The organism is Enterobacter cloacae complex sp. 2024EL-00711 (assembly GCF_047529885.1).
Taxonomy (GTDB): Bacteria; Pseudomonadota; Gammaproteobacteria; order Enterobacterales; family Enterobacteriaceae; genus Enterobacter; species Enterobacter ludwigii.
In genome coordinates this window covers 55,909-170,462 of record NZ_JBLIZC010000001.1, presented here as the reverse complement: position 1 = coordinate 170,462, position 114,554 = coordinate 55,909, and the positions used below count along the sequence as shown (strand labels likewise).

The 114,554-nt window shown below is 53.6% G+C and carries 114 protein-coding genes, 2 pseudogenes and 1 other annotated feature (1 of these 117 running past the window's edge); of the genes and pseudogenes, 54 read left to right on the top strand and 62 right to left on the bottom strand.

Annotation, left to right across the window (positions count from 1 at the left end; translation table 11 throughout):
- On the top strand, positions 1-140 hold the 3' portion of the coding sequence (locus ACMVME_RS00895) for a virulence factor SrfC family protein (RefSeq protein ID WP_068794668.1). 2,035 nt of this gene lie to the left of the window's left edge; only the last 140 of its 2,175 coding nucleotides appear in the window; its start codon lies off the left edge, out of view; its stop codon occupies positions 138-140.
- A 33-nt stretch (positions 141-173) separates the two neighbouring features.
- On the opposite strand, the gene ACMVME_RS00890 is transcribed toward ACMVME_RS00895, so the two are convergent.
- The 9 genes from ACMVME_RS00890 to ACMVME_RS00850 form a co-directional block, all read right to left on the bottom strand.
- A complete protein-coding gene (locus ACMVME_RS00890; protein WP_032680929.1) occupies positions 174-932 on the bottom strand; it encodes an alpha/beta fold hydrolase in 759 nt (252 codons plus the stop codon).
- Between the two features lie 86 nt (positions 933-1,018).
- Positions 1,019-1,192, bottom strand: a complete 174-nt coding sequence (locus ACMVME_RS00885) for a GhoT/OrtT family toxin (protein ID WP_032670341.1) — start codon at positions 1,190-1,192, stop codon at positions 1,019-1,021.
- A 155-nt stretch (positions 1,193-1,347) separates the two neighbouring features.
- A complete protein-coding gene (gene patD / locus ACMVME_RS00880; RefSeq protein ID WP_032680928.1) occupies positions 1,348-2,772 on the bottom strand; it encodes an aminobutyraldehyde dehydrogenase in 1,425 nt (474 codons plus the stop codon).
- A gap of 24 nt (positions 2,773-2,796) precedes the next feature.
- On the bottom strand, positions 2,797-3,603 hold the full coding sequence (locus ACMVME_RS00875) for an ABC transporter permease (RefSeq protein ID WP_032680927.1): 807 nt from the start codon (positions 3,601-3,603) through the stop codon (positions 2,797-2,799).
- Positions 3,593-4,495, bottom strand: a complete 903-nt coding sequence (locus ACMVME_RS00870) for an ABC transporter permease (RefSeq protein WP_175392646.1) — start codon at positions 4,493-4,495, stop codon at positions 3,593-3,595. Before ACMVME_RS00870 ends, ACMVME_RS00875 begins: the two co-directional genes overlap by 11 nt.
- 43 nt (positions 4,496-4,538) lie before the next feature.
- Positions 4,539-5,552, bottom strand: a complete 1,014-nt coding sequence (locus tag ACMVME_RS00865) for an ABC transporter ATP-binding protein (RefSeq protein WP_020884017.1) — start codon at positions 5,550-5,552, stop codon at positions 4,539-4,541.
- Positions 5,553-5,567: 15 nt separating this feature from the next.
- Positions 5,568-6,713: a putative ABC transporter substrate-binding protein YdcS gene (gene ydcS / locus ACMVME_RS00860; protein ID WP_020884016.1), complete on the bottom strand. Its 1,146-nt coding sequence runs from the start codon at positions 6,711-6,713 to the stop codon at positions 5,568-5,570.
- 273 nt (positions 6,714-6,986) lie between these two features.
- Complete coding sequence (locus tag ACMVME_RS00855; protein WP_032680925.1) at positions 6,987-8,396, bottom strand: PLP-dependent aminotransferase family protein; 1,410 nt, start codon at positions 8,394-8,396, stop codon at positions 6,987-6,989.
- Between the two features lie 82 nt (positions 8,397-8,478).
- Entirely contained in the window at positions 8,479-8,667 is a 189-nt protein-coding gene (locus ACMVME_RS00850; protein ID WP_020884014.1) for a hypothetical protein, read from the bottom strand.
- Positions 8,668-9,061: 394 nt separating this feature from the next.
- Here ACMVME_RS00850 and ACMVME_RS00845 point away from each other — a divergent pair, with 394 nt between their 5' ends.
- From ACMVME_RS00845 to hslJ, 4 genes are all read left to right on the top strand, one after another.
- Positions 9,062-10,462, top strand: a complete 1,401-nt coding sequence (locus ACMVME_RS00845) for a cytochrome ubiquinol oxidase subunit I (RefSeq protein ID WP_068794669.1) — start codon at positions 9,062-9,064, stop codon at positions 10,460-10,462.
- A complete protein-coding gene (gene cydB / locus ACMVME_RS00840; RefSeq protein ID WP_068794670.1) occupies positions 10,462-11,472 on the top strand; it encodes a cytochrome d ubiquinol oxidase subunit II in 1,011 nt (336 codons plus the stop codon). Before ACMVME_RS00845 ends, cydB begins: the two co-directional genes overlap by 1 nt.
- Complete coding sequence (locus tag ACMVME_RS00835; RefSeq protein WP_014170274.1) at positions 11,472-11,600, top strand: DUF2474 domain-containing protein; 129 nt, start codon at positions 11,472-11,474, stop codon at positions 11,598-11,600. Before cydB ends, ACMVME_RS00835 begins: the two co-directional genes overlap by 1 nt.
- Positions 11,601-11,726: 126 nt before the next feature.
- Positions 11,727-12,164 carry a heat shock protein HslJ gene (gene hslJ, locus ACMVME_RS00830; protein WP_014170275.1) on the top strand — a complete coding sequence of 146 codons (438 nt, stop codon included), beginning with the start codon at positions 11,727-11,729 and terminating at the stop codon, positions 12,162-12,164.
- Here hslJ and ACMVME_RS00825 read toward each other — a convergent pair whose 3' ends face one another.
- The gene (locus tag ACMVME_RS00825; RefSeq protein WP_014170276.1) at positions 12,165-12,431 is read right to left on the bottom strand and encodes a DUF333 domain-containing protein; all 267 of its coding nucleotides are present in this window, start codon (positions 12,429-12,431) and stop codon (positions 12,165-12,167) included. It abuts the gene before it with no gap.
- Positions 12,432-12,704: 273 nt separating this feature from the next.
- Between ACMVME_RS00825 and nifJ the strand changes: the two genes are divergently transcribed.
- The 3 genes from nifJ to ACMVME_RS00810 all read left to right on the top strand — a co-directional run bounded on the left by nifJ (position 12,705) and on the right by ACMVME_RS00810 (position 18,081).
- Positions 12,705-16,229, top strand: a complete 3,525-nt coding sequence (nifJ, locus tag ACMVME_RS00820; RefSeq protein WP_068794671.1) for a pyruvate:ferredoxin (flavodoxin) oxidoreductase — start codon at positions 12,705-12,707, stop codon at positions 16,227-16,229.
- A 392-nt stretch (positions 16,230-16,621) separates the two neighbouring features.
- Positions 16,622-17,731 carry a porin OmpC gene (gene ompC, locus ACMVME_RS00815; RefSeq protein WP_068794672.1) on the top strand — a complete coding sequence of 370 codons (1,110 nt, stop codon included), beginning with the start codon at positions 16,622-16,624 and terminating at the stop codon, positions 17,729-17,731.
- Between the two features lie 143 nt (positions 17,732-17,874).
- Positions 17,875-18,081 (top strand): hypothetical protein, encoded by a 207-nt coding sequence (locus ACMVME_RS00810; protein WP_032680919.1) that lies wholly within the window; start codon positions 17,875-17,877, stop codon positions 18,079-18,081.
- Between the two features lie 58 nt (positions 18,082-18,139).
- On the opposite strand, the gene ACMVME_RS00805 is transcribed toward ACMVME_RS00810, so the two are convergent.
- The 5 genes from ACMVME_RS00805 to ACMVME_RS00785 form a co-directional block, all read right to left on the bottom strand.
- Positions 18,140-18,217 (bottom strand): hypothetical protein, encoded by a 78-nt coding sequence (locus tag ACMVME_RS00805; protein ID WP_223263916.1) that lies wholly within the window; start codon positions 18,215-18,217, stop codon positions 18,140-18,142.
- A 69-nt stretch (positions 18,218-18,286) separates the two neighbouring features.
- Positions 18,287-18,700 carry a GFA family protein gene (locus tag ACMVME_RS00800; protein ID WP_032678258.1) on the bottom strand — a complete coding sequence of 138 codons (414 nt, stop codon included), beginning with the start codon at positions 18,698-18,700 and terminating at the stop codon, positions 18,287-18,289.
- Between the two features lie 3 nt (positions 18,701-18,703).
- The gene (locus tag ACMVME_RS00795; RefSeq protein ID WP_014170281.1) at positions 18,704-18,901 is read right to left on the bottom strand and encodes a hypothetical protein; all 198 of its coding nucleotides are present in this window, start codon (positions 18,899-18,901) and stop codon (positions 18,704-18,706) included.
- A 134-nt stretch (positions 18,902-19,035) separates the two neighbouring features.
- Positions 19,036-19,485 (bottom strand): hypothetical protein, encoded by a 450-nt coding sequence (locus tag ACMVME_RS00790; RefSeq protein ID WP_020884006.1) that lies wholly within the window; start codon positions 19,483-19,485, stop codon positions 19,036-19,038.
- 144 nt (positions 19,486-19,629) lie between these two features.
- Positions 19,630-19,974 (bottom strand): DUF1294 domain-containing protein, encoded by a 345-nt coding sequence (locus ACMVME_RS00785; protein ID WP_063435130.1) that lies wholly within the window; start codon positions 19,972-19,974, stop codon positions 19,630-19,632.
- Positions 19,975-20,064: 90 nt separating this feature from the next.
- Between ACMVME_RS00785 and ACMVME_RS00780 the strand changes: the two are divergent.
- Together ACMVME_RS00780 and ttcA are read left to right on the top strand one after the other, a co-directional pair.
- Positions 20,065-20,181: pseudogene (locus ACMVME_RS00780) on the top strand (site-specific integrase); the annotation flags it as partial.
- Between the two features lie 141 nt (positions 20,182-20,322).
- Positions 20,323-21,258, top strand: a complete 936-nt coding sequence (gene ttcA, locus ACMVME_RS00775) for a tRNA 2-thiocytidine(32) synthetase TtcA (RefSeq protein ID WP_047744725.1) — start codon at positions 20,323-20,325, stop codon at positions 21,256-21,258.
- A gap of 50 nt (positions 21,259-21,308) precedes the next feature.
- On the opposite strand, the gene dbpA is transcribed toward ttcA, so the two are convergent.
- The 3 genes from dbpA to ACMVME_RS00760 all read right to left on the bottom strand — a co-directional run bounded on the left by dbpA (position 21,309) and on the right by ACMVME_RS00760 (position 25,487).
- Positions 21,309-22,682 (bottom strand): ATP-dependent RNA helicase DbpA, encoded by a 1,374-nt coding sequence (gene dbpA, locus ACMVME_RS00770; RefSeq protein WP_068794673.1) that lies wholly within the window; start codon positions 22,680-22,682, stop codon positions 21,309-21,311.
- A gap of 469 nt (positions 22,683-23,151) precedes the next feature.
- On the bottom strand, positions 23,152-24,135 hold the full coding sequence (gene zntB / locus ACMVME_RS00765; RefSeq protein ID WP_014170313.1) for a zinc transporter ZntB: 984 nt from the start codon (positions 24,133-24,135) through the stop codon (positions 23,152-23,154).
- Between the two features lie 200 nt (positions 24,136-24,335).
- The gene (locus ACMVME_RS00760; protein ID WP_062777995.1) at positions 24,336-25,487 is read right to left on the bottom strand and encodes a methyl-accepting chemotaxis protein; all 1,152 of its coding nucleotides are present in this window, start codon (positions 25,485-25,487) and stop codon (positions 24,336-24,338) included.
- Between the two features lie 457 nt (positions 25,488-25,944).
- On the opposite strand from ACMVME_RS00760, the gene ACMVME_RS00755 reads away from it, so the two are divergent.
- From ACMVME_RS00755 to ACMVME_RS00740, 4 genes are all read left to right on the top strand, one after another.
- Complete coding sequence (locus ACMVME_RS00755) at positions 25,945-28,074, top strand: putative bifunctional diguanylate cyclase/phosphodiesterase (RefSeq protein ID WP_047744727.1); 2,130 nt, start codon at positions 25,945-25,947, stop codon at positions 28,072-28,074.
- 92 nt (positions 28,075-28,166) lie between these two features.
- Positions 28,167-29,399, top strand: coding sequence for a sensor domain-containing diguanylate cyclase (locus ACMVME_RS00750; RefSeq protein WP_047744728.1), 1,233 nt, complete (start codon positions 28,167-28,169; stop codon positions 29,397-29,399).
- A complete protein-coding gene (locus ACMVME_RS00745; protein WP_369797154.1) occupies positions 29,323-29,613 on the top strand; it encodes an Ecr family regulatory small membrane protein in 291 nt (96 codons plus the stop codon). Before ACMVME_RS00750 ends, ACMVME_RS00745 begins: the two co-directional genes overlap by 77 nt.
- Positions 29,614-29,830: 217 nt before the next feature.
- Positions 29,831-30,394, top strand: a complete 564-nt coding sequence (locus ACMVME_RS00740) for a DJ-1/PfpI family protein (protein ID WP_025204027.1) — start codon at positions 29,831-29,833, stop codon at positions 30,392-30,394.
- 69 nt (positions 30,395-30,463) lie between these two features.
- On the opposite strand, the gene ACMVME_RS00735 is transcribed toward ACMVME_RS00740, so the two are convergent.
- Complete coding sequence (locus tag ACMVME_RS00735; RefSeq protein WP_254660372.1) at positions 30,464-31,168, bottom strand: hypothetical protein; 705 nt, start codon at positions 31,166-31,168, stop codon at positions 30,464-30,466.
- A 169-nt stretch (positions 31,169-31,337) separates the two neighbouring features.
- Positions 31,338-32,954: a peptide ABC transporter substrate-binding protein gene (locus ACMVME_RS00730; protein ID WP_032680908.1), complete on the bottom strand. Its 1,617-nt coding sequence runs from the start codon at positions 32,952-32,954 to the stop codon at positions 31,338-31,340.
- A gap of 185 nt (positions 32,955-33,139) precedes the next feature.
- Here ACMVME_RS00730 and mpaA point away from each other — a divergent pair, with 185 nt between their 5' ends.
- Positions 33,140-33,853 carry a murein tripeptide amidase MpaA gene (gene mpaA, locus ACMVME_RS00725; RefSeq protein ID WP_020882474.1) on the top strand — a complete coding sequence of 238 codons (714 nt, stop codon included), beginning with the start codon at positions 33,140-33,142 and terminating at the stop codon, positions 33,851-33,853.
- Here the strand turns inward: mpaA and ycjG are convergent.
- A complete protein-coding gene (ycjG, locus tag ACMVME_RS00720; RefSeq protein ID WP_068794675.1) occupies positions 33,844-34,809 on the bottom strand; it encodes an L-Ala-D/L-Glu epimerase in 966 nt (321 codons plus the stop codon). The two genes, mpaA and ycjG, sit on opposite strands and share 10 nt — an antisense overlap.
- A 107-nt stretch (positions 34,810-34,916) precedes the next feature.
- Here ycjG and tpx point away from each other — a divergent pair, with 107 nt between their 5' ends.
- Together tpx and ACMVME_RS00710 are read left to right on the top strand one after the other, a co-directional pair.
- The gene (tpx, locus tag ACMVME_RS00715; protein WP_014170323.1) at positions 34,917-35,423 is read left to right on the top strand and encodes a thiol peroxidase; all 507 of its coding nucleotides are present in this window, start codon (positions 34,917-34,919) and stop codon (positions 35,421-35,423) included.
- A gap of 332 nt (positions 35,424-35,755) precedes the next feature.
- A complete protein-coding gene (locus ACMVME_RS00710; RefSeq protein WP_068794676.1) occupies positions 35,756-36,964 on the top strand; it encodes an aldose 1-epimerase family protein in 1,209 nt (402 codons plus the stop codon).
- A gap of 35 nt (positions 36,965-36,999) precedes the next feature.
- Here the strand turns inward: ACMVME_RS00710 and tyrR are convergent, their stop codons facing one another.
- The 3 genes from tyrR to ACMVME_RS00695 form a co-directional block, all read right to left on the bottom strand.
- Positions 37,000-38,541 carry a transcriptional regulator TyrR gene (gene tyrR / locus ACMVME_RS00705; RefSeq protein ID WP_014170325.1) on the bottom strand — a complete coding sequence of 514 codons (1,542 nt, stop codon included), beginning with the start codon at positions 38,539-38,541 and terminating at the stop codon, positions 37,000-37,002.
- 113 nt (positions 38,542-38,654) lie between these two features.
- Complete coding sequence (locus tag ACMVME_RS00700) at positions 38,655-39,707, bottom strand: YcjF family protein (RefSeq protein ID WP_020882470.1); 1,053 nt, start codon at positions 39,705-39,707, stop codon at positions 38,655-38,657.
- Positions 39,704-41,101, bottom strand: a complete 1,398-nt coding sequence (locus ACMVME_RS00695) for a YcjX family protein (protein WP_068794677.1) — start codon at positions 41,099-41,101, stop codon at positions 39,704-39,706. Before ACMVME_RS00695 ends, ACMVME_RS00700 begins: the two co-directional genes overlap by 4 nt.
- A 155-nt stretch (positions 41,102-41,256) precedes the next feature.
- Between ACMVME_RS00695 and ACMVME_RS00690 the strand changes: the two genes are divergently transcribed.
- Complete coding sequence (locus ACMVME_RS00690) at positions 41,257-42,267, top strand: LacI family DNA-binding transcriptional regulator (protein WP_059306831.1); 1,011 nt, start codon at positions 41,257-41,259, stop codon at positions 42,265-42,267.
- A gap of 34 nt (positions 42,268-42,301) precedes the next feature.
- Here ACMVME_RS00690 and ACMVME_RS00685 read toward each other — a convergent pair whose 3' ends face one another.
- The 15 genes from ACMVME_RS00685 to pspA all read right to left on the bottom strand — a co-directional run bounded on the left by ACMVME_RS00685 (position 42,302) and on the right by pspA (position 56,731).
- On the bottom strand, positions 42,302-43,216 hold the full coding sequence (locus tag ACMVME_RS00685; RefSeq protein WP_020882467.1) for an OmpG family monomeric porin: 915 nt from the start codon (positions 43,214-43,216) through the stop codon (positions 42,302-42,304).
- 66 nt (positions 43,217-43,282) lie between these two features.
- Positions 43,283-44,365 (bottom strand): ABC transporter ATP-binding protein, encoded by a 1,083-nt coding sequence (locus ACMVME_RS00680; protein WP_068794678.1) that lies wholly within the window; start codon positions 44,363-44,365, stop codon positions 43,283-43,285.
- A gap of 2 nt (positions 44,366-44,367) precedes the next feature.
- A complete protein-coding gene (gene pgmB, locus ACMVME_RS00675; RefSeq protein ID WP_063924895.1) occupies positions 44,368-45,045 on the bottom strand; it encodes a beta-phosphoglucomutase in 678 nt (225 codons plus the stop codon).
- On the bottom strand, positions 45,035-47,314 hold the full coding sequence (locus ACMVME_RS00670; RefSeq protein ID WP_068794679.1) for a glycoside hydrolase family 65 protein: 2,280 nt from the start codon (positions 47,312-47,314) through the stop codon (positions 45,035-45,037). The genes pgmB and ACMVME_RS00670 overlap by 11 nt, the downstream gene beginning before the upstream one ends.
- Positions 47,308-48,366 carry a Gfo/Idh/MocA family protein gene (locus ACMVME_RS00665; RefSeq protein ID WP_106504373.1) on the bottom strand — a complete coding sequence of 353 codons (1,059 nt, stop codon included), beginning with the start codon at positions 48,364-48,366 and terminating at the stop codon, positions 47,308-47,310. Before ACMVME_RS00665 ends, ACMVME_RS00670 begins: the two co-directional genes overlap by 7 nt.
- Positions 48,367-48,377: 11 nt before the next feature.
- Positions 48,378-49,166 (bottom strand): sugar phosphate isomerase/epimerase family protein, encoded by a 789-nt coding sequence (locus ACMVME_RS00660; RefSeq protein ID WP_032680900.1) that lies wholly within the window; start codon positions 49,164-49,166, stop codon positions 48,378-48,380.
- A 16-nt stretch (positions 49,167-49,182) separates the two neighbouring features.
- Positions 49,183-50,235: a zinc-dependent alcohol dehydrogenase gene (locus tag ACMVME_RS00655; protein WP_047356413.1), complete on the bottom strand. Its 1,053-nt coding sequence runs from the start codon at positions 50,233-50,235 to the stop codon at positions 49,183-49,185.
- A gap of 28 nt (positions 50,236-50,263) precedes the next feature.
- Entirely contained in the window at positions 50,264-51,106 is an 843-nt protein-coding gene (locus tag ACMVME_RS00650) for a carbohydrate ABC transporter permease (RefSeq protein WP_068794680.1), read from the bottom strand.
- Positions 51,093-51,974 (bottom strand): carbohydrate ABC transporter permease, encoded by an 882-nt coding sequence (locus tag ACMVME_RS00645; protein WP_025204014.1) that lies wholly within the window; start codon positions 51,972-51,974, stop codon positions 51,093-51,095. The genes ACMVME_RS00650 and ACMVME_RS00645 overlap by 14 nt, the downstream gene beginning before the upstream one ends.
- Positions 51,975-51,996: 22 nt before the next feature.
- Positions 51,997-53,289, bottom strand: coding sequence for an ABC transporter substrate-binding protein (locus ACMVME_RS00640; RefSeq protein WP_020882458.1), 1,293 nt, complete (start codon positions 53,287-53,289; stop codon positions 51,997-51,999).
- Between the two features lie 15 nt (positions 53,290-53,304).
- Positions 53,305-55,002 carry a sugar phosphorylase gene (locus tag ACMVME_RS00635; RefSeq protein ID WP_068794681.1) on the bottom strand — a complete coding sequence of 566 codons (1,698 nt, stop codon included), beginning with the start codon at positions 55,000-55,002 and terminating at the stop codon, positions 53,305-53,307.
- A gap of 185 nt (positions 55,003-55,187) precedes the next feature.
- A complete protein-coding gene (pspD, locus tag ACMVME_RS00630) occupies positions 55,188-55,412 on the bottom strand; it encodes a phage shock protein PspD (RefSeq protein ID WP_014170342.1) in 225 nt (74 codons plus the stop codon).
- Positions 55,413-55,424: 12 nt separating this feature from the next.
- A complete protein-coding gene (pspC, locus tag ACMVME_RS00625) occupies positions 55,425-55,784 on the bottom strand; it encodes an envelope stress response membrane protein PspC (RefSeq protein ID WP_014170343.1) in 360 nt (119 codons plus the stop codon).
- Complete coding sequence (gene pspB / locus ACMVME_RS00620) at positions 55,784-56,008, bottom strand: envelope stress response membrane protein PspB (protein WP_414743338.1); 225 nt, start codon at positions 56,006-56,008, stop codon at positions 55,784-55,786. Before pspB ends, pspC begins: the two co-directional genes overlap by 1 nt.
- Positions 56,009-56,062: 54 nt before the next feature.
- On the bottom strand, positions 56,063-56,731 hold the full coding sequence (gene pspA, locus ACMVME_RS00615; protein ID WP_014170345.1) for a phage shock protein PspA: 669 nt from the start codon (positions 56,729-56,731) through the stop codon (positions 56,063-56,065).
- 166 nt (positions 56,732-56,897) lie between these two features.
- On the opposite strand from pspA, the gene pspF reads away from it, so the two are divergent.
- The 6 genes from pspF to sapF all read left to right on the top strand — a co-directional run bounded on the left by pspF (position 56,898) and on the right by sapF (position 63,243).
- A complete protein-coding gene (gene pspF, locus ACMVME_RS00610) occupies positions 56,898-57,875 on the top strand; it encodes a phage shock protein operon transcriptional activator (protein ID WP_044866560.1) in 978 nt (325 codons plus the stop codon).
- Positions 57,876-57,963: 88 nt separating this feature from the next.
- Complete coding sequence (sapA, locus tag ACMVME_RS00605) at positions 57,964-59,604, top strand: ABC transporter substrate-binding protein SapA (protein WP_068794682.1); 1,641 nt, start codon at positions 57,964-57,966, stop codon at positions 59,602-59,604.
- Positions 59,601-60,566, top strand: a complete 966-nt coding sequence (sapB, locus tag ACMVME_RS00600) for a putrescine export ABC transporter permease SapB (RefSeq protein ID WP_014170348.1) — start codon at positions 59,601-59,603, stop codon at positions 60,564-60,566. Before sapA ends, sapB begins: the two co-directional genes overlap by 4 nt.
- Positions 60,553-61,443, top strand: coding sequence for a putrescine export ABC transporter permease SapC (sapC, locus tag ACMVME_RS00595; RefSeq protein WP_014170349.1), 891 nt, complete (start codon positions 60,553-60,555; stop codon positions 61,441-61,443). The genes sapB and sapC overlap by 14 nt, the downstream gene beginning before the upstream one ends.
- On the top strand, positions 61,443-62,435 hold the full coding sequence (gene sapD / locus ACMVME_RS00590) for a putrescine export ABC transporter ATP-binding protein SapD (protein ID WP_014170350.1): 993 nt from the start codon (positions 61,443-61,445) through the stop codon (positions 62,433-62,435). Before sapC ends, sapD begins: the two co-directional genes overlap by 1 nt.
- A 1-nt stretch (position 62,436) precedes the next feature.
- A complete protein-coding gene (sapF, locus tag ACMVME_RS00585; protein ID WP_014170351.1) occupies positions 62,437-63,243 on the top strand; it encodes a putrescine export ABC transporter ATP-binding protein SapF in 807 nt (268 codons plus the stop codon).
- Positions 63,244-63,390: 147 nt separating this feature from the next.
- Here sapF and ACMVME_RS00580 read toward each other — a convergent pair whose 3' ends face one another.
- Positions 63,391-63,981, bottom strand: coding sequence for a TetR/AcrR family transcriptional regulator (locus tag ACMVME_RS00580; protein WP_032678285.1), 591 nt, complete (start codon positions 63,979-63,981; stop codon positions 63,391-63,393).
- A gap of 132 nt (positions 63,982-64,113) precedes the next feature.
- On the opposite strand from ACMVME_RS00580, the gene ACMVME_RS00575 reads away from it, so the two are divergent.
- On the top strand, positions 64,114-64,509 hold the full coding sequence (locus ACMVME_RS00575) for a RidA family protein (protein ID WP_020882451.1): 396 nt from the start codon (positions 64,114-64,116) through the stop codon (positions 64,507-64,509).
- A gap of 72 nt (positions 64,510-64,581) precedes the next feature.
- A complete protein-coding gene (locus tag ACMVME_RS00570) occupies positions 64,582-65,406 on the top strand; it encodes a helix-turn-helix domain-containing protein (RefSeq protein WP_020882450.1) in 825 nt (274 codons plus the stop codon).
- Positions 65,407-65,458: 52 nt separating this feature from the next.
- Here the strand turns inward: ACMVME_RS00570 and ACMVME_RS00565 are convergent, their stop codons facing one another.
- Both ACMVME_RS00565 and ACMVME_RS00560 read right to left on the bottom strand, forming a co-directional pair.
- Complete coding sequence (locus ACMVME_RS00565; protein ID WP_068794884.1) at positions 65,459-66,808, bottom strand: GGDEF domain-containing protein; 1,350 nt, start codon at positions 66,806-66,808, stop codon at positions 65,459-65,461.
- A 238-nt stretch (positions 66,809-67,046) separates the two neighbouring features.
- On the bottom strand, positions 67,047-67,940 hold the full coding sequence (locus ACMVME_RS00560) for a helix-turn-helix domain-containing protein (protein ID WP_068794683.1): 894 nt from the start codon (positions 67,938-67,940) through the stop codon (positions 67,047-67,049).
- Between the two features lie 317 nt (positions 67,941-68,257).
- On the opposite strand from ACMVME_RS00560, the gene fabI reads away from it, so the two are divergent.
- The 4 genes from fabI to pdeR all read left to right on the top strand — a co-directional run bounded on the left by fabI (position 68,258) and on the right by pdeR (position 74,528).
- Entirely contained in the window at positions 68,258-69,046 is a 789-nt protein-coding gene (gene fabI / locus ACMVME_RS00555; protein WP_020882447.1) for an enoyl-ACP reductase FabI, read from the top strand.
- A 156-nt stretch (positions 69,047-69,202) separates the two neighbouring features.
- Entirely contained in the window at positions 69,203-70,189 is a 987-nt protein-coding gene (locus tag ACMVME_RS00550) for a CMD domain-containing protein (protein WP_014170359.1), read from the top strand.
- A gap of 88 nt (positions 70,190-70,277) precedes the next feature.
- Positions 70,278-72,212 carry an exoribonuclease II gene (locus ACMVME_RS00545; RefSeq protein WP_068794684.1) on the top strand — a complete coding sequence of 645 codons (1,935 nt, stop codon included), beginning with the start codon at positions 70,278-70,280 and terminating at the stop codon, positions 72,210-72,212.
- Positions 72,213-72,536: 324 nt separating this feature from the next.
- Positions 72,537-74,528: a cyclic di-GMP phosphodiesterase gene (gene pdeR / locus ACMVME_RS00540; protein WP_014170361.1), complete on the top strand. Its 1,992-nt coding sequence runs from the start codon at positions 72,537-72,539 to the stop codon at positions 74,526-74,528.
- On the opposite strand, the gene ACMVME_RS00535 is transcribed toward pdeR, so the two are convergent.
- Positions 74,525-75,391, bottom strand: a complete 867-nt coding sequence (locus ACMVME_RS00535) for a crotonase/enoyl-CoA hydratase family protein (RefSeq protein WP_014170362.1) — start codon at positions 75,389-75,391, stop codon at positions 74,525-74,527. The genes pdeR and ACMVME_RS00535 overlap by 4 nt on opposite strands.
- A 192-nt stretch (positions 75,392-75,583) precedes the next feature.
- On the opposite strand from ACMVME_RS00535, the gene ACMVME_RS00530 reads away from it, so the two are divergent.
- From ACMVME_RS00530 to osmB, 3 genes are all read left to right on the top strand, one after another.
- On the top strand, positions 75,584-75,766 hold the full coding sequence (locus ACMVME_RS00530) for a hypothetical protein (protein WP_025204000.1): 183 nt from the start codon (positions 75,584-75,586) through the stop codon (positions 75,764-75,766).
- Between the two features lie 43 nt (positions 75,767-75,809).
- Positions 75,810-76,562: a DNA-binding transcriptional regulator YciT gene (locus tag ACMVME_RS00525; RefSeq protein ID WP_032680886.1), complete on the top strand. Its 753-nt coding sequence runs from the start codon at positions 75,810-75,812 to the stop codon at positions 76,560-76,562.
- A 263-nt stretch (positions 76,563-76,825) separates the two neighbouring features.
- Entirely contained in the window at positions 76,826-77,044 is a 219-nt protein-coding gene (gene osmB, locus ACMVME_RS00520; RefSeq protein ID WP_008501216.1) for an osmotically-inducible lipoprotein OsmB, read from the top strand.
- A 103-nt stretch (positions 77,045-77,147) separates the two neighbouring features.
- Here osmB and yciH read toward each other — a convergent pair whose 3' ends face one another.
- From yciH to pgpB, 5 genes are all read right to left on the bottom strand, one after another.
- Positions 77,148-77,474, bottom strand: coding sequence for a stress response translation initiation inhibitor YciH (gene yciH / locus ACMVME_RS00515; protein ID WP_014170365.1), 327 nt, complete (start codon positions 77,472-77,474; stop codon positions 77,148-77,150).
- On the bottom strand, positions 77,474-78,211 hold the full coding sequence (gene pyrF / locus ACMVME_RS00510) for an orotidine-5'-phosphate decarboxylase (RefSeq protein ID WP_032681993.1): 738 nt from the start codon (positions 78,209-78,211) through the stop codon (positions 77,474-77,476). Before pyrF ends, yciH begins: the two co-directional genes overlap by 1 nt.
- Before the next feature lie 185 nt (positions 78,212-78,396).
- Positions 78,397-79,566, bottom strand: coding sequence for a lipopolysaccharide assembly protein LapB (gene lapB, locus ACMVME_RS00505; RefSeq protein ID WP_014170367.1), 1,170 nt, complete (start codon positions 79,564-79,566; stop codon positions 78,397-78,399).
- A gap of 6 nt (positions 79,567-79,572) precedes the next feature.
- Positions 79,573-79,881, bottom strand: coding sequence for a LapA family protein (locus ACMVME_RS00500; RefSeq protein ID WP_013096374.1), 309 nt, complete (start codon positions 79,879-79,881; stop codon positions 79,573-79,575).
- A 148-nt stretch (positions 79,882-80,029) separates the two neighbouring features.
- Entirely contained in the window at positions 80,030-80,797 is a 768-nt protein-coding gene (pgpB, locus tag ACMVME_RS00495; protein ID WP_020882442.1) for a phosphatidylglycerophosphatase B, read from the bottom strand.
- 197 nt (positions 80,798-80,994) lie between these two features.
- Between pgpB and ribA the strand changes: the two genes are divergently transcribed.
- Entirely contained in the window at positions 80,995-81,585 is a 591-nt protein-coding gene (gene ribA / locus ACMVME_RS00490) for a GTP cyclohydrolase II (RefSeq protein ID WP_003856813.1), read from the top strand.
- Positions 81,586-81,628: 43 nt separating this feature from the next.
- Here the strand turns inward: ribA and acnA are convergent, their stop codons facing one another.
- The 6 genes from acnA to topA all read right to left on the bottom strand — a co-directional run bounded on the left by acnA (position 81,629) and on the right by topA (position 89,118).
- Positions 81,629-84,304, bottom strand: a complete 2,676-nt coding sequence (gene acnA, locus ACMVME_RS00485) for an aconitate hydratase AcnA (protein ID WP_414743337.1) — start codon at positions 84,302-84,304, stop codon at positions 81,629-81,631.
- Between the two features lie 163 nt (positions 84,305-84,467).
- Positions 84,468-84,566 (bottom strand): small membrane protein YmiC, encoded by a 99-nt coding sequence (ymiC, locus tag ACMVME_RS00480; RefSeq protein ID WP_032669830.1) that lies wholly within the window; start codon positions 84,564-84,566, stop codon positions 84,468-84,470.
- A gap of 140 nt (positions 84,567-84,706) precedes the next feature.
- The gene (locus tag ACMVME_RS00475) at positions 84,707-84,877 is read right to left on the bottom strand and encodes a hypothetical protein (protein WP_032669764.1); all 171 of its coding nucleotides are present in this window, start codon (positions 84,875-84,877) and stop codon (positions 84,707-84,709) included.
- Positions 84,878-84,879: 2 nt separating this feature from the next.
- Positions 84,880-85,020: a YmiA family putative membrane protein gene (locus ACMVME_RS00470; protein ID WP_214579162.1), complete on the bottom strand. Its 141-nt coding sequence runs from the start codon at positions 85,018-85,020 to the stop codon at positions 84,880-84,882.
- Positions 85,021-85,358: 338 nt separating this feature from the next.
- Positions 85,359-86,333, bottom strand: coding sequence for an HTH-type transcriptional regulator CysB (cysB, locus tag ACMVME_RS00465; protein ID WP_006175683.1), 975 nt, complete (start codon positions 86,331-86,333; stop codon positions 85,359-85,361).
- Between the two features lie 187 nt (positions 86,334-86,520).
- A complete protein-coding gene (topA, locus tag ACMVME_RS00460; RefSeq protein ID WP_020882439.1) occupies positions 86,521-89,118 on the bottom strand; it encodes a type I DNA topoisomerase in 2,598 nt (865 codons plus the stop codon).
- Between the two features lie 399 nt (positions 89,119-89,517).
- Here topA and ACMVME_RS00455 point away from each other — a divergent pair, with 399 nt between their 5' ends.
- Complete coding sequence (locus ACMVME_RS00455) at positions 89,518-89,769, top strand: YciN family protein (protein WP_020882438.1); 252 nt, start codon at positions 89,518-89,520, stop codon at positions 89,767-89,769.
- A 34-nt stretch (positions 89,770-89,803) separates the two neighbouring features.
- Here ACMVME_RS00455 and sohB read toward each other — a convergent pair whose 3' ends face one another.
- Entirely contained in the window at positions 89,804-90,850 is a 1,047-nt protein-coding gene (gene sohB, locus ACMVME_RS00450; RefSeq protein WP_020882437.1) for a protease SohB, read from the bottom strand.
- Positions 90,851-91,100: 250 nt separating this feature from the next.
- Between sohB and ACMVME_RS00445 the strand changes: the two genes are divergently transcribed.
- Both ACMVME_RS00445 and cobO read left to right on the top strand, forming a co-directional pair.
- Positions 91,101-91,862 (top strand): YciK family oxidoreductase, encoded by a 762-nt coding sequence (locus ACMVME_RS00445; RefSeq protein WP_020882436.1) that lies wholly within the window; start codon positions 91,101-91,103, stop codon positions 91,860-91,862.
- Complete coding sequence (cobO, locus tag ACMVME_RS00440; protein WP_020882435.1) at positions 91,859-92,449, top strand: cob(I)yrinic acid a,c-diamide adenosyltransferase; 591 nt, start codon at positions 91,859-91,861, stop codon at positions 92,447-92,449. Before ACMVME_RS00445 ends, cobO begins: the two co-directional genes overlap by 4 nt.
- A 35-nt stretch (positions 92,450-92,484) precedes the next feature.
- On the opposite strand, the gene rluB is transcribed toward cobO, so the two are convergent.
- The 3 genes from rluB to rnm form a co-directional block, all read right to left on the bottom strand.
- Positions 92,485-93,360, bottom strand: a complete 876-nt coding sequence (gene rluB, locus ACMVME_RS00435; protein ID WP_008502809.1) for a 23S rRNA pseudouridine(2605) synthase RluB — start codon at positions 93,358-93,360, stop codon at positions 92,485-92,487.
- A gap of 96 nt (positions 93,361-93,456) precedes the next feature.
- The gene (locus tag ACMVME_RS00430) at positions 93,457-94,077 is read right to left on the bottom strand and encodes an L-threonylcarbamoyladenylate synthase (RefSeq protein ID WP_003856793.1); all 621 of its coding nucleotides are present in this window, start codon (positions 94,075-94,077) and stop codon (positions 93,457-93,459) included.
- Entirely contained in the window at positions 94,074-94,967 is an 894-nt protein-coding gene (rnm, locus tag ACMVME_RS00425) for an RNase RNM (RefSeq protein WP_139108110.1), read from the bottom strand. The genes ACMVME_RS00430 and rnm overlap by 4 nt, the downstream gene beginning before the upstream one ends.
- Positions 94,968-95,094: 127 nt before the next feature.
- Between rnm and trpL the strand changes: the two genes are divergently transcribed.
- The 6 genes from trpL to trpA all read left to right on the top strand — a co-directional run bounded on the left by trpL (position 95,095) and on the right by trpA (position 101,768).
- A complete protein-coding gene (gene trpL / locus ACMVME_RS00420) occupies positions 95,095-95,139 on the top strand; it encodes a trp operon leader peptide (protein ID WP_106993556.1) in 45 nt (14 codons plus the stop codon).
- Positions 95,116-95,210: a sequence feature (Trp leader region), on the top strand. (Overlaps the previous gene by 24 nt.)
- Positions 95,211-95,235: 25 nt before the next feature.
- On the top strand, positions 95,236-96,798 hold the full coding sequence (locus tag ACMVME_RS00415) for an anthranilate synthase component 1 (RefSeq protein ID WP_025203978.1): 1,563 nt from the start codon (positions 95,236-95,238) through the stop codon (positions 96,796-96,798).
- Positions 96,798-98,393: a bifunctional anthranilate synthase glutamate amidotransferase component TrpG/anthranilate phosphoribosyltransferase TrpD gene (trpD, locus tag ACMVME_RS00410; RefSeq protein ID WP_014170382.1), complete on the top strand. Its 1,596-nt coding sequence runs from the start codon at positions 96,798-96,800 to the stop codon at positions 98,391-98,393. Before ACMVME_RS00415 ends, trpD begins: the two co-directional genes overlap by 1 nt.
- 3 nt (positions 98,394-98,396) lie before the next feature.
- Positions 98,397-99,755 carry a bifunctional indole-3-glycerol-phosphate synthase TrpC/phosphoribosylanthranilate isomerase TrpF gene (gene trpCF, locus ACMVME_RS00405; protein ID WP_032680884.1) on the top strand — a complete coding sequence of 453 codons (1,359 nt, stop codon included), beginning with the start codon at positions 98,397-98,399 and terminating at the stop codon, positions 99,753-99,755.
- A gap of 10 nt (positions 99,756-99,765) precedes the next feature.
- The gene (trpB, locus tag ACMVME_RS00400) at positions 99,766-100,959 is read left to right on the top strand and encodes a tryptophan synthase subunit beta (protein ID WP_020882431.1); all 1,194 of its coding nucleotides are present in this window, start codon (positions 99,766-99,768) and stop codon (positions 100,957-100,959) included.
- Positions 100,959-101,768, top strand: coding sequence for a tryptophan synthase subunit alpha (trpA, locus tag ACMVME_RS00395; RefSeq protein ID WP_014170385.1), 810 nt, complete (start codon positions 100,959-100,961; stop codon positions 101,766-101,768). Before trpB ends, trpA begins: the two co-directional genes overlap by 1 nt.
- 43 nt (positions 101,769-101,811) lie before the next feature.
- Here the strand turns inward: trpA and ACMVME_RS00390 are convergent, their stop codons facing one another.
- Both ACMVME_RS00390 and ACMVME_RS00385 read right to left on the bottom strand, forming a co-directional pair.
- The gene (locus tag ACMVME_RS00390) at positions 101,812-102,840 is read right to left on the bottom strand and encodes a zinc-binding dehydrogenase (protein WP_139108111.1); all 1,029 of its coding nucleotides are present in this window, start codon (positions 102,838-102,840) and stop codon (positions 101,812-101,814) included.
- A 25-nt stretch (positions 102,841-102,865) separates the two neighbouring features.
- Complete coding sequence (locus tag ACMVME_RS00385; protein WP_014170387.1) at positions 102,866-103,642, bottom strand: SDR family NAD(P)-dependent oxidoreductase; 777 nt, start codon at positions 103,640-103,642, stop codon at positions 102,866-102,868.
- A 176-nt stretch (positions 103,643-103,818) separates the two neighbouring features.
- On the opposite strand from ACMVME_RS00385, the gene ACMVME_RS00380 reads away from it, so the two are divergent.
- From ACMVME_RS00380 to ACMVME_RS00345, 8 genes are all read left to right on the top strand, one after another.
- On the top strand, positions 103,819-104,733 hold the full coding sequence (locus ACMVME_RS00380; RefSeq protein WP_014170388.1) for a LysR substrate-binding domain-containing protein: 915 nt from the start codon (positions 103,819-103,821) through the stop codon (positions 104,731-104,733).
- Positions 104,734-104,948: 215 nt separating this feature from the next.
- The gene (locus ACMVME_RS00375; protein WP_068794685.1) at positions 104,949-105,230 is read left to right on the top strand and encodes a hypothetical protein; all 282 of its coding nucleotides are present in this window, start codon (positions 104,949-104,951) and stop codon (positions 105,228-105,230) included.
- A gap of 38 nt (positions 105,231-105,268) precedes the next feature.
- Positions 105,269-105,613: a carboxymuconolactone decarboxylase family protein gene (locus ACMVME_RS00370; RefSeq protein WP_014170390.1), complete on the top strand. Its 345-nt coding sequence runs from the start codon at positions 105,269-105,271 to the stop codon at positions 105,611-105,613.
- 43 nt (positions 105,614-105,656) lie between these two features.
- On the top strand, positions 105,657-106,340 hold the full coding sequence (locus tag ACMVME_RS00365) for a cupin domain-containing protein (RefSeq protein WP_081308089.1): 684 nt from the start codon (positions 105,657-105,659) through the stop codon (positions 106,338-106,340).
- Positions 106,337-107,440, top strand: a complete 1,104-nt coding sequence (locus ACMVME_RS00360) for a flavin monoamine oxidase family protein (protein ID WP_068794686.1) — start codon at positions 106,337-106,339, stop codon at positions 107,438-107,440. The genes ACMVME_RS00365 and ACMVME_RS00360 overlap by 4 nt, the downstream gene beginning before the upstream one ends.
- 173 nt (positions 107,441-107,613) lie before the next feature.
- Positions 107,614-107,970: a cyclophilin-like fold protein gene (locus tag ACMVME_RS00355; RefSeq protein WP_068794687.1), complete on the top strand. Its 357-nt coding sequence runs from the start codon at positions 107,614-107,616 to the stop codon at positions 107,968-107,970.
- A 108-nt stretch (positions 107,971-108,078) separates the two neighbouring features.
- A complete protein-coding gene (locus ACMVME_RS00350) occupies positions 108,079-108,576 on the top strand; it encodes a cupin domain-containing protein (protein ID WP_232937587.1) in 498 nt (165 codons plus the stop codon).
- Positions 108,576-109,367 (top strand): carboxymuconolactone decarboxylase family protein, encoded by a 792-nt coding sequence (locus ACMVME_RS00345; RefSeq protein WP_078774423.1) that lies wholly within the window; start codon positions 108,576-108,578, stop codon positions 109,365-109,367. The genes ACMVME_RS00350 and ACMVME_RS00345 overlap by 1 nt, the downstream gene beginning before the upstream one ends.
- Positions 109,368-109,442: 75 nt before the next feature.
- Here the strand turns inward: ACMVME_RS00345 and ACMVME_RS00340 are convergent, their stop codons facing one another.
- A complete protein-coding gene (locus ACMVME_RS00340) occupies positions 109,443-110,342 on the bottom strand; it encodes a LysR family transcriptional regulator (RefSeq protein WP_068794688.1) in 900 nt (299 codons plus the stop codon).
- Positions 110,343-110,608: 266 nt separating this feature from the next.
- On the opposite strand from ACMVME_RS00340, the pseudogene ACMVME_RS00335 reads away from it, so the two are divergent.
- The 3 genes and pseudogenes from ACMVME_RS00335 (at position 110,609) to ACMVME_RS00325 (ending at position 113,957) form a co-directional block, all read left to right on the top strand.
- Positions 110,609-111,373 (top strand): annotated as a pseudogene (locus ACMVME_RS00335) (SDR family NAD(P)-dependent oxidoreductase).
- 143 nt (positions 111,374-111,516) lie between these two features.
- A complete protein-coding gene (locus tag ACMVME_RS00330; protein ID WP_032680875.1) occupies positions 111,517-112,386 on the top strand; it encodes an aldo/keto reductase in 870 nt (289 codons plus the stop codon).
- Between the two features lie 314 nt (positions 112,387-112,700).
- Positions 112,701-113,957 (top strand): mechanosensitive ion channel family protein, encoded by a 1,257-nt coding sequence (locus ACMVME_RS00325; RefSeq protein ID WP_032678302.1) that lies wholly within the window; start codon positions 112,701-112,703, stop codon positions 113,955-113,957.
- Positions 113,958-114,123: 166 nt separating this feature from the next.
- On the opposite strand, the gene cspA is transcribed toward ACMVME_RS00325, so the two are convergent.
- The gene (cspA, locus tag ACMVME_RS00320; protein ID WP_014170400.1) at positions 114,124-114,336 is read right to left on the bottom strand and encodes an RNA chaperone/antiterminator CspA; all 213 of its coding nucleotides are present in this window, start codon (positions 114,334-114,336) and stop codon (positions 114,124-114,126) included.
- Between the last annotated feature and the right edge of the window lie 218 nt (positions 114,337-114,554).

The following is a 114,554-nucleotide window of genomic DNA, read 5'->3' as shown; positions in this document are numbered from 1 at the left end:
AACCCGTACATGCGGCAACGGTGTATGTCTATGACTGGCTGGTCGCCCTCTATAGCCGGGCAATAGAGAACATCGATTTCCGCCACCCGCACGATGTACAGCCTGCCGCACGCCAGGCCTTACAAGCCCTGTTACGTTAGCGCTCCTGGCCCGCAGAGATGCGGGCTATCCTTTCAGGTCGTGGTCATACACTCTGCTAACGTCTGCGCCAGTGCCGACGGATTTTCCCAGGACATGGAGTGTCCGGCCGCTGGGATGATTTTCACCTCAACGCCCCGCTTTTGCAGAGAGTCCGCATCATCATCAGGCAGGGACCACTCGCCGAAAATCAACGTCACCGGGCAGCGCAGAGACAAAAACTGAACCTCCCATTCCGGCTCTACCCCTTCCACCAGGCTGGACGCGCCACGCCACACGGCATACGGCGCATTGCTTTGCAGACTGCCCGCCCAGGGTGAGGTTTCTGCACTGAGCAGCGCATCATACCCCTGCGCCAGGAACTGTTGTTCCGTCTGTGCAGCAATAGAGCGGCTGAACATGCCACCTCCGGCGTGAAAATTGGGTTCCGACACCATCAACCCTTTTACGCGTGGCGCCATCAGTCCTGCTGCCTCGATAGCAATGCTGCCACCCATACTATGACCATATAGCCAGAAGCTATTGAGTTTGAGATGGTCCAACAGTTCAGCCACCACTCGCGCCTGCTCGCTGGTGCGATAACGATACTGCACGGGTTTGTCGCTGTAACCGCTGCCGGGGAGATCGATAAGAATGGCTCTGCGCGCACCAAACCGGGCGTCAGAAACGATACGAGGATATTCATAAGAAGAGGCGCAGCCTAACCCGTGAATAAACACCACAGGATCGCCAGAGCCGGGAAGATCGTGCCAGCGCACAACGCAGCCGGCCTGCTGCGAGTAAAAACTGTTCATAAGCACTCCTTTAACGATTTACTGTGTATTTATACAGTCTTCGTGTCTGGAATGCTATGTTCATCTTTTAAAACGGGAAGCGTGCTTCAGAAAAGCGAGATCAACAGCGCAACGGGAAAGCTCATTGGCCAGGTTGACCCCACCAGAAAAGCACTGAGCAGTCGGATACGTTTGCGGTCTTTAGAGAGGAACCAGGTAATTAATGCACAGACAGAAGCCATGATTGCGTAAAAAACCAACATCTTTTGATACAACGTCATTCTGTTTACCAGAGCCGAAAAAATAACCGCACGCAATATGCGTCATATGTTGATACAGATCAAGTTTTTTCGTTACAGAATAACCATTTGAATACTATGGATAATGTACTGAAAGGAGAGAATGCCCGGCGCTGAATGCGACCGGGCATGGGGGCTTAGTGCTTTATCATCACGTGGCGAACAACGGTATAATCTTCAAGGCCGTACACCGACATATCTTTGCCGTAGCCGGATAACTTCATCCCGCCGTGCGGCATTTCGCTCACCAGCATAAAATGGGTATTAACCCAGGTGCAGCCGTACTGCAGACGCGCGCTCATCCGGTGGGCACGCCCTACATCGCGGGTCCAGACCGATGACGCCAGGCCGTACTGCGAATCGTTCGCCCATGCCAGCACCTGCGCTTCGTCATCAAACTCGGTGACACTTACAACCGGGCCAAACACTTCACGCTGAACGATAGCATCGTCCTGTTTTGCCCCTGCCAGAAGGGTTGGCTGGAAATAGTAGCCTGCCCCCTCTTTTTTGCTGCCGCCGGTCACCACGCGAATATGGCTCAGGGCTTTAGCCTCATCAACCGCCTTACAGACGCGTGAAAGATGGGCTTCGGAACTGAGCGGGCCCAGCTCGGTGGTTTCCTCCTCCGGCGCGCCCATCTTCAGGCTCGCCACCGCGGCACCCAGTTTTTCCACCAGCGCGGCATAAACGCCTTTCTGCGCATAAATACGACAGGCTGCCGTACAATCCTGCCCCGCATTGTAGAAACCGAAAGTACGTACCCCTTCAACAACCGCATCAAGATCGGCGTCGTCGAAAACGATAACCGGGGCTTTGCCGCCCAGCTCCATATGGGTGCGTTTAATCGAGGACGCCGTGTGTCCAATAATATGTTCGCCGGTGGCAATAGAACCGGTGAGCGACACCATACGCACCTTTTCGTGGCCGGTCAGCGGATCGCCGACCGTTTTTCCGCGGCCAAACAGAACGTTCAGAACGCCTGCCGGGAAGATGTTTTTCGCCAGTTCCGCCAGCTTGAGGGCCGTCAGTGGGGTAATCTCCGAAGGTTTGATCACCACACAGTTACCCGCGGCCAGCGCGGGTGCCAGCTTCCATGCCGCCATCATCAGCGGATAGTTCCATGGCGCAATGGAGGCGACCACGCCCACCGGATCGCGGCGTATCATCGATGTGTGACCGTCAAGATATTCGCCGGCGGCCAGCCCGTTCAGGCAGCGGGCGGCGCCGGCAAAGAAGCGGAAAACGTCGACCACAGCCGGAATTTCATCTCCCAACGCACAGTGCAGTGGCTTACCGCAATTGAGCGATTCGAGACGGGCAAATTCTTCGCCGTGGGCTTCAATCACGTCAGCCAGCTTCAGCAGACACTCGGCACGCGTTTTAGGCGTGGTTTGTCCCCATTCAATGAATGCGCGATCGGCGGCCTGGACCGCCGCGTCGACCTGCGCTTCTGACGCTTCAGCAATCTCCAGAAGTACCTCTCCGGTGGCAGGGTTATAGACCGGCTGTTTTTCCCCGTCCCCGGCGACCAGTTCACCATTTATCAGCAGTTGTGTTTGCATAGCATTGTCCTGTTGAAATCAATGTTATTTCCCGCTTCCGGCACTGTTTTCGCCGTCGCGGGTTAGCCACCAGGCTCCCAGAATGGGTAGGGTTGTGACCAGCATCACCAGCAGTGCAACGACGTTGGTGACCGGCACGTCGCGCGGACGCCCGAGCTGATTAAGCAACCACAGCGGTAACGTGCGCTCGTGTCCCGCGGTAAATGTTGTGACGATGATTTCGTCAAACGAGAGTGCAAACGCCAGCATCCCCCCGGCCAGCAACGCCGAACCGAGATTCGGCAGGACCACGTAACGGAAGGTTTGCCAGCCGTCGGCCCCCAAATCCATTGACGCCTCGACCAGACTCCAGGAGGTGCGTCTGAAACGGGCAATCACGTTGTTAAACACCACCACCACGCAGAACGTGGCGTGACCGACCACGATGGTGAAAAAACCCGGCTCAAGGTCAATGGTTTTAAATGCCGTCAACAGCGCCAGACCGGTGATAATCCCCGGTAACGCAATCGGCAACAGCAGCAACAGCGAGATCGCATTTTTGCCAAAAAACGCGCTTCGCCACAGCGCTGCTGCAGCAAGCGTGCCAAGCACCAGCGCGATAGCCGTCGACAGCGCAGCGATTTGAAGTGACAACGTCACTGATTCAATGATATCGCCACGCCCTGCTGCCACGGTGAACCACTTCAAGGTCAACCCCTGTGGCGGAAAACTGAACGCGGCGTCTTCGGTGTTAAAGGCGTAGGTCGCAATAATCAGCAGCGGGAAATGAAGGAAGATAACGCCTCCCCAGGCTGCCACTTTCAGGAACAACGGTGCGCGTTCAGAGTGCATCGAATGCTCCCAGACGTTTCACGAACGCCAGATAAAGCGAGATGAGGACAATTGGTACCAGGGTGAAGGCCGCGGCCATGGGCATATTGCCGATAGCGCCCTGCTGGGAATAGACCATATTGCCAATAAAGTACCCCGGCGGCCCCACCAGCTGTGGAACAATGAAATCGCCCAGCGTCAGGGAAAAAGTGAAGATTGACCCTGCGGCAATGCCCGGGATTGCCAGCGGCAAAACGACGTAACGAAAAGTCTGGCGTGGTCGCGCGCCGAGATCGGCTGAAGCCTGCAGTAACGACGCGGGCAGTCGCTCCAGCGCCGCCTGTACCGGCAGGATCATAAACGGCAGCCAGATATAGACGAACACCAGAAAACGCCCCAGCCCGGAGGTGGAAAGCGTGTTTCCGCCAATGGCCGGAAGCGTAAGGATCGCGGTCAGGATCGGCTCCAGCCCCAGGTGGCTCAGAAACCACTGAGCTACCCCGTCTTTCGCCAGCAGCAGCGTCCAGGCATAGGCTTTAACAATATAGCTGGCCCACATTGGCAGCATCACGGCGATATAGAAGAACGCCTTCCACTTGCCGCGGGTGTAACGTGCCATGTACCACGCCATCGGAAACGCGAGGATAGCGCTGGCGATGGTCACCGCAATGGCCATCATCAGCGTACGCAGGATGATGTCATAGTTTGCCGGATTAAAAAGCGCCAGGATATTGGCAAACGTCAGGTCCGGCGTGACCGCCATGGTGAAATCGTCAAAGGTATAAAACCCTTGCCATAAAAGGGTGAGAAGCGATCCCAGATAAACGATGCCAAACCACATTAGCGGCGCGAGCAGCAGCAGGAACAGCCCAAGCGATGGCTTACGCCAGAACAGTGCGGTAAGGCGGCTCATGCGGCTACGGTGGGCGGGAGGCGGCGCGACATGCGTGTTCATGTCACCTCTCCTCTTGCAGGCGAACCATGGCATCACGTGACCACGACGCCATCACCGCCTGCCCCGGCGTCACGCCGCTCAGCGTTGCGGCATCGCTAAAATTGGCCTGGCTGACCAGCAGTTTTGCACCGTCAGCGAGTTTTAGCTCAAGACGCGTTGCCGCCCCCTGATACTGTACTGCCTGCACCACGCCCTCAACCTGAACCTCACCGCTCTCATTGAGGCGAATATGTTCCGGCCGTAAAGAATAGATGCCTTCCATCCCGCACACGTTGTGTGCCATACCGGCGTCAAACACGTTCGAGGTCCCGACAAAGCTCGCCACGAATGGCGTTCCTGGACGCATATAGAGATCGCGCGGGGTGTCGACTTGCTCAATGCGGCCATTATTGAAAACCGCGACCCGGTCAGACATCGACAGGGCTTCCCCCTGATCGTGAGTGACGAAAATAAAGGTGATGCCGAGCTCCTGTTGCAGCTTTTTCAGCTCGAACTGCATCTGCTCACGCAGTTTAAGATCGAGCGCGCCGAGCGGTTCATCCAGCAGTAATACCCGGGGTTCATTGACCAGCGCCCGCGCGATGGCGACACGTTGACGTTGCCCGCCGGAAAGCTGCGAAGGCTTACGCGTGACAGCAAAGCTTAGCCCCACTTTTTCCAGCGCTTGACGCGCCTGCGCATGGCGCGTTTTCTTGTCGATACCTTTGACCATGAGCCCGTACGCGACGTTATCGAGGATCGACATATGCGGGAACAACGCATAATCCTGGAACACGGTATTCACATCGCGTTCCCAGGGGGGAAGTGCGCTCGCCTCTTTACCGAAGATTTTGATTGCGCCGCCTGACAGCTGCTCAAAACCGGCTATCAGACGCAGGCAGGTAGTTTTGCCGGAGCCCGAAGGCCCCAGCATGGAGAAAAACTCTCCGTCATGAATAGCAATGGTGACCCCATCCACCGCCCGCACGTCACCGTACAGACGGGAAACGTCATTAAACTCTACTGCGTACGTCATGTTCTGCTCCTGCGATTAACGGCCGCCCATGATGGCGATGTAATCCTGTGTCCAGCGGCTGTAAGGAACGAATTTGCCGCCTTCTGCAATCGGGGTTTTCCAGAACATGATTTTGTCGAAATAGTTGTAGCCGTTCGTTTCGCAGCCTTTATCGCCGAGCAATGTGCTGGCTTTACACCCTTCCGGCACTACGGGCAGCGAGCCAAACCAGGCCGCCAGATCGCCCTGCACTTTAGGCGTCAGCGACCAGTTCATCCATTTGTAGGCGCACATTGGGTGCTTGGCCTGCGCGTGCAGCATGGTGGTGTCCGCCCAGCCGGTTACCCCTTCTTTCGGGAAAACAGTGGCGACAGGCTGGTTCTCCGCTTTCAGGGCATTGGCCTGATAGGGCCAGGCGCTGGAGGCCACTACGCCTTCATTTTTAAAGTCGCTCATCTGAACGGTGGTGTCATGCCAGTAGCGGTGGATCAGCGCATGCTGGTCACGCAATACCTTCAGTACGGCGGCATACTGTTTTTCTGTTAGCTGGTACGGGTCAGTGATACCCAGTTGCGGCTGCGTGGCTTTGACAAACAGCGCCGCATCGGCGATGTAAATCGGGCCATCATAGGCCTGCACGCGGCCCTGATTGGTTTTACCGTCAGGTAAATTCTGTTTCGTAAAGACGACGCTCCAGCTGTCCGGCGGCGTCGGGAACGTTTTGCTGTTGTACATCAGCAGGTTTGGCCCCCACTGATACGGCGTGCCGTAGACGTTGCCGCCGACGTTAAACCATTCACCTTTGACGATCCGCGGGTCGAGAGTTTTCCAGTTTGGGATAAGGTCGGGGTTAATCGGCTGAACGCGTTTCCCCATGATCAGGCGCAGTGAGGCATCGCCCGAGGCAGTGACCAGATCGTATCCGCCTTTCGCCATCAGGCTAACCATTTCATCCGAGGTGGCCGCGGTTTTAACGTTCACCGCGCAGCCAGTCTCTTTTTCGAACTGCGTGACCCAGTCATAATTTTTATCGGTTTGTCCCCGTTCGATGTACCCGGGCCAGGCAATAATATCCAGTCGTCCTTCCCCGTCGCCGATTGCCTTCGGTGGCTCTGCGGCGTGCGCTGTCATGAGGGTCATGCCGAGCGCGCACAGGCTGCTGCGGGCAAATTTTTTGCTCATAAGAATTACTCCTGTCGCAATGAAATTTAGCGGCAGCCGTGCCGTAAAAATATCTCCCTTATTAAACGTAGACCGCGCAAATGCGCCGCACCGTGCGGCTTAAAGAAATTTCATCAAGGTGTGACCGAGGGCGCATTCCCCGTTAACTGGATTATAGACAAGGAGTTAGCGTTGAGAGGCGGTATGCAGATTTCCTATGATGCGGTACTGCGGAATATTCGCCGTACCGCCATCAGGATAAGGAATGATTATTTTAGAAAGGTGCGGAGATTATTATTCGAGCATGCTGCTAATTAATTTCCCTAACTGAATCACAGCCTGTTCTTCCCGCTCCCCCCACGCCCAGGAGGTATTAAACCGGAAGAACGGTGTCCAGGCGTCAGAGGTCGAAAACATCTTACCGGGGGCAATACTAATGTGGTGCATTAGCGCTCTCTCACTCAGCAGCCCGGCGTCCAGCTGCGCCGGGAGTTCCAGCCACAAAAAATAGCCGCTGTCGTTGTGATGAATTTTGACGCCTGCCGGCATATGGCGCAAAAGCGACTGCCACGCCTGCTGTTTGCGTTCGGCCAGCGTGCGGCGCAGGCGGCGAAGATGGGCGTCATAGCGTTTTGTCGCCAGGTAATCCACCAGCGCCAGCTGCATGGGTGAACTGGTCGATAAGGTGCTCATCAGCTGTAGCTGCTGAATGCGTCGCGCATGTTTACCTGCCGCCACCCAGCCGATGCGAAACCCCGCCACCAGACATTTCGAGAAGGACGAGCAGTGCAGCGTCATATCGTCACGATCCCAGGCTTTCGCTGGCAGAGGTTTCTCCCGGCCAAAATAGAGTTCGCTGTAGACATCATCTTCGATCAGGGTGACGTTGTGCCTGGCGAGAAGCGCGACCAGGTGCGCTTTTTTCTCTGCGCTGAGCGTGAAGCCGAGGGGATTTTGACTGTTGGTCATGAGCCAGCAGGCTTTGACCGGATACTCATTGAGCGCCTGCTCAAGCGCATTCAGATCGATCCCTTCGCGGACGTCCGTCGCCACCGACAGCGCTTTAAGTTTCAGGCGTTCAAGCGCCTGCAGTGCACCATAGAAACAGGGGTTTTCGACAATCACCCAGTCACCAGGCTCGGTAACGGCCTGCAGGCTAAGATTCAGGGCTTCGAGTGCCCCTGCGGTAATGACAATCTCATCCGGTGAGATATTCATTCCCTGCTGCGCATAGCGGCGGGCAATGGCGTGGCGAAGGTCAACGTTACCCGGAGGCAGGTTTTCAATTACGCTCATTGCTGTGGCGGTTTTACTGACATTGGCCAGCGAACGGTTAAGTTGCTGCAGCGGGAAAAGCCGGGGGTCGGGGAAGGCAGAAGCGAAAGGAACCACCGACGGGTCGCGGCTGGCCTGTAATACGTCGAAGATATAGGTATTGATATCTACCACTTCGTCCCGCATCACCTGGGCAGGCGGCGCAGGTTGGTGTGCGGTCGGGCGCGAGGCAACGTAATAGCCCGACTGCGGCCTGGCGACGATACGCCCCTGGCTTTCCAGCATCTGATACGCGTGGCCAACGGTCATAAAACTCATGCCGCTGCTCGCGACCTGCTCTCGCAGAGAAGGCAGCTTATCGCCCGGCAACCATACGCCAAGCTCGATCTGCGAGATAATTTGTTGCGCCAGACGCTGGTATTTTTTCATCAGATTCTCCTTATGACCGACAGTGTATATCAGCAGGAGAAAAAGAGAAGATTTTGCTAACTGTTATAGTTAGCCAGATGCATTACTTACGCAGTTCGGTGACGTTACGCTGAGCGTGGCGGGCAGCGGCCAGATGATCGAGGGTAATCATCGACGATTTGCAAAAAATGCATTTTGCACCGAACGGGTTTTTCTCAGACACATCAAAAGCTGAGGTACGGTACTGCGAACCATGGCAGCATGGGCAGCGGAAATGGATATAAGAAGTCATAGGATTCTCCTGTAAACGTAAAAACGTTAATTGCTTAATGGGCCCTTCAGGCGATAGTGGTTTGAAACAAAAACTAATCGGAGTGTAGAAAAAGACCCAAGAGAGGCTGCGGAGAGGCACAACGTGATGAGAACTGCTTTATAAAACTACGTCAGATGTTTATTTGGACTCAAACCCAGAGGGCCATTAACGCATGTTGTTGATAACAAGGCAAGCTGTTTAATGCATAAATTTCATAAAAATAATTTTTTTATTCTTTCACGCAAGCTATATCAGATGTGCAAAGCGTGATGTTTTCATGAACTGTTATAGGTAAATTTCGCTTTTCTGCGTCTGATACTCGTTATTTCGCCCCTATACCATAACAGCACACCGTTTGACATTGAGGTTGTGCATGTTTGGTTTAGATGCTTTTCATCTCGCACGAATACAGTTTGCCTTTACCGTATCCTTCCACATTATTTTCCCGGCTATTACCATCGGTCTGGCGAGTTATCTCGCTGTGCTAGAAGGCCTGTGGCTGAAAACCAAAAACCCGGTCTGGCGTTCGCTGTACCATTTCTGGTCGAAGATTTTTGCCGTTAACTTCGGTATGGGCGTGGTCTCCGGGCTGGTCATGGCCTACCAGTTTGGGACCAACTGGAGTGGGTTTTCACAATTTGCCGGCAGTATTACCGGCCCGCTCCTGACCTACGAAGTGCTTACTGCCTTCTTCCTCGAGGCAGGATTCCTCGGCGTTATGCTGTTCGGCTGGAATAAAGTCGGGCCGGGTCTGCATTTCTTTGCAACCTGTATGGTGGCACTGGGGACCATTATCTCAACCTTCTGGATCCTCTCATCAAACAGCTGGATGCAGACGCCACAGGGCTTTGAAATCGTCAACGGACAGGTGGTGCCGGTAGACTGGTTTGCCGTGGTGTTTAACCCCTCCTTCCCGTATCGCCTGCTGCATATGTCGATAGCGGCCTTCCTGAGTAGCGCCCTGTTTGTCGGCGCATCCGCAGCCTGGCATTTGCTGCGCGGAAACAACACCCCCGCCATCCGCGCGATGTTTTCCATGGCGCTGTGGATGACCCTGATTGTGGCTCCCCTTCAGGCGATGGTGGGTGATATGCACGGGTTGAACACCCTGAAGCACCAGCCCGCTAAAATAGCAGCCATTGAAGGCCACTGGGAGAACCCACCGGGTGAACCCACCCCGTTGCTGCTGTTTGGCTGGCCGGATATGGAACAGGAGCGCACCCGCTTTGGGCTGGAGATCCCGACGCTTGGCAGCCTTATTCTGACGCACAGCTTCGACAAACAGGTTCCGGCACTGAAAGAATTTCCAAAGGAAGACCGGCCAAATTCCACCATCGTCTTCTGGTCATTCCGCATTATGGCGGGCTTAGGCATGCTGATGCTGTTGCTTGGGGTAACGGCGCTCTGGTTACGTTATAAAAAGCGCGTGTACGCTTCGCGTCCCTTCCTGTGGTTTGCCCTCCTGATGGGACCCTCCGGGCTGATTGCCATCCTGGCCGGATGGGTCACTACCGAAGTGGGCCGCCAGCCGTGGGTCGTCTACGGGCTTCAGCGAACAAAGGATGCGGTTTCTGCGCATGGTGACTTGCATATGAGCGTGAGTCTGCTGGCCTTCTTCGTCGTCTACACCTCCGTATTTGGCGTGGGTTACAGCTATATGGTCCGCCTGATTAAAAAAGGACCTCAGCCTCATGAATCGTTTGCCACCGAGTCCGATGGACGTCCCGCACGCCCGCTTTCTGCCGTTACTACTGAACATAAGGAGCAACCATAATGGGTATCGATCTTTCCATTATCTGGTTTGTTATCATAGTCTTTGCCACGCTGATGTATATCGTGATGGATGGTTTTGATCTGGGGATAGGTATCCTGTTCCCGGCTACGCCTGATGCCGACGATCGCGATGTGATGGTGAACAGCGTTGCGCCGGTCTGGGACGGCAATGAAACCTGGCTGGTGCTCGGCGGTGCGGCGCTGTTTGGCGCGTTTCCGCTGGCCTATGCGGTCATTATTGATGCCCTCACTATTCCGCTGACGTTAATGCTGATCGGACTTATTTTCCGGGGCGTGGCATTTGAGTTTCGTTTTAAAGCCACGCCGGCACACCGCCCTTTCTGGGACAAAGCGTTTATTGGCGGTTCGATCCTGGCGACCTTTACCCAGGGCATGACGGTGGGTGCGGTGATCAACGGCTTTAGCGTCACCGGGCGTGCCTACAGTGGCGGACCGTTCGACTGGCTGACCGTTTTTAACCTGTTCTGCGGCGCAGGTCTGGTGGTGGCCTACGCGCTGTTAGGCTCGACATGGCTGGTGATGAAAAGCGAAAACGCGCTGCAACAGCGAATGCGACGGGTATCCAGAACGCTCCTGATCCTGCTTCTGGTATTCATTGCAGTAATCAGCCTCTGGACCCCACTGGCGCAGCCGGCCATCGCCGCGCGCTGGTTTACCCTGCCGAATCTCTTCTTCCTGCTGCCCGTGCCGGTGCTGGTGGTGATCCTGAGCCTGTGTCAGTGGCGTTGCCTGAATAACCCAGAGAGCCATCATCTGCCGTTTATCCTGACGTTAGGGCTGATTTTTCTCGGCTTTAGCGGACTTGGGATCAGCATCTGGCCGCACATTATTCCCCCGTCAATCACGCTCTGGCAGGCGGCGGCTCCGACACAAAGTCAGGGCTTTATGCTGGTGGGCGCGTTGTTGATCATTCCCGTGATTCTGGTCTACACCTTCTGGAGTTACTACGTGTTTCGCGGAAAAGTACAGCATGGAGAGGGTTATCACTGATGCAACAACCTTTCTGGAAAAGAGTCATGTGGCTGGCCATTATCTGGGGCGGCAGCGTACTGGCACTGGCGGCGGTCAGTATGCTCTTTCGCATGTTAATGACGGCCGCAGGGTTTAAGTCGCACTGATCGTATTGCGGGCAACGCCAACGTTGCCCGGTACCCGCCCGCACTTTCAGATAAACCCCATTAACGCACGGCAGAGTATCGTTACACTGAAAAAAGATTCACAGTATCTATCGTCTGAGAAGAAAAATGAAAAAGCTCATTGCGTTAAGTGTTATCAGTCTTGTCCTCACCGGGTGCGTTAATCCTGGTAAAGCCTCCGTTCAGCCGGACCAACTTAAGAGCCACCGTTTTGTGCTGGAGAATGTGGACGGGAAAGCCGTTAAGGCCACGACAACGCAACCAGAGATCAGCTTCAAAGCCCTGTCTGATATCAGTCTGGTTAATAACATTAGCGTTTCCGGCGTGATGTGTAACACGTTTAACGGACAGGGGAAATTGTCCGAAGGTGAGCTCAAGGTCAAAACGCTCGCCATGACGCGCAAGCTCTGTACCGAACCACAGTTGAACGAACTGGATCAGGCCATTGGCGACATGCTGCGCAAAGGGGCGCAGGTCGACCTGACTGAAGACCAGTTAACGCTGGCGACAGCCGATAAAACGCTGATGTTTAAGCGTGCGGAGTAATCAGTAGTTTCCGCAGGATCCTACGGCAAGCGACTGTTCACTGCAGCGTTTGCCGTTTGGCAATGCGCACATCCCGATAGCTGAGCCGTCAAGCTGGCGGGCAACAGACAGCGAGCCGCCAATCATCGCGCAGTTGGCTTGTCCGGAGCTGGACATCGCCGCTTTCATTCCCGGCGTTACGTGTGCCGCCGTTGCCTGCTGAACAGGTTCACTGCTGCATGCCGATAATAATAACGCGGCACACCCGACCCAAAATGCTGAACGCATGCTCTCTCTCCCCCATTAATAATGCGAAACCTATGCATAATAGGCATCACATGCCGTGTCGTCGAGAGCGAAAGTGCGTATTTATGCGCTCCTGAAACAATTTCTCGCAATTTTTTCGCCAAAAGATTGATCTACTCATTGATGTCGAGAATACCGAGGACACAAAAGCGAAAATCGTAAAATCCGACCTTTGCTAAACTAAGGGAATAATATTCAAAGCCCGTTGTGTTTTTTTCGGGCTCCTTTTTTTGCGCAATGTAAGGGTGTTGTCCTATGCAAACTATTGACGGTAATGGTGCAGTCGCGTCCGTCGCGTTTCGCACCAGTGAAGTTATCGCCATCTACCCAATTACGCCAAGTTCTACGATGGCCGAACAGGCCGATGCCTGGGCGGGCAACGGACTGAAAAACGTCTGGGGCGACGTCCCAAGAGTCGTGGAAATGCAGTCTGAGGCTGGCGCTATCGCGACCGTCCACGGGGCGCTGCAGACCGGTGCTCTGTCGACGTCATTCACGTCGTCGCAGGGATTATTGTTGATGATCCCGACGCTCTATAAACTGGCAGGACAACTTACCCCGTTTGTGCTTCACGTTGCCGCACGAACCGTTGCGACACACGCCCTCTCCATCTTTGGCGATCACTCAGACGTAATGGCCGTCCGCCAGACCGGTTGCGCCATGCTGTGCGCCAGCAGCGTTCAGGAAGCACAGGACTTCGCGTTAATTTCGCACATGGCGACGCTGAAGAGTCGCGTGCCCTTTATTCATTTCTTTGATGGTTTTCGTACCTCTCACGAAATCAATAAAATCGTTCCGCTGGCTGACGACACCCTCCTCAATCTTCTGCCGCAGGCGGAGATCGACGCGCATCGCGCCCGTGCGCTGAACCCGGAACACCCGGTGATCCGCGGAACATCGGCCAACCCGGATACCTATTTCCAGTCCCGGGAAGCAACGAACCCGTGGTACAACGCCGTTTATGATCACGTTGAGCAGGCGATGGATGATTTTGCCGCGGCCACCGGACGGCAATACAAACCGTTTGAATACTACGGTCATCCGCAGGCGGAACGGGTCATTGTGCTCATGGGGTCAGCCATTGGCACCTGTGAAGAGGTGGTGGATGAACTGCTGACCCGTGGTGAAAAAATCGGCGTGCTCAAAGTGCGGCTCTACCGACCGTTTTCCGCGCGACATTTGCTCTCCGCCCTGCCGGAAAGCGCGCGCACCGTGGCGGTGCTCGATCGCACTAAAGAGCCTGGCGCCCACGCAGAACCTCTGTATCTGGACGTCATGTCCGCGCTGGCTGAAGCGTTTAATTGCGGTGAGCGCGAAACACTGCCGCGCGTGATCGGGGGTCGCTATGGGTTGTCCTCCAAAGAGTTTGGCCCGGACTGTGTGCTGGCGGTGTTTAATGAGCTGAGCGAGGCTAAACCAAAACCGCGCTTTACCGTCGGTATTTATGATGACGTGACCAACCTCTCTCTGCCCCTGCCGGAAAACACGCTGCCTTCCACCGCAAAACTTGAGGCGCTGTTTTATGGACTGGGCAGCGACGGTAGCGTCTCCGCGACCAAGAACAACATTAAGATTATCGGGAACTCCACGTCGTGGTATGCCCAGGGGTATTTTGTCTACGACTCCAAAAAAGCAGGCGGGCTGACCGTTTCCCACCTGCGTGTCAGCGAGCACCCTATCCGCTCGGCGTACCTTATCTCGCAGGCTGATTTTGTGGGCTGTCACCAGCTGCAGTTCATCGATAAGTACCAGATGGCAGAGCGCCTGAAACCGGGCGGTATTTTCCTGCTCAATACGCCATACAGCGTGGATGAAGTCTGGTCGCGGCTGCCGCAGGAAGTGCAGGCGGTGCTGAACCAGAAAAAAGCCCGCTTCTACGTCATTAACGCTGCAAAAATTGCCCGCGAGTGTGGCCTTGCCGCGCGAATCAACACCGTGATGCAAATGGCCTTCTTCCACCTGACACAGATCCTGCCGGGAGACAGCGCGCTGATGGAACTGCAGGGAGCGATTGCCAAAAGCTACAGCAGTAAAGGTCAGGAGCTGGTCGAGCGTAACTGGCAGGCGCTGGCGCTGGCGCGCGAGTCTTTATTTGAAGTACCGCTGCAAGCGGTTGATCCGTCCAGCCCGAACCGTCCACCGGTGGTTTCTGACGCGGCACCGGATTTCGTGAAAACCGTGACGGCAGCCATGCTGGCCGGGCTGGGTGATGCCCTTCCCGTCTCCGCACTGCCACCCGATGGCACCTGGCCGATGGGCACCACGCGCTGGGAAAAACGCAACATCGCCGAAGAAATCCCCATCTGGAAAGAGGAGCTGTGTACCCAGTGCAACCACTGCGTAGCAGCCTGCCCGCACTCGGCCATTCGTGCCAAAGTGGTCTCCCCGGAAGCGATGGAAGACGCCCCGGCCAGCCTGCATTCACTTGATGTGAAATCCCGTGATATGCGCGGACAGAAGTATGTTCTGCAGGTCGCTCCGGAAGATTGCACCGGATGTAATCTGTGCGTTGAGGTCTGTCCGGCGAAAGATCGTCAGGATCCGGACATCAAAGCCATCAATATGATGTCGCGCCTCGAGCATGTCGAAGAAGAGAAGGTAAATTATGACTTCTTCCTGAACCTGCCGGAGATCGACCGCAGCACGCTGGAGCGTATTGATATTCGTACCTCGCAGCTCATTACTCCGCTGTTCGAATATTCAGGCGCCTGCTCCGGCTGCGGTGAAACGCCGTATATCAAGCTGCTCACGCAACTGTACGGCGACAGAATGTTGATCGCTAACGCCACGGGCTGTTCATCAATCTATGGCGGTAATCTGCCTTCCACGCCGTACACCACCGACGCCCATGGCCGCGGTCCGGCATGGGCGAACTCGTTGTTTGAGGATAACGCCGAGTTTGGTCTGGGCTTCCGTCTGACCGTTGACCAGCACCGCGCACGCGTGATGCGGTTACTGGAACAGTTTGCTGACCACATCCCGGCGGAGCTGAATGAGGCGTTGCACGCTGATGCAACGCCAGAACGTCGTCGTGAGCAGGTTGCGGAACTGCGCAACGCTCTGCAGGACGTGGAAGGTGCCGGGCAACTGTTGACCGACGCTGACGCGCTGGTGGAAAAATCAATATGGCTGATTGGCGGTGACGGCTGGGCGTATGACATCGGCTTTGGCGGGCTGGATCACGTGTTAAGCCTCACCGAAAACGTCAACATTCTGGTTCTGGATACGCAGTGCTATTCCAACACCGGTGGCCAGGCGTCAAAAGCTACCCCGCTTGGTGCAGTAACTAAGTTTGGTGAACACGGCAAGCGCAAGGCGCGTAAAGATCTCGGCGTCAGCATGATGATGTACGGCCACGTGTATGTCGCGCAAATCTCGCTGGGCGCGCAGCTGAACCAGACGGTGAAAGCCATTCAGGAAGCGGAAGCCTACCCGGGTCCGTCGCTGATCATTGCCTACAGCCCGTGTGAAGAGCATGGCTACGACCTGGCACTCAGCCACGATCAGATGCGCCAGCTGACCGCAACCGGTTTCTGGCCGCTCTACCGGTTCGACCCGCGCCGCGCCGATGAAGGTAAATTGCCTCTGGCGCTGGATTCACGTCCGCCTTCCGATGCGCTGGCCGAAACGTTAATGCAGGAACAGCGCTTCCGTCGCCTCAACGCGCAACAACCAGAGGTGGCCGAGCAGTTGTGGAAAGATGCCGCCGCCGATCTGCAAAAACGGTATGATTTCCTGGCGCAAATGGCCGGAAAAGCGGAAAAACCCACCCGCGACTGACTCTCCTTCTGCCCGGCTTGTCCGGGCTTTTTTTTGCCATAAAAAAAGCCCGATGTATTCACACCGGGCGAGTCCAGATAATTAATGGATACCACGTTAAATCACTAAATGACATTCACATAAATTATGGATGAAAAATCTTAAAGGCATATAACGCCGCTGAGATTATCTGATTTAATGGGCAATTAATAATTTTTATTTAATATGATTAGCTTTAAATCATTCATAAAACCAATGACTATTTCCGCCGCATAATCCGGTTAAGAATTAACTTAACTCGTAACAATTATATTTTATTGTTCTTGGTCAGGAGTGATTTAGCATGAGACAGCTTTCTCGTGCGGAAAGTTCAATACGTAATTAAATAAAAACAACTGCAAAGGAATTCCAAAATGCAAAGAAAAGTACTGGCCCTGATGATTCCAGCGCTGTTAATGGCTGGCGCTGCGCATGCTGCAGAAATTTATAATAAAGACGGCAACAAATTAGATCTGTACGGAAAAGTAGATGGTCTGCATTACTTCTCCGACGATGCCTCTAAAGATGGCGATCAAACTTACATGCGTCTGGGCTTCAAGGGTGAAACCCAGATCAACAACATGATGACCGGTTACGCCCAGTGGGAATACAACATCCAGGCCAATAACACTGAAGGGTCTAATAACCAGTCATGGACGCGTCTGGCCTTCGCCGGTGTTAAAGTCGGTGACTATGGCTCCTTCGATTACGGTCGTAACTATGGCGTTCTGTACGACGTGGAAGGCTGGACCGATATGTTGCCTGAATTCGGTGGTGACTCTTACACCAATGCAGACAACTTTATGACTGGCCGTGCCAACGGGGTCGCAACCTACCGTAACACTGACTTCTATGGTCTGGTACAGGGTCTGAACTTTGCCCTGCAGTATCAGGGTAAAAACGAAGATGCCAGCAACAACCAGGAAGGCACCAACAATGGTCGCGACACGCGCCATGAGAACGGTGACGGCTTCGGTATCTCCACCACCTATGACTTTGGCATGGGTATCAGCGCGGGTGCTGCCTATACCTCTTCTGACCGTACCAACGAGCAGGTGATGAATACCACTGCCGGTGGCGATAAAGCGGATGCCTGGACTGCAGGCCTGAAATATGACGCCAACAATATTTATCTGGCGGCAATGTATTCTGAAACCCGCAATATGACCCCTTATGGCGATAATACGGATGCCGTGGCCAATAAAACGCAAAACGTTGAAGTGACCGCGCAATATCAGTTCGACTTCGGCCTGCGCCCGGCAATTTCTTATCTGCAGTCTAAAGGTAAAGACCTGGCCAACGGTCAGGGCGATCAGGATCTGGTTAAATATGCTGACGTAGGCGCAACCTACTACTTCAACAAAAACATGTCCACCTACGTTGATTATAAAATCAACCTGTTGGATGAAGATGACAGTTTCTACAAAAATAACGGCATTAGCACGGATGATGTCGTTGCATTAGGTCTGGTTTACCAGTTCTGATCCCAAGAGCCCGCATCGTGATGCGGGCTCGTTATTTTCGTTGCGACGCCTGAAGCCAGCCCTCCTCTTCTCTCCCATCATATTTCCCTCTCTTCGCGCCTGTCGGCTCAGTGAATGTGTGAATCATCTCAAAAGGAAAATTTATGGCGGTGTCGTTAAGGGTAAGTTTAAAGAAACCCGTGTACACTCACATGATAGACTTTGCTTCATTAAGGATAACTGCATTGTTTGGTCGTGTATCAGTTGCCGTACTTACCCTTCTGGCGATTATATGGATGGCGTTAATTTTTGATTTTGGTGGTGTCGTTGGGCATCTCGGCGCGCTGTTGAACCATCTGGATGGCAGTTAAGGTTTCCCCCAAACAATACGCCACCAGCAGGGCCGGTGGCGGGAAACGTATCAACGGACTATTTTTTGACCGGCTGAGGCTTTTTATCACCTGACTCAGGCGCCTCACGCGGATCGTCTTTCTCAACATACAGCATATTTCTCTCCTGTTTCGGATACCCACTCCCCACTATAGGCCGCATTGTTAAAATCTGGCCAGGCGGCAGTTATGCTTCTTTTTGACGAAAAGAGAGGTAGCCGAAAACCCCGCTGTCGCCATCCGCGGGATGATTAACGCCGTCCATCACCGCCACTTCGGCAAAATCAAAGGGGGTCACATTTTCAAAACAGGCCACATTCACGCCGTATTCGTTGGGATTTGAACGCCGCTGATGGAAGGTATAAATCCCGCAGACCGAGCAGAAGAAATGGCGGGCTGTTCCTGTGTTAAAACGATATTCCGTGAGCTTATCCGCCCCTTTTGTTACGGTAATGCCCGACAGCGGTGCCGAGACCACCACGGCGCCCCGCATCCGGCAAAAAGAGCAGCTGCAGCGCCGGGCGGTATTTAATCCGTCTGAGAGTTCAACGGTAAACGTCACCGCGCCACAATGGCACTGTGCATGACGAATATCAGCCATCGGTTACACCCCCTTTCTCACGAGCTCGGCAGCCTTAACGAAAACCTCATCTTCAACGCCATCGCCTTTCTGTCTGCCGAGTCTGACCAGTTCACTCACAATACTGTCGCGATGGATGGGTTGCTGTGCTGAAACAAGACCGATAACGGCGGCGCCAATTGCCAGTCCCACTAATCCCGTTTGTTCATCTTTGTTCTTCATGTTTGTGCTCCCTTGTACAACACAAAAAGCGTAGCAGGATTGTGGTAAAACGTGGCGTTGTCACGGATGCTATTTATTCTGTGATACAGGGCGTAACCCCTTAGCTAACAGGTGATGAGGTCGAGGTGTACGTGTCAGAATCGCGGCGCGAGGCCGTATTTGGGCGCATTAATGTTCGCGGCCCAGACCTTGATGTCGTTTTGAAGAAGTAAGGTGAAATCCGATTTCAGATGGTTAACCATGCCGTTAACGCTCTGCGCATCTTTCACCGAAAAATGCTCTATCCGGTTCTGCCCGACCTGAACACAATAATACGTGGCCGGAAGCACTTTGCCATTCACGTTAAGTTCTTGTCGGGTCCCGCCACAGCGCCCTTCGGTGATATAGGAGACCAGCAAATTTGCTGATTTCCGCTCAGGCTGAGAGATGCTCAACATGACCGGGAAACCGTCTGAGGTCTGGGTCATATCGTAAAGAACAGCATTTTTTATATACCAGGTATTATATTCCCGCTCCTGAAAAGCTGACCTCGAAGGCGCAGAAACGACCACCAGCATTGCCAGTGTAATAGTTTGAATTTTCATGAGATGTTGTCATCCGTGTCGTTGCACATATTATTCAGATCGTGCAAAAAACAGCAACACCTTAAGAATATTCCTACTACTATTGGCAGTCGTTTTTAGTTATCTACCTTGGTCAGCGCGTTATTGCATTCCGTTTGTACACGCTCAGTACGTTAAAACAGGAAAGAGTTGGTACACCGCCACCATCGCTGAAATACTGACGATGACACTGACAATGAAGTAGGTTTTGAAGGGCTGCTTTTGCGTTTTATGGCGAAACAGTTGCTGACCTATAATCGCCCCGGGCCATCCGCCGATAAGGCCAAATACCAGCAATGTGGCTTCCGGCACTCTGCGCATGGCCCTTCGCGCCGCCATTTTGTCGGCGCCATACGTCGCTAACGTCAGTACGTTGATAAGCAGGAGCCACAGGATAAACGGATACGAGGTGAATAGACTTCCGATTGCGGCGATCAACAGAAGCAAATAACAAAAGCGATTGAGGGTCATAGCATAAGCCACTGGAATGTTCAGAGTATGTCGAAGCCGCATTATATGCGATATCACAAAGCAAGGTTGCTGCCGTCCACAATTCAAAATCCTGTAAAACGTGCTGGCATTCGGCGCAACAATCCGTACCATACACGGCACACTTTCGCATGCTGGTGGTTAACCGCAGGCGCTGACCCGTCTTTTATTGCCAGTCAGATGGGGCACTAAAATGCGCAGAGGGTGTTTGAAATCTAAGCTTCATAGAGTGAAGAGATGAACAGCAAAGAGAGGGCAATGCGGAAAGAAGCTGCCCCTCTAAACCGTTTGCCCCACTGGTGCCCCATTTGAAATTTGAGTACAGATTAAATGCAACAAAATCAAGATATTAATAAGAAAGAGCAATACAACCTGAACAAACTGCAAAAGCGTCTGCGCCGTAACGTTGGTGAAGCCATTGCAGACTTCAATATGATTGAAGAAGGCGACCGCATTATGGTCTGCCTGTCAGGGGGTAAAGACAGTTACACCATGCTGGAGATCCTGCGTAATCTTCAGCAAAGCGCGCCGGTGAAGTTTTCCCTGGTGGCGGTTAACCTCGATCAAAAGCAGCCTGGTTTCCCGGAACACATTCTGCCGGAATACCTGGAAAAACTGGGCGTTGAGTACAAAATCGTAGAAGAAAATACCTACGGGATTGTGAAAGAGAAGATCCCGGAAGGCAAAACCACCTGCTCACTCTGCTCTCGTCTTCGCCGCGGCATCCTGTACCGTACCGCGACAGAACTGGGTGCAACCAAAATCGCACTCGGCCATCACCGCGACGATATTCTGCAGACGCTGTTCCTGAACATGTTCTACGGCGGCAAGATGAAAGGCATGCCGCCAAAACTGATGAGCGATGACGGCAAACACATTGTGATCCGCCCGCTTGCCTACTGCCGCGAGAAAGATATCGAACGGTTCTCTCAGGCCAAAGGGTTCCCGATCATTCCATGTAACCTGTGCGGCTCTCAGCCGAACCTGCAGCGTCAGGTGATTGGTGACATGCTGCGTGACTGGGATAAACGCTATCCGGGTCGTATCGAAACCATGTTCAGCGCGATGCAGAACGTGGTGCCTTCTCACCTCGCGGACGTTGAGCTTTTCGATTTCAAAGGCATCAACCATGAGTCGGAAGTGGTGAATGGCGGCGATCTGGCGTTTGACCGGGAAGAGCTCCCCGTGAAACCTGCTGGCTGGCAGCCAGAAGAAGATGACAATCAGCTTGAAGAACTGCGCCTGAATGTCGTAGAAGTGAAATAGTGAAATAACGCAAACGCGTCTCAGACCACCGTCTGAGACGCGTTTAAACCTTATTTCAGCAGACGAACGCGACAGGTTTTACCCTTGATTTTCCCGTTCTGCAGCTGTTTCCAGGCCTTATGGGCAACCGACTGGCGAACAGCAACATAAACATGTGCAGGATGTACCGCAATCTTGCCGATATCCACCCCATCCAGCCCCACGTCTCCGGTCAGCGCACCAAGCACATCACCCGGACGCATCTTGGCTTTTTTACCGCCATCAATACACAGCGTTGCCATTTCTGCTTCCAGCGGAACGAGACTGACGTTGCCCGGTGCATTCACCCAGTTAAGCTTAATCTGCAGCATTTCAGACAGAATATTGGCGCGCTGCGCCTCTTCCGGTGCGCAGAAGCTGATGGCCAGACCGCTGTTTCCGGCACGCGCAGTACGGCCGATACGGTGAACGTGTACTTCAGGATCCCATGCCAGCTCGTAGTTCACGACCAGCTCAAGCGATTTAATATCCAGACCGCGCGCCGCCACGTCGGTGGCAACCAGCACGCGGGCGCTGCCGTTGGCGAAACGGACCAGCGTCTGATCGCGATCGCGCTGTTCCAGATCGCCATGCAACGATAACGCGCTCTGCCCTGCGGCGTTCAGGGCGTCACAGACCGCCTGACAATCTTTTTTGGTGTTACAGAACACCACGCAGGAAGCGGGCTGATGCTGACTGAGCACCTTCTGCAGGAGCGCGATTTTTCCGTGCTGGGACGTTTCATAAAACTGCTGCTCGATAGCAGGCAGCGCATCAACACTGTCAATTTCGATGGTGAGCGGATTTTTCTGCACGCGGCCACTGATTGCGGCGATCGCTTCAGGCCAGGTCGCCGAAAATAACAGCGTCTGACGGTCTGCAGGCGCGAAACGGATCACTTCATCGATAGCATCGCTGAAGCCCATATCCAGCATCCGGTCTGCCTCATCCATGACCAGCGTGTGTAATGCATCCAGCGAGACCGTACCTTTTTGCAGGTGATCGAGCAGTCGGCCAGGCGTCGCCACAATGATGTGTGGTGGATGCTGAAGCGAATCACGCTGTGCGCCAAACGGTTGTCCGCCACAGAGGGTTAAAATCTTGGTATTAGGCAGGAATCGCGCCAGACGACGCAGCTCGCCCGCGACCTGGTCCGCCAGTTCGCGGGTTGGGCACAGCACCAGAGACTGCGTCTGAAACAGCGCAGCATCAATATGCTGTAGCAGACCCAGACCGAAAGCCGCCGTTTTTCCGCTCCCTGTTTTAGCCTGAACGCGTACATCACGCCCCTCAAGAATGGCGGGCAATGCGGCCGCCTGAACAGGCGTCATGGTGAGGTATCCCAACTCGTTGAGGTTATCGAGTTGGGCGGCGGGCAGTACATTCAGGGTTGAAAAAGCGGTCACAATAGTCTCTCGTGGTCATCTTTGCGGTCAGATGGCGCGTATCCTCGCAGATCTCGGGGTTCGATGCGACAATTTAATCGGTTCTTCATCGGGCGGCGGGTCAGGCATGGGTTGCGGACGCGGAACAGGATCGGGCATCGGTGTCGGATCGGACTGACGTGAATACTGCAGTTGCAGAGCGAGTAAGATGCTCATCATTCCCTCCAGGTTTTACTGACGTCCCTTTTAGGGTAGACGCTGGGGAACAGGAGGCAAAAAAAAGCCGACTAGTTAAGTCGGCGTCGTACGAATCAATTGTGCTATGCAGTAATTCAAAAAAGGAAGTAAGACAATATGGAGCGCAACGCCCATCGCTTGACGTTGCATTCACCTGCGGGAGTAATATTGCACCTTACGGGGTCATTGTTTATTGACTTCGCTCAATTAAAAGAGCGTTTTGATCTCCGTAAAAGCTGAAAAAAGCGTAAATTTACAGCCATTTACTACGATGCAACCACCATGCAACACCACCGATCAAAACAACTAACATGACGCAAAATGCGGTAAAGCCATAATGGGCCGCGCCGCCGGGAATTCCGCCCAGGTTCACGCCAAACAATCCCGTCAGGAATGTGCTCGGCAGAAAGACCATTGCCATCAGCGACATTGTATATGTTCTTCTTGCCAGCGACTCCTGCATCACCTGCGCGATCTCATCCGCCATGACGCCCGTGCGGGCAATACAGGAATCGATTTCATCAAGTCCGCGCCCCAGCCTGTCGGCAATATCCTGCATTCGGCGTCGCTGATCGTCATTCATCCAGTTGAGCCTTTCGCTGGACAGACGCGCGTATACGTCCCGCTGTGGCGTCATATAGCGGCGCATAACAATTAACTGCTTACGCAGGAGCGCCAGAAAACCGCGCGGCGGGATCTGCTGATCGAGCAGGTTATCTTCGAGGTCGATGATTTTATCGTGCAGCTCTTCGATAAACTCACTCGCATGGTCAGTCAGTGCGTCGCAGACATCCACCAGCCAGCTTCCACAATCGGTCGGCCCGGTGCCCTCTTTCAGATCGTTCACGATATCATCCAGCGCCAGAACTTTACGCTGACGGGTGGAGACAATCAGACCATCGTCCATATAAACACGCATCGCGACCAGCTGGTCAGGACGCTCATCGGTGCTGCCGTTAATGCAACGCAAAGTGATGAGCGTGCCGTCCCCCATTCTGCTCACGCGTGGCCGCAGGCTTTCACCCGCCAGCGCATCACGCACGTTGTTCGGCAGGAGCGGCGTCGTGGCCAGCCAGTCGGCACTGTCCGGATGGGTATAGTTAAGGTGTAGCCAGCAGGGATGCTCATTATCAATGACATCGTTGTCTTCCAGCGGTCGGGCACCGCCACGACCATCCAGCACCCAGGCAAAAACTGCATCAGGAACGTTTAGTTCTGATCCTTTTATACTCTCCACCGCGCCTCCCCCTTTTCAGCTCTTTCGTTGTCAGTCTAGCTTTCATCAGGGGTTAAGCAACAACTATGTTTCGCATCGCGCTGAATTCGCTCAGGAAATAACCGTATTCCGCCAGGCGCCTTTTCAGACCGCACGGGAGGGTCATTCAGCGGCGAGAAGTCGAGATAAAAGAGCCCGGTTGACCAGGCTCTTTTCGTGCATCAGAGGGAGTGACCGGGACGCGAGTGGAATGACAGCGGGCCAGCATGAGAAGGCGTGGATTCAGCCTGATACCCCTTTTCGAGCCGGAAGTTACGCGTCCGCGCCTGCAGTTCACTTACCTGATTACGCAGTACATCAGAGGATCCGTTGAGTTCTTCTGCCATCGTAACGTTACTTTGCGTGACCCGTTCCAGCTCAGACAAGGCCAGCGTAATCTGGGAAATGCCTTTCTCCTGCTCTGACGTCGAGGTGAAAATGTCATCCATCAACTGGCTGACATTGCCGGAGCCGGTCACAATTTCTTGCATATTCTTTTCAGCCTCGGACACAACGGTCACGCCCTGAGTGACGTTATTGCTGGTCACTTCAATCAGCGTTTTGATGTTTTTGGCGGCATCCGCACTGCGGTGGGCCAGGTTTCGCACCTCTTCTGCCACCACCGAAAACCCTTTTCCGTGGTCACCGGCTCTGGCCGCCTCAACGGCCGCGTTTAGCGCCAGGATATTCGTCTGGAAGGCAATGCCGTCGATCATTGAGATAATCTCCGTCATTTGCTGTGCACATTCGGTAATGGATTGCATATTGGTGGCCACCTGCCCCATCAACTCGCCACCTTTGCGCGCCTGCAGTGTTGCCCTGTTTGCCTGCTCGCTGGCCAGTCGGGTGTTATCGGCATTATTTCGGGTACTTGCTGCCATCTGCTCCATGCTGGCAGCCGTTTGCACCAGCGATGCAGACTGCTGCTCTGTTTTCACCGAAAGCTGCGCGCTACGCGCGGAGAGTTGATCGGACAAGGTCATGGCGGTTTGCGACGAGGCCCTGATCTCGCGTACCAGGGTCGCGATGTTGCTGGAGAGGCTGTTAATCCCGGGGATTAAACGCCCTGCACAGTTATTGCCAAATTCAGGGATAATCACGCCAAGATTGCCTGCAGTCACTTCTTCAATACTTTTTTTCACAGTATTGATCGGCGTCACAAGATACTTAGTCATGTAGCCCCAGAGCAAAAATAGCGCAACGAAATTGATGATATTAAGTGAAATAAAGAGAGAGGATTTGCTGGAAAATAGAACAACGACACCTGCATCAACCAGGAAAAGACATAAAAGGAACCCGGCAATGAAGGTTCTGACACTAATATTTCTTAGCATAATTATATCCACGATTTTATATTTAGGTCGGCATTAAGATTTATAGCATTCGTGTTGTTGTTTGTCCTGATGAACAACGCTGGTTTCACCTTTCGCCGTTAGCCACCTGAGATTTAACTTAAGTCAGATAAAAACAGGGTATTAGTGAAAATGTTATATGCAGCATCCTGTGATACTGGTTTCCTGCCACTTTAAGCGATACCATCGCCTGCGATGAGACAATATGGCCGCGCTCATATTTAAGGGGCTTTGCTGCAATTATTCGCCTTTGTTTAGCAATGCTTAATAAGTGCCGGAAAGAATATATTTTATATTCACCGCCAGCCTTAACATTTTAATATGACCGGTCGTTTTGCACGATACCTAACTCATATTATTTGAATGCGCACGTACGTTGCCAGTTACAGACGTGCCCGGCAGGCGAAATCGGTAACCCTCTTTGGCGTGGGATTGCATAATGCTCAATATATCGTGGGACCCTGTGTTAATAGCCCTCTCGTATCTGGTGGCCTTTATCGCCTCATTTGTGGCCCTGGACAGCGCCGGAAAAATCCCGCTTTCCAGCCGTAAAACGGCGATGTTCTGGCGTATCGCCGGAGGCGTCACGCTTGGGATCGGGATCTGGTCAATGCACTTCATCGGCATGCTGTCGATGCAAATGCCGATGATAATGAGCTATAACCTCTGGTTAACCCTCGCCTCACTGGGCGTGGCGGTGGTAGCATCCACGGTCGCCATCAATATTGCCGTAACGGGTAAAACCCTTTCCCCTTTTCGATTGATCGTTGCCACGGTGCTCCTGAGTGCTGGCGTGGTCTGTATGCACTTTATCGGTATGGCCGCACTGATGCTGGACAGCCATATTCTCTGGGATCGACGCATTGTTGCCGTGTCCGTGTTGATTGCCGTTATGGCCTCCGGCGCGGCGCTGTGGCTGGCATTCCGCCTGCGGGATATGCGCAAAGGGGTGTTTATCAATCGTATTCTCGCGGCCTGCGTGCTGGGTGTCGCCATCTGCGCGATGCACTACACCGGCATGCATGCCGCCCATTTTCAGGAAATGACGCATTCTCTGCCCGGTGGTATCAGCGAGCTGGGGTTATCGGTCTGGGTTTCTGTCACCACACTGTGCCTGCTCGGCGGTATGTTAATGATTTCGCTCATCGACTCGCACCGGCGGACGAACCGACTGACCGACAACCTACGCCAGCTTAATCGTCAGCTTGAACTGCAGGCGCGGTTTGATGCGCTCACCGGTCTCGCTAATCGCCACCAGATGGACATTCGGATGCAGGATTGCCTGCGCAGCGCATTGCTCAGCAAGAAGCCATTCGCCGTGATTTTCCTCAACGTCGATCATTTCAAACGCATCAACGATACCTGGGGCCACAACACCGGGGATGAGTTGTTAATCTCTCTCGCGCAGCGCATTACCGCCCGCCTTACCCGCGAGATGACCCTCGCCAGGCTTGGCGGCGACGCCTTTATCCTGCTGGTTCCCGAGTGTGACGACGATAAACTCAACGCGCTGCTCACGACATTGCTGGAGGATATGCGCCGCCCGTTTTCACTTTGTGGGCACACGCTGAGCACAACAATCAGCGCGGGTGTCAGCCTCTACCCGCAGGATGGCGAGACGCTGCATGAGCTGAAGCTAAAAGCCGATGCGGCCCTGAATCGCGTCAAAGAGGATGGACGAAACGGCTGGGCCGTCTACCGGAACGAGATGTCAACGGCCATTCCGGCCAACCCCGGCTTCCTGCAGGAGTTAACTCAGGCGCTGGAACGCGATCAGTTTGAACTGTGGTATCAGCCGACCTGGCATGCAAAAGACACCACTATTCACGGTTTTGAAGCCCTTCTGCGCTGGCGGCACCCTGAGCAAGGGGTGTTGCTACCTAATCTGTTTTTACCGTCGCTGGAACAAACGGGGCTGATCATCCCGGTGGGGAACTGGGCGATTGAAGCGGCATGCCGTCAGCTTCATTTCTGGACAGAACAAGGTTTCAGCCAGTGGACATTGTCCTTTAACCTCTCCCCCGTCCAGTTCGAACAGCCGGATATCTTCCACATCATTTCGTCGATGTTGCATAAATATAATCTGTCGCCCTCCCGGCTTATCCTTGAGGTGACGGAAAGTACCGCACTGAAAAATCTCGACCGCAGTATTGAATTACTCAATGCGTTCAATCAAGCCGGGATTACCGTCTCGATTGATGATTTTGGCACCGGCTATTCCAACCTGTTGATGTTGAGCGTTCTGCCCGCTAAAGAGCTAAAAATCGACAAGAGCTTTGTGCACTCGATGCTGGTAAATGAAAAAAGCCGCAAGCTGGTGGAAACCATTATTAATATCGCCAGGACCATGGAAATGAATGTGGTTGCAGAAGGGATCGAGACGCAAGAACAACAGGTGGTGCTGACGGACCTCGGCTGTGATTACCTGCAGGGGTTCCTTTTCTCCCGTCCTTTACCTGCCGAACAGGTTCCCTGGCTGCTGCTGCAAAAAAACTCAGACAAACAAATTATACCCATTGGTAAAATTCACGCGGAACCCGCATATATTTCACAAAAAAATCATGCCTGACCGGGTTAAGTAGAGTATGTTTCAAAGGAGTCCACTCCCGTTAATTCTGTCATGATCCTCAGGCACATTGTGCCGATGTACAGGAATACGCTATGTCGCAAAATTGTTTTGATGCGCTGAATTTAATTAAAACCCCCGTGTGGCTCATTTCTCCTGCTTCAGAACAGATCATTTTTGCAAATGCGGCCGCCGCTCAGATCATGGGCGATAAAACCCTGGATGACCTACGCAAAGGTACCTATTCCGCCAATGCGCATCACGTGCTGTCGATGTATGTGCCTGAACTGAAGAATGAGCAGGAGATCGTCGAAATCTGGACCATCTCCCGCGATGGACATGAAGCCGCGTTGAGCTGCCGTCTTTCACTTGCCCATTTCGTGCCCCAGGGGAATGTTATTGTTTTTGAAGGGCTGACGCAGCAGGTTCTCTCCGGGCTTAAGGCCAGCCGCTCCGCGACCTACCAGCGCAAAAAACAGGGATTTTACGCGCGCTTTTTCCTGACCAACAGCGCGCCAATGCTGCTTATCGATCCGTCCCGGGATGGCCAGATTGTGGATGCCAATCTGGCGGCGCTGACTTTTTACGGTTATGCGCATGATGAAATGTGCAGAAAACATACCTGGGAAATCAATACCCTGGGGCGGGATGTGATCCCCGTGATGACGGAGATTGCCGCGTTGCCAGGCGGCCATAAGCCCCTCAACTTTATCCACCGTCTGGCCGATGGCTCCACCCGCCATGTTCAGACCTATGCCGGGCCGATTGAAATTTACGGCGACAAATTGATGTTGTGCATTATCCACGATATCACCGAGCAAAAAAGGCTGGAGCAGGAGCTGGAACACGCGGCACTGCGTGATTCCATGACGGGCCTGCTCAACCGGCGTCAGTTCTATATCATCACCGACCAGGCCAATACCCATCATCTTCCCGCGCAGCAGCAATTTAGCCTGCTGCTGGTGGATACCGATCACTTCAAAAATATCAACGACCTCTTCGGCCACCTGAAAGGTGATGAGGTACTGATCTCGCTCTCGCGCACGCTGGAAGCCTGTAGCCGCAAAGAGGACCTGGTCTTCCGCTGGGGCGGTGAGGAGTTCGTCATCCTGCTGCCGCGCACCCCGCTCGACACCGCCCTGCAAATCGCCGAAACTGTGCGCGATGCGGTCGCCCGCATCACGATCCCGGGTTTACCTCGTTTCACCGTCAGCATTGGCGTGGCGCGACATAATCCGGGCGAGAGTATGGATGAGCTGTTTAAACGTGTGGACGATGCGCTTTATCGCGCCAAAAGTGATGGGCGCAATAAAGTCCTGGCGGCATGAAACTGGTGTATCTTCGTCAGCCCCGTTACAATGCCCCTCTCGAATAAATGGACCACAGGTGGGTAGATGTGCAATGGGAAAAACAGAAATAATACTCACCATAATTATTTTATTCGTTATTATATTTGGCTTCTGGTTTATTTTCAGCGGTGAGATCTGGTTTCTGGTGGAATACCTTGAGAACAGTATCTACCCCACCTTCGATGCGCTATGACGCATGTTTAATTCCTTGTTTCACCTACCGAATTTGTCAGGTATCAGCACCGGTAAGAGGTGCGTAAAATACGCAACGTTATCCTCCAACAAGTTGATAACGAATCATTAAATCATTTGCTTATTTCGCCCGTTCTCTGACGGGCTTTTTTTATTTCCGGCAATTCAGCTGTGCCAGGCTATATCTTAAACATCGTTAAACCTAAAGGTGAGAAATGATGAGCAAGAAAATCCTGATGTTGGTCGGCGATTACGCCGAAGATTATGAAACAATGGTGCCCTTTCAGGCTTTACAGATGATTGGCCATCAGGTGGACGCTGTCTGCCCGGACAAATCCCGTGGCGACTACATCATGACGGCGATCCATGATTTCGACGGTGCCCAGACCTACAGTGAAAAGCCGGGCCACCGTTTTATCCTCAATGCCGATTTTTCCGCCGTAAAAGAGCAGGATTATGACGCGCTGCTAATCCCGGGCGGACGAGCCCCTGAATATCTCCGGCTAAATGATGACGTGCTGAAACTGGTGCAGGCCTTCGACGCCGCGCGCAAACCGATTGCTGCGGTTTGCCACGGACCGCAACTGCTCGCTGCTGCCGGCATATTAAAAGGACGAACCTGTAGCGCCTATCCCGCCTGTGCGCCTGAAGTCCGCCTCGGCGGCGGGCACTATGCCAATATCGGTATCGATCAGGCGCACGTAGACGGTAATCTGGTCACTGCTCCCGCCTGGCCTGCGCATCCGCAATGGCTGGCGAAATTCAGTGCATTGCTAGAATAACGTTGCCCTGCTCCCGCCAGCAGCGCCTGGCGGGAGCAATCCGCGGGGAATAATGTGTCGCCCGGCGATTTAGCGATCCTGCCGCTCCCACTGCGCTTCCCGCTCACGCGCTTTTCTGCGGGCTTCCTCTTTTTCACGATACAGTGGCGGATAGTAGATGTTCCCCCAGTCCCATTTACCGAACCAGAGACTCATCAGCGTACTAAAGATGAGTATAAGCACGGTATAAAACAGGACGGTTCCGCTTTCACCGCCGTGGCTGAACAGATCGATGACCAGCGAATGCTGCGCGTCGCTAAACCACTGCGGATGGTCATCAAGCATCATGAAAAACAGGATCCCAAAGAGTAAATCCCCGACTTTAAATCGCTCATGAAATTTCGTGCGCCAGTTTGCATTATGTTTTTCATAATAATTCAGCAGGAACTGGTTGTTTTCCTTCAACGCTAAATCAAGTACTTCGCCTGAAGGAACTTCACCCGACCTCTTCTGATAATCACTCTGCGCGCGCAAGAAATCCGGGAAGATTCTGCTGTAGATGAGCTCATTAAGTAATAGCCTGACGATATTGGCTATAAAAGGCATCAGGGTGGTGGCAATCAAACCTAAGGCAGCGAGCGCCACGCAGAAAAAACCCAGATGTTCGGTCCAGTTAAGTGTCTGAACAGGCCAGGTCAACATTCCTTGCCCGCTGTATACCAGCAGCGCCAGATCGGCGAAAAGGACAATATAGATGAAGCGGATAATCCATTGCCATTCCCAGATTTTATCCATAATCCCTAACCCTGCCGGGAAAGACGCTTTCTCTTTCTTTTCATCCGTCATCATTTACCTCCCCTTTGACTCACGGAACAAACATCCCTCGTTCAATAAAGAAAAACTGGCGCAAATGCGCCAGCTCTGAATTTAACGTTCACAACGAAGACCGGCGGTTCCCGGCTCGTCAGTGTTTCTCAATATACATCGTCCGGCTATAAGCCACGTCTTCCGGGTTATTAATGGGGTAACCTTTCACCCATGGTTTGATCAGGCGGCCGTTGGTGTACTGGTAAATAGGTGCGATTGGCGCTTTTTCCGTGAGGATTTTCTCCGCCATGTTGTAGTCTGCGTTACGCGCTTTCGCCGTGTTTTCGAGCGTCGCCTGATGGATAATTTTATCGTACGCCGGATCGTTGAAACGCGAGATATTGCCGCTGTGGGTTGAGGTCAATAACGACAGGAAGGTCGATGGCTCATTGTAATCCCCGACCCATGACGCGCGGATCACATCGAAATTACCGGTATTGCGGCTATCGATGTAGGTTTTCCACTCCTGGTTCTGCAGTTTGACGTCAACGCCGAGGTTTTTCTTCCACATCGAGGCCACCGCAATCGCGATTTTCTGATGGTTTTCTGACGTGTTGTACAACAGGTTCAGCTTCAGCGGGCGCTGAGGGCCATAGCCCGCGGCCTGAAGCAGCGTTTTCGCCTGGGCATTAAGTTCCTGCTGTGACATCTGCTCAAACGGCGAGGTTTCTGGCGTAAACCCTGCCGTCACGTCTGGCGTGAAATGCCAGGCGGGCTTCTCACCGGTTCCTAACACTTTGTCCGCCATGATGCGGCGATCGATGGTCATGCTCAGGGCGAGACGTACACGGGCATCGGCCGTGGGTCCTTTTTGCGTATTAAACGCATAGTAATAGGTGCCCAGCTGAGGCGGTGTATACACCTGTCCCGGAATGTCCTTGAGCAGCTTCTGATACATGTTTTTCGGGAACGATTCGGTGATATCAATATCATCCGCCAGATAGCGTTTAGTGGCCGAGGATTCCTGGTTAATCGGTATGAACGTCACTTTTTGCAGGACGGTTTTGGCGTTATCCCAGTAGTGTGTATTTGGCACCACAACCAGTTTTTCATTCACCACGCGATCTTTCAGAACGTAGGCGCCATTTCCGACCAGAGCCCCCGGACGCGTCCACTCTTTGCCGCTCTCCACATTGGCCTTTTGCACCGGATAGAAGGCAAAGTTTGCCGTCAGATTGCTAAACCACGGCAGCGGTTTATCCAGCTGCACACGTAAGGTTTTTGCATCTACGGCCGTCACGCCCAGCGTATCTGGCGCGGCTTTACCATCAATTATCGCCTGTGCGTTATGGATACCCGCCAGCGCAGCAAACCAGGCAAACGGAGACGTGGTTTTCGGATCAACCAGACGCTGCCAGCTGTAGACAAAATCCTGAGCGGTAACTGGAGAACCGTCAGACCATTTCGCGTTATCACGTAAGGAGAAGGTCCAGATACGGTTATCATTACTCTGCCAGCGCGTCGCCACGCCTGGGGTCAGTTCACCTTTCTCATTCTGATTAACCAGTCCTTCAAAAAGGTCGCGAATGACCTGTATCTCGGGTAATCCCACGGCTTTTGCCGGATCAAGGGAAGCCGGCTCATCTTTAATGTGTCTGACCAGCTCCTGTTTTTGCGCCAGTACCGTGCCCTGTGGCACATCAGCGGCGTACGAAAGTGAAGAGAGTCCGCACAGCAACAGTGCAGCACAGAGACGCGAAACAGGATGCTTCATAAGATCCCCTTTTATGAATTCAGGTAATAAGCAGATGCGTAATTATTTGTTTCGACAATGAGAATTGCAAATACCTTCCTCCGGAAAGTTGATATCCGGCAATTTTCCCGCCATACGGAAACTATTTGATTAACCGCGAGTTTTGCACAACACTGCCAGTAGAGACTTCTTTATCAGGATTTCCTATGGCAATCACCCGACCCAGAGCGGAACGCGGCGCCTTCCCGCCAGGTGCAGAACAGTATGGCCGTTCATTTTTAGGCGCATCGCTGATTTGGTTTCCGGCCCCCGATGCCGATCGCAACAGCGGTTTGATCATTGCCGGCACGCACGGCGACGAGAACTCTTCTGTCGTCACGCTCTCGTGCGCGCTGCGCACGTTGACGCCCAGCTTACGACGTCATCACGTGATTCTGGCCGTCAACCCGGATGGGTGTCAGCTTGGGTTGCGCGCCAATGCGCGGGGCATCGATTTAAACCGTAATTTCCCTGCAGCAAACTGGCGCGCCGGTGAAACGGTTTATCGCTGGAACAGCTCCGCCGAAGAGCGTGACGTTGTCTTACTGACCGGCGACACGCCGGGCTCGGAGCCGGAAACACAGGCGCTGTGCCAGTTAATCCATAAGATCCACCCGGCCTGGGTTGTCACCTTCCACGATCCGCTGGCCTGCATCGAAGATCCGCGGCACACCGAGCTGGGTGAATGGCTGGCGAATGCTTTCGCCCTGCCGCTTGTTTCCAGCGTGGGCTATGAAACCCCTGGCTCATTCGGCAGCTGGTGTGCCGACCTGGGATTACCTTGCATCACCGCGGAATTCCCGCCGATATCGTCAGACGAAGCCAGCGAAAAATATTTAAAGGCCATGGTGGAGCTTCTGCGCTGGCAGCCTCAAAAATGAAGGACGCCGCTGGTAAACGTGAGTGCCGGTGAAACGTCAACCGCCAGCCATGTCGGGCCATCAAGATCGGCAAAACTGACATGATTTACCAGCGGCAGCGCCGCGTTGATCGCCCGGGATGTACAGAGCATGCATCCCAGCATGATTGAAAACCCCTGAGCTTGCGCCTGTTCTGCCAGCGCCAGCGCCTCTGTTAGCCCGCCGGTCTTGTCGAGTTTGATATTGACCATCTCGTAACGGCCCTGCAGTTCAACCAGGCTATCGCACGTATGGCAGCTTTCATCCGCGCAGATGGGCAGCGGGTGGATAAAATTCTTCAGCGCCGCATCATCCTGTGCCGGCAGAGGCTGTTCCAGCATGGCCACGCCCAGGTCGGCCAGCAGCTGACATCGTGCGGCAAGGCCTTCGGGATGCCATGACTCATTCGCATCCACAATTAACGTGGCTGTCGGGACTGCCGAGCGGATAGCGACCATACGCTCGCTGATCAGACGATCGTCAAGCTTCACCTTTAACAGCGTCGCCCCCGCATCAAAGAGTGCTTTTGCGCTGGCGGCCATGTGTTCAGGCTCGCCAATCACCACCGTTTGCGCCGTGACAACCGATGTCGGCAACGTGACGCCTAGCAGCGTCGTCAGCGAGGTTTGCTGTTTGGCAGCCTCCAGGCTCCAGAGTGCGCAGTCAATCGCATTACGTGCCGCGCCGGCGGGTATACGCTGCTGTAACGCCTCGCGGGTGAGCCCTTTTTCCAGATCGGGAACGAGCGTCATGATAAGTGCCATTACCGACGCCAGACTTTCGCCATAGCGCGGGTACGGCGTGCATTCGCCGACGCCCTTAATGCCGTCCTCTTCTATCTCCACCACGACCACACTGGCTTCGCTTCGACTGCCGCGGGAGATCACAAACGGGGTATGCAATGGCCAGGCTTCTTCATAGACCTTAACGCTTCTCATCACTGACTCCTTGCGGCCCGGAAAGGCGAAAAAATTGGTTTGCCGTGTTATCCGCTGATGGCATACACTAGCCCCGACGTTAACTATATGTAAACAGGAAGATATCTATGTCACAACTCGTTCATTTCCAGGGCAACCCGGTTGCTGTTGCAGGTTCCATTCCACAGGCTGGCAGCAAAGCACAGGCTTTTACTCTGGTGGCTAAAGATCTGTCTGACGTCACACTGTCTCAGTTTGCTGGCAAACGCAAAGTCCTGAACATTTTCCCAAGCATCGACACCGGCGTCTGTGCTGCATCCGTGCGCAAATTCAACCAGCTGGCGACGGAAATGGACAACACCGTTGTGCTGTGTATTTCTGCCGATCTGCCGTTCGCCCAGTCCCGTTTCTGCGGTGCTGAAGGTCTGAGCAACGTCATTACCCTCTCCACCCTGCGCAGCCCGGATTTCCTGGAAAACTACGGCGTGAGCATCGCGGAAGGCCCACTGAAAGGCCTGGCAGCGCGCGCTGTACTGGTTATCGATGAAAATGACAACGTCGTGTTCAGCGAACTGGTTAACGAAATCACCACCGAGCCGGATTACACTGCCGCGTTGGACGTGTTGAAAGCATAATGAATGCTTAGCATTCTATATAGCTTAGCAATCTAATGAAATAACAGGGTTTATTTCTCTTTGCAGGCTCTGGAAGACGACACATGACAAACCTCGCACTGGCGGGGTTTTTTATTCCCTTCAAGCTGAATCGTTAAAGCTAAACCCTTCACCGTTCACATTTACTGTGCAAATAATTGTATTGAAGTTAACTTAATTGCGATCTTATTCTCATATTAGACCTTAAATATTCATATTTTCTTCCCCAGTGAAGCACATCACATTTCCCTTCAGGTCAAAACATTAGATTTGCTGACGAAAGCAAATAATCGTTTCAGCAAAAAGGAAGGGATATGAAAATTAAACTGGCTATTACGCTCCTTGCAGCTTTGATTTCGGGTCATGCTGCGGCGAAAACCTGGGTGCTGACAAGCGCTGAAAGCGGCGTGGAGAAAGGAAACTGGAAAATAACGAGCGATGAGCTGAAGGTAAAAGATCAGGCGTTCAGCATTGAACAAAAAGTGTTGCACGGTGGCAAACAGGAAGGCAGCAAAATCCTTGTTATCAGCAGTAAAAGTGGCCTGACCATTACCTTAAGCCCTTCTCGCGGCATGAACCTGCTCCATGTGGAAGGCTTCGGCACCAGAATGGGCTGGGATTCCCCGGTAAAAGAGGTCGTGAACCCGGCATATATTAATCTGGAAAGTCGCAACGGGCTTGGCTGGCTGGAAGGTTTCAACGAGATGATGGTGCGCTGTGGCTATGAGTGGACGGGGCATCCGGTCACGGCTGACGGCCAAATCTACACGCTTCACGGCAAGGCGGGCAATACGCCTGTCTCGCAGGTTGAAGTTGAGGTGGCTGACGCTGCCCCCCATGAAATTCGAATTCGCGGTTTGATCAAAGAGAGCACGTTCAAAAAAGCAGATTTGCAGACCATGACCGAACTGCGTTACGTCCCAGGAACCAACCAGTTCAGTTTGCATGATGTCCTGACAAACCATGCCGATTACCCGCATGATTATCAAATCATCTACCACAGTAACTTTGGTACCCCGATCCTCGAAGAAGGTGCACGCTTCCTTGCCCCGGTCGCGAGCGTCAGTCCATTCAATGACTACGCAAAAGCCGGTGTCAACGACTGGCATACCTATGCCGGGCCAACGAAAGGCTTTGATGAGATGGTGTTTAACCTCAAACCGCTTGCGGATAACAACCACGAAACCCTCGCGGCCGTGGTGAATAAAGCCGGTGATAAAGGGGCGTCCATTCAGTTTGATACCCGCCAGTTGCCGGTGCTGACCTTATGGAAAAATACCGACACCCTGAAGCAAGGTTATGTCACCGGCATTGAGCCGGGTACCAGCTACGCCTACCCGGTCACCATTGAGCGCGAACAAAAACGCGTTAAGCAACTGCAACCGGGAGCCAGCACACAGTTTGATCTGACCTATACCTTGCTCCATAACCCGCAACAGGTGAAAGACGTGGAGAACCGAATTGAATCGCTTCAGGGAGAGACAAAGGTCGACATTAATAGCACCCCTATCGCAAAAGAATGAGTAAAAAAAAGCCTCTTTACAGAGGCTTTTTACCGTTATTCGTCACCCTTCTTCTGATTCAAACCATACTCTCGCAACTTATTGGCAATCGCCGTGTGTGAAACGCCAAGGCGTTTTGCCAGCTTACGGGTGCTTGGATAGCTACGGTATAGTTGCGTCAGCACGGAGCGCTCAAAACGGCTGGTAATGTCATCCAGCGAACCTTCCATCGCCTCTTCACCTACTGACACCGTCCCGGCATCGTAATCCGGTAACAGAATATCCTGCGGACGCAGTTCATAACCTTCCAGCTGCGTCAGTGCGCGGTAAACGGCGTTCTTGAGCTGGCGAATGTTGCCCGGCCAGCCGTAGCGCATGAGCACCGTGCCGAGATCGGCTGAAAGCTTCGGACGCGGTACCCCCTGCTCGTCGGCAAAGCGCGCCACAAAGAGTTCGGTCAGCGGCATGATATCCTGCGGGCAATCGCGCAGCGGTGGGATATTCAGGGTCAGGACATTCAGGCGGTAGTAGAGATCCTCGCGGAATACCCCTTTTTGCACCAGTTCGACCAGGTTTTTCTGCGTCGCACAAATCACACGCACATCCACATGAACTTCGTGATCCTCGCCTACACGGCGGAACGTGCCATCATTGAGGAAGCGCAGCAGCTTAGCCTGCATGCGTGGCGACATTTCACCAATCTCGTCCAGCAGCACGGAGCCGCCGTTAGCCTGCTCGAAGAACCCTTTCTTACCTTCCGGCGCGTGACCAAATAATTCGCTTTCGACGGCATCTTCCGGAATCGAGGCGCAGTTGAGGGCCAGATACGGTTTTGCCGCTCGCGGGCTGGCCAGGTGCACAGCGTGCGCCAGCAGGTCCTTCCCGGTACCGGTATCGCCGGTAATCAGCAGTGGCGCGGTCAGACTCGCGAGTTTGCGCGCCTGGTCTACCACATGCCGCATTTTCGGGCTGACGGCAATAATCTGGCTGAATGCCCCCACATCCTGACTGGAGATATTTTGCAGCTGACGGCCCATGCGCACGGTAGAACGCAGCATGATCACGGCGCCGGTCAGAACGCGCGTGTCGGCCTCGCCTTTCAGATAGACCGGCGTTATCTCCATTAAGAAATTCTGTCCGTGGATAACCACATGCTCGCTGTGGGTGTTCTGCGGGTTGCTGTCCAGCCAGCGCTGGAAGTTAAAGCCGGGAATCAACTGTGCTGCGTTGTGGTTGCTGAGTTTTTCCTGACTCTGCGCGAACAGCTGGCAGCTGGCATGGTTAACACGCTCAACCTTACTTTTTAAATCCAGGGAGAGGAAAGGCTCTGGCATAGCTTCAAGCAATGCGCTCAATGCCAGATGCTCACGCTCCGACGGCATCCAGGGGATGGTGCGTACATCCGTAACGCCAGCGATACGGCGTATTTCTGCCATCAGGCTACTGAACGTATTAAATTCAATTTCGGCAAAATTGAGGTAAATTCGCCCGACAGGATCGATCTCAATGCCACGTAAATCAATGCTACGTAAAACAAGAAGATCGAGTAATTCGCGGGTCAGACCGAGACGGTCTTCACAGAAGACTTCAAGACGCATGGGAAATTCACCGTTTTAAGCCAATAACATTAAAATGATATGTCAGAACACGGTGATCGGGAAGATGGCTGTCAACAAATATTGACAGCCAGCACGATTAATGACCAAACCGGCTACTGAACCGGTTTTTTATTGAGCGTCTCTTTGAGCTGACCGATTAACTCACGTCGGAAATCCCCCAATCGCGGCTTATCGCCATCAATCCACGGCAGTGGACGGCACACTTCCATCGCTTTGATACCCAGACGGGCGGTCAACAAACCGGCGCCAATACCCTGTGCGGCACGGGCAGAGAGACGCGCCGCCAGATCCTGCGACATCCAGTCCATCCCCACTTCCCGCACCAGCTCGCTTGCTCCGGCAAAGGCGATGTTGAGCAATACCAGACGGAACAAGCGAAGGCGGCTGTAGTACCCCAGCTCAATACCGTATAAAGCAGCAATCCGGTTAATCAGACGCAGGTTACGCCAGGCGATAAACGCCATATCCACCAGCGCCAGCGGGCTGACAGCAATCATCAGGGTTGATTCCGCAGCAGAGCGGCTGATTTCGCGCCGCGCCTGGGCATCCAGCACCGGCTGCACCATGTGGGAATACAGCGTCACCACTTCACGATCGTTCTGGGTTTCATGGATAGCGGCATACCAGCGCTGAAGCGCCGGGTGCGACTGGTCAATACCCGCCTGACTGGCCAGCTTTTCACAAAACGCGCGGCCTTTGCCGGTTCCGTGACTGTGGAGCAGATCCCGCGCTTCATCACGCTCATGGGCGCGCTGTCGCAGGCGCCACAGGCGACGCCACTCGGTCGCAACAGACCCGACACCCGCCCCCACAATCAGAGCACCGGCAGCGCAGCCGCCCAACGCGACCCAGTCCTGGGTTTGCCAGGCGTTGACCGCCCACTGGACGCCTTGCCCAACCACGCTGACGCCAAACAATGCCAGCCCGGCAGTCACCATCTTTCGCCATAGGCTGCGTTTTGGGCGTAGCGCGGCTTCCACGACCGCTTCAGCCGGCCCCTCTTCAACAAGCAGCTCTTCGGTCAGCGCCGGGGCAAAATTATCTGCCTGCGGGCCATTAAACGTCTGCGCAGTTTTAAACGCCTCCGGGTGCTCTTGCTCAAGCGTTCCGGTAAAATCAATGCGCGGTTTTAACGGTTCCGTCATCGCAATTTATCTCCAATCAAAAACTCCAGCGCCGCATCCAGACGGATATGCGGTAACGGCTGATCGACCGTCATGGCCTGCGGGCGGAAGGCTTCAAACTGGAAGCCCTGGTTCTGCCAGAAGGCCGGCCCCGGAAGGCGTGCGGGCACTTCGCCCGGATAGACAGTAAGCGGTTCGCCGTCGCTGAGACGGTTCCCGCGCAATGCCGGTATTTTCTCGCCATTAAGGTCAATCAACCCACTCTGTGTCGCCTGTACGGAAGCCAGTCCAAGGCAATCCATGCTGATCCCTTCGAACGCGGCATTCTGCCAGGCGTCCTGCACCAGTTGCTGCAGCAGCGACACCATATTGGCATGCTGATCGACCGTCACGTGATCGGCTTTTGTGGCCGCAAACAGCAGCTTGTCGATAACGGGTGAGAAGAGACGGCGAAACAGCGTGCGCTGCCCGTAGTGAAAACTTTGCATTAACTGTGTCAGCGCCAGGCGCATATCGTTGAAGGCCTGCGGCCCGCTGTTCAGCGGTTGCAGGCAATCCACCAGCACAATCTGGCGATCAAAACGTAAAAAGTGGTTTTTATAAAAATCTTTCACCACTTTTTCACAGTAGTAATTGTAACGCTCGCGCAGCATTCCGGCATTAGTGTGTTTGTCCGCCTGGGCCAGTTTTGACTCCCCGATGCCATCCACGTCCGGCCACGGGAAAAACTGCAGCGCAGGTGCGCCCGCCAAATCTCCCGGCAGAACAAAACGGCCCGGCTGGATGAAATGCAGCCCTTCCTGCTTACACTGATGCAGATACTCCGTCCAGGCCTCGGCAATCGCCGCCAGCCGGTTTTCATCGGCAGGCGCCAGCGGATCCAGGCCTTCGCACAGTTTTCGCCATTTCGTCGACCACTCGGCGCGGTTGCCCTGCAACAGCCCCGTCATCTGTCGTGACCAGTTGAGATAGTCCTGTGCCAGCATAGGTAAATCGAGCAACCACTCACCGGGGTAATCCACAATTTCCAGATACAGGGTGGAGGTATCCTTGAAGTGGCGCATCAGGGATTCATTAGAGCGAAAACGCAGCGCAAGGCGAATTTCACTCACCCCGCGCGTCGGCGTCGGCCAGGCGGGCGGTTCACCATAAAGCTGAGCCAGCCCTTCATCATAGGTAAAGCGGGGGATGCCAAAATCGCGCTGAGGCACACGTTTAACCCCCAGCAGGCGCTCTTCCCGCACGGCGCTCAGCAGCGGCAGCCGCGCCCCACTGTGCAGGTTAAGCAGCTGGTTCACCATCGCGGTGATAAACGCCGTCTTGCCGCTGCGGCTCAGCCCCGTCACCGCCAGACGCAGATGACGGTCAACGCCGCGGTTCACCAGTGAATTGAGTTCGTTCTTAAGTCGCTTCATCGCCGTCCTTCATTGCCCGGAAGCCTCAAATACATTGCTTCAGAATACAATAAATGGGGGCAGATCGTTGATTATCAATTCTTATTTATTGCTATTGCCGTTTTCTCTCCAGTAAGATGAACGACATTGCTGTTAGTCAGGAGTGAGTAAGGTGTATGTCACCCACCATCTATGATATCGCACGGGTTGCCGGCGTTTCGAAATCAACCGTCTCCCGCGTTCTGAATAAACAAACGAATATTTCTCCTGAAGCGCGTGAAAAAGTGTTGAAGGCGATTGACGAATTAAATTATCAACCCAATAAACTCGCCCGCGCCCTGACCTCTTCTGGCTTCGACGCCATTATGGTTATTTCGACACGCTCGACGAAAACCACCGCCGGCAACCCTTTTTTCTCTGATGTTCTGCATGCCATTACAGCCAAAGCTGAAGAGGAAGGTTTTGATGTTATTTTGCAAACCTCGAAAAGCAGTGAAGACGATCTGCTGAAATGCGAAAGTAAAATAAAACAAAAAATGATTAAAGGGATCATCATGCTGAGCTCACCGGCAAATGAATCCTTTTTCACAACGCTGGATGCTTATGGCGTACCGGTGGTCGTCATCGGGAAAGTCGAAGGTGATTTTCAGAATATTTACTCGGTCGACACGGATAATTTTCACGACAGCGCCACGCTAACAGAAACCTTTATTAAAAATGGCCGACGTAACATTGCCTGTCTGCATGCGCCGCTCAATTATCATGTTTCGATTGATCGTCTTGCCGGTTATAAAGCCAGCCTGGAAAAGCACGGCATCGCCATTAACCCGGCGTGGATCATCGACGGCGGATATACCCATGAAAGCGCGCTTGCCGCGGCCACAGAATTGCTCTCCTCGGCCACGCCACCTGATGCGGTATTTGCCACCGACAGCATGAAGTTACTCAGCCTTTATCGCGCGGCGGATACTCTGGATCTGAGGATCCCCGAGCAGGTGGTGATTGCAGGATACAGTGACCCGATGCTCTCCCTCATTTTAACGCCAGCACCCGGGGGCTTTGATATCCCAACCCGCAAGCTGGGTGAAGAGAGCTGCAATCTTCTTTTCAGGCGTATCGCCGGTCAGCCTGCGCCACAAAAAGTGCTTGTCGATACCCGCTTTACGTTAGCGCCCTCTCTTCGCTAAAACCAGGGGCTGAAAGCCCCTGGCATCCGGTCTGTCAGAACGCGTAATTAACGCCAACACCCGCGTAGTGGAAACGGTCGCTGTCGCCTTCGTCATGGTTTTCCCATTCGTAGGCGTATTCCAGCGTCATGGATAATCCATTGTTGAAGTCATACGCGTACAGTAAACCCAGTCGGTTGAAATCGTGTCCTTCACGATCGGGATCGTCCTGCCAGTCCCAGTTCGACCAGCGATCCAGCCCCAGACGGGTATATGGCGTGAGCGTCGTCTGGCCTAATGAAACAGGCAGATACGCGCGAATTTCCTGCGTTGAAAATTCGCCGTTATTACGTGAACTGTCCATATTGAAACCGCGCTCAAGATAATAGTTCACTTTAGCAGAGAAGGTTTCATTAATGGTCCAGGTAAAACCCGTTTCCGTTTCTACACGGCTGTCGGCATAACCGGTTTTTTCCAGGTCATTTGCAAACTGATACATGGCAAACCAGCCACCAAAACGCCAGTCGTCGGACAATTTAATATCCCAGTCCGGCTGAATTTTGTAGCGCTGCATATTTGCGCTACCGTCTTTGGCACCGTGTTCATCTTTAAAATGATAACCGTAATTACGGAAACCGCCGGTCAACCCGAGTGTAAAATCATCGGTGCCAATAAAGCGATAGCGTAATTCAAATTCCGGACGGTCAAAATAGGTCCCACGGGTCATGCTGCTGTAATCAACCGGTCCTTCCTGATACATTGCCAGCGAAAGGGTCCAGGCATCCCACGTGGCATTAAACCATACAGAGGGTTCATATAATCCATCTTTATCGTCGCCCTGACCTTCGACGTTTTCAATTTCATACATGGCACCGATATTAAATTCCCAGTGTTTTGCTGATTCCGTTGCGTGCGCGCAGCTAACCCCTGCGCACAGAACGAGCGCAGCACGTCTTAGTAGAGTACTCATTTAAATGTTCCCTTTATAATTAACTCAAAAAAAACCGGAAATTTGCATTTCCGGCGAACGCCTTTCTTATCTAATAGCCACTTCAGTATCAGCGTCGAAGAAATGACATTTATTCATATCGAACTGGATGCCGATACTATCCCCGGCCGCATAATCATTTACCGCTCCTGCACGAACGACCAGCTCATGCCCGCCCACGGTGGCATAGAGCATGAACTCAGCCCCGGTCAGTTCGGCCACGCTGACTTTTGCCGTAATATCATCCCCACGGCTTTGCAGCGTCAGAATATCTTCCGGCCGGATCCCAAAGACCACGGCTTTACGCTGATATCCGGCGGCATTCACCGCCGCCAGCGTGTCTTCAGGTATCTCCAGACGCAGCGTTTCCGTCACGAAATAGCGATCGTCTATCGCGCCCCGAATAAAATTCATTGCCGGTGATCCGATGAAGCCCGCCACAAACATATTCGCCGGTTCGTTGTAGACCTGCTTAGGTGCCCCCACCTGCTGAATAACGCCATCCTTGAGGATCACAATGCGGGTCGCCATCGTCATCGCTTCCGTCTGATCGTGGGTCACGTAAATCATTGTGGTGTTGAGCTTCTGGTGCAGCTTGCTGATTTCAGCGCGCATTTGCACACGCAGCTTGGCGTCGAGGTTAGAAAGCGGTTCATCCATCAGGAAGACGCCGGCTTCGCGCACAATCGCCCTTCCTAACGCCACGCGCTGACGTTGGCCACCCGACAATGCGCCAGGTTTACGCGTGAGGTAATCACGCAACCCCAGGATTTGTGCCGCCCAGTTCACGCGCTCTTCAATGACCGCAGGGGCAATTTTCTGCATCTTCAGGCCAAACGCCATGTTGTCGTAAACCGTCATATGCGGATAAAGCGCATAGTTCTGGAAAACCATCGCAATGTCGCGGGACTTGGCGGGCACATCGTTCATACAGACGCCGTCAATCACCAGCTCACCGGCGGAGATCTCCTCCAGCCCGGCAATCATACGAAGCGTCGTCGATTTACCGCACCCCGAGGGACCCACAAAGACGATAAACTCCTTGTCCTCAATTTCGAGGTTAAAATCCTTAACCACATGGACCTGGTTATCGTAGATTTTCTGAATATGTTTCAGAGACAGTTGAGCCATTTTTAATTCCTTATCATTACCGTTCGGGATGCCCAGAAATCCGTCAGGCATTTCCAGGTCAGTTCCTGCGTTGAATGAAGTTGTAATCCCGCATGGTTCAGGCCAGGCCCAATCCCGACCGAGAGCATTCCCGCCGCGTTGATTGCCTCAACGCCGGCTGCAGCATCTTCTATTCCGATAGCCTGCTCGGGGCGCACGTTCAGCCCGGTGCAGGCCGCAAGAAAGATCTCCGGGTCCGGTTTTGAGCGGGCAATGCGCGAGGCATCGGCGCAGAAATCAAAAGCCCTCTCAATGCCCAGCGCCTGCAAAATACCGGGGGCGTTAAGGGACACAGAGGCCAGCCCGATTTTGACGTTCGCCGCACGAATTTCCGCCAGCACCTCGCGGATGCCCGGAAGCAGAGAATCCTGCGTCAACGACGCCAGAGACCCGACGTAGCGCGCGTTCTTTTTATCCGCGAGCGCCTGCCGCTGCTGGTCGTTAAACTCCCCCTCTTTTCCGCCATGGCGCAGGATCCGTTGTAGCGATTCCATACGGCTTATCCCTTTCAGCTCGTCGTTGAACGCCACGTCGAGCGAGATGCCAATTTCCTGCGCCACGGCACGCCAGGCCAGAAAATGCAGATGCGCGGTATCGGTGATCACACCATCAAGATCAAAGACAACGGCCTCAGGCATCATGATTTGCTCCCGTGGTAGCGGTCCCATAAGTAGATGTAAAAAAATCCCTGAAAGAACAGACCTGCCGATCCGTTATGCACAGGGTTTTACCCCACAGCGTTAAGGTCACCGGTGCAGTGGTTTCAATCGTTAAAACATCATTTTCAAACGTGAAGTGCATGCGCGCGTTTCTCCATCGCAGCGGGAAAGCCAGTTTTCGCCAGTGGGCAGGCAGCTTCGGGGCAAGATGCAATTCCCCCTGGACGATCTGCATGCCGGCAAATCCCTGAATAACGCCGGACCAGATAGCCCCGGTGGCGGCAGCATGAATCCCGTCATCGCAGCTGTGCGGATCGTCGCCCAGATCGATGGCGATACCCTCGCGCCAGAAGGCGTAGGCCCTTTCCGTATCGCCACACCGGGCAGCAACAATTCCATGAATCGCTTTGCTCAGCGAAGAGTCGTGTATGGTACGCGGCTCGTAGTACGCCAGGTTGGCAACACACTGCTGCGGGGTAAACCGTTCCGGCAGCAGGTAGTTGAGCATCACCACGTCGGCCTGTTTAAGAATCTGCATCTCGTTCACTTCCGCGCGGGAGTAATCGAGCAGAATGGTCTGTTTACCCGCTTTCGCCTTATAGCGGCTCAGATCGATTGCCGGTTTCGCCATGAAGGTGTCATCCTGAGGAAGGACCCCTTCTGCGTTGGCTTGCGGTAACCACAAACGGGACATAAACCGGCTGGCATTCTCCATGAAGCCGGCATCTTCACGATTGAACATCGCCATAAACTGGCGCGCACAGGCGACATTGTGCCAGGCCAGATAGTTGGTGTAGGCATTGTTATTGACGTGCTCCGTGTACTCATCCGGCCCGATCACATCGTGGATTTCCAGGCGATCATTGACTTCCGTCGCCCGCCCCATCCAGAACGTTGCCGTCTCTATCAGTAGCGTCAGCCCTTCGTTACGCATAAAAGCGTCATCATGTGTCGCCTGCCAGTAGGCCACGACAGCCCAGGCAATGTCCGCCACAATGTGATGTTCTGCCAGCGCAGAGGCCACTTTCTGGCGCGTGCCCGTGCGGATGTTGATTGCTGCATATTCCGGCGTTTCCTCCTGACCGCTCGCGGCACTCTCCCAGGGGAAAAGTGCGCCAGGCCAGCCGTTGCGACGCGCTTTTTCACGAGCCCCGGCCAGGTTGAGCCAGCGATAACGCAGCAGACTGCGGGCGACATGCGGACGCGTAAAGAGATGGAAAGGCAGCAAGAAAATTTCGGTATCCCAGAAGACGTGGCCTTTATACCCTTCGCCGGTCAATCCTTTCGCGGCGATACTGCAGCGCTCATTGTCGGCAGGCGTCATGGCGGTCAAATGCCAGACGGTATAATCCAGCGCGAGCTGATCCTGCGGTTCCGCAGACGTTACCGCCACCCGCGCATCTCGCCAGACGTCTTCCCAGGCGCAGGCAGAGCTCTCCAGCAACGATGCGTAGCCTCGTGCTGCGCACACCTTGAGTTCGGCCAGTGCGTTACGCGCAAACGACGCCTGCGAAAGGGCTTTGTCACTGCGGTGGGCGACCCAGACGATCTTTTCAAGCGTGACAGTGTCACCCTGCGAAACGTTCAGGTCGTAATGCGCACTGATGCGACGATTTTTAGCGGTAAAGCAGCTTTCGCTACCCGCTGAAAGCCGGCAGAACGCGGATATAACGACGTCAGAGACTCGGTCCTGCGTTTCATACACGCCCTGCATACAGTTCTGGTCGAATACCCGGACTGAAATCTCATCCAGATGCTGCCTGCCGCTGTTGGTTTGCGTCGCATCGATTCCGGTTTTCAACACCACCTGCGAGGGCCCATCAAGGGGAGTGATGGCGAGTTGCATTGCCACTAACGGCAGCTGAGCGAGAGAAACGAAACGACGGCTCTCCAGGCGGTAGCGTTTCCCGTCGGGCGAGCGCCAGAGCACGCTGCGACGCAGTTCACCATTGGCAAACGCCAGCTCGCGCTGCCACTCAAGAAGCGCCCCGGAAAGCAGGGTAAAATTCACACCATCCAGTTCAACCTCAATACCGGTAATATCCGGCAGGTTGATTAACTCCGTGGTCTCATTGCGACCTGCGCGATGATAAAGCCCGGCGAGATACATGCCCCTGGTTTGCTGGGTGTAATCCTCTTCGTGTGCCGCGCGAATGCCCATGTAGCCATTGCCGCAAGCCATGATGGAGGCGTATTTATTCAGACTGTGGGGAGAGAAGCCCGGTTCGGTTAAAACAGACACATTCAGCATAACGTCACGCTTTCCCCTGTATCCGCCGATTCATAAAGCGCGGCAACAAGTTGCTGGATAACCAGCCCCTGTTCCGCATCTGCGATCATAACCGGCTCTCCCAGCACATGGCGTACAAACGCCTCCATGCTGCGCAGGTGACGCTGGTCGTCTGCCTCATCACGCTGCATGAGGGTCTGTAAAACGCCCGCCTCATCGTGGTAAATGTGAGCCGGGAAGAGCGTGGCCCCCGCCTTTTCGCCACAGAATGAAACATTCATGATCGACTGCTCGCGGATATTCAGCGCAAACGAGGTATCCAGGCGCAGAACGCCGCCATTGCAGAATTCAATTGTGCCAAACAAAGCATCTTCAACGGTAAACCGGGCGGGATCCCACTCGCCAAACTGTCCACTGTTTTTACGGTTCCCCAGCTTCTGGAAGCTGTGGGCGGTCACCCTTTTTACCGCCGGGAAACCCAGCACATACATCGCGGCATCCAGCATATGAATACCGATATCGATAAGCGGTCCGCCGCCCTGTAGCGATTTGTTCGTAAAGACGCCCCAGCCCGGCACGCCGCAACGACGCAGCGCCTGCGCCGACGTAAAGTAGATCTCACCTAATGCCCCGTTTGTGACAGCGTCACGTAGCAGCTGCGTGTCGAGCGCAAACCGATGGTGAAAATCATACGCCAGTACTTTTCCCGCTTTACGGGCCGCCATGCGCATCTGGTCAGCCTGTTGCGGCGTCATGGCAGGCGGTTTTTCGCACATCACATGACATCCGGCCTCCAGTGCCGCCATGACATGTTCAAAATGGAACCGGTTTGGTGAGCAGACGCTGACCACATCAGGTTTTACCGCCTGCAGCATTTCAGATGCATTCTGCCAGACCGAAGGAATTGCATGACGTTCCGCAAACGCCTGTGCCTGTTCAAGGCCGCTGTCCATGACAGCGACCATTTGAACATCACTGCGTGTGGCGTAATACGAGGCATGCACTTTGTCCGCGACCTGCCCGGCGCCAATAATGGCGACGCGCAGAAGCGAAGGTGTTGAAGCACTCATCACGCTCGTCATCCTTAGCATTCACGCAGATACGTGAGTGAATCCTGGTAAGCCTGGGCCGGATCGTCGGCGCGGACACGGCACTCATACACCACGTAGCCCTGATAGTTGTCCGCACGAAGCTGCCCGAACAACGTGGCAAAATCCAGCGTCCCGCTGCCAGGCTGATAGCGATGGTTATCGGCGATATGCACATGACCCAGCAGATCCCGGTTGCGATGCAGCGCCTCTGTTAGCGAATCTTCTTCGATATTCATGTGGTAAAAGTCGCCGATGATCTGCACATGTCTGAGCGCGTTTTCTTCGATATAGCGACGCGCATCCGCGAGCGTGTTGATCATGTGATCCTGGTAGCGGTTGAGCGGCTCAAGGTAAACGGTGGTCCCGGTACGCGCCGCCACCTCATCCAGATAACGCAGCGAAGCACTCACCGCTTCGCGGTCACCCGCCAGGCTGCGTGGAGAGGTCATCGGCGGCAAGCGGAAGGTAAACATTCCCCAGGCGGCGGGCACAATAATCCCCTTTCCACCCACTTCAGCCAGTGCTTCCAGGATGCGTTCGATCTGTTTTAATCCGTTCAGACGACGTTCTTCAATGAAGTCACCAATCCAGCCGTCATACCCCCCGCAGGCGGTGGTCACCGGCAGGCCCGTGGCGGTGATTGCGGCTTTCACTTCATCGAGATTATCCACCAGCAGTTTGCCGTCAATTTCAAAGCCATCAAAACCCATCGCTTTGATGTACTGGAATTTCTCCAGAATAGAAGTCGGGAAAAAGGCCTGGTTTTGCGTTGCGATTTTCATTGATGCTCTCCTTAGCTTAAAAAGTGACGCCCATCTTGATGCTCAGTTCCGGATGCTGATCGACATACTTCATGTAGCTCTCAGCGCTGGTGGTAAAGGTGACAACCGGGTCAATCAGATCTTCGCAGTTCAGATAACCGTTCATCAGCAGTTCCCAGCAGGTCTCTTCAATACGCTTGCGGCTCCAGCGCGGGTAATCCGGGTTGGGTTCGCTGCAGGCGCGCGAGAAAACGATTTTCGCGTTATTGAAGTGGGCTTCACGCCCCAGATTGAACCCTTCTGCGAACGGTTTCGCGAAAGCCACGTAGGCGATCGTTCCACCGTAGGCGAGCCCGCGCAGCGCAGACTGCAATGCATCGGCAAAACCGCTGGTTTCGATAATCACGTCAGCGCCCTGCTTTCCGGTCAGTTTTTTAATCTCCAGACCGACATCGGTACCAAACGGATTGAGGCAGTAATCGGCCCCGTGACGGCGGGCAATTTCGCAGCGATGTTCGATAGGATCGACACCGATGACGATGGATGCACCGGCTTTTTTCGCCAGCTGAATCGCAATCTGCCCAATGGCACCCAGTCCGACTACAACGACAAAATCCCCCACCCGCACGTTAGCATCACGCACGCCGCTCATGGCGAACTGCGCAGGGTCGTAACAGACGGCATTTTTCCAGGAAGACCCTTGCGGCATTTTGCGCAGCTTGTAGTTATTAACGGCATTCACGATGACCGTCTCCTGCAGCGGCCCATAACAGCAGACACGGTCGCCCGTCTGGTACTCCGTCACGTCATCGCCGCATTCGATAATGTCGCCAACGATCATGTTGCCCAGCTGGAACTTACCAAACTCAATGCCCCGCGCCGCGCCCTCTTCACGCGGGGTAAACATCTGCCACTCCGCGTTAAACTCCTCATCAATGAAGGGACTTGCCGCCCGGAAATCTACCACTTCGGTGCCGTGTTTTGGCGCACCGAAGCGCGCACGAATTTTCACTTCATGGACGGCAACAGGACGATCTTCATATTCCACCAGCGCCGCTACACGAGGCGCTGTCGCAACTAACTTTTTCATGACTGACTCCTAGTTAAAACTGGCCGCCTCAGCCTTTAACGCCACCGGCGGTCAAACCACTTTTGATAAAACGTTCAGACAGTGCGTACATGATGACCACCGGAAGCGCTGTCACCAGCGATGCCGCCATCATCCGACCCCAGATATAATCTGGCGTGCTAAAGAGGGTGTTCAGCCCAACCGGCAAGGTGAAATTGCTGGCGCTGGACAGGAAAATGGATGCAAACAGGTAGTCGTTCCATGCCACCATGAAGCAGTAGACGAACACCGACACGAGGCCGGAAATCGCCAGCGGAACGGTAATGCGGAAGATAATTTGCAGGCGGTTAAGCCCGTCCATCATCGCGGCTTCTTCTATTTCATCCGGAATGGTGTCGAAATAGCTGCGCAGCATAAAGACGGCTGTCGGCAGCGTCTGGGTCACCATGGTGATAATCAGCGCCAGTTCCGTGTCATAGATCCCCAGCGCGGTGATGATTTTGAACAGCGGCACCACCAGCAAAATCCCCGAGAACATATAGACGGTGTAAAAACTCGCATTGATCGTCGTGCGTCCTTTAAAACGCAGTTTGGATAACGCGTAAGCCCCCAGCGTGCCGAGAAAAACGGCAATTATCGACGAGGTCAGCGAGACCACCATGCTGTTTCTGAAGTAATCCACAAACGGGAAAATCAGCGGATTAAAGATGTCGATGTAATGCTGCAGCGTCCACGCCTGCGGCAGGATGGTCGGATGGAGCGATATCGCCTCTTTCGCGCTCTTAAGCGAGGTCATTAACATCACAAAGAACGGGAACAGCGTGATGATCAGAAACACCGCCAGCCCCAGATAAAAACCGAGACGGCTCAGTACGCGTTTATTTGTTGCCATTGAGGTTTACCCTTTTTCTGGTCAGCAGAATGACGGCGAAGATGATCACGAACAGCACCACGGAGATGGCAGCGGCTTTCCCGAGGTCATTGAAGGCAAATGCGGTCTTGTAGAGATAGACGCCCAAAATATCGACCTTGGTGGTCAGGAGATAAACATCAGCGAACATATAGAACATCCAGATGGTTCGCAGTGTAATCACCGTGGCCAGCACCGGCATAATGGCGGGCAGCGTGACGATACGAAAACGCTGCCAGGCATTTGCCCCATCCATTTCCGCGGCTTCGTACAGCGATTTATCAATGGTCTGCAATATCGCGAGGAACGAGATAAACGCGTAGGGGAAGTAACGCCAGATGGCGAACAGCACCACCAGCACAAAACTGCTGCCCGGGTTGTCGAACCACAGCGGCGCCTGGTCATACAGGTGCAACAGATCGACACCCAGATAGTTCACAATGCCGTAGCCGTTGTTGAACATGTATTTCCATGCAAACACCAGCGAGATGGATGGTGTGACGTAGGACAAAATCACCAGTGAACGCGCCGTTTTCCGCAGGCGAAATTCCCGGTTAAAAAAGAGGGCAACGGCCAGCCCCAGCGCCGTGCTGCCCATCACCACCAGGGCGGTGTACCAGAACGTCATCCACAGGGAGTGCCAGAATGCGCCATCGCTGAGGATACGAACATAGTTATCCAGCCCGACAAACACGGCGCTAATGCGCGGGTTAAGCGGCAAACGTAAAAAGCTGATTTCAATATTGGAAATCATCGGCCAGGCCACCAGGCCCCCCAGCAAAATCAGGCTGGGGGCCAACAGCAGCATGGCGAAAGGCATATCTGAACGACCAGAAAACAACGTCTTCATAATTTCCTTCCGCAGAGCGCTCCTATCGTTGTGAAATCAGGTCAGTCAGTCGCTTCTGGCTGTTGCTTAACGTTGCAGTGAGATCCTGTTGACCTACTGTGACGTTATGCACCATGGAACTGATGATGCCGGACCCCGTTACATCACCCATGCGGGTAAAGTTTTTGTCGCCCACGGCGCCAAATACCTGCACATTCGGGAACTGGGCGATAAGCTCATAGGGAAGTTGACCAAACGCTTTAATGACCTCGTTGTCTTTCCAGGAGTCCGTGCCGACAACCAGTTTGTTCACCGGCAGCGCGGCACCCGGGGACATCATCACCCAGTCAGACGCGTTCTGTGCCTGCTCCATCCAGGTGACAAACTTCTGTGCAGCCTGTGTTTCATCTTCGGTTTGACCGGAGGTGATCGTCAGCGATGTGACCATGCCGTAGACCGCTGAAGACGTTTCAGTCGGAACGACAAAGCCCAGGTTGGCTGGGTTGCCGTCTTTATAGACCGCCGGCAGGATATAGGTGGAATACACCGCCATCGGCGCCGAACCATTCATAAAGGCATCTTTAATCTCCATGACATCGTTCGAGCCCGGCATGGTGGTCGCGGCCAGTGCTTTATAGAACGCCAGCGCGTTCACCATTTCCGGGGTATCAATGTTGATTTTCCCGTTGGCGTCAAAAACGTTCGCGCCACCGGAAAGCGCAAACTGAGAAAACGCCTGCTCGGTCATCACGCTTTCCGCCGTGGGTAGCGCAATGCCATAGCGTTTTTTAGCCGGATCGTTGAGGCGTTGGCTGGCTTTCAGCAACTGTTCCCAGTTATGCGGCTCCTCAATACCCGCCGCAGCAAGCACATCTTTGTGATACCAGACGCCGGACAGCCAGGCGCTGATTGGCACCCCCGTCCAGGCTGAGCCGTCTTCCGTGCGAACGACACGTAAGATTCCGTCATAGAAGGTGTTTTCGCCCACCGCTTTGATGGCGGCGTTGATCGCATCCCGGTCCAGCAGCTGCTCTTTATCCATGACTTTTGCGTAGTCATGGCTGACCTCAATGACCTCAGGCAGCGCACCGGTGCGGGCCAACGTAATCACTTTGGTGTTGTAGGCATCCTCTTCTACCGGTACCTGTTTCACCGTAATCGTCGGGTTCTCTTTCTCGAATTTTTCAATCAGTTTTGTAATTACCGCCTGACGCTCCTGTTCAACTGAGGAGTGCATAAACTCAATGGTGACAGCAGAGGGTTTGTCATCCTTACAGCCTGACAACAAGGCGCACGAAACCAGTGCTGATATCAGCACAATTTTGGGCATATTCATGTTTAAGGTCCTTTTTTAGTTTTCTTTAACCCACAACACCTGCCATGGATTAAGGGTCAGAGTCGTACCAGTAATATCTTTCCCGGCGATCAATTCCCTGCCGGATGGAATATTCGACTCAAGCGTTTGAACGCGATCGCTGAAATTAAATAACGCGGTAACTTTTTCGCCACTTTGCGCAATACGCATTATTTTTAATACATGCTCGCCTGCCGTACTAAAACAAGCCTGACTGTCAGGATGGAATGCTTTTTCTGCACGCCTTAGGGCGATTAATTCACGCAATCTATAATAGACTTTCTGCCGCAGGCTATTTTCGTTCTCAAGCTCACTGTCGATTTCACCGGCGAGATATTTTTTGCGGTTAATCGCACGATTATATCCCAGGCGCTCCACGCCCTCATAATCATTACGCGAGCCAAGAATACTTTGAATATAGACGGCAGGCACGCCGGGGAAACTCAGGAGTACAGCATGAGCCAGAATAAACCGGGCAATACGGTGATTGTCATCGCAGTCCCTTGTGCTTAACGCATCAAGATAAGTGACATTGATTTCATACGGGCTTCGCGTTCCATCCGGATTGTTTTTCCAGTTGACCAGCGCCCCCTCGGCCTGAAGTTTCTCTACCAGCGAGAGGATCTCAGACTCGGGTAAAATTCCGCGTAACGGATTGAGGCCAATCCCGTCATGCGAGGCCAAAAAGTTAAACCAGGTGGTTTTCGTGGAAGGAAGCGTCAACGACGACGCCCACTGACACAGCGCCCGGACATCCTGACGGTGTAGCGCATGCAGCACAAGCGGCGGCAAGGAGAACTGATACACCATCTGCGCTTCATTGTTGCCGTCACCAAAGTAGGCAACGTTGTCTTTATGCGGGACATTGGTCTCAGTGATTATCACCGTACCCGGCGCGACAGCCTCGGTAATGGCACGGAAAAGCTGGATAAGCTGATGGGTTTGTTCCAGATGGATACAGCTCGTTCCGGGTATCTTCCACATAAACCCAACGGCATCCAGACGAATGTAGCGCGCCCCTTCAGTCAGGTAGTGCAGCAGCACGTCTACCATCGCAATCAGAACCTGAGGAGAGGCAAAATTGAGATCGACCTGGTCGCTGCTGAAGGTGGTCCACAGGTGGCGTACGCTGCCATCGTGAAGCGTAAACGGCGTGAGGAGGGGCAAAGCACGCGGTCGCGTGACGGCCGACAGATCCGTTTCAGGGTCAACAGAAATGAAGAAATCGTTATACCCCGGCATTTGCTTAAGGTAATTCGCGAACCATTGACTTTGCGCCGACATGTGATTGCAGACGAAATCAAACATCAAACTGGCTGATTGTTTTAATTCGGCGATGTCCTGCCACGTTCCTGTTTCTGGTGCGACGTCGCGGTAATCAATAACAGAAAAACCGTCGTCAGAAGACCACGGATAAAAAGGTAAAAGATGAACATGTGAAAAGGAGTGAGAGAGCCACTTATTATAAAACCGTGTGAAAACCGGCAGGGCTTTCTCCCCTTCTGCCGAAAACTGATCGGCATACGTAATCAGGACAACATCTTTTTCATCCCACCCCACCTTACGCTTATCTGTAATAACAGAAATCGCGTTATCAATCTTTTCCAGCAACACCGAAAAATGGGTATCGGAAAATGATTCCCCGTATACAAGATTAATGATTTCTTTAATTTTAGCCTGCATTTTATTTTCCATGGTAGCGGTCCCACGGAACGCAATCTACTCCCATGAAAAATATCTGTCAACGGACCGGGACGCAGAAAAAGGCGATTGCAAAGCAGCTCAACGCAGTATTGTGAGCTGCCGCAAAGAAAGAAAGGGAAAGCGAAGAAGTATCGCTAGCCTGCCCCGAAAACGAGAAAGGCTAACGTACGCAGGAATTATTGGGGAAAGTAGCGGCGTGAAAGCCGTTTTGCCACTTTTTGCAGCAGAGGTTCGAGCGCCACAGCCAGCAACATTCTTACCGGCTTGCGGGCAACAGATTTTATCGCCCAACCCGCCACACCTGCCGGGCCGAAACGTAATGCCGTCAGCAGGACCAGTTTACCTGCGATTTTCAGGCCGGGTTTTACCTTCTGACCGGCCTGTTGCCAGTTTTGCTTCATGTATATTCTCTCTTAAAGCTGACGAAAACGGCTTCTCAGCGTGAAGGTGTCAGATGTGACATAGCGCTCCATCTCACGTAACCGCTTCTCCCCAGCGGCGAGTTGATCGTCAACCGCGTTGAGAAGATCGTTGCTGGTCGGTGCGCCTTCTGCGGCCAGTTCACCTTCCGGCATCGGGTCGAGTACAAATGACAGCACGATGTACGCCACCAGGGTGATAAACGCCAGACCGAAGAAGATCGACAGCACCGTTACCACGCGAACCAGTTTGACCGGGACATCAAGATAATGAGCCAGTCCGGCACAGACGCCGCGTACCATTCCCTGCTGCGGAATGCGCCACAATTTTTTGTTCAGGTTCAGTCCGGCCATTAACGGTCCCTCCAGTTTGGATGTTCTGCATCGAGGATATCTTCCAGCGCCTGAATGCGTTCGCGCGTTTTATTCGCCTGTTCGGTCAGCTGTACGAGACGCTGTTGTTCACTCTGGGAAAGTTCACCACGTGAAGAACGGTTGCTGTAGTGCAGCCATAACCAAATCGGCAGAACAAACAGCACGAAAATGGTCAGGGGAATAGCCAGAAAAAGCGCGCTCATGTGTACTCCTTGTCTTACGATGCGTGGCGGCACGCTCAGGTGCCGCACAAATTATTATTGGTTGTCTTGCTTCATTTTGGCTTTCAGCGCAGCAAGTTGCTCGCTGATTTCATCGTCCGCTTTCAGGTCAGCGAACTGCTGATCCAGTGACTTTTGTTTACCAATGCTGTGACTTTCCGCTTCCGCTTCCATATGGTCGATACGGCGTTCAAACGACTCAAAACGTGCCATTGCTTCATCCAGCTTACCGCTATCCAGCTGGCGACGTACATCGCGGGATGAGCTTGCCGCCTGGTGGCGCAATGCCAGCGCCTGCTGACGCGCACGCGTTTCGTTCAGTTTATTCTCAAGCTCACCAATCTCTTTCTTCATACGCGAAAGCGTATCATCGACCAGTGTGACTTCATGCTCGAGCGTCGCGACCATGTCTGCCAGCTTCTGTTTTTCAATCAGCGCGGCGCGGGCCAGGTCTTCTTTATCTTTACGCAGCGCAAGTTCTGCTTTTTCCTGCCATTCGTTAAGCTGAGCGGTCGCCTGCTCAATGCGGCGCGTTAACTGTTTTTTCTCAGCCAGCGCACGGGCGGAGGTAGAACGCACTTCAACCAGCGTATCTTCCATTTCCTGAATCATCAGGCGCACCAGCTTCTGCGGATCTTCCGCTTTCTCAAGCAGTGAGTTGATATTGGCGTTCACGATGTCGGCGAAACGAGAAAAAATACCCATAATGTGATCCTCTTAGTTCTGTTATCGGGCGATGCCCTGCTACATAGCTAATACAAATACCGTGCCAAGTTTTTATCTTGTTGATTTTACTTGATGTGGTTGATTTCCAGGCATCGGCACACTATGCTCACCTGGTGAATATCACTAAGGAGTGGTTAATTTCATCATGGCTGGATACAAAGACAATTTACTCGGCGAAGCCAACAGTTTCCTGGAAGTCCTCGAACAGGTCTCCCGTCTCGCGCCGCTCAACAAGCCGGTGCTTATTATCGGTGAGCGCGGCACGGGTAAGGAACTGATTGCTAACCGTCTACATTATTTATCCGGACGCTGGGATGGCCCCTTCATTTCGCTTAACTGCGCGGCGTTGAATGAAAATCTGCTCGACACGGAGCTTTTCGGTCATGAAGCCGGTGCTTTTACCGGTGCCCAAAAACGCCATCCGGGTCGTTTTGAACGCGCAGATGGCGGCACGCTGTTTCTTGATGAACTGGCCACCGCGCCCATGCTGGTACAGGAAAAGCTGCTGCGCGTGATTGAGTATGGCGAGCTGGAGCGCGTCGGCGGTAGCCAGCCGCTGCAGGTCAACGTGCGTCTGGTGTGCGCGACCAATGCCAACCTCCCGCAAATGGTGGCAGAGGATAAATTCCGTGCCGACCTGCTCGACCGGCTGGCCTTTGACGTCGTTCAGCTCCCGCCGCTGCGCGAGCGAAGAAGTGACATCATGCTGCTGGCAGAGCAGTTTGCGATTCAGATGTGTCGCGAACTCGGCCTGCCGCTTTTTCCGGGGTTCAGCGAGTATGCAAAGGAGACACTCCTCGCTTACCACTGGCCGGGAAATATCCGTGAGTTAAAAAACGTCGTGGAGCGTTCTGTCTATCGCCACGGCAGCAGTGAGACCGAGCTGGATAACATTATTCTCGATCCTTTTCAGCGTAGCCCGCAGCCAGCTTCCGCCCCGCCCGTGTCCGGGGCTTCCCCTGCACTTCCCCTGGATTTGCGGCAGTTCCAGCATGAACAGGAACAACAGCTGCTTGAGCAGAGCCTGAAGGTGGCGAAATATAACCAGAAACGGGCGGCTGAACTCCTGGGTCTGACCTACCATCAATTAAGGGCATTGCTCAAAAAGCATCAAATGCGCTGACAATATCAGCACTTACCCGCAGACATTTTTACGAAGCAGGCGTAAGTGCGATACACTTTGCAGATCGAACCTAAAAACCTTAAAAATTATGCGTCTGGTTTTATCGTCCTTCTTTGCACTTGGTCTGTTCAGCAGCCTGGCGTTTGCTGCGCCCGACCCCGCTACGCAACCTGATATTCGCGACAGCGGCTTCGTCTATTGCGTAAGCGGTCAGGTTGATACATTTAACCCGCAAAAAGCGGGCAGCGGCCTGATTGTGGATACCCTTGCCGCGCAACTCTATGACCGTCTGCTTGATGTGGATCCCTACACCTACCGTCTGGTGCCAGAGCTTGCTGAAAGCTGGGAAGTCCTGGATAACGGTGCGACCTACCGTTTCCACCTGCGCGATGATGTCACATTTCAGCACACGCCATGGTTTACCCCAACGCGCAAACTGAACGCAGATGATGTGGTCTTTACGTTCCAGCGTATCTTTAACCGTAATCACCCGTGGCATAACGTTAACGGCAGCAACTTCCCCTACTTCGACAGCCTGCAGTTTGCCGATACCGTTAAAAGCGTTCGCAAGCTGGATAACCGCACGGTGGAGTTTTCGCTGAAGCGCCCGGATGCCTCTTTCCTCTGGCACCTGGCCACCCACTATGCGTCCGTTATGTCTGCTGAGTACGCCGCGAACCTGAGCAAAATCGATCGTCAGGAGTTAATCGATCGTCAGCCAGTCGGCACCGGTCCGTTCCAGCTGGCCGAATATCGCTCCGGACAATATATCCGCCTGCAGCGCCATGCGCATTTCTGGCGCGGCACGCCGCTGATGCCACAGGTAGTGGTCGATCTTGGCTCTGGCGGGACGGGGCGTTTATCAAAACTGCTGACCGGGGAGTGCGACGTGCTGGCGTGGCCTGCTGCCAGCCAGCTCACCATTTTGCGCGACGATCCGCGTTTGCGCCTGACGTTACGCCCCGGCATGAACATCGCCTATCTGGCGTTTAATACCGATAAGCCGCCACTGAACAACCCTGCCGTACGCCACGCGCTGGCGCTGGCCATTAACAACCAGCGTCTGATGCAGTCGATCTATTACGGTACGGCAGAAACCGCCGCCTCTATTTTGCCGCGAGCCTCGTGGGCCTATGACAGTGAAGCTAAAATTACGGAATACAACCCGGCAAAAGCGCGTGAACAGCTGAAAGCGCTGGGGGCGGAAAACCTGACGCTGCAACTCTGGGTACCGACCAGCTCTCAGGCCTGGAACCCAAGCCCGCTGAAGACCGCCGAGCTGTTGCAGGCAGATATGGCGCAGGTGGGGGTGAAAGTGATCATCGTGCCGGTTGAGGGTCGTTTCCAGGAGGCGCGCCTGATGGACATGAACCATGATTTAACCCTGACAGGCTGGGCGACCGACAGTAATGATCCGGACAGCTTCTTCCGTCCGTTGCTGAGCTGTGCGGCGATTAACTCCCAGACCAACTACGCCCACTGGTGCAACCGGGAATTTGACGGCGTGCTGCAAAAAGCGCTGGCGTCCCAACAGCTGGCGTCACGCATAGACGCCTATGATGAAGCGCAGAAGATCCTTGCCGAAGAGCTGCCCGTGCTGCCGCTGGCCTCGTCCCTGCGCCTGCAGGCCTATCGCTATGATATTAAAGGTCTGGTGTTGAGTCCATTCGGCAACGCCTCCTTCGCCGGCGTATCTCGCGAAAAAGAACAAGAGGTGAAAAAACCATGATCATTTTTACCTTGCGCCGCCTTCTGCTGCTGTTGGTGACGCTCTTTTTCCTGACCTTTGTTGGTTTCAGTCTGAGCTATTTCACCCCGCACGCCCCGCTTCAGGGGTCGTCGCTGTGGGATGCGTGGCTCTTCTGGTTTAACGGTCTGCTGCACTGGGATTTCGGTGTTTCAAGCATCAACGGACAGCTCATCTCTGAGCAGCTGAAAGAGGTTTTCCCGGCGACAATGGAGCTGTGCATTCTGGCGTTCGGTTTTGCCTTAATGGTTGGTATTCCGGTAGGGATGCTGGCAGGGATTTATCGCAACAAATGGCAGGATAAATTTATCAGCGCCCTCGCCCTGCTCGGCTTCTCGATCCCGATCTTCTGGCTGGCGCTGCTGCTGACGCTTTTCTTCTCCCTCAACCTGGGCTGGCTGCCGGTTTCTGGCCGTTTTGACCTGTTGTATACGGTAAAAACGGTGACCGGGTTTGCTATCGTTGACGCCTGGCTGTCTGATTCAGCCTGGCGACATGAGATGATCGTCAGCGCCGTACGCCATATGGTCTTACCGGTACTGACGCTGGCGGTGGCACCGACAACCGAAGTGATCCGCCTGATGCGCCTGAGTACCATCGAGGTGTTCGATCAAAACTATGTCAAAGCGGCCGCCACGCGCGGCTTATCGCGCCTGACTATCTTGCGCCGTAATGTGCTGCATAACGCCCTGCCGCCTGTTATCCCGCGACTGGGGCTCCAGTTTTCCACCATGCTCACCCTGGCGATGATTACCGAAATGGTCTTCAGCTGGCCGGGACTGGGACGATGGTTGATCAACGCTATCCGCCAGCAGGACTACGCCGCCATTTCGGCGGGCGTCATGGTGATTGGCTCTCTGGTGATTATTGTTAACGTGATTTCCGATATTTTGGGTGCTATGGCCAACCCGTTGAAGCATAAGGAATGGTATGCCCTACGATAACGTATACAGTGAAAAGCGCACGCCCGGTGCGCTGCGTACCGTGTGGCGTAAATTCTATGGTGACACCACGGCAATGATTGGCCTTTATGGCTTCGCCGGGCTGGTGTTGCTCTGCGTTTTTGGCTCCTGGTTTGCGCCCTACGGTATTGATCAGCAGTTCCTTGGCTATCAGCTGCTGCCCCCATCCTGGTCGCGCTACGGTGAGGTCTCTTTCTTCCTCGGTACGGACGACCTGGGGCGTGACGTATTGAGCCGCCTGTTGAGCGGCGCGGCGCCGACGGTCGGCGGTGCATTTGTGGTGACGTTTGCTGCCACCATCTGCGGTCTGGCGCTCGGCATCTTTGCCGGGTCGACGCATGGCCTGCGCTCGGCGGCACTGAACCACATTCTCGACACCCTGCTCTCTATTCCGTCCCTGCTGCTGGCCATCATTGTGGTGGCGTTTGTCGGGCCACATCTGTCGCATGCCATGTTCGCGGTCTGGCTGGCGATCCTCCCCCGCATCGTGCGTTCGGTATACAGCATGGTGCATGACGAGCTGGAAAAAGAGTATGTCGTCGCTGCTCGCCTGGACGGTGCAACAACCTTAAACATCCTCTGGTTTGCCGTACTGCCGAACATCGCTGCCGGGCTGGTCACGGAGATCACCCGCGCCCTGTCGATGGCGATTCTGGACATCGCGGCGCTTGGTTTTCTCGATCTCGGCGCGCAGCTGCCGTCGCCTGAATGGGGCGCGATGCTTGGTGACGCGCTCGAGCTTATCTACGTTGCGCCGTGGACGGTCATGTTACCGGGCGCAGCCATTATGGTGAGTGTGCTGCTTGTCAACCTGCTGGGCGATGGTATACGCCGTGCAATTAATGCGGGGGTGCAATAATGCCGCTTCTTGATATTCGCAACCTGACCATCGAGTTCAAAACCGGTGAAGGCTGGGTGAAAGCCGTCGATCGCATCAGTATCACCCTTGCTGAGGGTGAAATTCGTGGGCTGGTGGGTGAATCCGGTTCAGGGAAAAGCCTGATCGCCAAAGCCATCTGTGGTGTGGCGAAGGATAACTGGCGCGTTACCGCTGACCGTATGCGTTTTGATGATATCGACCTGCAACGCCTTTCTCCTCGCGAGCGTCGCAAGCTGGTCGGCCATAACGTATCAATGATTTTCCAGGAGCCGCAATCCTGTCTTGACCCGTCCGAGCGCGTGGGCAAACAGCTGATGCAGAACATTCCCGGGTGGACCTATAAAGGCCGCTGGTGGCAACGGTTTGGCTGGCGTAAGCGTCGTGCTATTGAGCTGTTGCACCGCGTCGGGATCAAAGATCATAAAGATGCCATGCGCAGTTTTCCGTACGAACTGACCGACGGTGAGTGTCAGAAAGTGATGATTGCCATCGCGCTGGCCAATCAGCCGCGTCTGCTGATTGCGGATGAACCGACCAACGCGATGGAACCGACCACGCAGGCGCAGATTTTCCGCCTGCTGACGCGTCTGAATCAGAACAACAACACCACCATTTTGTTGATCAGTCACGACCTGCAAATGCTCAGCAAATGGGCTGATAAGATTGATGTGATGTACTGCGGGCAGACGGTCGAAACCGCCCCGAGTGAAGACCTCATCACCGCGCCGCATCATCCGTATACGCAGGCGCTGATCCGCGCCATTCCAGATTTTGGCAGCGCCATGCCGCACAAGAGTCGCCTGAATACCCTGCCCGGGGCTATCCCGCTGCTGGAGTCCTTGCCGATTGGCTGTCGTCTGGGGCCGCGGTGCCCGTATGCGCAGCGTAAATGTATTGAGACGCCACGCCTGACAGGGGCTAAAAATCATCTATATGCCTGTCATTTCCCGCTGAACATGGAGAGAGAGTGAAATGGTCGAAACCTTACTGGAAGTCCGTAACCTGAGTAAGACCTTTCGCTACCGTACCGGGCTGTTCCATCGTCAGACCGTTGAAGCCGTGAAGCCGCTCAGCTTTACCCTGCGCGAAAAACAGACGCTGGCGATCATCGGTGAGAACGGTTCCGGTAAATCCACGCTGGCGAAGATGCTGGCAGGCATGGTTGAACCCTCCGGCGGCGAAGTGCTGATAGATGACCATCCGCTGGAATTCGGCGATTACTCTTTCCGCAGCCAGCGTATCCGCATGATCTTCCAGGATCCGTCGACATCGCTCAACCCGCGTCAGCGTATTTCGCAAATCCTCGATTTTCCGCTGCGTCTGAATACCGATCTCGAGCCAGAAGCGCGACGCAAACGCGTTTTTGAAACCCTGCGGATGGTTGGGCTGCTGCCCGATCACGAGAGCTATTACCCGCACATGCTCGCCCCCGGCCAGAAACAGCGTCTTGGGCTCGCGCGCGCGCTGATATTGCGCCCGAAAGTGATCATCGCCGACGAAGCGCTCGCCTCGCTGGATATGTCGATGCGGTCGCAGTTAATTAACCTGATGCTCGAATTACAGGAAAAACAGGGTATCTCGTATATCTACGTGACCCAACATCTGGGGATGATGAAACACATCAGCGACCAGGTGATGGTCATGCATCAGGGTGAGGTTGTTGAACGTGGCAGTACCGCAGATGTTATGGCCTCTCCGCTTCATGAACTGACTAAGCGATTGATTGCCGGCCATTTCGGTGAAGCATTAACCGCGGACGCGTGGAGAAAAGATCGCTAGCGCGTTGGTGCAAGGGGCGGATTAACAACGCTCACCACACGCGAAATCCTCGCGGCGTTTTAACGCCCCTTATCCGACAAAAATGCCCCCGGCACACCCATTCCTTTAAGGGTTAAATGGCAGCTCGCGCGCGTTAACCCTTTCCTTTCACTGATGGCGTAACCCGCTTGCAAGCAGGACAAACACCTCAATCGCATGTGGCAACGTCTTCTGTGGATCGTCACTGGCGGCTATCAACAGTGCAGCATTGAGCGCAGCGCCATTTAACAGCTGTGCAGCGACGTTTGCATCCATGTCTTTCAGGACCTTGCGTTCAATCATTTTTTCTATGGTCTGACGGGTAGATTCCAGGCAGCTATTCTGGCTGGGCCAGTGGGCCGGGTCACCCAGAACAGCCGGACCATCACGCAGTACAATACGCTGCACTTCCGGATCGAGCGCCATTTTGATGTAAGCGACGCCTTCCGCCAGCAGTCGCTCCCAGTCATTCTCGGCGCTGGCGGCAATTTCCTTCGCCTTTCGTGCCATTTCGCTGTCTATCTGGGCGACCACCGCAGCCAGCAAGCCTTTCTTGTCAGTGAAATTATGGTATAGCGCTCCACGTGTTAACCCCACGCTTGCGGTCAACTCATCCATGGAGGCTGCGGCATAGCCTTTCTCGGCAAAAGCTTTGCGCCCTGCCTGAATCATTTTTTCGCGATTTTCCTGGGCCGTTTCGGCACGGCTTTTTGCAGCCATAAGACGTCCTTGGTTACGTTGTGTTTTTACGTTTGACATACGTGGCGTATGTGGTTTAGATTTTGACATACGCCGCGTATGTTAATACGACCGCGTGATCTCAACAATACCCCCAATCGAAAAGGAAATGCCATGCACCCACGTGAACCTGTATTTCCCGCTAATCGTCATGCCCTCTATGAAGAACATGGCTATTCTGCTGCCATTCGCTCTGGCGATCTGTTATTTGTCTCAGGCCAGGTTGGAAGCCGCAGCGACGGCACACCTGAAACGGATTTCGGCGCTCAGGTACAACTGGCTTTTGATAATCTCCAGGCTACGCTTTCTGCCGCGGGATGTACGTTTGATGATGTGATCGACGTGACGACGTTTCATACCGATCCAGAAAATCAGTTTTCAACCATCATGGAAGCCAAAAAATTAGCGTTCCCCCGCCCCCCTTATCCAAACTGGACGGCCGTGGGGGTAAACTGGCTTGCGGGCTTTGATTTTGAAATTAAGGTCATTGCCAGAATCCCACCGCAATAAAGCAAATATTTGGCATAGACCCCACCGGCAATTTATTAATTACGTCATGACGCCACACGCTGTAGATATCGAATGAAAGAAAGTATTAGTAAATATATTCTCACCTGGGTAGAGGAAAATAATTTTTCTATTTTACATATTGATCAACTGGTTAAAGATACCGGGTATAGCAGAAGAACCATCGAAACATGGTTTAAAGAGAAATATCACCTCTCTTTAGGTGAGTACATCCTAAGGAGAAGGCTGAGCCTTGCAGCCATCATGCTCAGAATGACGTCGCTTCCCGTTACGGACATTGCTTATTTATTTCACTACCAAAGCAGCCAGGGGTTTTCAAGAGCCTTTAAAAAGATGTCGGGACTCACCCCTTCTGAATACAGAAATGCAAAAGAGTGGGATTTTGATATCCTTCAGCCCTCATTTTTATTAGACGATCTTAAAACACCCGAAATAACACTCTGTGAACTCAATGAGATTTTTCCGTATACCCATGAGATTATAGAGCACGATCATCTTTTTGATACTGCGGTGCACGATGTCACTAAAAAAATCAAAAAACTCCTGCTTGAGAATCGCGATCGGATCCAACAGCTTGCCATAGTGCCGCGCCGACCAGAACGTCTGGGTAAAAGCCGTTCCTATCTGGTAGAAGTCTTAATTTCATATTGTTTAGACAGCACTAAAACAACAAAGAAAGACACACTTTTACTTACCGGAAAATATGCAAAAATGTCCTTTGAAGGCAGCTGGGAATGTTATAGCGCCTATAACAAAATTGCGTTTGTTAAGGCAATGGTGACGAACCGCCTGACGTTGCGCGATGGCATTCATTTAATGCGTTTTAACGCCTGCAGCGATGAGCGCGTTAACTTTGATATTTACATCCCTGTGTTATAACCCCGTTTTTTCTTGCGCGTAAATCACACCGCGGGAGGCGCGCAACGCCGGTTCAGACCGACCCTGCGGCCTGTCTGCACACGGTTCTGTTTTTACCACCGTGCTTGGCCTCATACAGTGCTTCATCCACATCACGAATGATATCGCTACTGTTGACGTTTTCCTGAATGGCTGAGCACACGCCAATACTTAACGTTACCGTCAGGGGCACCGCGTACAGGTTACCCTGCCCGGTGCGTTGCTCAACATTCTGACGAATACGTTCTGCGACGGCTACGGCCATACTCCTGTCCGTGTCGGGCAACAGCAGACCAAACTCCTCACCTCCCAGTCTGGCAAAGACGTCGTTATCACGAATACTGTCTTTAATAATATCCACGACCGCCAGAATGACGCGGTCCCCCACAGGATGACCCCAGGTGTCATTAATGGTCTTAAAGTTATCGATATCCAGCATCATAATGCTGGTGCCCTTTTCTGTTCTGAGCATGCGGAGCCGCTGAAGTGCCTCAAAAAAATACTTGCGGTTGAAGATCTGCGTAAGGGGATCGCGGTTAACCCGATCGCCAAAAAATCTCAGCAAGCTGAAGACATGTAACAATAAGGTACAGATAACAAATAGTTTACTGAACACTTCTACCGCCCGGCTGATATACCAGAGCGACAGGTTATACGTATCGAGTAAGAGCAGGAAAAAGTTATAGGTGATTGCAGAAAGGCATACCACGATGATGCTGTTCCAGACGCCAGATGAAAAGCGTGTCACGTAAGTCATGTAGCAGGCCAGGGCCGACCAGAGCACTATCAGAGCGTTAACGTAGCGGACATCCCAGACAGGATGATACTGATCGGGGCGATACGCGGCTATCGTTAATGTCCAGGTTGGATTGTAGCTGCTCAAAGCATGGGCCAGCACCGGGAACATAACCAGGGGGATTAACGATATTAGCGCCAGCCAGACCTTATTCCGTAATGTGAACCGTCGCCGTGCCGTGTGTTTCTCCACCCATACAGCAAGCCCCAGCAAAAAAATAAAACTTAACTGGCGGAAAAAATAAAATACCGCCGTATCGTTAGTTTTTAGCGTATGGGTTAACCCTGCGTCTTCAGGAAGCTGAATGACGATAATCGTTTCTATGAAATAGATGAGACCGCTCAGAAACGCCATGCTCAGGATTAACAGGGATAAATGAGATCGGTCAGACGCATACTGCATCTGGATAAAAATAGAGATAATGGTATCCAGAAAAAATAGCGCAATCATGACGATCAAATAGGTTGTCATGGGTACCCTGAAACCTGGATTATCATTAACAAAAAAGGAGTTCACCGCGATCATCAGTGCAAACAGCAGCGCACCGGACAGCACGATCATTTTCTCAGCCAACGTAATGTTATTCATGTTCATTAATACCGCATAAATAAAAGACGTGAAACGGCAGAGCGATTTACACCATTCTCTGCTTAACATCGAGGGGCAAACCGGTCAGGCTTGCCACCCTCTTTTCAGATGCTTCAGTTAACCGACCTCAGTCTGTTGAAGTGGATTATCCCGGTCGATGTCGTACCGAACCGGGATATTCCCTACTGCGCTTTACTCACCAGTGAGATCACCCTTACCGGCAAGGCCAGAGGCAACGCTAGCGCCATGTGCTGACATTCACCACATCGCCGTGGCTATTGAAGTCTACATACAGCCGCTTATTGTTCTGAAACGTCTGATAAACCGATTCCGAAAGCGCAAGGCTCGTTGCCAGCTCCGTCTGGCCTGCCACATGAGAGGCAGGAACGGCGAGATTCTGGTGTCTATAGCGGTTATAAAAATAGTTCTTTTTGCTGAGCTTACCGTAGGCGCACCAGCTACCGTCATACCGCATAACGGCATATTTACCGGAAAAATGATATTCCTGTTTTTGGTGCGACGTATTATCCGGTGACAGATAATCAATTATGACTTCAGCCATGTTTTCCCGGCTTTTATCCAGGCCTTCTGGACGCCGTCCCCTGATGGCGATTTCTTTTACCTCCCCACGATGATCAAGCAAAAGTTTTCTCAGTCTTTTGGTCACATCCTGTATCGCAGGATTAAAAATATGATCATATTCCGTCAGGGTATCGTTATAGGAAAACGTCCGCGCCAGCCGACATATCTTCACGTCAGGTTTACGGAGCCCTTCTAATAACAGTGAAGGATGGTAACGCTGGAAGTCCCATATTTCATCGCTTCGATATTGAGACGGTGTTTTCCCGGTCAATTTCTTAAACGCGCGGGCAAAACCCTGTCCACTATGATACTGAAAAATGTGAGCGATTTCGGTGACCGGCAGCGACGTCATCCTTAATAAAGACGCGGCATAGCTCATTCGTCTCCTGAGCATATACTCACCCAGCGACTGGTGGAATTGGTGTTTAAACCAGATTTCGAGCGTCCTTCTGCTGTAACCCGTTTTTACGACCAGCCGATCGATATGCTCCAGAGATAAAATATTATCTTCAACCCAGTCTATAGCGTCTTTGTTAATGATTTCTTTCATGTTTTGACTCTAACTGGATTGTAATACGTAAAATCCACTGAACGGATCATTTTGCGCAAAAACGCCCGCCTCTGGTTGGATGAGGCGAACCGGCCGCGCAGTGATATAATGGACGGATGCCTGTGAAACAGCGTGATAACGCGTTCGCTCACCCCCTTCCATGACATACGTCACGGGCTTTGAGCGAGAAATAGCGTGACACAAGGGGCACTGAGTGGGATATAATTTCGAGCTAATTTCGAATGACTTTGAAATGTTGCCTGTAATGCTATGATTTACAAGGCAAAAAATAAGCAATGAATATAAGGATTAAATCTATGGGTTTTCTTTCCGGTAAGCGCATTCTGGTAACTGGCGTTGCCAGCAAACTGTCCATCGCATACGGCATCGCACAGGCTATGCATCGCGAAGGCGCTGAGCTGGCGTTCACCTACCAGAACGACAAGCTGAAAGGCCGTGTAGAAGAGTTTGCCGCGCAGCTGGGTTCCAGCCTTGTTCTGGAATGCGACGTTGCACAAGACGAAAGCATCGATGGCATGTTTGCTGAACTGGCAAAAGCATGGCCGAAATTCGACGGTTTCGTTCACTCCATCGGCTTCGCTCCTGGCGATCAGCTGGACGGCGACTACGTGAACGCGGTAACCCGTGATGGCTTCAAAATCGCTCACGACATCAGCTCCTACAGCTTCGTGGCAATGGCTAAATCTTGCCGTGCGATGCTGAACCCAGGCGCAGCTCTGCTGACCCTGTCCTATCTGGGCGCAGAACGTGCTATCCCTAACTACAACGTTATGGGTCTGGCTAAAGCGTCTCTGGAAGCAAACGTCCGCTACATGGCGAACGCGATGGGTCCAGAAGGTGTGCGTGTGAACGCTATCTCCGCGGGTCCAATCCGTACCCTGGCAGCTTCCGGTATCAAAGATTTCCGTAAAATGCTGGCGCACTGCGAAGCGGTTACGCCGATTCGTCGTACCGTTACCATTGAAGATGTGGGTAACTCTGCAGCGTTCCTGTGCTCTGACCTTTCCGCGGGTATCTCCGGCGAAGTGGTTCACGTTGACGGCGGCTTCAACATCGCTGCAATGAACGAGCTGGAAATTAAATAAGCTGTGACTCTCTTCCCTCACGGGAAGAGAGTTTTCCTTCCTCCGCCCGACCCCGTCGTTATTCCGTTCAGCTATTTGTTATCACCTAACAATATTTTTCCCCACATCTGCCTTACGCCAGGATATTGATCGCCATTTTGAGATCAAGGAACGCCCATGGAACAACGCCGTTTTTCCGGCAAAGGCCACTGGTACCACGAAACCCAGTCAAACCACGCGCAGACGGATGTTCTGCCTCTGGTGCCCGAAGCCGCTAACGTCGACGATCGTTTTTTGCTCGATTTAGCCCTGCCTGACGAGATTGTCGCCGCCTGTACTGGCTGGCTCACCCCTGCCAGAACCTTATGCCACCTGTTGTTTCCGCTCTCAATCTCCGTTAACCGGCTGCATACGCTCAGCGCCTACGACAGATTGAGTACTGCATTAACGGTCGCGCAGGCCTGTGGCGTCCAACGGTTGTGTAACCACTATGCCGCCCTCCTCGCCCCGCTTCCCGGCCCTGACTCCTCACGCGAAAGTAACCGCCGCCTGGCACAAATCACCCAGTACGCCCGTCAGCTCGCCAGCTCACCTGATGTCATCGATGATAAAGCACAGCAGCAGCTTGATGAGGTGGGCCTGACAACCTACGACATGGTGCTTATTAATCAGATTATCGGCTTTATCGGTTTTCAGGCACGCGTGGTGGCCGTCTTTCAGGCCCTGCTGGGGCATCCTGTACGCTGGCTACCCGGCCACCATATTCAGCCGCACACGCTGCCAGCCGCTCCTGAGTCCTGGGTGGCGCTTTTACCTGTCGTTGAACTGCGTTATGCCAGCGCGCATCAGCTTGAATCGCTTTCCCGCTGGCAGGCCGAACCCGCCCTTGAAGCGCTGACGCCGGTACTCAGCCATGAGCCCATCCTGCTCGACCTGACGGGTGAGATCCTGGTAAACAGCCATGATGATATTTCTCTTGATTCGCCGGCGCTTTCGGCGGCAATCGACTTGTTGACGCGTTCTCCGGACCGCTTCAGTGCCGCACAGTTCACCCCGCTCACTGAACAAGGACTGCCTGCGGTACGGGCGATAAAACTGCTCACCCGGAGCGCGATGGATGGCTGGCTTGAACGCCTGAAAGTCGCGTTTGGCAAAGGGGAATAACCATACTAATTACCCAAAGACCGCTTGCTGTGACAGTGAGAATCGCGTAAAACTGTCAGCCGCTCAATGGCTACGAAAATAGAACATTATGTTTCAGGACAACCCGCTGCTAGCGCAGCTTAAACAGCAACTGCATTCCCAGACGCCGCGTGCAGAAGGGGTCGTAAAAGCCACGGAAAAGGGCTTTGGCTTCCTTGAAGTTGATGCGCAGAAAAGCTACTTCATTCCGCCACCGCAGATGAAGAAAGTGATGCATGGCGACCGCATTACGGCCGTCATTCATACCGAAAAGGAACGTGAGTCCGCCGAGCCGGAAGAACTGATCGAACCGTTCCTGACCCGCTTCGTGGGTAAGGTCCAGCGAAAAGACGATCGTCTTTCTATCGTGCCGGATCATCCCCTGCTGAAAGATGCCATTCCTTGCCGCGCCGCCCGTGGTGTTGAGCATGATTTCAAAGAAGGTGACTGGGCCGTAGCAGAAATGCGCCGTCATCCTCTGAAAGGCGATCGTGGCTTTTATGCTGAACTGACCCAGTTCATCACCTTTGGCGACGACCATTTCGTGCCATGGTGGGTGACGCTTGCACGCCATAATCTTGAGAAAGAAGCGCCAGACGGCGTAGCGACTGAAATGCAGGACGAAGACCTGACGCGTCGCGACCTCACTGCCCTGGAGTTTGTCACTATCGACAGCGCCAGCACAGAAGATATGGATGATGCGCTGTATGCGGAAGAGAGCGCTGATGGCAAAGTGCATTTGACCGTCGCCATTGCCGATCCCACCGCATGGATCGTTGAAGGCAGCAAGCTGGACGATATGGCAAAAGTCCGATCGTTCACTAACTACCTGCCGGGCTTCAACATCCCCATGTTGCCGCGCGAACTGTCAGATGACCTCTGCTCACTGCGTCCAAATGAAGTGCGTCCGGTCCTTGCCTGCCGCATGACCATCGCCGCCGATGGCGCGATCGAAGACGATATTGAATTTTTTGCCGCAACCATCGAATCGAAAGCCAAGCTGGCCTACGACAATGTTTCCGATTGGCTTGAGAATACCGGCACCTGGAAACCAGAATCAGACGCGATTGCCGCACAGATCCGCCTGCTGCACCGCATTTGTCTGAACCGCGGCGAGTGGCGTAAAACCCATGCGCTTGTCTTTAAGGATCGTCCGGACTATCGCTTTGTGCTGGGTGAAAAAGGCGAAGTGCTGAATATCGTGGCCGAACCGCGTCGCATTGCGAACCGCATTGTTGAAGAAGCGATGATTTCTGCCAACATTTGTGCCGCTCGCGTCCTGCGTGACAAGCTGGGCTTTGGTATTTACAACGTCCACACCGGTTTTGATCCGGCCAATACCGAAGCGCTGGCGGCCCTGCTGAAGAACCACGATGTGCACGTTGACCCTGAAGAAGTGCTGACGCTGCAGGGCTTCTGTAAGCTGCGCCGCGAGCTGGATGCACAGCCATCCGGTTTCCTCGACAGCCGTATTCGTCGTTTCCAGTCCTTTGCTGAAATCAGTACCGAGCCGGGTCCACACTTTGGCCTCGGCCTGGAAGCCTACGCGACCTGGACGTCACCTATTCGTAAGTATGGCGACATGGTCAACCACCGTCTGCTGAAGGCGATCATTAAGGGTGAGTCCATTGCGCGTCCGCAAAATGACACCACCCTGCAGATGGCCGAACGACGTCGCCTGAACCGTATGGCGGAACGTGACGTGGGAGACTGGCTGTACGCACGCTACCTGCAGGATAAAGCGGGTACAGATACTCGCTTCGCCGCAGAAATCATTGATATCAGCCGGGGCGGTATGCGCGTTCGCCTGGTGGATAACGGTGCCGTCGCCTTTATCCCTGCCCCGTTCCTGCATGCCGTCCGTGACGAACTGGTCTGCAGCCAGGAAAATGGTACTGTGCAAATCAAAGGTGAAACAGTTTACAAAGTCACAGACGTGATTGACGTAAACATCGCTGAAGTTCGCATGGAAACCCGCAGCGTTATCGCGCGCCCGGTCGCCTGATAACCGCTTAAATTGTCGGCCGTTTCCCTTCGGGAAGCGCCGACAATTTTTCTTTTGAACCCCCGCCGCAAAATCATTATTTTTTCGTACTATTTTCAGCGTCTTCCCGCCCAAAATTGCCATAATTATCTACAGTAAAAGAGTGCCGTTATATTCGGTTACGTGAATTTTTATACAATAAATAGCCTTTTTCGCCAGACGCGTTTTTTATAAGAAAACCGGGAAAAAACACGACGTTCATTTTGGGGTTGCCGCTGTTTCACAACGGAAAAGTCGACGGCAAATGAATAATTTGTGCGCTAATGAGCAGCTGCGGGAGAAAACATGATGGACGATCTGGAGCAGAATTTGCTGTTTCGTTACATGGGTACGCATAGCCCCTGGTGGCGAATGACAGCTGACAGCAATGCTCTGCACCTTGCCGCCAGCGAAAATGCCGATGTGACTGAGGTGGTGGCGCTGGATGATGAACAAGCCGAACTCATCCGCCAGTTAACCGTCATTACCTCCAGCATCTCCATGACGCTCTCGTTGTACGGCGAAGATGTCCCGGTTCATCTTGTGGGGCGCAAAATAACCCGAAATGAATGGGCCGGCACCGCGTCAGCGTGGAACGATACGCCCTCCGTGGCTCGTGACCTGGCTCAGGGCCTCTCTTTTGCTGAACAGGTTGTCTCTGAAGCCAACTCCGTCATCGTTATTCTCGATCATAACGGCAATATTCAGCGTTTTAACCGGCTGAGTGAAGAATATACCGGTCTGAAAGAACAAGAAGTTATTGGCCAGAACGTGTTCAAGCTGTTTATGAGCCGCAGCGAAGCGGCAGCTTCAAAGCGCAATATCACCGGTTTTTTTCGCAACGGCAGCTCCTACGAGGTCGAACGCTGGATCAAAACGCGTAAAGGGCAACGGCTGTTTTTGTTCAGAAACAAGTTTGTTCATAGCGGCAGCGGCAAAAATGAAATTTTCCTTATCTGTTCCGGCACCGACATTACCGAGGAGCGTCGCGCCCAGGAGCGTCTGCGCGTGCTGGCCAATACCGACACCATTACCGGTTTGCCAAACCGTAACGCGATCCACGAACTGATTTCTGATGCCATCGCCAGCCGCGGTGAAACGCAGGTAGGCGTGGTGTATCTCGATCTGGATAACTTTAAAAAGGTCAACGATGCCTACGGGCATATGTTTGGCGACCAGCTATTGCAGGCTGTCGCTCTGGCCATTCTGAGCTGTCTGGATGACGGTCAGGTGCTGGCGCGACTTGGCGGTGATGAGTTTATTGTCATGGCCACAGATACCTCTCAGGGCGCTCTGGAAGCGATGGCGTCGCGGATCTTAACCCGTCTGCGCCAGCCGTTCAGAATCGGCCTGATAGAAATCTACACCGGTTGCTCGCTCGGTATCGCCCTCGCCCCGCAGCACGGTAACGACAGGGAAAGCGTCATCCGTAATGCCGATACCGCCATGTACACGGCGAAAGAGAATGGCCGGGGCAAGTTCTGCGTCTTCTCACCCGAGATGAACCAGCGCGTATTTGAATATCTCTGGCTGGATACCAACCTGCGTAAAGCGCTGGATAACGATCAGCTTCTGATTCACTACCAGCCTAAAATTACCTGGCGGGGGGAAATCCGAAGTCTGGAAGCGCTGGTGCGCTGGCAGTCGCCGGAGCGTGGTTTAATCCCTCCACTGGAGTTTATCTCTTATGCCGAGGAGTCGGGATTGATTGTCCCGCTGGGCCGCTGGGTGATGCTTGATGTGGTGCGCCAGGTGGCTAAATGGCGCGATAAGGGGATTAACCTGCGCGTGGCGGTCAACGTCTCTGCACGTCAGCTGGCCGACCAGACCATTTTCAGCGATTTAAAGCAGGCGCTGAAGGATCTGGATTTTGAATACTGCCCTATCGACGTTGAACTCACGGAAAGCTGCCTTATCGAAAACGAAGAGCTGGCGCTCTCTGTGATCCAGCAGTTCAGCAAACTTGGCGCGCAAATTCATCTTGATGATTTCGGCACCGGCTACTCGTCTCTGTCGCAGCTGGCGCGGTTCCCTATCGACGCCATTAAACTCGATCAATCCTTCGTCAGGGATATTCATAAACAATCGATCTCCCAGTCTCTGGTGCGGGCCATCGTCGCGGTGGCACAGGCCTTAAACCTGCAGGTCATTGCTGAAGGGGTCGAGAGCGCGAAAGAAGACGCCTTTCTGACCAAGAACGGCGTCAACGAACGGCAGGGCTTTCTCTTCGCTAAGCCGATGCCCGCTGCCGCATTCGAGCGATGGCTAAAGCGATATCAGTCGCGAAAACAACGTTAACTGGCTTTGCGTAACGCCCCATGATGGCGGTTTTGCAGCATCACCAGACGCTCCATATAGGCGATATCTTTTGGCTCGAGGCAGAACGCCGCATCAACCCAGTCTTCCGTGATATCCATCAGTTCACTGCGCGGCAGTTGCAGTACCCGGGTTCGGGCGCGCAACATCGCCCTTACCCCGTTCAGCTTCGGCCGCAGCGTGTCGATGAAGGTTCTGACGGAGACGTAGCTCTGCCCGGGCTCAAACAGCACATCGACCAATCCATGCTGTTCGTACCATTCTGCCGTATGCGACTCCCCCTTGTAGATGAGTTCTTCCGCCAGTTTCATCCCTGCCCGACGTGCGACCAGCGAATATGCCCCCATGCCCGGGAACAGGTTGAAGGCAATTTCCGGGAAGCCCAGACGGGCATCGCGCTGAGAGAGAACAAAATGGTGTGCCAGCGCAGCCTCAAACCCACCGCCTAGCGCGCTGCCTTCAACCATCGCCAGAGAGACCGCGCCCGTATCAAACCCCCGCGACGCTGCGTGGACACAGTCGACGCAGGCACGTGCATACGCGCGTAACGCTTCACGCCGTCCATTTTGAATGCACTCTACGAAGAACTGTAAATCGCCTCCCGCATTATACATTTCAGGAACCAGTGACCCGGTTACCCAAAAATCGACAAGATACCCGGACTGGCGAACCAGCCAGGAGAGGTTCATGATCTCCTCAATTAACGCATGATTAAAACAAGGACGAGGTTGCGCCCGCAGCATCATCCAGATGGTGTGCCGCTCTTCCTCGTAGTAGGCTGACAACTGTGTGAAACGTTCAGTATCGGTAAACAGGGTGCAGGTAGGCTGGTTGATAACTGTCATAGTCTAATTCCTCACAGAAAAAGCGCCTTGCGCGCAGTTTTAGACTAATCCACTCATTAAGCCCGCAGCATGTGGGGGAATAAATTTATCACACTCATTTATGTGATTTAGTTATTGCATTTTTTCCCTTCTCTTTTGATCCCATTTTCTGCATCATTGAAAATATTACCTTTTCACACCTGGGGTGAGATTATGTCTACTATTGATGCACAAGCTGTAGCACAACGTATTGATACCGTGCTGGATATCCTGGTGGCAGGCGATTATCACTCGGCGATCCGTAATCTTGAGATCCTGAAGTCTGAACTTCTTGCTCAGAAGGGTGCTGAAAACGCGCCTGAGAACGGACAGCCAAAAGCGCCGTGGGAAGTTTGATCCTGCTGTTTTCGAACCTGTTTCGCTTTATTAATTGGATGCTATGAATTCCCGACAACAAATCATTTTGCAGATGGTCATTGACCAGGGACGCGTCAGCGTAGTCGATCTCGCTAAAACCACCGGCGTTTCAGAAGTCACCATCCGCCAGGATCTTAACCTGCTGGAGAAACAGAGCTACCTGCGTCGTGCGCATGGGTATGCGGTCCCGCTCGATAGCGAGGACGTTGAGACGCGCATGATGAACAACTACGCCCTGAAGCGTGAGCTGGCGGAGTTTGCCGCGTCTTTAGTCAACAATGGTGAGACGGTGTTTATCGAAAACGGCAGTAGCAATGCCTTACTGGCGCGCACGCTTGCCGAACAGAAAGACGTTACTATCATCACGGTCAGTAGCTATATCGCGCATCTGCTCAAAGAGACCCGCTGCGAGGTGATCCTGCTGGGCGGCATTTACCAGAAAAAAAGCGAAAGCATGGTTGGCCCCCTGACCCGCCAGTATGTTCAGCAGGTCCATTTCAGTAAGGCCTTTATTGGTATTGATGGCTGGCAGCCAGAAACGGGCTTCACCGGCCGCGATATGATGCGTTCTGATGTGGTGAATGCGGTGCTGGAAAAAGAGTGTGAGGCCATTGTGCTGACTGATAGCTCAAAATTTGGCGCCGTTCACCCTTATACCATGGGGCCAGTCTCTCGCTTTAGCCGTGTAATTACCGACGAACGTTTGAGCGATGAGCATCGTATTAAACTGGAAGATGACGGTCTTATCGTCAATATTATTAAAAAGTCGCCCTGAGTCCTTTAAGCGCCCGAATGCCGGGCGCCTATGTCCCTACTGTCTGAGATGATTCCTAACCCTCCTTTAAGAGTTTTTACCTGTTTAACCCGCCTTAAAGTCGTAAAATTAATGTTAGCGATATAACAGGAAGTGACTATCACCTGCGTGATTACGTAACGCCTGCGCGACCAGCTTTCACGGAAAACAGTTTTTAAGTATTCAATTCGTCTATACTTAAAGCGTAGCTCTTTCCGTGAATCGATAATTCAGGAGAAAGTATTATGACCTTAACCAGCAAAAAATTAGCCGCCGCTGTTCTGGCAATCACTGTAGCAATGTCCCTGAGCGCTTGCTCTAACTGGTCTAAACGTGACCGCAACACCGCAATTGGTGCCGGTGCTGGTGCTCTGGGCGGTGCGGTATTAACAGATGGTAGTACGCTGGGTACATTAGGTGGCGCTGCTGTCGGTGGTATTATCGGTCACCAGGTCGGCAAATAATTATTAAATAAGCCTCCACCGGTACTGCGATATTAGAACGCATTTCAGGTCTGACTTACGCACGTAAAAAAAGAGCCACGGCAAATGCCGTGGCTCATCTATTTTAGCCGCCCGCCAGTTTCACTTTCATGCCTTTGGCTTCGAGCAGGGATTTAATTAAATCACGTTTATCGCCCTGGATTTCGATAATGCCGTCTTTCACGGCACCACCGCAACCACATTTCTTTTTCAGATCGGCGGCCAGCTTAACCAGTTCCGCGTCGTCAAGATCAATGCCGGAGATAAGGCATACGCCCTTACCTTTGCGTCCACTGGTTTGACGCTGGATACGAACAATACCGTCCCCCTTCGGGCGCTCGGCTTTCGCTTTTGGTTCGTCTATACGCCCACTTTCTGTTGAGTAGACCAGACGACTGTTTGAATCAGTCATTATGCCCCCTTTTTCAGTGATGCGTTGATCGCCTTGAGCGTCTCTGACGGGTTAGCAGACTGCGTCACAGGACGCCCGATGACCATATAGTCTACCCCTGCCGCCAGCGCCTGTTCAGGCGTCATAATACGACGCTGATCGCCTGCCTCGCTGCCGGCCGGGCGGATACCTGGGGTAACAAGTTTGAAAGCCTGGCCCAGTTCTGATTTGAAACGCACGGCTTCCTGCGCGGAACAGACGACACCATCAAGCCCGCAATTTTGCGTCAGGCGCGCGAGACGCTCTGCATGCTGAGCAGGTGACAACGTCACGCCGAGATCGCGTAAATCACTCTCATCCATACTGGTCAGCACGGTAACCGCAATCAGCAACGGTGCGTCGCTGCCGAACGGCAGGAGCGCTTCACGGGCCGCGGTCATCATTCTTGCCCCACCCGATGCATGCACATTGACCATCCACACCCCCAGTTCTGCAGCAGCAGCCACGGCGTGCGCGGTGGTATTCGGGATATCATGGAATTTAAGGTCGAGGAAAACGTCAAAACCGCGCTGTTGCAGGTCGCGTACGATTTGCGGTCCAAACAGCGTGAACATCTCTTTGCCAACTTTCAGACGGCAGTCGCGAGGGTCTATACCGTCGACAAAGGCCAGTGCCGCGTCACGTTTATTGTAATCAAGCGCAACAACAACAGGAGAATCAGTAATTACGCGGGAAGCGGAGGAAGTAACAGACGTCATGACCAGCCCTTTTCGTCTATGGGCGCGCAGCGGCGCGGAACAGATAAACGGCGAGCATTCTACCTGCCAGCGCTGCAAATTGACAGGATCGATTTACTCTCCTGCGTGGCCGGCAAACCGCACGGGCTCAACGGGTTCTAAAAACCCATCAGTATGTTGTAACTAAAATAGATCGTTTTTAAAAATTACTGCCCATCAAGGCCTCGGATTGGCTTGATGGTCGACCATGCCCGGCATGAAGGACAGTGCCAGTACAGCGTATACGCCGTAAACCCACACTTCTGGCAACGATAGCGCGGTTTGCTTCGTACCTGCTCGCCTACCATGTCGCGCAGTACCATCAGGCTCTCTTTGGCGCGCCCTTCCTCTGCATCGTTGAGGTGGTAGTCCATCAGCTTATGGAATACTCGCATGGTCGGATGACGCTGCAGCTGACGCGTAATATAGACCTGCGCGGTATCACTGCCCTCATACTGTTCAACCACGTCCGAGAGCATCAGTTCGGCAGTCGCGCCAGTGTTCTCTTCCACGCAACGACGCAGGAAGGCTACCCATTCATCCTGCTTATCCAGTTGTTGATAGCAGGTTTGCAGCATGTCGAGGGTTTCACTGACCAGCTCTTTATCCTGGTCGATAACCCGCAACAGGCTCTCTACAGCTTTGGCATAGTCGCCGTTCGCCATAAAGACGCGCCCCATCATGATGGAGATACGCGCGCTGTTACGGTCAGCGGCGGCACCCTTTTTAAGCAACGCCATGGCTTTGTCCATGTCGTCGTTGCCCATTTGCTGAAGGGCCAGTTCACAGTAGAAGTGGGCTATCTCAACTCGCTGCTTATCTTTGCCCAGCTTCACCAGACGCTCGGCCGTATCAATGGCTTTCTGCCAGTCACTGGTGGCCTGATAAATCTGCAGCAGTTGCTGCAAGGCACTGACGCGGAAATCCGTTTCATCCACCAGCTGCGAGAACATGTCTTCTGCACGGTCGTACAGCCCCGCCGCCATGTAATCACGGCCCAGCTGTTGTACCGCCAGCAGGCGTTGATCGTAGGTCAACGAGGCGCTTTCCATAAGGGTCTGGTGAATACGAATGGCGCGGTCAACCTCGCCGCGCGAGCGGAACAGGTTTCCCAGGGTGAGATGCGCTTCAACGGTGCCCGTATCCTCTTTGAGCATATCGAGGAACAGGTCTACTGCTTTGTCCTGTTGATTGCTCAGGAGGAAGTTCACCCCAGCAACGTAGTCGCGGGAGAGTCGGTTAGCCTCATCCTGTTTTGTTTGTTGCGCACTTCTGCGGCCCATATACCAGCCATAGGCTGCGGCTACAGGCAAAAGCAGAAACAACAACTCCAGCATAGTCGATTATTCCTTGACGACCGGTACACCAGAGCTTTCCGGAATGTCGGACGCAGGCGCAATTTGATGTTCGAGTCGTTTAATTTTACGTTCAGCGCGCGCAAGTGAAACACGAACTTTCAACCAGAAAAGACCGCATACCAGCCAGCCAATCGCAAAGCCCGCGGCGAATAAAACCGCCAGAAGGCTCGATACACGATACTCGCCCTGCGCCAGCAGATAGTTAAACGTCACCTGTTGATCGTTTTGTGCACCCAATGTGACTGAAATGACAAAAATCGCCAATACCAGTAAGAAAATGAGTAAATATTTCACATTACTTCCCGTTATGTGGTTCAAGCGAATAAAGTGTGTTCAACTCACCGCAATCAGCCTTATAAACTACCATTTTAGTGACGGGCGCGAAACGGAAAAAGTGACGCGCCAGTCATGGATTTATGGGCAAAACACGGAATATCAACCGTCAGGCGTCGCTTTGGTCCCTTTCGGCGATCTCTTCTTCCTCGACAGGCGGTGGCGTTAACGGACCGCAGATGCGTTCAGCAAGCCATGTTGCCAGCGTCACAAGCAGCCATGAGATCAGCGTAGCCACCACCAAATCCCGCGGCCAGTGCATCCCCAGCAGCAAACGACTGCCCATCACCCCTGTGGCCCAGACCAGTAAAATCGCGATCGTGACCGTACGTCGCCGTGGCCAAAGCAGCCCTACTCCCAGTAACGCCCAGCTGGCGGCAAACATGGTATGGCCGGAAGGAAAAGCAAACCCGGTCTCTTTTTGCCAGTGTTTACGTAAGAACTTCGGGATATCCTGCTGTTCCGCAAGCTGTTCTTTGACCAGCGCACCACGATCTTTACGTTTTAAATTGTAGAACTCATCCACCGGAACATGGTGCGCTTTTTCCAGCCAGACGACAAAAGGACGCGGCTCCTGGACATGATCTTTAACCCAGGACTTCACGCCCTGACCGATGAGGATCGCCCCACCCAGTATCGCAAAGAGCATCAGCGCCGCACGCAGACGAAAGCGCAAACACCACAGAAACCAGGCGCAAAGGATCACATGCGTGATAATTCCCCACGGCTGGGTGACCGTCTCCGTTATCCAGTATAATGTTTTCAGCCATGTGGCGTTCTGACCAGGCTGCCACATCCAGCCTGAGACCCATACGGCCAGCGGCATAATAAGTAGAATGGCCGCACCTGCTGCCGTACGTCTGGCGATTGAAAGCATGTCTTCTCCTTTTTCGCTAAGCACCACAATCATAACTGAAATTCATCTGTTGGGTGGATATGTCGGATCGTGCGTTTAACGTCCATATAGCATGGCGCCCATTAGGCGAACGTGCTGAGCTTGTGGCAAAATGAACAGATACAGAAAGCCAAACAGGCGAAAGGCACGAAACGTGTCAGCCTACTCTGGAGAATCACATGCAGCTTAAACGTGTGGCAGAAGCCAAACTGCCAACCCCATGGGGCGATTTCCTGATGGTGGGATTTGAAGAACTGGCAACCGGACAGGATCATGTCGCGCTGGTGTTCGGTGACATTTCAGGACAGACGCCGGTACTCTCTCGCGTACATTCGGAGTGTCTGACTGGCGATGCCTTGTTCAGCCTGCGCTGTGATTGCGGTTTCCAGCTTGAAGCAGCTCTTTCTCACATCGCTGAAGAAGGTCGTGGGGTGCTGCTGTATCACCGTCAGGAAGGTCGTAATATTGGCCTGCTGAATAAAATCCGCGCCTACGCGCTGCAGGATCAGGGATACGATACGGTTGAAGCGAACCACCAGCTCGGGTTTGCTGCCGATGAGCGCGACTTTACCCTGTGCGCCGATATGTTCAAGCTTCTGGGGGTAGATGAGGTCCGTCTGCTGACCAATAACCCGAAAAAGGTGGAAATCCTGACCGAAGCGGGGATCAATATCGTCGAACGTGTTCCGCTGATTGTCGGCCGTAACCCGAAAAATGCCCACTATCTTGATACCAAAGCCGCCAAAATGGGTCACCTCCTGAGCGAGTGATCGCGAGATGCCCGGCATCGCCATCGCGAGCCGGGCGAGCGCGTCAATCCAGCATTTTACGAATCACGTAATGTAATATGCCGTCGTTCTGGTAGTAGGTCAGCTCGGTTGCCGTATCAATGCGACACCGGCATTCAAGCACTTCCGTTTTACCGTCTGCTCGCGTTAACGTCACCGGAACCGTTTTACCCGGCTGCAGGTTTTGCAGACCACTAATATCAATCTGCTCTTCCCCGGTGAGTCCCAGCGTTTTGCGGGTGACGCCTTGCGGGAACTCTAGCGGCAGGATCCCCATCCCGATAAGATTCGAACGGTGAATACGCTCGAAAGATTCGGCAATCACCACGCGAACCCCAAGCAGGCGCGGACCTTTCGCTGCCCAGTCTCGACTGGAGCCGGAGCCGTACTCTTTACCGGCAATCACCGCCAGCGGCGTGCCTTCCTGCTGGTATTTAACGGCGGCATCATAAATCGAAACCACTTCCGTGCCAGGTAAATGACGCGTCATGCCCCCTTCCACGCCCGGAACCATTTCGTTGCGGATGCGGATGTTGGCAAACGTCCCGCGCATCATCACTTCGTGGTTACCACGACGCGATCCGTAGGAGTTGAAGTCCCGGCGTTCCACCCCACGGCTTTGCAGATAGCGGCCTGCCGGGCTGTCGGCTTTGATACTGCCCGCCGGCGAGATGTGGTCCGTGGTAACGGAATCGCCAAGCATCGCCAGAATACGCGCCCCGTGGATATCCTTAAGCGGAGCAGGTTCAGCCAGCATGTCATCGAAGAACGGTGACAGACGAATATAGGTCGAATCATCCTGCCAGCCATAGGTATCCGAGCCCACGACGTTAATTGTTTTCCATTCCGGCGTGCCTTCAAACACTTCCGCATATTCTTTGCGGAACATTTCGGTTGAGACCTTTTCAACGGCTCGCGCGATGTCGCGTGAAGACGGCCAGATATCTTTCAGGTAAACAGGCTCGTTCTTGCGATCGTGACCAATCGGGTCTATCGTGAGATTGATGTTCATGTTTCCCGCCAGCGCGTAAGCCACAACCAGCGGCGGCGAGGCCAGCCAGTTGGTTTTCACCAGCGGATGAATGCGCCCTTCAAAGTTGCGGTTACCGGAAAGAACCGCACCCACGGTAAGATCGCCCTGCTTGATCGCCGTTTCAATCGGCTCAGGCAGCGGACCGGAGTTACCGATACAGGTAGTACATCCGTAACCCACGAGATTAAATCCCAGCTCGTCAAGGTACGGGGTGAGTTTTGCCTGCGCCAGGTAATCTGAAACCACTTTAGAGCCCGGGGCCAGCGAAGCCTTAACCCACGGCTGCGGTTTCAGTCCAAGCTCAACGGCTTTTTTGGCCAACAGTCCCGCGGCCATCAAAACGCTTGGGTTCGAGGTGTTGGTACAGGAGGTGATAGCGGCAATAACCACCGCGCCATCCGGAAGTTGATACTGATGTCCGTTCAGGACATAGTCTATTGGACGGTGATCTTTTTTCGCGACATTGACTTCCAGTTCATTGCTGGCGGCAAAAGCTTTCGGCACGTCCGGTAACGCGACCCGATCCTGCGGGCGTTTTGGCCCGGCAAGGCTCGCCTCGACGCTTCCCATATCCAGCTCAAGCGTGCTGGTAAATACCGGCTCATCACCCGGGTTTCGCCACATCCCCTGCGCTTTAGTGTAGGCCTCGACCAGCGCGACCTGCTCTTCACTGCGACCACTCAGGCGCATATATTCCAGCGTGACGTCATCGATGGGGAAGAAGCCACAGGTCGCGCCATATTCCGGCGCCATATTGGCGATCGTGGCGCGATCGGCCAGCGGCAGCGAATCCAGCCCGTCACCGTAGAATTCAACAAATTTACCCACCACGCCATGCTTACGCAGCATCTGGGTGACGGTCAACACCAGGTCGGTGGCGGTAATGCCTTCCGACAGCTTACCGGTGAGTTTGAAGCCCACCACATCAGGAATGAGCATCGACACCGGCTGACCAAGCATAGCCGCTTCCGCTTCAATACCCCCGACGCCCCACCCCAGCACACCGAGGCCGTTAATCATGGTGGTATGTGAATCCGTCCCGACCAGCGTATCCGGATAAGCCACCCACTCTTTATCCTGCAATTCACTCCAGACGGCTTTGCCCAGATATTCGAGGTTAACCTGATGGCAAATACCGGTTCCAGGCGGAACCACGCTAAAGCGGCTGAACGCCTGTTGCCCCCATTTCAGGAAGACATAGCGCTCGTGGTTACGTTCCATCTCCAGACGTACGTTTTCGCCAAAAGCATCATCATCACCGAAGTGGTCAACGGTCACGGAGTGGTCAATCACGAGGTCAACGGGAGAAAGCGGATTCACTTTTGCCGTATCGCCACCGAGGCGCTTAACGGCTTCGCGCATGGCGGCTAAATCAACCACGGCGGGAACACCGGTAAAGTCCTGCATCAGGACCCTCGCCGGGCGATAGGCTATTTCTCTGTCGGCATGGGCACTCTTCAGCCACCCCGCCAGCGCCTGGATATCCTCGAGGGTGACGGAATCGCCATCCTGCCAGCGTAAGAGGTTTTCCAGCAAAACTTTCAAGGACTTGGGTAAACGCGAAATGTCCCCAAGCGTTCTGGCAGCCAGTGGCAGGCTATAGTAATGCCAGGTTTTGTTTTCTGCCTGTAATGTGTCCTTACTGGCTTCGCGTAGGGTTAACGACATAAGCTCCTCCTTAATTACAGAGATGTCCTGACAATCATCAGGGCTGTAATTAAAGATAACACAAAGATGTCGTAACGTTTTGATAACAACCCGAATTGATAAATTTAGGAATGGTCCAGTGAAGTGCGAAAACAAAAAACCCCGCCGCAGCGAGGTTTTGGATTTACAGGAAGGCCAGCCAGATGAGCTGAGACCAGAACAGGATCGACACAGAAAAAACGCCGAGCCATGACCAGTATTTGTGAGACATCATGTTATTCATCATAGGGTACACCAGGCATTATTTTTAAAAAGGCTCCGAGGTTTGCCCTCAGTTCTATATTGCTGATGTGTATTTATTAAAGAGTACAAAGGTGCAGAGTCTTTATTCAGACTATTTGCATCATTACGCAATTAACTAAATTATTGTTTTTTGGGTTCGTCTTCTGCGAACACATCAATAAAGGCTTGCTGCTGTGGCGTCAGTTTCCAGGACGCGGGGACAACGGTCGCAGGTGCTTTGCGTCCTTTGTGACCACTGTCACGATGCTGACACATCTGTTTTACCGTTTCTGTACGTACCGTCACTGCCATATTCAACCCCAATATTTCCAGGCAAGGAGAGCAACCACTACCCAAAACAGGGCGGAGACGAGAAAGACCGCCAGCCAGGCTTTACGCTTGAGCGCAGGATCCCTTTGCGGTTCTTCACTTCCTGAAGGCATTGCTAACCTCATACAATCGATATCGCTTATCATTTAGGACCAAACAATTGGTACAATTAATCATCTGTTGAGATAAATCCTAAAGAAACTTTAGCCGAAAAGCCAGTGAATTTACGCATCAATTGGTGGGAAATATTCAATCTTTTGACCAGAAATAAATAATTGAAAAGAAATATTTGCGTAGCCGTAAATTACTTTCTACTTTTGTCGCCAATTCACGACATTAAAACCATACAGATTAAATGGGTAATGACATTATATGGCAGGGAAAATGTAGATGATGATAATTATGATTTAGCTTTGAGGAGTTAATTCGGTATCTTTCCGTGAGGGAAAGATACCGGGAGTGATTATTTTGCCGGAAGTTTGATGTCTTTAAACATCTCTTCAATATCTTCATTTGAGCGTAATGCAACCGCCGTATCGACCACGTCACGCGTTAAATGCGGGGCAAAGCGTTGAATAAAATCATACATATAGCTGCGCAGGAAGGTGCTGCGACGGAAACCAATTTTGGTCGTACTGTGGCTGAAAATATCGTGCGCATCAAGACGAACCAAATCCGGGTCTGAAACCGGGTCGACGGCCATGCTGGCAATCACCCCAACGCCCAGGCCAAGCCGCACATAGGTTTTAATGACATCAGCATCCGTGGCGGTAAAGACAATGCGCGGCGTTAATCCCGCCCGGTTAAAGGCCGTATCAAGCTCAGAGCGTCCGGTGAAGCCGAAGGTGTATGTCACTAAAGGATATTGCGCCAGCTCTTCAATAGTCACCGACCCTTTCCCCGCCAGCGGATGATCCGGGGTCACTACAATAGAACGGTTCCAGTGGTAGCACGGTAGCATAACCAGATCGTCATACAGGTGAAGCGCTTCTGTCGCGATGGCAAAGTCCGCGTTGCCCTTTGAAACCGCTTCAGCGATTTGCGTGGGCGAGCCCTGATGCATATGCAAAGAGACGCGCGGATAACGTTCTATAAAGCCCTTAATAACGCCTGGCAGCGCATAACGCGCCTGAGTATGCGTTGTGGCAATATAAAGCGAGCCTTTATCCGGCCAGGTATGTTCACCCGCCACGGACTTAATAGCGTCAACTTTGGAGAGGACTTCCCGGGCAATACGAATGATTTCCTGCCCGGCGGGTGTCACCTGCGTGAGGTGCTTACCGCTGCGAGCGAAAATCTGGATACCTAATTCGTCCTCCAGCATACGAACCTGTTTGCTGATGCCCGGTTGCGAGGTATATAACCCCTCAGCGGTAGAAGAGACGTTAAGGTTGTGATTCACCACCTCAACGATATAACGAAGCTGCTGTAATTTCATGCCAGACCATCCGATTTAGCGCACGCGGTCAATCGCTTAAGACGATTTGATAATAAGAAAAGGGTTAACTATAACCACTATATCATTTATAGCCTGACTGTATAGTACGGAACAAAAAATAATAACAAGGTAATAAAAAAGGGCCGGAAGTCCGGCCCTTTTACAGGTAAGTTACGGTAAGGGAAGATTATTTCTTGCCTTCAACCCATTTTCCGTCGACAAAGAAGGCGGACCAGCCGGTCGCTTTCCCCTCTTTCTCAGCCGCAACGTACTGCTGTTTTGTTTTACGGCTAAAACGTACCACCGTTTTATTCCCTTCAGGATCCTGCTGTGGCGCATCGGCCAGATAACGCAATTTCTCAGGCAGACGGTCGCGGAAGCGATGCAGCTCTTCCACCAGCGGCGCGCGGGTTTCACGCGATTTCGGGAAGGTGTTGGCCGCGAGGAAGACCCCGGCAGCACCGTCACGCAGCACGAAATAGGCGTCAGACTTCTCACACGGCAATTCTGGCAGCGGAACCGGATCTTCCTTCGGCGGCGCGACTTCACCGTTACGCAGAATCTTACGGGTGTTCTTACACTCGTCGTTGGTGCACGCCATGTATTTCCCGAAACGCCCCATTTTCAGGTGCATTTCCGAGCCACACTTCTCACACTCAACGATAGGGCCGTCATAGCCTTTGATGCGGAACTCACCCTCTTCGATCTCATAACCATCACACGTTGGGTTATTCCCGCAAACGTGCAATTTGCGTTTCGGATCGATCAGGTAGCTGTCCATCGCCGTGCCACATTTCTTACAACGACGTTTGGCACGCAGGGCATTGGTTTCTGCATCGTCACCCTCCAGCACGTTAAGAACTTCGTTCTCAGGTACCAGGTTGATGGTGGTTTTGCAGCGCTCTTTCGGCGATAACGCATAGCCGGAGCAACCGAGAAAGACGCCTGTTGTCGCAGTACGGATCCCCATCTTACGGCCACAGGTTGGGCAATCGATGCTGGTCAGTACCATCTGGTTAGGCAGCATGCCGCCCTCTTCAGGATCTTTCTCCGCTTTTTCAAGCTGGTTGGTAAAGTCGCTGAAGAAGCTGTCGAGCACTTTCTTCCATTCCGCCTGATGGCTGGCAACCTGGTCAAGGCTGTCTTCCATCTGTGCGGTAAAGTCGTAGTTCATCAACTCGCGGAAGTTAGCTTCCAGACGGTCGGTTACGATCTCACCCATTTTTTCAGCGTAGAAACGGCGATTTTCAACACGCACATAGCCACGATCCTGAATGGTCGAAATGATTGACGCATAGGTTGACGGACGACCAATACCGCGTTTTTCCAGCTCTTTTACCAGCGATGCTTCGCTAAAGCGCGCAGGCGGCTTGGTAAAGTGCTGAGCTGGCACGAGGTCAACCAGAGAGAGTTCATCCCCTTTGTTCACCGCCGGCAGCGTTCGGTCTTCGTCGCCTTTACGCAGTGCAGGCATGACTTTCGTCCAGCCGTCGAAACGCAGGATACGGCCACGCGCTTTCAGACGGAAATCACCCGCACCAACGGTAAGCGTAGTGGAATCGTACTGCGCGGGTGTCATTTGACACGCGACGAACTGGCGCCAGATAAGCTGGTACAGCTTCTGGGCGTCGGCTTCCATATCCTTCAGCGATTCCGCTAACACAGAGACGTCAGAAGGACGAATGGCTTCGTGCGCTTCCTGTGAGTTCTCTTTGCTGGCGTACTGGTTAGCGCTTTCCGGCAGGTATTTCTTACCGAAATTGTCACCGATATAGCCGCGCACCATGTTAACCGCATCCTGACTCAGGTTAGTCGAGTCGGTACGCATGTAGGTGATGTAACCCGCTTCATACAAGCGCTGGGCCATCATCATGGTTTTCTTCACGCCATAACCCAGACGCGTGCTTGCGGCCTGTTGCAGCGTAGAGGTAATAAACGGTGCGCCAGGCTTACTGCTGGTCGGTTTGTCTTCACGCTCCAGAACCTGATAGCGTGCTTTTTCCAGCAACGCCACCGCGGCCATGGTCTGGTCACGGTTTTCAGGACGGAAAGGCTTGTCGTTCTGATGGCTCACCTGCAGCGGCAGAGCATCCCCGCCCGGCGTGGTGACATTCGCGTCGACTTCCCAGAACTCTTCTGGCACAAACGCTTTAATTTCGCGTTCACGTTCAACGACAAGACGCACGGCAACGGATTGCACACGGCCTGCGGACAGACCACGGGCAATCTTTTTCCACAGCAGTGGAGACACCATGTAGCCCACAACACGGTCCATAAAGCGACGTGCCTGCTGCGCGTTTACACGGTCAATGTTCAGTTCGCCCGGCTTTTCAAACGCCTGGCGAATCGCATTCTTCGTAATTTCGTTAAACACTACACGGCTGTAGCGTTTGTCATCACCACCGATCACTTCCCGCAGGTGCCACGCAATGGCTTCCCCTTCGCGGTCAAGGTCGGTTGCGAGATAGATGTGGTCTGCTTTTTCAGCAAGCTGTTTCAGCTCATTAACAACTTTTTCTTTCCCGGGCAGCACTTCGTATTGTGCATCCCAGTTGTGCCATGGGTTAACACCCATGCGGTTGACAAGCGCGCTACGTTCATCCTTTTTAGGCTTTTTAGCCCCTTTGGTGGAGGTAGAGTCTGCGCTCTTTTTGCTGGCTGAGCCACTGGTCGGCAAATCGCGGATATGACCCACGCTGGACTTAACCACGTAGTCATTACCCAGATACTTATTGATCGTTTTGGCTTTTGCCGGGGACTCAACGATGACGAGAGCTTTACCCATATTCACCTTTACCTAATTTAATTCTTCCAGGAATACGCCGCACGTTGATTTCCCTTCCACTGACGACGCGTCATTGATATTGCGACTGCGTCAGGGGATATCAACCCCTTTGTCTTACCGAACGTCAGAGAAATGACGCCCAGGTGATTGAGTTTTCGGGTATTTTTCTCACGCCTCATATGATTCGTGACGAATTACCGGTCGAATGTCAAGCAATTCTGTTGCCAGAATGACGAAAGCGCACACTCTACCTGATAAAATCCGTTACGCAACTTTATTAGCATGCAAAAGCAAATCACGCCAGCCAGGCTCCTGCGCCTTATCCCCTCAGATTACAGGGAAAATTTGCCCCCAAAGCGCCCTCGGCGTAGACTATTGTCACTGTTTAAGGAGTGGATTATGCACAATACGACCCAACCAATTGACCGAGTCTCTCTGCTTATCGAAGCAAACAAGCTTATCCGTGATCATGAAGATACTCTGGCGGGCATTGAAGCCACCGGCGTAGAACAGCGTAATGGCGTGCTGGTTTTCAGCGGCGAATACTTCCTTGACGAACAGGGGCTACCTACCCCGAAAAGCACCGCCGTGTTTAACATGTTTAAATACCTGGCGCATACGCTTTCAGAGAAATATCACCTGGTTGATTAATGCAAAACGCGAGGCCTGAGCCTCGCGTTTTTGTTTACAGCAACGGTTTTTGTCCGCGCTGTAGCCAGCGGAGCAACAGCCGATCGGCACTTTCTGCCGCACTGTTGGTAAAGCGATCGAGCAGACGCTTGCGCTGCGTAAAGCGCACGCCCACCAGCTCACGGCCATCCATCAGGTTCAGCAGCAGGTCATCGCTGGTGCCCACTTCATCTACCAGTCCTTTCTCCTGGGCCTGGATCCCGTACCAGTGCTCCCCCGTCGCGACCTGCTCAATATCGAGCGATGGGCGCATGCGGTGCACAAAGTCTTTAAAGAGGTGGTGCGTTTCATTGAGATCTTCACGGAATTTCTGACGCCCCTCTTCCGTGTTTTCCCCCAGCAGCGTCAGAGTGCGTTTGTACTGCCCGGCCGTGTGCAGTTCAATGTCGATCTCTTTGTTTTTGAGGAAGCGGTTAAAGTTAGGGATTTGCGCAACCACACCGATTGAACCAATAATAGAAAACGGTGCCGCCACAATTTTATCCGCGACGCAGGCCATCATGTAGCCACCGCTCGCTGCGACTTTATCCACCGCAACGGTCAGCGGGATCTGTTTTTCACGCAGGCGCTGCAGCTGTGACGCAGCCAGTCCATAACCGTGTACCACACCGCCCGGGCTTTCAAGACGCACCACCACCTGATCCTGCGGTTTTGCCACGGCAAGAACGGCAGTGACCTCTTCGCGCAGAGAAGAAACTTCATGCGCATCCATGCTGCCTTTAAAGTCGAGCACATAGACGCGTGGCTTTGCCTCATCCTGCGGTGCATTGAGCTTTGCTTTCGCTTTTGCCGCTTTGGCTTCCTGTTTATGCTTTTTCTTCTGCGCTTTAAGCCACTGCTTCTGTTGATGGCTATCGAGCAGCGACAGAGACATATCTTCCTGCATCTCTTTATACTGCTCACTCAGGCGGGTAATGCGTAACTCCCCACGCTGACGCTTACGCTGCGTCAGGTTTACAATCAGAACGGCAATCACCGCAATGGCAATCACCACCGTTGCGATTTTGGCCAAAAACAACCCATACTGAGAAAGTAATTCCACGCGTTCCACCTTGTTTAACCACGATTCTTTCACGGCAGTGTACAACAGCCCTGCCCATGCGTCTCGCTCGTGACATTACCTCTGCGAGCCTGCTTCAGGAATCCCCTCATGGGGGTTTAAATATTTGCAAATTGTTAATTTTACAGTAATGCCTCCTGTAGACTGATTGAATTCTCATGCTAATTCGGGCATAAAGCCGAAAAGTCATAAAGAAGGCGTCATTGCGTCACTGCGCGCCAGAGGAGTCCCCGTGCATTATCAACCGCAAAAAAATCTGCTGCAAAATCGCATCATTCTGGTCACCGGTGCCAGTGACGGAATTGGTCGCGAGGCGGCCCTGACCTACGCTGACTATGGCGCGAGCGTTATTCTTATTGGTCGTAACGAAGAGAAACTGAAAAGCGTCGCGCAGGAAATAGAAGCGGCAGGCGGCATTCCGGCCCCGTGGTATACCCTCGATTTACTCACCTGCACGCCAGCAGTGTGCCAGGAGCTTGCTCACCGTATTAGCGCCCACTACCCGCGGCTGGACGGTGTCCTGCACAATGCGGGTTTGCTGGGAGAAGTCCGTCCTATGGATGAACAGGATCCCGATATCTGGCAGCAGGTGATGCAGGTCAACGTCAACGGCACGTTTTTCCTGACGCAGGCATTGCTTCCTTTATTACTTAAATCTGAGTCCGGCTCGCTGGTCTTTACCTCCTCAAGCGTAGGCCGCGAAGGTCGAGCCAACTGGGGGGCATATGCCGTCTCGAAATTCGCGACTGAAGGGATGATGCAGGTGCTGGCGGAGGAGTATCAAAGCCGCCATCTGCGCGTAAATTGCATTAACCCGGGTGGAACGCGCACCAAAATGCGCGCCAGCGCCTTCCCGTCGGAAGACCCGCAGAAACTGAAAACACCCGCAGACATTATGCCGCTCTATCTCTGGCTGATGGGCGACGACAGTCGTCGTAAAACGGGGATGACCTTCGATGCCCAGCCGGGCCGTAAACCAGGGATTTCGCAATGAGTGAAGAACGTCATCAACAACGCCAGCAGCGTCTGAAGGAACAGGTCGATGCGCGCGTTGCGGCCGCACAGGACGAGCGCGGGATAATTATCGTCTTTACCGGTAACGGCAAAGGTAAAACTACCGCGGCATTTGGCACCGCCACGCGTGCTGTCGGTCACGGGCAGAAAGTGGGCGTCATTCAATTCATCAAAGGCGAATGGCCCAACGGCGAACGTAATCTGCTTGAACCGCATGGCGTTGAATTTCAGGTGATGGCGACAGGTTTTACATGGGATACGCAGAACCGGGAAACCGATACTGCAGCTTGTCTTGCAGTCTGGGAGCACGCCAAAAGAATGCTGGCAGACCCCGCCCTGAATATGGTTCTGCTGGATGAGATAACCTATATGGTGGCCTACGACTATCTCCCGCTGGATGCGGTACTGGAGGCGTTACAACAACGCCCGGCGCACCAGACGGTTATCGTCACGGGGCGTGGCTGTCATCGGGAAATACTGGAGCTTGCGGATACCGTCAGCGAACTGCGTCCGGTCAAACACGCATTTGACGCGGGAATCAAAGCGCAAATCGGTATTGATTACTAAGAAAAAAGCCCGGTGATCTTCACCGGGCTTTTATGTTAACCGTTGTTGTTACGGCTGCCAGAGCGGCGGTTGCTGCTCACCTGGCTATGGCGTTTCACCGCACGACGGATCTGATTCGCCTTCATACGACGACGATCTTTTTCCACCGCCACTTTAGAGGTGGTTTCTGGCGTCAGGCCAACCAGTTCACGCAGGTAGTTAGTCTGTGTCAGATCCAGCTCGGTATAACCACCCCGTGGCAGACCTTTTGGCAGCAGGATGTCGCCATAACGGACACGGATCAGACGGCTCACCTGAACGCCTACCGCTTCCCAAAGACGACGCACTTCACGGTTACGGCCTTCAGTCAGGGTAACGTTGTACCACTGGTTAATGCCTTCGCCACCGGTAAATTTGATGGTTTTAAATGCCGCAGGACCGTCTTCCAGCTGAACGCCGCGTGACAGATCGCGCAGTTTATTCTCATCAACCTGGCCGAAGACACGCACGGCGTATTCGCGTTCCACTTCACGGCTAGGGTGCATCAGACGGTTTGCCAGTTCACCATCAGTGGTAAACAGCAGCAGGCCGCAGGTATTCACGTCCAGACGACCCACGGCAATCCAGCGAGCGCCGCGCAGTTTAGGCAGACGGTCAAACACCGTCGGGCGACCTTCAGGGTCGTTGCGCGTGCACAGCTCGCCTTCTGGCTTGTAATACGCCAGCACGCGGCAGATCTGCTCAGCGGACTCTTTCACGGAGATAAGATGACCGTCGATGCGGATCTTCAATCCCGGTACGATTTCTACGCGGTCACCCAGCGTGGCGATTTTACCGTCCACACTCACGCGACCCGCTTCAATAATGGCTTCGATTTCACGGCGTGAACCGTGGCCGGCACGCGCCAGCACTTTCTGTAACTTCTCGCTCATTGAGCTTCCTCAGGTGTCGCCTTCACAGGCGTCGAATCAGGTCAAAAGAGGGCTCAGCCCTGCTTTGATGGCCGCGTAGTATATCTGCTTACACCCTTACAAGAAAGGCTTAACATCACCCACGCCTTCACGAATCACTTCTGGCGCATCTTCGGTTAAGTCAACAACGGTGGTTGGCTGCTGACCAAGGTAGCCGCCATGAATAATCAACTCGACCACCTTTTCCAGACGGTCTTTAATCTCTTCGGGATCGGATTCGGTGAACTCGCTGCCAGGCAACATTAAAGAGGTCGAAAGCATCGGCTCGCCGAGGGTTTCCAGCAGCGCCTGCGCAATCGGGTTGGACGGTACGCGCATCCCGATGGTTTTACGCTTTTCCTGTAACAGTCGGCGCGGCACTTCCTTGGTTCCTTTAAGAATAAAGGTGTAGTTGCCCGGTGTGTTATTTTTGATCAGACGAAACGCCACGTTATCGACATACGCGTAGGTCGACAGTTCAGAAAGATCGCGGCACATCAGGGTAAAGTTATGGCCGTCCGGCAGCTGACGAATGCGGCAAATGCGCTCCATCGCCCCTTTGTCTTCAATTTTACAGCCCAGCGCGTAGCCAGAATCGGTCGGGTAGACAATCACGCCGCCTTTGCGAACGATCTCCACGGCCTGATTAATTAAGCGTGGCTGCGGGTTATCCGGATGAATATAGAAAAACTGACTCATACTTCCCTCTCTTCAATTTTCTGCGGCTGTTCCCAGAGCTGCCAGACAGGCTCAACGCCTGCGGGCAACCAGAGCTTGCGTCCCAGCTCGATCCACGCACAGGGCTGATGGAAATCCGACCCCTGCGAACCCAGCAGACCGAACTGACGCGCGTAGGTCGCGAGCTGTGCACGCTCATTGGGCGCCTGCTGACACTGGGCGACTTCCATCGCCTCACCGCCACATTCGGCAAAGTGTGCCAGCAGTCTTTTCAGCCACTTAGCAGAAAGATTATACCGCCCCGGATGGGCGAGCACGGCCTTACCGCCAGAATGATGAATGACATCAATAGCTTGTTTTATTGTACACCACTGTGGCGGAACGTAACCGGTTTTCCCGCGTGCCAGATATTTTTTAAACACGTCCGCCATCGTCGTGGCTTTGCCCGCCTCAACCAGAAAACGGGCAAAATGGCCGCGCGTCACCGCCCCACCGTTTGCCAGTTTCTGTGCACCTTCCAGCGCTCCGGGAATATGCGCTTTTTCCAGTCGCTCACCAATCATTTCGGCGCGTTCGTTGCGGCGCGATTTTTGTTCTTGCAAAAACGCACGCATTGCCGGATGTTCAATATCGATATTGAGGCCAACAATGTGAATTTCGTGATTTTCCCAGACTGTCGAAATTTCGACGCCGGGCACCAGATTCAGCGCCAGTCCGCTGCGGGCAATTTCGGCGCGCGCCGCGGGAATAGCATCTGTCGTATCGTGATCGGTTATCGCCAGCGTGCCGACACGCATTTCAACGGCGCGATGAACCAGGGATTCGGGTGTCAGCAGGCCATCAGAGGCCTGAGTATGGCTGTGTAAATCATAAATTACGGCGTAGGTGGTATCGCTCAAAGCACTTCCCATAGCAGGTTAAAGACATCCGAAACCCCTATGATAACGGCTTGGCGCGAAATTCTGAAATCAAGGGTTGACAACTTGCCATCGAACTAGTTAACTAGTACGCAAGTTCACACGAGAAAGGTATCTGAAAATGACAGCACATTTCACTCTGCACGGTTGGTGGCGCACATCCTGATTATCGGGCAGTGTCACACGTCTGCAAAATGCAAACAGATACCCAGCCCGCGACTAAGCGGGCTTTTTTTTGAACAGAATAAATGAGAACAACATAATGCAAACAGCCAAACCACACCTCGAATTGCTGACCTGCGAGGCGGTCTATCGCCACAACCCAACCGCGCTGTTTCATCAGGTCTGCGGTGCGCGTCCGGCAACGTTGCTGCTGGAATCCGCAGATATTGACAGTAAAGACGATCTTAAGAGCCTGCTGCTGGTCGACAGCGCATTGCGCATTACCGCGCTGGGTGACACTGTCACGATTAAGGCGCTCTCTGAGAACGGTGCCGCGCTGCTGCCACTGCTGGACGCCTCCCTCCCAGCGGGCATCGAGAATGAACGTCACCCGGAAGTGCGGGTACTGCATTTCCCGCCGGTCAGCCAACTGCTGGACGAAGATGCACGCCTCTGTTCTTTGTCAGTCTTCGATGCCTTCCGCCTGCTGCAAAACCTGGTCTCGGTACCAGAAGATGAACGCGAAGCGATGTTCTTTGGCGGGCTGTTTGCTTACGATCTGGTCGCCGGTTTCGAAGACCTGCCGGAAACCGAACAGGGCAACCGCTGCCCTGACTACTGCTTCTACCTGGCCGAAACCCTGCTGGTGATCGACCATCAGAAAAAATACACCCGTATTCAGGCGAGCCTGTTCACGCCATCCGTGACCGAGAAAACACGTCTTGAGCAGCGCATTGCTCAGCTGCAACAGCAAATGACCGAAGCGCCACCCGCACTGCCGGTTCAGCATGTAGAGAAGATGACCTGTGAGGTTAACCAGACCGACGATCAGTACGGTGCCGTGGTGCGTCAGATGCAAAAGGCGATTCGCGCCGGGGAAATTTTCCAGGTCGTCCCGTCCCGTCGTTTCTCACTGCCCTGCCCCTCGCCGCTGGCGGCCTATGACGTGCTCAAAAAGAGCAACCCAAGCCCGTATATGTTCTTTATGCAGGACAACGAGTTCACCCTGTTTGGTGCGTCACCGGAAAGCTCCCTGAAATACGACGCCACCAGCCGCCAGATCGAGATCTACCCGATTGCCGGTACACGTCCGCGCGGGCGTCGCGCCGATGGATCTCTGGATCGCGATCTCGACAGCCGTATCGAACTGGAAATGCGCACCGACCACAAAGAGCTCTCCGAGCACCTGATGCTGGTTGACCTGGCGCGTAACGATCTGGCCCGTATTTGTACTCCCGGCAGCCGCTATGTGGCTGACTTAACGAAAGTCGACCGTTACTCCTTCGTGATGCACCTGGTCTCCCGCGTGGTGGGTGAACTGCGCAACGACCTCGACGTGCTGCACGCCTATCGTGCCTGCATGAATATGGGCACCCTGAGCGGTGCGCCGAAAGTCCGTGCGATGCAGCTTATCGCCGCCGCCGAAGGGCGTCGTCGTGGCAGCTATGGCGGTGCGGTGGGTTATTTCACCGCGCACGGTGACCTTGATACCTGCATCGTTATCCGCTCTGCCTATGTTGAAGACGGCATCGCCACCGTCCAGGCGGGCGCCGGGGTGGTTCTTGATTCTGTTCCGCAGTCTGAAGCTGACGAAACGCGCAATAAAGCTCGCGCGGTATTGCGCGCCATCGCTACCGCACACCATGCACAGGAGATTTTCTGATGGCTGACATTCTGCTGCTCGATAACATCGACTCCTTTACCTATAACCTGGCAGATCAGCTGCGTGCGAATGGTCACAACGTCGTTATCTATCGTAACCACGTGCCGGCGCAAACCCTGATTGAGCGTCTGGCAACCATGCAAAACCCGGTGCTGATGCTCTCTCCTGGCCCCGGTGCCCCCAGTGAAGCGGGCTGTATGCCTGAACTGCTGACCCGTATGCGCGGCAAGTTGCCTATTATCGGCATCTGCCTGGGGCATCAGGCGATTGTTGAAGCCTATGGCGGATACGTCGGCCAGGCGGGTGAAATCCTGCACGGTAAAGCCTCCAGCATTGAACATGACGGTCAGGCGATGTTTGCCGGGCTGCCGAATCCGCTGCCGGTGGCGCGCTACCACTCGCTGGTCGGCAGCAACATCCCGGCAGGCCTGACCATTAACGCCTCGTTCGAAGGCATGGTGATGGCCGTACGGCACGATACCGATCGTGTCTGTGGGATGCAGTTCCATCCGGAGTCAATCCTCACCTCTCACGGCGCGCGTCTGCTGGAACAGACCCTGGACTGGGCCCTGCAGAAACTGGAACAGACCAACACCCTGCAACCTGTTCTGGAAAAATTGTATCAGGCACAGACCCTGAGCCAGCAGGAGAGCCACCAGCTCTTCTCCGCTGTGGTTCGCGGTGAACTGAAGCCTGAACAACTGGCGGCCGCGCTGGTGAGCATGAAAGTTCGCGGTGAAAGCCCGCAGGAAATTGCCGGTGCGGCAACGGCGCTGCTGGAAAATGCCGCCCCGTTCCCGCGCCCGGACTACATGTTTGCGGATATCGTCGGTACCGGTGGTGACGGCAGCAACAGCATCAATATCTCCACCGCCAGCGCCTTCGTGGCGGCTGCCTGTGGTTTGAAAGTGGCGAAGCACGGTAACCGCAGCGTCTCCAGCCGGTCGGGATCGTCAGACCTGCTGGCCGCATTCGGCATCAATCTCGAGATGAACGCCGAACGTTCGCGTGAAGCCCTGGACGACCTGGGCGTCTGCTTCCTGTTTGCGCCGAAATATCACACCGGTTTCCGCCATGCGATGCCGGTTCGCCAGCAGCTTAAAACCCGCACGCTGTTTAACGTGCTCGGCCCGCTGATCAACCCGGCCCATCCGCCGCTGGCGCTGATTGGCGTCTACAGCCCGGAGCTGGTTCTGCCGATTGCGGAGACCCTGCGCGTGCTGGGTTATCAACGTGCCGCGGTGGTTCACAGCGGGGGAATGGATGAAGTGTCGCTGCATGCGCCAACGCTGGTGGCCGAACTGCGCGACGGTGAAATCCTGAGCTATCAGCTGGAGGCGAGCGACTTTGGTTTAACGCCTTACCATCAGGAAGCGCTGGCGGGCGGCACGCCTGAAGAAAACCGTGACATTCTGACGCGCTTATTACAAGGTAAAGGTGAGGTCGCCCACGAGGCCGCCGTCGCTGCCAACGTCGCGATGCTGATGCGTTTACACGGCGAGGAAGATCTCAAAGCCAACGCACAAAAAGTTCTGAACGTACTGCGCTCAGGTGCAGCTTACGATCGCGTTACCGCACTTGCGGCAAGAGGGTAAAGAATGCAGACCGTTTTAGCGAAAATCGTTGCCGATAAGGCCATCTGGGTGGAAGCACGTAAAGCACAGCAGCCGCTGGCCAGCTTCCAGAATGACGTTGTCCCGAGCAGCCGTCGTTTCTATGATGCTCTGCAGGGCGCACGCACCGCGTTTATTCTTGAGTGCAAAAAAGCGTCTCCGTCGAAAGGCGTTATCCGTGACGATTTCGATCCGGCGCGAATTGCCGGTATCTACAAACATCATGCGTCAGCTATCTCCGTGCTGACGGATGAGAAGTATTTCCAGGGCAGCTTCGATTTCCTGCCCGTTGTCAGCGGGATCGCGCCACAACCGATCCTGTGCAAAGACTTTATTATCGACCCGTATCAGATCTGGCTGGCTCGCTTTTACCAGGCCGATGCCTGCCTGCTGATGCTCTCAGTGCTGGATGACGAACAGTATCGCCAGCTCGCTGCGGTCGCGCACAGTCTGAACATGGGCGTGCTGACCGAAGTGAGCAACGAAGAGGAGATGGAACGCGCCATTGCGCTGAAAGCCAAAGTGGTCGGCATCAACAACCGCGATCTGCGTGACCTGTCGATTGACCTGAACCGCACGCGCCAGCTGGCGCCGCGTCTGGGCTCTGGCGTCACCGTGATCAGTGAATCCGGTATTAACAGCTACGCTCAGGTCCGCGAGCTGAGCCATTTCGCCAACGGTTTCCTGATTGGTTCTGCAATGATGGAACATGACGATCTCAATGCCGCGGTGCGCCGCGTACTCTTGGGTGAAAACAAAGTGTGCGGCTTAACCCGTGAAGAGGATGCCCTGGCTGCGTATGACGCAGGTGCGATTTACGGCGGGCTGATTTTTGTCGCCTCTTCCCCGCGCGTGGTGACCGAAGCGCAGGCGCGTCAGGTGATGACGGCAGCGCCACTCAGCTATGTGGGGGTCTTTCGCAACGCGGATATCGCCGACGTGGTAGCAAAAGCCGAAGCGTTATCTCTGCGTGCGGTACAGCTTCATGGCAACGAAGATCAGGCCTATATCGATTCCCTGCGAAGCGCGCTGGCACCTCAGGTGCAAATCTGGAAAGCGCAGAGCGTGGGCGACAGGTTGCCTGAGCGTAACCTGAATCATGTTGATAAATACGTACTCGATAACGGCCAGGGCGGCACGGGACAGCGTTTTGACTGGTCCCTGTTGCACGGCGAAGTGCTGGACAATGTTTTGCTGGCGGGTGGACTTAGCCCGGATAACTGCGTGGAAGCCGCCAAAGCGGGCTGCGCGGGCCTCGATTTCAATTCAGGCGTAGAGTCGCAACCGGGCATCAAAGATGCCAGTAAGCTGGCCTCGGTATTTAAAACTCTGCGTGCATATTAAGGAAGAGAAGATGACGACATTACTAAACCCCTATTTTGGTGAGTTCGGCGGGATGTACGTCCCGCAAATCCTGATGCCCGCCCTGCGCCAGCTGGAAGAAGCGTTCGTGAGCGCGCAGAAAGATCCGGCGTTTCAGGCTGAGTTTACCGACCTGCTGAAAAACTACGCTGGCCGTCCAACGGCCCTGACGAAATGCCGTAACCTGACCGAAGGCACCAAAACCACGCTGTATCTTAAGCGTGAAGATTTGCTGCACGGCGGCGCGCATAAAACCAACCAGGTGTTGGGTCAGGCGCTGCTTGCAAAACGGATGGGTAAAACCGAAATCATCGCTGAAACTGGCGCAGGCCAGCACGGGGTGGCATCAGCCCTTGCCAGCGCCCTTCTCGGTCTGAAATGCCGCATTTACATGGGCGCAAAAGACGTTGAGCGCCAGTCACCTAACGTATTCCGTATGCGTCTGATGGGCGCTGAAGTGATCCCGGTGCACAGCGGCTCCGCGACGCTGAAGGATGCGTGTAACGAAGCGCTGCGCGACTGGTCTGGCAGCTATGAAACCGCGCACTATATGCTCGGCACCGCTGCAGGCCCGCACCCGTTCCCGACGATTGTGCGTGAATTCCAGCGCATGATTGGCGAAGAGACCAAAGCGCAGATCCTGGAAAAAGAGGGTCGCCTGCCGGATGCGGTGATCGCCTGCGTTGGCGGTGGCTCTAACGCTATCGGCATGTTCGCTGATTTCATCGACGAAACCAGCGTCGGGCTGATTGGCGTTGAACCTGCAGGCCACGGGATTGAAACCGGTGAGCACGGCGCACCGTTGAAACATGGTCGTGTCGGGATCTACTTCGGTATGAAAGCGCCGATGATGCAGACCGATGACGGCCAGATTGAAGAGTCATACTCTATCTCGGCAGGCCTGGATTTCCCTTCCGTTGGGCCTCAGCATGCCTTCCTGAACAGCACCGGTCGTGCGGACTACGTTTCCATTACCGATGACGAAGCCCTGGAGGCGTTTAAAACGCTCTGTCGCCACGAAGGGATCATTCCTGCTCTGGAGTCCTCTCACGCCCTGGCGCATGCGCTGAAAATGATGAAAGAGAACCCGGAAAAAGAGCAACTGCTGGTGGTTAACCTTTCCGGTCGCGGTGATAAAGACATCTTCACCGTTCACGATATTTTGAAAGCACGAGGGGAAATCTGATGGAACGCTACGATAACGCATTTGCAGCACTGAAATCTCGCCAGGAAGGCGCGTTCGTTCCCTTCGTGACGCTGGGTGATCCGGGTCCTGAGCAGTCGCTGAAAATTATCGACACCCTGATTGAAGCCGGTGCCGACGCGCTGGAGCTGGGTATTCCGTTTTCCGATCCTCTGGCCGATGGCCCGACTATCCAGAACGCAACGCTGCGGGCATTCGCGGCCGGTGTCACTCCGGGGCAATGTTTCGAGATGCTGGCCGCTATCCGCCAGAAGCACCCGACCATTCCGATTGGCCTGTTAATGTATGCCAACCTGGTCTTCAGTCGCGGTATTGATACCTTTTATGCAGAATGCGCGCGCGTGGGCGTTGACTCGGTGCTGGTGGCAGACGTACCGGTTGAAGAATCTGCGCCGTTCCGCCAGGCGGCGATGCGCCATAACGTGGCACCTATCTTCATCTGCCCGCCAAACGCCGATGATGAACTGCTGCGCCAGATTGCCTCTTATGGTCGCGGGTATACCTACCTGCTCTCCCGTGCGGGTGTAACCGGCGCGGAGAACAAAGCGGCGCTGCCTCTGCATCATCTGGTCGAGAAGCTGGCTGAATACCACGCGGCCCCTCCGCTGCAGGGCTTTGGGATTTCATCTCCCGATCAGGTTACGGCGGCAATTGACGCTAACGCAGCCGGTGCAATCTCAGGCTCCGCTATCGTTAAAATCATTGAGAAGAACGTGGACAAGCCAGAGCAAATGCTGGCTGAGCTGAAAACGTTTGTGAGCGCAATGAAAGCGGCAACGCGTAAAGCGTAACCTCTCCACCGTCTGGCTCCCCGCCAGACGGTGTTTCTGCCGATCAGTTATCCGGGTTCATCGTAAGCACTATCCGGTAGCGCGCCTTTCCCTGCCGTAACCTGTCGAGCGCCTCATTTGCCTGTTCAAAGGGCATCAGCTCTGTGACTGGCAGCGTCTGAAAGAGGTGGCTGAAACGCAGTGCGCGTTCGGTTTGCGACGGGGTGCTGACAAATGAACCAGTCAGGGTGCGTTCCGCGCCAATCATCATACCCGGCATGACCTGCAACGGTGTGCGTCCGGCACCCAACAGGATCGCTTTTCCTCTGGGGGCCAGGGCTGGCAATAACGCTGAAACCGCGTCTGCATCCGGGGCAGTGGCCACAATAATCTCGACACCGCCTTCCGCTCTCAGCCGTTCCGCCGCGTTTTCCGTCTGCGCATCGATATAGTGATGAGCGCCCAGCTGTAAAGCGTCATGCGCCTTTTCACTGCCGCGCGCAATCACGATAACCTCAAACCCCATCCTACGGGCGTACTGAATCGCCATATGGCCTAAGCCACCAATACCGAGAATAACCACCCTGTCTCCCGCGCTGGCACCGGATTGACGCAACGCGTTAAAGGTTGCCATACCGGCGCACAAGATCGGGGCCGCGTGAACGGAAGTGAGCGCTGAAGGAATGGCAATCAGCGCGGTATGGCGGATAACAACATACTCGGCGTAACCTCCGTCACAGCTCAGCCCCGGCGTTAGCTGATTTTCACACAGGTGAAAAAGCCCGTTACGGCAAGGCGGGCAATGCTGGCAATATCCCCCAAGACGTCCGACGCCCACGCGCTGACCGGTGTGCCAGATCCCGGGAACTGCATCTCCTATCCGGGTAATGTGGCCCACAATTTCATGGCCCGGAATGCGCCCGGGCTGCCCCGCTTCCGGTACCTTCTCCGCGTCCTGAAGATCGGCACCGCAAACGCCGCATACCTCAATTTTGATCAGTACGTCCTCGGGCCCCGGCTCGGGCAACGGTCTGACGACCATTTCAAGCATGCCCGGCGAGGAAACCTGCATAGCACGAAAAGTTTTATTCACGGTATCACCTGTGATGAGCGGTGTATTAGGCGTTACGGCCAGCCATGACGCCGCCGTCAATGTCCCAGATTGCGCCGGTGACCCAGCCTGTCTTGTCAGAAAGCAGGAAGGCAACCGTTTCAGCCACATCGCCCGGTGTACCCACGCGGCCAATCGGATGGAAGCTGTCGAAGCTGTTCATCACCTCTTTTACATCGTCTTTCGGGATGAAGCCTTCATAAATTGGCGTGTGAACAACGGCCGGAGACACGGCATTGACGCGAATGCCTTTCCCGCCCAGCTCAATAGCCAGGTTTTTGGTCCATGCATGCAGGCCGGCTTTCGCCATGGAATATGCGGAAGACGGCGTGGCCCCGATGGCCTGCTGTGCCCACATAGAGCCGATATTGACGATGGAGCCTTTAATACCGGCATCAACCATATTGCGCACCACATCACGGGTGATGAAGAAGGTCGCGCGGTTGATGCTCATGTACATGTCGTAATCTGACGCTTCATGTTCAGTAAACGGTTTCGGGAAGAACACGCCAGCGGCATTGACCAGCAGGCTGATGTCTTTGTGTTCAGCATTGAGGGTATTCATCACGTGCTGCATACCCTCTTCTTTCATCAGGTCAGCCACGATGATGGATACCGGCCCGTCGACCGCCAGCGCCTGACGAGCCTGCTCCGCTTTGTCCTTGCGGTTCCCCACCAGCACCACGCTGCCACCGTTTTTCAGAACCCGCTTCGCCGTTTCGAAGCCCATACCGCTTGTACCACCGACCACTAACAGCTTTTTACCGGCAAAAGATGCGTTCATCGCTAACCTCTTTTAGAACATTTGGTTGTCATTGATGAAAAGCCTCGCTCCTCATCGTGTGCATCCAGAATGCCACCCTGCATCAGGGTTGACGACTGAGAAGAAATTGCGACACAGGAAAGAAAATCTTCTTCGCTCAGGTATACTGAAAGAAAGAATAAATCGGAGTACCTGCAATGCGTTCCCTGAACAGACTTAAATGGCTACATGCTTTTGAAGCGACCGCCCGTCACGGCAGCTTTACCGGTGCAGCGCAAGAGCTTGGCGTGACGCCTGCCGCAGTAGGCCAGCTTGTTCGTTCGCTCGAAGACTGGGTAGGCCACCCGCTGCTTCGCCGTACGCGGTCGGGTAAGGAGCGCCTGACGCTGGTGGATGAGGCTCAGGATGCGCTGCAGGACATTACGCAGGGCCTGGACAAGCTGGAAAGCGGGTTAAACAAACTGCGCGGACGTCGCGCACGTTCTGTCGTGGTCGTCACCGCCTCTCAGGTGCTGATGATGAACTGGCTGATGGAGCGTCTTAACCGGTTCTCAGAAACGCATGACACAATCGATCTGCGGCTTAACGTCACGGAAAAGCTGATGGACGTATCGCACGGCGAGGCGGATATCGGCATTCGCTGCGGACAGGGAGACTGGCCCGGCGTGAATAAAACCTGGCTGATGGATGAAGAGGCGGTGCTGGTCTGTAGCCCCCGCCTGGTGCCTCCGGAGAAAATTGCCTGTGGTGACTGGCTCGCCACGCAGAAGCTGATCCACGATGACACGCCGCACCCGGGCGCGAATTTTCCCTCATGGGACGACGTTCTCCGTACCGTCAATGCCCCTGGCGCGCTGGAAAGCAGGCTGCATATTAACTCCACCTCCGCCGTGATTCTCTCGGCCCTGAGCGGCCGGGGGGTGGCGATTGTACGTCACGCGCTGGTGAAACAGCTGATTGAAACCGGGCAACTGGTTCAATTGCACCCAGACCATCGCTGGCCGTTAACATGGTCTTACTACCTGGTGACCCCGCAGCACACCGCCATGCGTGAAGAAGTAAAAATATTTCACGACTGGCTTCTGCATGACGTGGTCTCTGACAATCCTTAACTCCCCTTTTTTAAGCATCATGCAGCAAGGGTCATCGCGTACCGGCATGATGCTTCTCTCTTCAGACGCCCGACATAGTTTTTCTTTTCTGCAACGCAAGATTAACTGATTTGTTGAAGATAACCGGCTTTCTCATAATCGCCCTCAACGAACGGTAAAGCAGACCGGTACCTTATCCGGCCGCCTTGCCTTAACCCTGAGCGAAGGAGAGAACGATGGCTTATCTGCAAATCAGCCTTGATATCAGTAATGAAAACCGTGCGGCAGCCGCCCGGGTCTACCAGCAATACAAAACCCCGTTCCTGAACACCATCGACGGTGCCACCTCTAAAGAACTGCTTGTTCGTGACGAGGACGTACAGGTCCTGCACGGATTTAAAACCGTGTCCCAGGCACAGGCGTATCTCAGCAGTCCGCTTTTCACCCAGGACGTCGTTGAAGCACTGAAACCATATCTGAACAGCGCGCCTGAAATCCGCATTTACGACGTCCTGTAACGGGCATTTTCTGAAACCTACACGTACCGGAGCTATGAATGTTTTTAAACTGGAATGAATATCGCACCAGCCTGCTGGCCACCGTCGGGAAATTTGCCAGACTGCAGCCTGAATTTATGAAAGGCTTACAGCAGATGGATAAAGGGGCTTCTGAAAATCAGCACCTTGATCCCAAGACCCACGAACTGATTGCGCTGGCTGTTGCCGTTACCACTCGCTGTGATGGTTGCCTGGCGGTACATGTGGAAGCTGCGGTTAAGAAAGGCGCAACGCGTGAAGAGATAGCTGAAGCGCTTTCCGTTGCCATCAGTCTGAACGCCGGTGCTGCGTTAACCTACACCGCCCGGGCTCTGGATGTTTTTGACAACCTGCCAACAAAATAAACCTGCATACGGCACCGCCTGCGGTGCCGTTTAATGACTGACTATGATGTTACTGAATTCTGATTTTTCACAGCGAGCCATCATTACTCCTGATGACTACCGCTGGGTGCCCTCCCCGCAACCCGGTGTGGAGCGCGTCATGCTTGATCGCATTGGCCGCGAGCAGGCCCGCGCAACCAGCCTTGTCAGGTATGCCCCTGATTCTGTGTTTCCTGAGCACACCCACCCCGGCGGAGAAGAGATCCTGGTGCTGAGCGGTACCTTTACGGAAAACGGAACCGATTATCCGGCTGGCTGGTATCTGCGCAGCCCGGACGGCTCGTCGCATCGACCGTCCAGTCGTGACGGCACCACCCTGTTCGTTAAGCTGCGCCAGTTCGCCGCCGAAGAACAGGAACCGGTCAGGATCAATACCAACGAGGCGGGTCGCTGGCACGGCCAGCCGCACAGACTCATTTGTCCCCTGTTCGCAAGCGTAGCGGAAACCACCCAGCTTCAGAGGATCGCACCGGGTGAACGACTCTTCTGCGCTCCGCTCGCCGGAGGAGCCGAGCTCCTGCTTCTCGAAGGGGAAATCAGCGCACCGGAAGGTCGTTACCTGAAAGGAAGCTGGCTCAGATTTCCTGAAGGCGATTTGCCGGCGCTGACGGCCGCCGCCTCTGGGGCACTTTTTTATCTTAAAACGGGACATCTCAGCCCGACCACACTGACCGGAGCGATACCATGAAAGGCAGCGTTATTATCATTGGTGCGGGTGTCAGCGGCCTGTATGCGGGCACACTGCTTGAAAAAGCGGGAGTGGATTACGTGATACTGGAAGCGAGGAAAAGAACCGGCGGTCGCGTACTTTCAGGTCAGGTGTTAGCAAACACGCCTGATGGGGTTCATGTGGACATGGGCGCGACCTGGTTCTGGCCGGAAATTCAGCCTGACTTCGCACACCTGGTTCATCAACTTGGATTAACGCCTCTCCCTCAGGGGCGACCGGGGGATATGCTTTATGAACGCCAGACGACGCCCCCTGCGCAACGTTATCCTGCCTATGTGACATCACCGGAGTCGTTCAGGCTTCAGGGTGGAATGCAGGCGCTGACGAGCGCATTAACACGCCAGATCCCGGCGCAGAAGATTAAGTCAGACCATCAGGTGGTTTCCATTTCCCGTCTCGGCGAGGGTATGCAGGTCGCGACGCAGTCCGAAACGGGCGAAGGCTCACTTTTCACCGGTGAACACGTTTTCCTCGCCCTGCCTCCCGCGCTGGCAGCAAAAATGACGTTCGAGCCGGCATTGCCGGAGCAGGTACTTTCACACTGGCGTAAAACGCCAACCTGGATGGCGCCTCACGCAAAATATGTCGCCCTGTACCAGACCGACTTTTTGCAGGCACAGCATCTCTGCGGTGATGTAAGCAGCCGTGTGGGTCCAATGGTTGAAATTCACGATGTGTCAGAGCCCGATACCGGCAAAACGGCTATCTTTGGTTTTATTGGCGTACCGGCAAAATCGCGATGGACGGTGAGCGAGGCCGAACTCAAGCGACTGTGCCGGGAGCAACTGGTGCGACTCTTCGGAGAAGACGCGGCAGAGCCTGAAGCCGAGTGGATAAAAGACTGGGCCGCCGATCCGTTTACGACGACAGAATTTGACCTGCAGCAGGACGTCGGGCACGCACAGCCGCAACAGATTCCGGCGCAGGAAGAATGGGCTGATAAATTAACCGGGATTGCCAGCGAATGGTCACCGCAATTTTCGGGTTATCTGGCCGGCGCAATTGACGCTGCTGCTGAAGGCGTTGGGCACTGGTTACGCCACGTTGCCAGACCCTGAGGCCTGTATCTGCCGATAACAAACATTTTGCTTCCCGGACCGGATTAATGAAATTTATTCATTTTTCTATTCTGATAACGCCTATTAACACGCGGTTTATTTCTGTTAAGAATAGTTGCCAATGACTGCAGACGATTGCCGGCTGGCGCAACGAACTCATACAGGAAAACCCGATGAAGATAAAAATTATACTGAACGACAAGACGCTGACCGCAACGTTGAATAGCAGCCAAACCAGTCGTGACTTTATCGCACTGTTGCCCCTTACGCTGCAGCTGAAAGATTATGCCGGGGAAGAGAAAATCAGCGATCTTCCTCGCCGCCTGTCCACGGCCGGCGCACCTGCGGGTACCACGGCCGCTAAGGGTGATATCACGCTATATGCCCCATGGGGAAATCTGGCGATTTTCTATAAAGCACACGGATATGCGTCGGGATTAATTACGCTGGGGCAATTAGACGAACCGGATGCCTTGCCCGTATCACCTGCTGAATATACTGCCCGATTTGAGCTACTGACGGATAAGTAGCCGCCCGAATATGTATTTCCGGCACAGCCGGCAAATCTCATCACAACACATTTATTCCCTTCTCTTTTCCCGGTACCGGGTTTGCCGTTTCATTCACAACAGGAGAGTATGATGATCCGTTTCACCTCTGTAGCAGCATCACTATTGGTATTTGCAGGTATGTCCGCACACAGCGAAACCACCCCTTCAGCTCAAATGACCGTGTCTGAAACGGGCAGTCGCGCGACGGTTGCCGAACCCGCTGATCACTTTACCGGACGTGCTTACATTGACCCCCTCTTCTCACCTGTCGCCCCGCAAAGAACAGGCGCCGCGTATGTCACCTTCGTGCCCGGCGCACGTTCCGACTGGCATACCCATCCGCTTGGGCAAACACTGGTGGTCACGTCCGGGACGGGCTGGGTGCAGGAGTGGGGGCAGGAGCGAAAAACCGTGCACGCCGGGGATGTCATTCAATGCCCGCCAGGGGTTAAACACTGGCACGGCGCAACGGATAAAACCACGATGGTGCATATGGCCATTCAGGAATCGAATGAGCAGGGGCAAAACGTGAACTGGCTTGAAAAAGTCAGCGATGCGCAGTACCTGCAGGCGGGAGGGCATTAATGCTGAACAGAACCGCCCTGCTTATCGTTTCACTCTTATTGATTAACGGATGTGTCTCCCAGACTACTCAAAACAGGAGTTCGACAATGAAACCGGAAGACTCACGGGACGCTGTAGCCCAGGTCGCGCCAGCAATGGCTGCCTATTCAGAACAGTTTATTGAAAAAGATCTCTGGAATCGCCCGGAACTGTCGCGACGCGATCGAAGCCTGGTGACGGTTGCAGCGCTGATCAGCCGCAATGATACGGCGGAACTTCCCCACTACCTCAACGTGGCGCTGGACAGCGGCGTAAAACCTGCGGAAATCTCAGAGACAATCACCCACCTGGCTTTTTACGCCGGCTGGCCGAACGCCACCTCTGCGGCGCTGATCGCGCGTCAGCTGTTTGCGCAACGCCATATCGATACCGCTTCCTTGCCAGGCGGAAAGGTGGATTTCCTGCCGCTGGATGAGGAGTCGGAAAACAAGCGTGCCACGCTGGTTGAATCAAACTTTGGCAAGGTCTCGCCGGGCGTAGTGAAATACACGACCGACGCGCTATTCCAGAACCTGTGGCTCAGGCCCGGACTGGCGCCTCGGGACAGAAGTCTGATCACGGTCAGTGCGTTGGTCACTGCCGGCCAGGTGGCCCAGGTTCCTTACCATCTCAACCGCGCCATGGACAATGGTTTAACCCGGACCCAGGCGTCCGAAGTCCTGACGCAACTGGCCTTTGTTGCGGGCTGGCCCAATGTTTTCTCGGCGATGCCGGTCTTTAAAGAGGTGTTTGCCGGCAGGGATAATGCCTGACATTTAGCCACGCAACTGTAAACGCCAGGCACCGGATGAGGGGCCTGGCTTTGCGTTGCTGACAAACGTCTCTCTTCAGGGATGTTTGTAATGGCGTAGCGCGTCGACCACCAGCTGGAATGCTTTCGATAGATTTCGGTTCTCGGGATAGTAAATATAATAGCCATCCCAGTAGGGGCACCAGTCGTCGAGCACGCTAATAAGCTCCCCACGGGCAATATGCTTTTCTGCGATATCACGCGGAACATGCGCCATGCCGTACCCTTCCACTGCAGCCTGAAGGCACTGATAGATACGGCTAAAGACCAGCTGGCCGGTGACTTTCACGTTCAGGCTTTTACCCTCTTTTTCAAATTCCCAGACGTATAAATTGCCATGCGTAGGAAACCGCAGGTTGATGCAGTTGTAATCAATCAGATCGTTAGGGTGCTGCGGCTGAGGATTGCGGGAAAAATAATCAGGTGAGCCGACCACGGCAAAACGGACATCCGGGCCAATACGCACGGAAATCATGCCGTTGGAGATCTGTTCCCCCAGACGGGTTCCTGCATCAAACCGCCCGGAAACAATATCCGTCAAGGCATAGTCATCAATCAGCTCCAGACTAATGTCAGGATATTCTTTAAGCAGCGGTTCCAGCTTCGGCCAGATAACAGACCCGATAGCATAATCTGATGTTGATATACGCACCGTACCCGCGGGTTTGCTGTTGAGATCTTTCAGGGACTGCAAACGACCCTGAATACCATCGATGTAAGGCCCCAGGTCATCCAGCATGGACTGACCAATATCGGTTAACGCAATACTGCGCGTGGTGCGAGTCAGCAGTTTCATCCCCAGACGAGATTCGAGGGTACGCATAGTATGGCTCAGGGCTGACTGCGACACGCCTAATTGGGCCGCAGCTTTGGTGAAGCTTTTTTCGCGCGCAACGGCAATAAAAGCCATTAAGTCATTAAGATTTTCTCGTGCCAATCTGGGCCTCTGATATCCGGAAAAAAGGGGTGGCTGATTCATCCCAATACACTGTCTCTTCAGACGAAAAGCGTTCTGGCGGTATGGCGTTCATTATAAATGACGGCCGCCTGCGCTGTACGAGAAGCAGTCTATCTAATTTATGAAAATTCCTCATTACTGCATTTTGATTTAGTCAGTTTTAACAACATCACATTTCCCGCAGAATACTTTTACACAACGTGAGACGTCTGCATTGCACGTGATTCCACGGTAAGAGGTATCAAATGGTTAAGTATGATTTTAGTGGCAAGGTGGCGCTGGTCACCGGCGCGGCTTCCGGTATGGGGCTCGCGACCGTCAGGGCATTTTGCGAATCTGGCGCAACGGTGGTGATGGCGGATATTCGCGAGGATGCGTTATCTCGCGAAGCGGATGCGCTACTGGCTGAAGGGTATACCGTGAAACCCGTTGTCTGCGACGTGACTGACGAAGAGCAGGTCAGACGCATGATCGAGAACGCAGTACAGGCGTTTGGTCAGCTCGACGCCGCCTATAACAACGCCGGTATTCAGAGCCCCATTGCAGAAACCGCAGATGCCAGCGGCGAAGAGTTTGATCGCGTCAACGCGATTAACCTGCGGGGTATCTGGAACTGCATGAAATATTAGCTGCAACAAATGCGCCGTCAGAAAAGTGGCGCTATCGTTAACTGTTCGTCTCTGGGCGGGCTGGTCGGCATTGCCGGGCGCGGCGTTTATCATGCGACAAAGCATGGCGTCCTCGGGCTGACCAAAAGCGCAGCGCTGGAATATGCCGCACGTGGAATACAGATCAACGCCGTTTGTCCCGGCATTATCCGCACGCCAATGGTCGAAAATATGCTGAACAGCGAGCCTGACGCAATGGCCGAGCTCATGAAACTGCAGCCAATTGGTCGCCTGGGCGAGCCCGAAGAGATCGCGCGCGCCGTCTTATGGTTGTGCAGTTCCGATGCCAGCTTCGTCACCGGACAGGCTCTGGCAATTGATGGAGGTTATACGGTTCAGTAATCAGATGTCATTCTGGTTTATTCCCGACAGGGTGTAGACCAGCGTATTCAGCGATTTGAAAGAATAAATACGATTACCACGGGTTCGCCGTGGTTCTGTTTATACTTTTGAATGGTGTCTAAACAGGGTGGAGGGACTCTTCAGTGGAATATACAGTATTAAGCAACAACCTCAGAATGCCGATGGCGGGTTTTGGTGTTTTTCAGGTCACCGATAAAGAAGAATGTAAACAGTCAGTGCTGAGCGCCATTCGTACAGGCTATCGCCTCATTGATACCGCAGCAGTGTACGGCAATGAAGATGCCGTAGGCGATGCCGTTCGTGAAGCCATCGCTGAAGGTCTGTGTACCCGCGAGGAGTTATTTATTACCTCTAAGCTGTGGGTGCAGGACATGGCAAGCTACGAGACCGCCAAAGCCGGTATTGAGGCCTCGTTAAAAAAATCGGGATTAGGCTATTTCGATCTCTACTTATTGCATCAGGCAATGCGTGATTATTTCAGCGCGTGGCGGGCTTTGGAAGATGAGTATGATGCCGGAAAGCTAAAAGCGATTGGCGTGTCTAATTTCTACGCCCACGTGCTCACCAACTTCTGTGAAACGGTCAGAATTAAGCCCATGGTAAATCAGGTGGAATTACACCCTTACTTTGCGCAATCTGACGCACTCGAGACCATGAAATATTACAACGTTCAGCCAGAAGCCTGGGCACCACTTGGCGGCGGAAGGCACAAACCGTACGAAAATGAAATGCTCAAGGGGATTGCCGAAGCGCATCAAAAAACCATCGCTCAGATCATTCTGCGCTGGAATGTGCAACGTGGCGTTACCGTCATTCCTAAATCCACGCATCAGAACCGGATTGAAGAGAACCTGGCTATCTGGGACTTCTCCCTGAGCGATGCCGAAATGGCGCAAATCAGTTCGCTCGACTTAGGCTATGTTGGCGATGCGGTTAAACACTTTAACCCTGAGTTTGTTCGCGGGTGTCTGGGTGTAAAAATCCACGACTAAGCGCGACGCGGCGTGCCACCCTCTTCCACTTCTGCAGAGAATGTTACGCCCCTCTCCCTGCTTCGGTACCGAACAGGGAGAGGATATATGTTTTAGCGATCCAGATGCTGAAGGTGGGCATCGTCTGCTTTTATTGCCTGGAACGGTTCTGGAAATAAAGTTACCGACCGAAACAAAATAGGTCTGTGCGACTTAGGATTCAGGCCGTGGACTTGTCTGTACCGGATATGCCATTATATGATTTGGTTAAATCTTTGTATTTATCTTTTGAATAAGGTTAATACAAAATGGCATACTTATTCAGGCGATAAGCGATGGTGTACTTGGATTATTTATTAACATTTATAGAAAGCAATCCGGCTCTGGCCATTGGATTTAATCTTATTCTGTTGGTCATCTCAGGTTTCTTTGCGCACCTGATGTGCAAATTCCTGCTCATAAAAATCGTTCGTAAGGTCTTCTTTGCCAGCCATAAACAGGATGTCCCGCTGGAAAAAGATCGCCGCATAGCCGAAAAGCTGTCGAATTTCATTCCGGTTATTATCGTTTATTACGTCCTGCAGTTTATGCCCAATATGCCAGCATCGCTGGTGACGGCAATAAATACCATTTGTGGGATTCTATTCTTTATTTTTCTGTCGGTTTTCTTCAATGAGATGCTGGATATTGTCAACAGCTCATATTTACGCAAGACGAAGCGTAAAAATCACTCTATCAAAGGCTATATCCAGATAGGGAAAATATTTATTCACGTCATCGCCGCGATCATGATCCTTGCCGTCATGTCGAATAAATCCCCCGCGATTATTATTTCCAGCCTCGGGGCCGTGGCGGCCGTGCTGATGTTAGTCTTTCAGCATACCCTGCTTTCGCTCGTTGCCAACATCCAGCTTTCGTCAAATGACGTCCTGCAGTTGGGGGACTGGATTGAAATGCCCGATAAAAACCTGAGTGGCGAAGTGACCGACATTGCGCTGCACACCATTACTATCCGTAACTGGGATAACACGATCTCGCGTATCCCGACCAAAAACTTTCTGACCGAAACGTATACCAACTGGCAGGCCATGTTTTCGTCAGGCGCACGCCGGATTATGCGCAGCACCACGATCGATCAGCACTCCGTTACATTTCTCACGCAGGAAACGCTGGCCCCGATGCTGGCCCTGCGCGGCACGAATGAACCGCTGGCAAAACTCATCGACGGGCGTGATCCCCTGGGCGTACCGGACAGTTGGTTTATGGATAATGGCCTGACAAATTTAACGCTCTTTCGGCACTACCTGATGGCCTGGCTCGCCGATCGGCCTGATATTATCAAAGATATGTATATTGTGGTGAGAACGCTGAAGCCTACGCCGTCGGGTATTCCCCTGGAAATTTATTGCTTTACCTCTTCCGTACTGTGGATGGAGTATGAGAATACTCAGTCAGCGATATTTGAATACATCACCGCTGTCGCTGGTCAGTTCTCGCTCCGCTTATATCAGTATCCGGCAGGACATGATTTCTGGCGTTTATCACAGGAACACAGCCTTCGGGACCGCACCCCACCTCCGGGTGAAGGTTAAGCTTTTTTGAAAACAGGCCTGTCAAACGGAATAATAGACAGCCTATCACCATCCTGAAGCCATAAAAAAACCCGCACTCGGCGGGTTTTTTTATTATCGGTGAAGCTTAACTGCTCAGACTCGCGTCTTCATCGCTATCGTAAGGCTCACCGACAATGTGCGCGACTTACAGCGGAGAAACGTTACCCGCTGCTGGGCCTTTAGCGCCATTTTCAATGGTGAAGGACACTTTCTGGCCTTCATCAAGAGATTTGTAGCTGTCGCTCTGAATAGCAGAGAAGTGTACGAATACATCTTTGCTGCCGTCGTCAGGAGTGATAAAGCCAAAACCTTTATCAGAGTTAAACCATTTTACTAAACCAGTCATTTTATTAGACATAGATAATTCCTTATTTTTTGAGCCACTAAGCGCGGCGATGATGGCCTGTATTTAGAGAGTAACTTATTTGGCACTTAGGAGGAGGCTCACGAAGAAGAGTATCTATTGATAACACCTGAACTGAGGACTGCTTTACTAAACTGCTTTAATAAGGTCTGTATTCCAAACCGATGACGCTATTTAGGCACAGAAAAATTTTTTAAGCAAAGTTTTTATTT

Coding starts and splice junctions, on each gene's coding strand:
- ACMVME_RS00890 (WP_032680929.1), bottom strand. CDS start 932: ATGAACAGTTTTTACTCGCAGCAGGCCGGCTGCGTTGTGCGCTGGCAC.
- ACMVME_RS00885 (WP_032670341.1), bottom strand. CDS start 1,192: ATGACGTTGTATCAAAAGATGTTGGTTTTTTACGCAATCATGGCTTCT.
- patD (WP_032680928.1), bottom strand. CDS start 2,772: ATGCAAACACAACTGCTGATAAATGGTGAACTGGTCGCCGGGGACGGG.
- ACMVME_RS00875 (WP_032680927.1), bottom strand. CDS start 3,603: ATGCACTCTGAACGCGCACCGTTGTTCCTGAAAGTGGCAGCCTGGGGA.
- ACMVME_RS00870 (WP_175392646.1), bottom strand. CDS start 4,495: ATGAGCCGCCTTACCGCACTGTTCTGGCGTAAGCCATCGCTTGGGCTG.
- ACMVME_RS00865 (WP_020884017.1), bottom strand. CDS start 5,552: ATGACGTACGCAGTAGAGTTTAATGACGTTTCCCGTCTGTACGGTGAC.
- ydcS (WP_020884016.1), bottom strand. CDS start 6,713: ATGAGCAAAAAATTTGCCCGCAGCAGCCTGTGCGCGCTCGGCATGACC.
- ACMVME_RS00855 (WP_032680925.1), bottom strand. CDS start 8,396: ATGAAAAAATACCAGCGTCTGGCGCAACAAATTATCTCGCAGATCGAG.
- ACMVME_RS00850 (WP_020884014.1), bottom strand. CDS start 8,667: ATGACTTCTTATATCCATTTCCGCTGCCCATGCTGCCATGGTTCGCAG.
- ACMVME_RS00845 (WP_068794669.1), top strand. CDS start 9,062: ATGTTTGGTTTAGATGCTTTTCATCTCGCACGAATACAGTTTGCCTTT.
- cydB (WP_068794670.1), top strand. CDS start 10,462: ATGGGTATCGATCTTTCCATTATCTGGTTTGTTATCATAGTCTTTGCC.
- ACMVME_RS00835 (WP_014170274.1), top strand. CDS start 11,472: ATGCAACAACCTTTCTGGAAAAGAGTCATGTGGCTGGCCATTATCTGG.
- hslJ (WP_014170275.1), top strand. CDS start 11,727: ATGAAAAAGCTCATTGCGTTAAGTGTTATCAGTCTTGTCCTCACCGGG.
- ACMVME_RS00825 (WP_014170276.1), bottom strand. CDS start 12,431: ATGCGTTCAGCATTTTGGGTCGGGTGTGCCGCGTTATTATTATCGGCA.
- nifJ (WP_068794671.1), top strand. CDS start 12,705: ATGCAAACTATTGACGGTAATGGTGCAGTCGCGTCCGTCGCGTTTCGC.
- ompC (WP_068794672.1), top strand. CDS start 16,622: ATGCAAAGAAAAGTACTGGCCCTGATGATTCCAGCGCTGTTAATGGCT.
- ACMVME_RS00810 (WP_032680919.1), top strand. CDS start 17,875: ATGGCGGTGTCGTTAAGGGTAAGTTTAAAGAAACCCGTGTACACTCAC.
- ACMVME_RS00805 (WP_223263916.1), bottom strand. CDS start 18,217: ATGCTGTATGTTGAGAAAGACGATCCGCGTGAGGCGCCTGAGTCAGGT.
- ACMVME_RS00800 (WP_032678258.1), bottom strand. CDS start 18,700: ATGGCTGATATTCGTCATGCACAGTGCCATTGTGGCGCGGTGACGTTT.
- ACMVME_RS00795 (WP_014170281.1), bottom strand. CDS start 18,901: ATGAAGAACAAAGATGAACAAACGGGATTAGTGGGACTGGCAATTGGC.
- ACMVME_RS00790 (WP_020884006.1), bottom strand. CDS start 19,485: ATGAAAATTCAAACTATTACACTGGCAATGCTGGTGGTCGTTTCTGCG.
- ACMVME_RS00785 (WP_063435130.1), bottom strand. CDS start 19,974: ATGACCCTCAATCGCTTTTGTTATTTGCTTCTGTTGATCGCCGCAATC.
- ttcA (WP_047744725.1), top strand. CDS start 20,323: ATGCAACAAAATCAAGATATTAATAAGAAAGAGCAATACAACCTGAAC.
- ACMVME_RS00760 (WP_062777995.1), bottom strand. CDS start 25,487: ATGCTAAGAAATATTAGTGTCAGAACCTTCATTGCCGGGTTCCTTTTA.
- ACMVME_RS00755 (WP_047744727.1), top strand. CDS start 25,945: ATGCTCAATATATCGTGGGACCCTGTGTTAATAGCCCTCTCGTATCTG.
- ACMVME_RS00750 (WP_047744728.1), top strand. CDS start 28,167: ATGTCGCAAAATTGTTTTGATGCGCTGAATTTAATTAAAACCCCCGTG.
- ACMVME_RS00745 (WP_369797154.1), top strand. CDS start 29,323: ATGAGCTGTTTAAACGTGTGGACGATGCGCTTTATCGCGCCAAAAGTG.
- ACMVME_RS00740 (WP_025204027.1), top strand. CDS start 29,831: ATGAGCAAGAAAATCCTGATGTTGGTCGGCGATTACGCCGAAGATTAT.
- ACMVME_RS00735 (WP_254660372.1), bottom strand. CDS start 31,168: ATGGATAAAATCTGGGAATGGCAATGGATTATCCGCTTCATCTATATT.
- ACMVME_RS00730 (WP_032680908.1), bottom strand. CDS start 32,954: ATGAAGCATCCTGTTTCGCGTCTCTGTGCTGCACTGTTGCTGTGCGGA.
- mpaA (WP_020882474.1), top strand. CDS start 33,140: ATGGCAATCACCCGACCCAGAGCGGAACGCGGCGCCTTCCCGCCAGGT.
- ycjG (WP_068794675.1), bottom strand. CDS start 34,809: ATGAGAAGCGTTAAGGTCTATGAAGAAGCCTGGCCATTGCATACCCCG.
- tpx (WP_014170323.1), top strand. CDS start 34,917: ATGTCACAACTCGTTCATTTCCAGGGCAACCCGGTTGCTGTTGCAGGT.
- ACMVME_RS00710 (WP_068794676.1), top strand. CDS start 35,756: ATGAAAATTAAACTGGCTATTACGCTCCTTGCAGCTTTGATTTCGGGT.
- tyrR (WP_014170325.1), bottom strand. CDS start 38,541: ATGCGTCTTGAAGTCTTCTGTGAAGACCGTCTCGGTCTGACCCGCGAA.
- ACMVME_RS00700 (WP_020882470.1), bottom strand. CDS start 39,707: ATGACGGAACCGTTAAAACCGCGCATTGATTTTACCGGAACGCTTGAG.
- ACMVME_RS00695 (WP_068794677.1), bottom strand. CDS start 41,101: ATGAAGCGACTTAAGAACGAACTCAATTCACTGGTGAACCGCGGCGTT.
- ACMVME_RS00690 (WP_059306831.1), top strand. CDS start 41,257: ATGTCACCCACCATCTATGATATCGCACGGGTTGCCGGCGTTTCGAAA.
- ACMVME_RS00685 (WP_020882467.1), bottom strand. CDS start 43,216: ATGAGTACTCTACTAAGACGTGCTGCGCTCGTTCTGTGCGCAGGGGTT.
- ACMVME_RS00680 (WP_068794678.1), bottom strand. CDS start 44,365: ATGGCTCAACTGTCTCTGAAACATATTCAGAAAATCTACGATAACCAG.
- pgmB (WP_063924895.1), bottom strand. CDS start 45,045: ATGATGCCTGAGGCCGTTGTCTTTGATCTTGATGGTGTGATCACCGAT.
- ACMVME_RS00670 (WP_068794679.1), bottom strand. CDS start 47,314: ATGCTGAATGTGTCTGTTTTAACCGAACCGGGCTTCTCTCCCCACAGT.
- ACMVME_RS00660 (WP_032680900.1), bottom strand. CDS start 49,166: ATGAAAATCGCAACGCAAAACCAGGCCTTTTTCCCGACTTCTATTCTG.
- ACMVME_RS00655 (WP_047356413.1), bottom strand. CDS start 50,235: ATGAAAAAGTTAGTTGCGACAGCGCCTCGTGTAGCGGCGCTGGTGGAA.
- ACMVME_RS00650 (WP_068794680.1), bottom strand. CDS start 51,106: ATGGCAACAAATAAACGCGTACTGAGCCGTCTCGGTTTTTATCTGGGG.
- ACMVME_RS00645 (WP_025204014.1), bottom strand. CDS start 51,974: ATGAAGACGTTGTTTTCTGGTCGTTCAGATATGCCTTTCGCCATGCTG.
- ACMVME_RS00640 (WP_020882458.1), bottom strand. CDS start 53,289: ATGAATATGCCCAAAATTGTGCTGATATCAGCACTGGTTTCGTGCGCC.
- ACMVME_RS00635 (WP_068794681.1), bottom strand. CDS start 55,002: ATGGAAAATAAAATGCAGGCTAAAATTAAAGAAATCATTAATCTTGTA.
- pspD (WP_014170342.1), bottom strand. CDS start 55,412: ATGAAGCAAAACTGGCAACAGGCCGGTCAGAAGGTAAAACCCGGCCTG.
- pspC (WP_014170343.1), bottom strand. CDS start 55,784: ATGGCCGGACTGAACCTGAACAAAAAATTGTGGCGCATTCCGCAGCAG.
- pspB (WP_414743338.1), bottom strand. CDS start 56,008: ATGAGCGCGCTTTTTCTGGCTATTCCCCTGACCATTTTCGTGCTGTTT.
- pspA (WP_014170345.1), bottom strand. CDS start 56,731: ATGGGTATTTTTTCTCGTTTCGCCGACATCGTGAACGCCAATATCAAC.
- pspF (WP_044866560.1), top strand. CDS start 56,898: ATGGCTGGATACAAAGACAATTTACTCGGCGAAGCCAACAGTTTCCTG.
- sapA (WP_068794682.1), top strand. CDS start 57,964: ATGCGTCTGGTTTTATCGTCCTTCTTTGCACTTGGTCTGTTCAGCAGC.
- sapB (WP_014170348.1), top strand. CDS start 59,601: ATGATCATTTTTACCTTGCGCCGCCTTCTGCTGCTGTTGGTGACGCTC.
- sapC (WP_014170349.1), top strand. CDS start 60,553: ATGCCCTACGATAACGTATACAGTGAAAAGCGCACGCCCGGTGCGCTG.
- sapD (WP_014170350.1), top strand. CDS start 61,443: ATGCCGCTTCTTGATATTCGCAACCTGACCATCGAGTTCAAAACCGGT.
- sapF (WP_014170351.1), top strand. CDS start 62,437: ATGGTCGAAACCTTACTGGAAGTCCGTAACCTGAGTAAGACCTTTCGC.
- ACMVME_RS00580 (WP_032678285.1), bottom strand. CDS start 63,981: ATGGCTGCAAAAAGCCGTGCCGAAACGGCCCAGGAAAATCGCGAAAAA.
- ACMVME_RS00575 (WP_020882451.1), top strand. CDS start 64,114: ATGCACCCACGTGAACCTGTATTTCCCGCTAATCGTCATGCCCTCTAT.
- ACMVME_RS00570 (WP_020882450.1), top strand. CDS start 64,582: ATGAAAGAAAGTATTAGTAAATATATTCTCACCTGGGTAGAGGAAAAT.
- ACMVME_RS00565 (WP_068794884.1), bottom strand. CDS start 66,808: ATGAATAACATTACGTTGGCTGAGAAAATGATCGTGCTGTCCGGTGCG.
- ACMVME_RS00560 (WP_068794683.1), bottom strand. CDS start 67,940: ATGAAAGAAATCATTAACAAAGACGCTATAGACTGGGTTGAAGATAAT.
- fabI (WP_020882447.1), top strand. CDS start 68,258: ATGGGTTTTCTTTCCGGTAAGCGCATTCTGGTAACTGGCGTTGCCAGC.
- ACMVME_RS00550 (WP_014170359.1), top strand. CDS start 69,203: ATGGAACAACGCCGTTTTTCCGGCAAAGGCCACTGGTACCACGAAACC.
- ACMVME_RS00545 (WP_068794684.1), top strand. CDS start 70,278: ATGTTTCAGGACAACCCGCTGCTAGCGCAGCTTAAACAGCAACTGCAT.
- pdeR (WP_014170361.1), top strand. CDS start 72,537: ATGATGGACGATCTGGAGCAGAATTTGCTGTTTCGTTACATGGGTACG.
- ACMVME_RS00535 (WP_014170362.1), bottom strand. CDS start 75,391: ATGACAGTTATCAACCAGCCTACCTGCACCCTGTTTACCGATACTGAA.
- ACMVME_RS00530 (WP_025204000.1), top strand. CDS start 75,584: ATGTCTACTATTGATGCACAAGCTGTAGCACAACGTATTGATACCGTG.
- ACMVME_RS00525 (WP_032680886.1), top strand. CDS start 75,810: ATGAATTCCCGACAACAAATCATTTTGCAGATGGTCATTGACCAGGGA.
- osmB (WP_008501216.1), top strand. CDS start 76,826: ATGACCTTAACCAGCAAAAAATTAGCCGCCGCTGTTCTGGCAATCACT.
- yciH (WP_014170365.1), bottom strand. CDS start 77,474: ATGACTGATTCAAACAGTCGTCTGGTCTACTCAACAGAAAGTGGGCGT.
- pyrF (WP_032681993.1), bottom strand. CDS start 78,211: ATGACGTCTGTTACTTCCTCCGCTTCCCGCGTAATTACTGATTCTCCT.
- lapB (WP_014170367.1), bottom strand. CDS start 79,566: ATGCTGGAGTTGTTGTTTCTGCTTTTGCCTGTAGCCGCAGCCTATGGC.
- pgpB (WP_020882442.1), bottom strand. CDS start 80,797: ATGCTTTCAATCGCCAGACGTACGGCAGCAGGTGCGGCCATTCTACTT.
- ribA (WP_003856813.1), top strand. CDS start 80,995: ATGCAGCTTAAACGTGTGGCAGAAGCCAAACTGCCAACCCCATGGGGC.
- acnA (WP_414743337.1), bottom strand. CDS start 84,304: ATGTCGTTAACCCTACGCGAAGCCAGTAAGGACACATTACAGGCAGAA.
- ymiC (WP_032669830.1), bottom strand. CDS start 84,566: ATGAATAACATGATGTCTCACAAATACTGGTCATGGCTCGGCGTTTTT.
- ACMVME_RS00475 (WP_032669764.1), bottom strand. CDS start 84,877: ATGGCAGTGACGGTACGTACAGAAACGGTAAAACAGATGTGTCAGCAT.
- ACMVME_RS00470 (WP_214579162.1), bottom strand. CDS start 85,020: ATGAGGTTAGCAATGCCTTCAGGAAGTGAAGAACCGCAAAGGGATCCT.
- cysB (WP_006175683.1), bottom strand. CDS start 86,333: ATGAAATTACAGCAGCTTCGTTATATCGTTGAGGTGGTGAATCACAAC.
- topA (WP_020882439.1), bottom strand. CDS start 89,118: ATGGGTAAAGCTCTCGTCATCGTTGAGTCCCCGGCAAAAGCCAAAACG.
- ACMVME_RS00455 (WP_020882438.1), top strand. CDS start 89,518: ATGCACAATACGACCCAACCAATTGACCGAGTCTCTCTGCTTATCGAA.
- cobO (WP_020882435.1), top strand. CDS start 91,859: ATGAGTGAAGAACGTCATCAACAACGCCAGCAGCGTCTGAAGGAACAG.
- rluB (WP_008502809.1), bottom strand. CDS start 93,360: ATGAGCGAGAAGTTACAGAAAGTGCTGGCGCGTGCCGGCCACGGTTCA.
- ACMVME_RS00430 (WP_003856793.1), bottom strand. CDS start 94,077: ATGAGTCAGTTTTTCTATATTCATCCGGATAACCCGCAGCCACGCTTA.
- rnm (WP_139108110.1), bottom strand. CDS start 94,967: ATGGGAAGTGCTTTGAGCGATACCACCTACGCCGTAATTTATGATTTA.
- ACMVME_RS00415 (WP_025203978.1), top strand. CDS start 95,236: ATGCAAACAGCCAAACCACACCTCGAATTGCTGACCTGCGAGGCGGTC.
- trpD (WP_014170382.1), top strand. CDS start 96,798: ATGGCTGACATTCTGCTGCTCGATAACATCGACTCCTTTACCTATAAC.
- trpCF (WP_032680884.1), top strand. CDS start 98,397: ATGCAGACCGTTTTAGCGAAAATCGTTGCCGATAAGGCCATCTGGGTG.
- trpB (WP_020882431.1), top strand. CDS start 99,766: ATGACGACATTACTAAACCCCTATTTTGGTGAGTTCGGCGGGATGTAC.
- trpA (WP_014170385.1), top strand. CDS start 100,959: ATGGAACGCTACGATAACGCATTTGCAGCACTGAAATCTCGCCAGGAA.
- ACMVME_RS00385 (WP_014170387.1), bottom strand. CDS start 103,642: ATGAACGCATCTTTTGCCGGTAAAAAGCTGTTAGTGGTCGGTGGTACA.
- ACMVME_RS00380 (WP_014170388.1), top strand. CDS start 103,819: ATGCGTTCCCTGAACAGACTTAAATGGCTACATGCTTTTGAAGCGACC.
- ACMVME_RS00375 (WP_068794685.1), top strand. CDS start 104,949: ATGGCTTATCTGCAAATCAGCCTTGATATCAGTAATGAAAACCGTGCG.
- ACMVME_RS00370 (WP_014170390.1), top strand. CDS start 105,269: ATGTTTTTAAACTGGAATGAATATCGCACCAGCCTGCTGGCCACCGTC.
- ACMVME_RS00365 (WP_081308089.1), top strand. CDS start 105,657: ATGATGTTACTGAATTCTGATTTTTCACAGCGAGCCATCATTACTCCT.
- ACMVME_RS00360 (WP_068794686.1), top strand. CDS start 106,337: ATGAAAGGCAGCGTTATTATCATTGGTGCGGGTGTCAGCGGCCTGTAT.
- ACMVME_RS00355 (WP_068794687.1), top strand. CDS start 107,614: ATGAAGATAAAAATTATACTGAACGACAAGACGCTGACCGCAACGTTG.
- ACMVME_RS00350 (WP_232937587.1), top strand. CDS start 108,079: ATGATGATCCGTTTCACCTCTGTAGCAGCATCACTATTGGTATTTGCA.
- ACMVME_RS00345 (WP_078774423.1), top strand. CDS start 108,576: ATGCTGAACAGAACCGCCCTGCTTATCGTTTCACTCTTATTGATTAAC.
- ACMVME_RS00325 (WP_032678302.1), top strand. CDS start 112,701: ATGGTGTACTTGGATTATTTATTAACATTTATAGAAAGCAATCCGGCT.
- cspA (WP_014170400.1), bottom strand. CDS start 114,336: ATGTCTAATAAAATGACTGGTTTAGTAAAATGGTTTAACTCTGATAAA.